Annotated in this window: 80 protein-coding genes and 1 riboswitch; of the genes, 31 read left to right on the top strand and 49 right to left on the bottom strand. The window is 65.2% G+C overall.

Going from position 1 to position 83,650, the window contains the following annotated elements:
* The first annotated feature begins 306 nt into the window (after window positions 1-306).
* Window positions 307-454: riboswitch (FMN riboswitch) on the top strand.
* Between the two features lie 79 nt (window positions 455-533).
* From EN869_RS28205 to EN869_RS28190, 4 genes are all read left to right on the top strand, one after another.
* Window positions 534-1,001 (top strand): 6,7-dimethyl-8-ribityllumazine synthase, encoded by a 468-nt coding sequence (locus tag EN869_RS28205; RefSeq protein WP_127229377.1) that lies wholly within the window; start codon window positions 534-536, stop codon window positions 999-1,001.
* A 155-nt stretch (window positions 1,002-1,156) separates the two neighbouring features.
* Window positions 1,157-2,221 carry a class II fructose-bisphosphate aldolase gene (fba, locus tag EN869_RS28200; RefSeq protein ID WP_041005077.1) on the top strand — a complete coding sequence of 355 codons (1,065 nt, stop codon included), beginning with the start codon at window positions 1,157-1,159 and terminating at the stop codon, window positions 2,219-2,221.
* Between the two features lie 148 nt (window positions 2,222-2,369).
* Window positions 2,370-2,504: a hypothetical protein gene (locus EN869_RS35580; protein WP_281015765.1), complete on the top strand. Its 135-nt coding sequence runs from the start codon at window positions 2,370-2,372 to the stop codon at window positions 2,502-2,504.
* Window positions 2,505-2,638: 134 nt separating this feature from the next.
* Window positions 2,639-3,364 (top strand): MgtC/SapB family protein, encoded by a 726-nt coding sequence (locus EN869_RS28190; RefSeq protein WP_127229378.1) that lies wholly within the window; start codon window positions 2,639-2,641, stop codon window positions 3,362-3,364.
* A gap of 15 nt (window positions 3,365-3,379) precedes the next feature.
* Here EN869_RS28190 and EN869_RS28185 read toward each other — a convergent pair whose 3' ends face one another.
* The 14 genes from EN869_RS28185 to EN869_RS28120 all read right to left on the bottom strand — a co-directional run bounded on the left by EN869_RS28185 (window position 3,380) and on the right by EN869_RS28120 (window position 21,324).
* On the bottom strand, window positions 3,380-4,615 hold the full coding sequence (locus EN869_RS28185; protein ID WP_245489542.1) for a VWA domain-containing protein: 1,236 nt from the start codon (window positions 4,613-4,615) through the stop codon (window positions 3,380-3,382).
* Window positions 4,608-6,866, bottom strand: coding sequence for a DUF5682 family protein (locus tag EN869_RS28180; RefSeq protein ID WP_127229379.1), 2,259 nt, complete (start codon window positions 6,864-6,866; stop codon window positions 4,608-4,610). Before EN869_RS28180 ends, EN869_RS28185 begins: the two co-directional genes overlap by 8 nt.
* Window positions 6,867-6,869: 3 nt before the next feature.
* Window positions 6,870-7,949, bottom strand: coding sequence for an AAA family ATPase (locus EN869_RS28175; protein WP_127229380.1), 1,080 nt, complete (start codon window positions 7,947-7,949; stop codon window positions 6,870-6,872).
* A gap of 19 nt (window positions 7,950-7,968) precedes the next feature.
* The gene (locus EN869_RS28170; RefSeq protein ID WP_127229381.1) at window positions 7,969-9,402 is read right to left on the bottom strand and encodes a DUF5691 domain-containing protein; all 1,434 of its coding nucleotides are present in this window, start codon (window positions 9,400-9,402) and stop codon (window positions 7,969-7,971) included.
* Entirely contained in the window at window positions 9,399-10,787 is a 1,389-nt protein-coding gene (locus EN869_RS28165) for an SWIM zinc finger family protein (RefSeq protein ID WP_245489543.1), read from the bottom strand. Before EN869_RS28165 ends, EN869_RS28170 begins: the two co-directional genes overlap by 4 nt.
* A gap of 138 nt (window positions 10,788-10,925) precedes the next feature.
* Window positions 10,926-11,642 carry an ABC transporter ATP-binding protein gene (locus tag EN869_RS28160; protein WP_127229383.1) on the bottom strand — a complete coding sequence of 239 codons (717 nt, stop codon included), beginning with the start codon at window positions 11,640-11,642 and terminating at the stop codon, window positions 10,926-10,928.
* Window positions 11,639-13,357: an ATP-binding cassette domain-containing protein gene (locus EN869_RS28155; RefSeq protein ID WP_127229384.1), complete on the bottom strand. Its 1,719-nt coding sequence runs from the start codon at window positions 13,355-13,357 to the stop codon at window positions 11,639-11,641. Before EN869_RS28155 ends, EN869_RS28160 begins: the two co-directional genes overlap by 4 nt.
* The gene (locus tag EN869_RS28150; protein ID WP_127229385.1) at window positions 13,344-14,213 is read right to left on the bottom strand and encodes a branched-chain amino acid ABC transporter permease; all 870 of its coding nucleotides are present in this window, start codon (window positions 14,211-14,213) and stop codon (window positions 13,344-13,346) included. The genes EN869_RS28155 and EN869_RS28150 overlap by 14 nt, the downstream gene beginning before the upstream one ends.
* Window positions 14,214-14,339: 126 nt before the next feature.
* Window positions 14,340-15,524, bottom strand: a complete 1,185-nt coding sequence (locus EN869_RS28145; protein WP_245489544.1) for an ABC transporter substrate-binding protein — start codon at window positions 15,522-15,524, stop codon at window positions 14,340-14,342.
* 30 nt (window positions 15,525-15,554) lie between these two features.
* Window positions 15,555-16,643 (bottom strand): GTP-binding protein, encoded by a 1,089-nt coding sequence (locus EN869_RS28140; protein ID WP_127229387.1) that lies wholly within the window; start codon window positions 16,641-16,643, stop codon window positions 15,555-15,557.
* The gene (locus tag EN869_RS28135; protein WP_127229388.1) at window positions 16,630-18,294 is read right to left on the bottom strand and encodes an amidohydrolase; all 1,665 of its coding nucleotides are present in this window, start codon (window positions 18,292-18,294) and stop codon (window positions 16,630-16,632) included. The genes EN869_RS28140 and EN869_RS28135 overlap by 14 nt, the downstream gene beginning before the upstream one ends.
* Before the next feature lie 64 nt (window positions 18,295-18,358).
* The gene (locus EN869_RS28130; RefSeq protein WP_127229389.1) at window positions 18,359-19,132 is read right to left on the bottom strand and encodes an SDR family oxidoreductase; all 774 of its coding nucleotides are present in this window, start codon (window positions 19,130-19,132) and stop codon (window positions 18,359-18,361) included.
* Window positions 19,129-19,926, bottom strand: coding sequence for an SDR family oxidoreductase (locus EN869_RS28125; protein WP_127229390.1), 798 nt, complete (start codon window positions 19,924-19,926; stop codon window positions 19,129-19,131). The genes EN869_RS28130 and EN869_RS28125 overlap by 4 nt, the downstream gene beginning before the upstream one ends.
* A 3-nt stretch (window positions 19,927-19,929) precedes the next feature.
* Complete coding sequence (locus EN869_RS28120) at window positions 19,930-21,324, bottom strand: transaminase (RefSeq protein WP_245489545.1); 1,395 nt, start codon at window positions 21,322-21,324, stop codon at window positions 19,930-19,932.
* A gap of 158 nt (window positions 21,325-21,482) precedes the next feature.
* On the opposite strand from EN869_RS28120, the gene EN869_RS28115 reads away from it, so the two are divergent.
* From EN869_RS28115 to EN869_RS28105, 3 genes are all read left to right on the top strand, one after another.
* Window positions 21,483-22,229 (top strand): IclR family transcriptional regulator, encoded by a 747-nt coding sequence (locus tag EN869_RS28115; RefSeq protein WP_127229391.1) that lies wholly within the window; start codon window positions 21,483-21,485, stop codon window positions 22,227-22,229.
* Between the two features lie 427 nt (window positions 22,230-22,656).
* Window positions 22,657-26,061, top strand: a complete 3,405-nt coding sequence (locus tag EN869_RS28110; RefSeq protein ID WP_127229392.1) for an acyl-[ACP]--phospholipid O-acyltransferase — start codon at window positions 22,657-22,659, stop codon at window positions 26,059-26,061.
* 165 nt (window positions 26,062-26,226) lie between these two features.
* On the top strand, window positions 26,227-27,174 hold the full coding sequence (locus EN869_RS28105) for a helix-turn-helix domain-containing protein (RefSeq protein ID WP_127229393.1): 948 nt from the start codon (window positions 26,227-26,229) through the stop codon (window positions 27,172-27,174).
* A 98-nt stretch (window positions 27,175-27,272) separates the two neighbouring features.
* On the opposite strand, the gene EN869_RS28100 is transcribed toward EN869_RS28105, so the two are convergent.
* Window positions 27,273-27,998, bottom strand: coding sequence for an SDR family oxidoreductase (locus EN869_RS28100; RefSeq protein ID WP_127229394.1), 726 nt, complete (start codon window positions 27,996-27,998; stop codon window positions 27,273-27,275).
* A gap of 99 nt (window positions 27,999-28,097) precedes the next feature.
* On the opposite strand from EN869_RS28100, the gene EN869_RS28095 reads away from it, so the two are divergent.
* A complete protein-coding gene (locus EN869_RS28095) occupies window positions 28,098-29,045 on the top strand; it encodes an AraC family transcriptional regulator (protein ID WP_245489546.1) in 948 nt (315 codons plus the stop codon).
* 21 nt (window positions 29,046-29,066) lie between these two features.
* Here EN869_RS28095 and EN869_RS28090 read toward each other — a convergent pair whose 3' ends face one another.
* Window positions 29,067-31,040: an EAL domain-containing protein gene (locus EN869_RS28090; protein WP_127229482.1), complete on the bottom strand. Its 1,974-nt coding sequence runs from the start codon at window positions 31,038-31,040 to the stop codon at window positions 29,067-29,069.
* A 315-nt stretch (window positions 31,041-31,355) separates the two neighbouring features.
* Between EN869_RS28090 and EN869_RS28085 the strand changes: the two genes are divergently transcribed.
* Window positions 31,356-32,390 (top strand): class I SAM-dependent methyltransferase, encoded by a 1,035-nt coding sequence (locus EN869_RS28085; RefSeq protein ID WP_127229395.1) that lies wholly within the window; start codon window positions 31,356-31,358, stop codon window positions 32,388-32,390.
* Between the two features lie 58 nt (window positions 32,391-32,448).
* Here the strand turns inward: EN869_RS28085 and EN869_RS28080 are convergent, their stop codons facing one another.
* Entirely contained in the window at window positions 32,449-33,435 is a 987-nt protein-coding gene (locus EN869_RS28080; protein WP_127229396.1) for a zinc-dependent alcohol dehydrogenase family protein, read from the bottom strand.
* A gap of 102 nt (window positions 33,436-33,537) precedes the next feature.
* Between EN869_RS28080 and EN869_RS28075 the strand changes: the two genes are divergently transcribed.
* Window positions 33,538-34,440 carry a LysR family transcriptional regulator gene (locus EN869_RS28075; RefSeq protein ID WP_127229397.1) on the top strand — a complete coding sequence of 301 codons (903 nt, stop codon included), beginning with the start codon at window positions 33,538-33,540 and terminating at the stop codon, window positions 34,438-34,440.
* A 21-nt stretch (window positions 34,441-34,461) separates the two neighbouring features.
* Here the strand turns inward: EN869_RS28075 and EN869_RS28070 are convergent, their stop codons facing one another.
* Window positions 34,462-35,415 (bottom strand): helix-turn-helix domain-containing protein, encoded by a 954-nt coding sequence (locus EN869_RS28070; protein ID WP_348632218.1) that lies wholly within the window; start codon window positions 35,413-35,415, stop codon window positions 34,462-34,464.
* 143 nt (window positions 35,416-35,558) lie between these two features.
* On the opposite strand from EN869_RS28070, the gene EN869_RS28065 reads away from it, so the two are divergent.
* Complete coding sequence (locus tag EN869_RS28065; protein ID WP_127229399.1) at window positions 35,559-35,852, top strand: hypothetical protein; 294 nt, start codon at window positions 35,559-35,561, stop codon at window positions 35,850-35,852.
* Window positions 35,853-35,907: 55 nt separating this feature from the next.
* On the opposite strand, the gene EN869_RS28060 is transcribed toward EN869_RS28065, so the two are convergent.
* The 10 genes from EN869_RS28060 to EN869_RS28015 all read right to left on the bottom strand — a co-directional run bounded on the left by EN869_RS28060 (window position 35,908) and on the right by EN869_RS28015 (window position 44,288).
* Window positions 35,908-36,879: a branched-chain amino acid ABC transporter permease gene (locus EN869_RS28060; protein WP_127229400.1), complete on the bottom strand. Its 972-nt coding sequence runs from the start codon at window positions 36,877-36,879 to the stop codon at window positions 35,908-35,910.
* Window positions 36,880-36,884: 5 nt separating this feature from the next.
* Window positions 36,885-37,778, bottom strand: coding sequence for a branched-chain amino acid ABC transporter permease (locus EN869_RS28055; protein ID WP_127229401.1), 894 nt, complete (start codon window positions 37,776-37,778; stop codon window positions 36,885-36,887).
* 4 nt (window positions 37,779-37,782) lie between these two features.
* Window positions 37,783-38,493 (bottom strand): ABC transporter ATP-binding protein, encoded by a 711-nt coding sequence (locus tag EN869_RS28050; RefSeq protein ID WP_127229483.1) that lies wholly within the window; start codon window positions 38,491-38,493, stop codon window positions 37,783-37,785.
* Entirely contained in the window at window positions 38,486-39,223 is a 738-nt protein-coding gene (locus EN869_RS28045) for an ABC transporter ATP-binding protein (protein WP_127229402.1), read from the bottom strand. The genes EN869_RS28050 and EN869_RS28045 overlap by 8 nt, the downstream gene beginning before the upstream one ends.
* A 79-nt stretch (window positions 39,224-39,302) precedes the next feature.
* Window positions 39,303-40,511: an amino acid ABC transporter substrate-binding protein gene (locus EN869_RS28040; RefSeq protein ID WP_167507095.1), complete on the bottom strand. Its 1,209-nt coding sequence runs from the start codon at window positions 40,509-40,511 to the stop codon at window positions 39,303-39,305.
* A gap of 69 nt (window positions 40,512-40,580) precedes the next feature.
* Window positions 40,581-40,973, bottom strand: coding sequence for a nuclear transport factor 2 family protein (locus EN869_RS28035; RefSeq protein WP_127229404.1), 393 nt, complete (start codon window positions 40,971-40,973; stop codon window positions 40,581-40,583).
* A 17-nt stretch (window positions 40,974-40,990) separates the two neighbouring features.
* Window positions 40,991-41,785, bottom strand: coding sequence for a MoaF C-terminal domain-containing protein (locus EN869_RS28030; RefSeq protein WP_127229405.1), 795 nt, complete (start codon window positions 41,783-41,785; stop codon window positions 40,991-40,993).
* 13 nt (window positions 41,786-41,798) lie between these two features.
* Complete coding sequence (locus EN869_RS28025) at window positions 41,799-42,587, bottom strand: SDR family oxidoreductase (RefSeq protein WP_127229406.1); 789 nt, start codon at window positions 42,585-42,587, stop codon at window positions 41,799-41,801.
* Window positions 42,588-42,770: 183 nt separating this feature from the next.
* A complete protein-coding gene (locus EN869_RS28020) occupies window positions 42,771-43,358 on the bottom strand; it encodes a YceI family protein (RefSeq protein ID WP_167507094.1) in 588 nt (195 codons plus the stop codon).
* 36 nt (window positions 43,359-43,394) lie between these two features.
* A complete protein-coding gene (locus EN869_RS28015; RefSeq protein ID WP_127229407.1) occupies window positions 43,395-44,288 on the bottom strand; it encodes a hypothetical protein in 894 nt (297 codons plus the stop codon).
* A 204-nt stretch (window positions 44,289-44,492) separates the two neighbouring features.
* On the opposite strand from EN869_RS28015, the gene EN869_RS28010 reads away from it, so the two are divergent.
* Both EN869_RS28010 and EN869_RS28005 read left to right on the top strand, forming a co-directional pair.
* Entirely contained in the window at window positions 44,493-45,995 is a 1,503-nt protein-coding gene (locus tag EN869_RS28010; protein ID WP_127229408.1) for an aldehyde dehydrogenase family protein, read from the top strand.
* 4 nt (window positions 45,996-45,999) lie between these two features.
* Window positions 46,000-47,589, top strand: a complete 1,590-nt coding sequence (locus tag EN869_RS28005; protein WP_127229409.1) for a GMC family oxidoreductase N-terminal domain-containing protein — start codon at window positions 46,000-46,002, stop codon at window positions 47,587-47,589.
* Window positions 47,590-47,593: 4 nt separating this feature from the next.
* Here EN869_RS28005 and EN869_RS28000 read toward each other — a convergent pair whose 3' ends face one another.
* Together EN869_RS28000 and EN869_RS27995 are read right to left on the bottom strand one after the other, a co-directional pair.
* Window positions 47,594-49,084, bottom strand: coding sequence for an aldehyde dehydrogenase (locus EN869_RS28000; protein WP_127229410.1), 1,491 nt, complete (start codon window positions 49,082-49,084; stop codon window positions 47,594-47,596).
* Window positions 49,085-49,154: 70 nt separating this feature from the next.
* Window positions 49,155-50,615, bottom strand: coding sequence for an APC family permease (locus EN869_RS27995; RefSeq protein ID WP_167498729.1), 1,461 nt, complete (start codon window positions 50,613-50,615; stop codon window positions 49,155-49,157).
* Window positions 50,616-50,781: 166 nt separating this feature from the next.
* Between EN869_RS27995 and EN869_RS27990 the strand changes: the two genes are divergently transcribed.
* Genes EN869_RS27990 through EN869_RS27975 form a run of 4 tightly spaced genes read left to right on the top strand, consistent with a single transcriptional unit; the run spans window position 50,782 to window position 54,886 of the window.
* Window positions 50,782-51,555 carry an IclR family transcriptional regulator gene (locus EN869_RS27990; protein WP_127229412.1) on the top strand — a complete coding sequence of 258 codons (774 nt, stop codon included), beginning with the start codon at window positions 50,782-50,784 and terminating at the stop codon, window positions 51,553-51,555.
* 26 nt (window positions 51,556-51,581) lie between these two features.
* On the top strand, window positions 51,582-52,841 hold the full coding sequence (locus EN869_RS27985) for a Tm-1-like ATP-binding domain-containing protein (RefSeq protein ID WP_127229413.1): 1,260 nt from the start codon (window positions 51,582-51,584) through the stop codon (window positions 52,839-52,841).
* Window positions 52,838-53,503 carry an HAD-IA family hydrolase gene (locus EN869_RS27980; RefSeq protein WP_127229414.1) on the top strand — a complete coding sequence of 222 codons (666 nt, stop codon included), beginning with the start codon at window positions 52,838-52,840 and terminating at the stop codon, window positions 53,501-53,503. Before EN869_RS27985 ends, EN869_RS27980 begins: the two co-directional genes overlap by 4 nt.
* Window positions 53,504-53,527: 24 nt before the next feature.
* The gene (locus EN869_RS27975) at window positions 53,528-54,886 is read left to right on the top strand and encodes an aminotransferase class III-fold pyridoxal phosphate-dependent enzyme (RefSeq protein WP_127229415.1); all 1,359 of its coding nucleotides are present in this window, start codon (window positions 53,528-53,530) and stop codon (window positions 54,884-54,886) included.
* A gap of 8 nt (window positions 54,887-54,894) precedes the next feature.
* Here the strand turns inward: EN869_RS27975 and EN869_RS27970 are convergent, their stop codons facing one another.
* On the bottom strand, window positions 54,895-55,767 hold the full coding sequence (locus EN869_RS27970; protein WP_127229416.1) for a helix-turn-helix domain-containing protein: 873 nt from the start codon (window positions 55,765-55,767) through the stop codon (window positions 54,895-54,897).
* Between the two features lie 95 nt (window positions 55,768-55,862).
* Here EN869_RS27970 and EN869_RS27965 point away from each other — a divergent pair, with 95 nt between their 5' ends.
* Both EN869_RS27965 and EN869_RS27960 read left to right on the top strand, forming a co-directional pair.
* On the top strand, window positions 55,863-57,407 hold the full coding sequence (locus tag EN869_RS27965) for a 4-hydroxyphenylacetate 3-hydroxylase N-terminal domain-containing protein (RefSeq protein WP_127229485.1): 1,545 nt from the start codon (window positions 55,863-55,865) through the stop codon (window positions 57,405-57,407).
* A 25-nt stretch (window positions 57,408-57,432) separates the two neighbouring features.
* Entirely contained in the window at window positions 57,433-57,942 is a 510-nt protein-coding gene (locus EN869_RS27960) for a flavin reductase (protein ID WP_112128040.1), read from the top strand.
* Window positions 57,943-58,109: 167 nt separating this feature from the next.
* Here the strand turns inward: EN869_RS27960 and hpaR are convergent, their stop codons facing one another.
* Window positions 58,110-58,514, bottom strand: a complete 405-nt coding sequence (gene hpaR / locus EN869_RS27955) for a homoprotocatechuate degradation operon regulator HpaR (RefSeq protein ID WP_245489548.1) — start codon at window positions 58,512-58,514, stop codon at window positions 58,110-58,112.
* A 235-nt stretch (window positions 58,515-58,749) separates the two neighbouring features.
* Here hpaR and EN869_RS27950 point away from each other — a divergent pair, with 235 nt between their 5' ends.
* The 5 genes from EN869_RS27950 to hpaH are packed head-to-tail and all read left to right on the top strand — an operon-like array spanning window position 58,750 to window position 63,361.
* Window positions 58,750-59,136, top strand: a complete 387-nt coding sequence (locus tag EN869_RS27950) for a 5-carboxymethyl-2-hydroxymuconate Delta-isomerase (RefSeq protein ID WP_127229486.1) — start codon at window positions 58,750-58,752, stop codon at window positions 59,134-59,136.
* A 20-nt stretch (window positions 59,137-59,156) separates the two neighbouring features.
* Window positions 59,157-60,674 carry a 5-carboxymethyl-2-hydroxymuconate semialdehyde dehydrogenase gene (hpaE, locus tag EN869_RS27945; RefSeq protein WP_127229418.1) on the top strand — a complete coding sequence of 506 codons (1,518 nt, stop codon included), beginning with the start codon at window positions 59,157-59,159 and terminating at the stop codon, window positions 60,672-60,674.
* A 12-nt stretch (window positions 60,675-60,686) separates the two neighbouring features.
* Entirely contained in the window at window positions 60,687-61,667 is a 981-nt protein-coding gene (gene hpaD / locus EN869_RS27940; RefSeq protein ID WP_127229419.1) for a 3,4-dihydroxyphenylacetate 2,3-dioxygenase, read from the top strand.
* Window positions 61,668-61,685: 18 nt separating this feature from the next.
* Window positions 61,686-62,561 (top strand): fumarylacetoacetate hydrolase family protein, encoded by an 876-nt coding sequence (locus EN869_RS27935; RefSeq protein WP_127229420.1) that lies wholly within the window; start codon window positions 61,686-61,688, stop codon window positions 62,559-62,561.
* Window positions 62,558-63,361, top strand: a complete 804-nt coding sequence (hpaH, locus tag EN869_RS27930) for a 2-oxo-hept-4-ene-1,7-dioate hydratase (protein ID WP_167498730.1) — start codon at window positions 62,558-62,560, stop codon at window positions 63,359-63,361. Before EN869_RS27935 ends, hpaH begins: the two co-directional genes overlap by 4 nt.
* Before the next feature lie 220 nt (window positions 63,362-63,581).
* On the opposite strand, the gene EN869_RS27925 is transcribed toward hpaH, so the two are convergent.
* From EN869_RS27925 to EN869_RS27905, 5 genes are all read right to left on the bottom strand, one after another.
* Entirely contained in the window at window positions 63,582-64,601 is a 1,020-nt protein-coding gene (locus tag EN869_RS27925; RefSeq protein ID WP_127229421.1) for an isopenicillin N synthase family oxygenase, read from the bottom strand.
* 218 nt (window positions 64,602-64,819) lie between these two features.
* Window positions 64,820-65,476, bottom strand: coding sequence for a methionine ABC transporter permease (locus tag EN869_RS27920; protein ID WP_127229422.1), 657 nt, complete (start codon window positions 65,474-65,476; stop codon window positions 64,820-64,822).
* Window positions 65,457-66,548, bottom strand: coding sequence for a methionine ABC transporter ATP-binding protein (locus EN869_RS27915; protein WP_127229423.1), 1,092 nt, complete (start codon window positions 66,546-66,548; stop codon window positions 65,457-65,459). Before EN869_RS27915 ends, EN869_RS27920 begins: the two co-directional genes overlap by 20 nt.
* Window positions 66,549-66,625: 77 nt before the next feature.
* On the bottom strand, window positions 66,626-67,477 hold the full coding sequence (locus EN869_RS27910; RefSeq protein WP_127229424.1) for a MetQ/NlpA family lipoprotein: 852 nt from the start codon (window positions 67,475-67,477) through the stop codon (window positions 66,626-66,628).
* 400 nt (window positions 67,478-67,877) lie between these two features.
* Entirely contained in the window at window positions 67,878-68,561 is a 684-nt protein-coding gene (locus EN869_RS27905) for an SDR family NAD(P)-dependent oxidoreductase (protein WP_127229425.1), read from the bottom strand.
* Between the two features lie 187 nt (window positions 68,562-68,748).
* Here EN869_RS27905 and EN869_RS27900 point away from each other — a divergent pair, with 187 nt between their 5' ends.
* The gene (locus EN869_RS27900; protein ID WP_127229426.1) at window positions 68,749-69,864 is read left to right on the top strand and encodes an anhydro-N-acetylmuramic acid kinase; all 1,116 of its coding nucleotides are present in this window, start codon (window positions 68,749-68,751) and stop codon (window positions 69,862-69,864) included.
* Between the two features lie 78 nt (window positions 69,865-69,942).
* Here the strand turns inward: EN869_RS27900 and EN869_RS27895 are convergent, their stop codons facing one another.
* On the bottom strand, window positions 69,943-70,365 hold the full coding sequence (locus EN869_RS27895; RefSeq protein ID WP_127229427.1) for a GNAT family N-acetyltransferase: 423 nt from the start codon (window positions 70,363-70,365) through the stop codon (window positions 69,943-69,945).
* Between the two features lie 95 nt (window positions 70,366-70,460).
* Window positions 70,461-71,645 carry an MFS transporter gene (locus EN869_RS27890; RefSeq protein ID WP_127229428.1) on the bottom strand — a complete coding sequence of 395 codons (1,185 nt, stop codon included), beginning with the start codon at window positions 71,643-71,645 and terminating at the stop codon, window positions 70,461-70,463.
* Window positions 71,646-71,693: 48 nt separating this feature from the next.
* Here EN869_RS27890 and EN869_RS27885 point away from each other — a divergent pair, with 48 nt between their 5' ends.
* Window positions 71,694-72,233 (top strand): Lrp/AsnC family transcriptional regulator, encoded by a 540-nt coding sequence (locus EN869_RS27885; RefSeq protein ID WP_127229429.1) that lies wholly within the window; start codon window positions 71,694-71,696, stop codon window positions 72,231-72,233.
* Here the strand turns inward: EN869_RS27885 and EN869_RS27880 are convergent.
* Together EN869_RS27880 and EN869_RS27875 are read right to left on the bottom strand one after the other, a co-directional pair.
* The gene (locus tag EN869_RS27880) at window positions 72,230-72,733 is read right to left on the bottom strand and encodes a hypothetical protein (RefSeq protein WP_127229430.1); all 504 of its coding nucleotides are present in this window, start codon (window positions 72,731-72,733) and stop codon (window positions 72,230-72,232) included. The two genes, EN869_RS27885 and EN869_RS27880, sit on opposite strands and share 4 nt — an antisense overlap.
* A 97-nt stretch (window positions 72,734-72,830) precedes the next feature.
* Window positions 72,831-73,655, bottom strand: a complete 825-nt coding sequence (locus EN869_RS27875; protein ID WP_127229431.1) for a class I SAM-dependent methyltransferase — start codon at window positions 73,653-73,655, stop codon at window positions 72,831-72,833.
* Between the two features lie 85 nt (window positions 73,656-73,740).
* On the opposite strand from EN869_RS27875, the gene EN869_RS27870 reads away from it, so the two are divergent.
* Entirely contained in the window at window positions 73,741-74,694 is a 954-nt protein-coding gene (locus tag EN869_RS27870) for a LysR family transcriptional regulator (RefSeq protein ID WP_127229432.1), read from the top strand.
* Entirely contained in the window at window positions 74,691-74,930 is a 240-nt protein-coding gene (locus tag EN869_RS27865; protein WP_281035894.1) for a helix-turn-helix domain-containing protein, read from the top strand. Before EN869_RS27870 ends, EN869_RS27865 begins: the two co-directional genes overlap by 4 nt.
* Window positions 74,931-74,960: 30 nt before the next feature.
* On the opposite strand, the gene EN869_RS27860 is transcribed toward EN869_RS27865, so the two are convergent.
* On the bottom strand, window positions 74,961-75,299 hold the full coding sequence (locus tag EN869_RS27860) for a hypothetical protein (protein ID WP_127229433.1): 339 nt from the start codon (window positions 75,297-75,299) through the stop codon (window positions 74,961-74,963).
* A 45-nt stretch (window positions 75,300-75,344) separates the two neighbouring features.
* A complete protein-coding gene (locus tag EN869_RS27855; RefSeq protein ID WP_127229434.1) occupies window positions 75,345-76,259 on the bottom strand; it encodes a LysR family transcriptional regulator in 915 nt (304 codons plus the stop codon).
* Between the two features lie 107 nt (window positions 76,260-76,366).
* On the opposite strand from EN869_RS27855, the gene EN869_RS27850 reads away from it, so the two are divergent.
* Together EN869_RS27850 and EN869_RS27845 are read left to right on the top strand one after the other, a co-directional pair.
* Entirely contained in the window at window positions 76,367-77,005 is a 639-nt protein-coding gene (locus EN869_RS27850; protein WP_127229435.1) for a DsbA family protein, read from the top strand.
* Window positions 77,006-77,039: 34 nt separating this feature from the next.
* On the top strand, window positions 77,040-77,648 hold the full coding sequence (locus EN869_RS27845; protein ID WP_127229436.1) for an NAD(P)-dependent oxidoreductase: 609 nt from the start codon (window positions 77,040-77,042) through the stop codon (window positions 77,646-77,648).
* A gap of 47 nt (window positions 77,649-77,695) precedes the next feature.
* On the opposite strand, the gene EN869_RS27840 is transcribed toward EN869_RS27845, so the two are convergent.
* Window positions 77,696-78,553 (bottom strand): helix-turn-helix transcriptional regulator, encoded by an 858-nt coding sequence (locus tag EN869_RS27840; RefSeq protein WP_245512369.1) that lies wholly within the window; start codon window positions 78,551-78,553, stop codon window positions 77,696-77,698.
* 92 nt (window positions 78,554-78,645) lie between these two features.
* Between EN869_RS27840 and EN869_RS27835 the strand changes: the two genes are divergently transcribed.
* Window positions 78,646-79,548: an SDR family oxidoreductase gene (locus EN869_RS27835; protein ID WP_127229437.1), complete on the top strand. Its 903-nt coding sequence runs from the start codon at window positions 78,646-78,648 to the stop codon at window positions 79,546-79,548.
* A gap of 54 nt (window positions 79,549-79,602) precedes the next feature.
* On the opposite strand, the gene EN869_RS27830 is transcribed toward EN869_RS27835, so the two are convergent.
* The 5 genes from EN869_RS27830 to EN869_RS27810 form a co-directional block, all read right to left on the bottom strand.
* Window positions 79,603-80,310, bottom strand: a complete 708-nt coding sequence (locus EN869_RS27830) for a GntR family transcriptional regulator (RefSeq protein ID WP_127229438.1) — start codon at window positions 80,308-80,310, stop codon at window positions 79,603-79,605.
* Window positions 80,311-80,426: 116 nt separating this feature from the next.
* Window positions 80,427-81,155 carry an aspartate/glutamate racemase family protein gene (locus tag EN869_RS27825; RefSeq protein ID WP_127229439.1) on the bottom strand — a complete coding sequence of 243 codons (729 nt, stop codon included), beginning with the start codon at window positions 81,153-81,155 and terminating at the stop codon, window positions 80,427-80,429.
* A gap of 11 nt (window positions 81,156-81,166) precedes the next feature.
* Window positions 81,167-81,889, bottom strand: coding sequence for an ABC transporter ATP-binding protein (locus EN869_RS27820; RefSeq protein ID WP_127229440.1), 723 nt, complete (start codon window positions 81,887-81,889; stop codon window positions 81,167-81,169).
* The gene (locus tag EN869_RS27815; protein ID WP_127229441.1) at window positions 81,886-82,665 is read right to left on the bottom strand and encodes an ABC transporter ATP-binding protein; all 780 of its coding nucleotides are present in this window, start codon (window positions 82,663-82,665) and stop codon (window positions 81,886-81,888) included. Before EN869_RS27815 ends, EN869_RS27820 begins: the two co-directional genes overlap by 4 nt.
* Before the next feature lie 3 nt (window positions 82,666-82,668).
* A complete protein-coding gene (locus EN869_RS27810) occupies window positions 82,669-83,649 on the bottom strand; it encodes a branched-chain amino acid ABC transporter permease (protein WP_127229442.1) in 981 nt (326 codons plus the stop codon).
* Between the last annotated feature and the right edge of the window lies 1 nt (window position 83,650).

Raw genomic sequence — 83,650 nt, 5'->3', positions numbered from 1 at the left:
GCCAGGCCGCACGGCCCGCCCCGCCATCGCGTAGCGGGTTGAGCAGCTTCTCGAAGCGATACCACTTCACCAGACCGGACAGTCGATCGAGCGGCGAGGATCCACCTGCAAGCTTCTGGCCCAAAAAATGCTTCCGCCAGGCTCAACTGACCAGTCTGCTTCACCGCCATTGCGATTCCCTCCGAGCTTCCGTCTCAGAGAATCACAACCAGCCAATTACGCAACAGGCCCCTTGAGGGGGAGATTCGCGCTCCAGCGGCACCGCCAATTGACAAACCTGCGCCCGTCCCCCCATACCTGCACCGTTAATGTTCTCAGGGCGGGGTGAAAGTCCCCACCGGCGGTAAGAGCTTCGGCTCAAGCCCGCGAGCGCTTTTCCAGACCATCGGAAAGGTCAGCAGATCCGGTGCGATTCCGGGGCCGACGGTTACAGTCCGGATGGAAGAGAACGATCGCTAAAAGACGGTCCGCTCGCGCGGGCCGGTTTTTGCGTCGTGCGTCCTGATTCTGGTTCGAAACGGAAGGAAGGACCCATGAATCAGCATTCCCCCAAAGACTATGAAACTCGCCGCATCGCCGTCATTCGCGCGCGCTGGCATGCCGACATCGTCGACCAGTGCGTGGCGGCGTTCGAGGCGGAGCTTGCCGCGCTCGGCGGCTTTGCCGTCGAGGTCTTCGACGTGCCGGGAGCCTATGAAATCCCGCAGCACGCCAAGACGCTCGCCGAGACCGGCCGCTACGTCGCGATCCTCGGCACCGCCTTCGTCGTCAATGGCGGCATCTATCGCCACGACTTCGTGGCGGGCGCCGTCATCGACGGCATGATGAACGTGCAGCTTTCAGCTGGCGTGCCGGTGCTGTCGGCGGTACTGACGCCGCACAATTTTCACGACAGCGCCGAGCACCACCGTTTCTTCCACGAGCATTTCACCGTGAAGGGCAAGGAAGCCGCGAAGGCCTGTGTCGAGATACTCGCCGCGCGTTCGCGGATCGCCGCCTGAGCAACCGGTGCACTACAACTAAACCGATTTGGATTTCAGGACCGCAATGAGAGTGGTTGCGGTGCGTCGGAAATCCGGCCAGAAGCAACGGGGCCGCCCGACGCCCGGGCGGCCTTTTCAAACACGGGCTCGAACCATATACGGGAGACTATTCGTTGGCTCGCATCACACTGAGACAATTGCTCGACCATGCCGCCGAACATGGCTATGGCGTCCCTGCCTTCAACATGAACAACATGGAACAGGGCCTCGCTATCATGGAGGCGGCCGAGGAGACCAAGTCGCCGGTCATCCTGCAGGCCAGCCGCGGCGCGCGCGCCTATGCCAATGACGTGGTGCTGGCCAAGCTGATCGACGCGCTGGTCGAGATTCACCCCGACATCCCGGTCTGCATGCATCTCGACCACGGCAACAACGAAGCCACCTGCGTCACCGCGATCCAGTACGGCTTCACCTCGGTGATGATGGACGGCTCGCTCAAGGAGGACGGCAAGTCGCCGGCCGACTACGCCTATAATTCCGGTATCACGCGCCGCGTCGTCGACATGGCGCATTGGGGCGGTGTCTCGGTGGAAGGTGAGATCGGCGTGCTGGGCTCGCTGGAAAGCGGCGGCGGCGAGCAGGAAGACGGCCATGGCGTCGAAGGCGCGATCAGCCACGACCAGCTTTTGACCGACCCGGTGCAGGCCGAGCAGTTCGTGCGCGACACGCATGTCGATGCGCTGGCCGTCGCCATGGGCACCAGCCACGGCGCCTATAAATTCTCGCGCAAGCCCGACGGCGCGGTGCTGGCGATGAACGTGATCGAAGAGATCCACCGCCGGCTGCCCAACATGCATCTGGTCATGCACGGCTCGTCCTCGGTGCCGGAGGAACTGCAGGAGATCATCAACAAATATGGCGGCCAGATGAAGCCGACCTGGGGCGTGCCGGTGGAGGAGATCCAGCGCGGCATCAAGCACGGCGTGCGCAAGATCAACATCGACACCGACAACCGCATGGCGCTGACCGGGGCGATCCGCAAAGTGTTGACGGAGAACCCGTCGGAGTTCGACCCGCGCAAATATCTGACGCCGGCGATGGCGGCGATGAAGAAGCTCTGCAAGGAACGTTTCGAGCAGTTCGGCACCGCCGGCAACGCGCCGAAGATCAAGCCGATCCCGCTGGCGGACATGGCCAAGCGCTACAAGTCGGGCAGCCTCGACCCGAAATTCGGCTAAAGCGACATCTCCCGCGACCGTTTCAATCCCGGTCGCGGGAGCCTGCCTCCCCGCCACTCTGCTGGACGAGTCCGGCGGAACCTCGCGCCAGCAAATCGGTTCCTGTTCTGACACCTTCCACCGATTATCGACTGGGAAGGAGCTAATCATGAGCAAGGATCGCGACAGCGAAGGGCCGGTCTTTTCGGGCCAGGACGCGCGGCAGGGCGAAATCATCCTGCGTACTCGTGCCGTCGCATCATTTTCACCGCCGGGCTGGTGGGCATCGTCGTGCTGGCGTTAGTGGTCAGCCTCGCCGCACATTGAAGACAGCCCTGATGTCTTCAGACATCGGTCACGGAACCATTCCCGGCTCTGTCCGGTTGAACGTCGCAGACGCAATTGAGGCGGGGTGGCTTAGACCGCCCCGTCGAAACGATGTTCGAGACGCTTTGCTGCGGCATGCCGCTTCATCCGACGTGGCTGGACCTTGTCGGGCGGCTGCTGCTGACCTTGCTCGCCGGTTTCCTCATTGGCCTCAATCGCGAGGCGCGCGGCCATTCCGCCGGCTTGCGCACGACCATACTGGTCGGTCTGGCGGCCTGCGTGGCCATGGTCCAGGCGAACATGCTGCTCGACGTCGCCGGCAAGGCGCCGGACTCCTTCGTGCGCATGGATGTGATGCGCTTCGCGCTCGGCGTGCTCACCGGCGTCGGCTTCATCGGCGGTGGCGCCATCCTGCGGCGCGGCGACCTCGTCACCGGCGTCACCACCGCCGCGACCATGTGGATCATGACGATGATCGGTCTCGCCTTCGGCGGCGGCCAGTATGGCCTCGGCATGATCGCGGCGGTGCTGACGCTGGTGACGCTGCAGGCGCTGAAATGGGTCGATCTGAAAATCCCGCGTGACCACAAGGCGATCCTTTCGGTCTCATGGCCGGAAAATTCGCCGCCCGACATACGCAACATGGTACGACCGCTCGGCTATGACACGCGCTTCGTCGGCATGGAGCACGATGTCGACCGCAACTGCTTTGTTTTTTCCTTCGACGTTCAATGGAAGCAGCCCGACGCGCTCGAGCCTTCGACGGACATCCTGGCGGTGATTGCCGAGCACTGCGCGGTCGAGCGCTTCGAGATAACCGGCGAGAAGCCGTTCTGAGTTCGGGCGGCAAGCCTACTCCGCAGCGCCCGGCGCCTCTGTATCAGCACGGATGAGCTTGATGTCGGCGCCTGCCGCCCAGGCGCCGATGTCCTCGCGACGCAGGGCCGCCGCCATCATGTCGGGGAAATGGTCAGGCGTGCAGGCAAAGACCGGAATGCCGAGTGCGGCGACCGACCCGGCCATCGACGGATCGTAGCCGGGACGGCCCTGGTCGGTGAGCGCAAGCAGCACAACGACGTTGACGCCCGACCGCACAAGTGCTGCCAGCCTTTGCAGGAGCTCCTTGCCGTTGCCACCTTCGTAGAGATCGGTGATCAGAACGAAATGCGCCTTGGTTGGCCGCTCGATGCGCTCGGCGCAGTAGGCGACCGCCTGGTTGATGTCGGTGCCGCCGCCGAGCTGAACGCCGAACAGCACCTCGACCGGATCGCTGAGTTCTTCGGTCAGGTCGACGATCGCCGTGTCGAAGCAAACCAGCTTGGTCCGCACCACCGGCAGCGAGGCCATCACGGCGGCGAAGATCGAGGCGTAGATGACCGAGCTTGCCATTGAGCCGGACTGGTCGACGCAGAGCGTCACCTCGTCGAGGTCGACCAGCCGGCGCTGGCGACGCATGAAGCCGACCAGCTTTTCCGGCACGACGGTCTTGTGGTCCGGCTGGTAGTGGCGAAGGTTCGCCGTAATCGTGCGCGGCCAGTCGATGTCGCGCTGGCGCGGGCGGTTGGTGCGCCGCGATTTGTCGAGCGCGCCGCGGATCGCCTCGGCGGTCTTCTGCTCCAGGCGCTGCATCAGCTTGGCGACGATGTCGGAAATGATCGAGCGGGCGATGTCCTTGGTCTTGTCCGGCATCGCCGAGCGCAGCGAGACGAGGTCGGCGACGAGATTGACGTCGGCCTCGATCGCCTTGAGGAATTCCGGCTCCATCAGCATCTGCTTCAGGTTCAGCCGCTCGAAGGCGTCCTTCTGCACCACCTGGACGACCTGCTCAGGGAAGAAGGAGCGGATGTCGCCCATCCATTGCGCGACGCGCGGCGCCGAGCGGCCGAGCCCGCCGCGCCGCTTGCGCGGATCGCCGGCAGTGTCGCCGCTGCCGTCGCCATAAAGCGCGTCGAGCGCCGCCGACAGTTTTCGGTCCTCGGCCGAGAGCGCCGAGGAGGATTCTTCGTCGGCGCCGATTGCCAGCCGCCAACGGCGCTCGCGATTGTCCATGGTCGGATCAAGGTCCGGGCCGGTCGCTTCATCAGCCATGATTGGCCTCTCCCGCGAGCAACTTGCCTAGCAGACCAAAATGCCTACGCCATGCCGCGCCGCCGTCAGGCGCCGGCGTCAGCCCGGCGGGCAGGCTCGCTCTCTTGCCAAGCACGGCCTCGATGAGACGGCGACGCTCCATGCTGTCGAGATTGGAAAAGACGCGGCGCAGCAGCGGCAGATGCGCCACGAAAGCCTCCTCTTCGAGCGAGGCCAGCCAGGCGTCGACGGCACCGCGCAGACCTTCGTCATAGATCAGCCGCTGGCCGGCGCCGCTGAAGAAACCTTCGAAGAAGGCGGCGGCATCGACCACAGGCGTTCCCGGCGACAGGCGCCTTGCCAGGAGATCGGCGGTCTCATCGGCTGAGAGCCGCCCAGCCTCGTAGAGCAGATGCGCGGCGCAGCCGGCGACGAGCGCCGTGGAACGCGACGAATCCAGCACGGCTGCCAGCCCGTTGCGCCAAGCATCCAGGACATGCTCATCCGGCTCGACCAGCTTGATCGCCTCGTCGGCCTTGCGCAGCGCTGCCATCAGCGCGGCGGCGCCCTGCGCATCGAGATCGCGCGCCGCGTAAGGCAGCGCGATGGAACCTTCGATGACCAGGCGCTCCAGCAGGCCGGCGAGGCGCTCCGTCTCTGTCTTGCGCGCTTCGCCGTAGCGGATGATGTCGGCCAGCGGCGGCACCGAGGCCAAAAGCTCCAGGCACTCGCTGCTGTGCGCCGCCTTTTCCTCAAGCGCCGCAAGACCGGCGGCGGATGCCTCGCTCAAGGCGGCGGTGATCGCGCTCTGCACCAGCGTGGCCAGAGCATCGAGTGTCGCGGCCGCGCCGATCATCTGGATCAGCCGGCCATTGGCCGCCTTCTCGATGGTCGGGCCGTAGACCAGGTTCTCGACCAGGCGGACGGCATATTCCGGCTGCCAGGCGAGCATCCAGCGCTCGCGGAACGTGCCGCGGCTGCGCCCGACATCGGTCAGCCTGCCCCAGTTGACGCCGAGCACGTTCAGCCGATGCAGCAGTGTCGAGCGGAAGAGACCGCTCTCGCTGCGCAGGTCGACGGAAAGTTCCCGCTCAAGCGCCTCTGGCTTCAGCCTTGCCGCCTTCTGGTTGCGCTGCAAATCGTCGATCAGCGGCGCGAGCGGGGTGTCGGACGGGATTTCGCCGACATCGGCGCCGAGCAGCAATTCGGCCTCGACCATCTTCCACAGCAGAGCTTCGCCGTTGAAGAGCGCCGAGATCGAGGCGTCGCGCAGTTCCTCGAAGCCAGGTTTCGGCCGCTCACGAATGGCGGCAAGCGCGCGCGCCAGGCGCTCCGCCTCGATCAGCGACGCGGTGGAGATCATGTGGCCCTTCACCCGCAGCACCGAGGCGATCCGCGCCAGCCACAGGACCGAGGCGTCGTCCTGCCCGCGCGTCTGCCAAAGATGCTTGCACCAGCCGGGCGCGACGACGCCGGCGCCATAGCCATAACCCAGCGCCAGGCGCGGTGCGGTCCATGGCGCGTAAGTCATCGTGGTTTTGCGCCGGCCGATGCCCCTGAGCAGCGCCTGGTCGCTCTTTTGTGTATGCGCGGCCCGCAAGGCCGGCACATGCCAGGCGCCGCAGACGACAGCCAGCGGGCCGTCGAATTCTTTCCGCGCGGCGGCGATCTCCAACCGCATATGTGCCTCGCGCATCGCCTCGAGTTTGCTGATCGCGCCCTCGCCGTCACGCAGCGTCGTCATCGCGTCGGCGATGGCGGCGAAGATCGGGCCGGGCTCGGGATTCTGCTCGATGATGTCCGACCACCAGCTCTCGCCGTCCTCATAGCCGGCGGCGCGCGCCAAGATGCCGATCGGATCCTGGATGCGCATGGGTTCCTCGTCCTGCTCTTCTGCAGGTTCTGCTTCGGAGGCATCACCGTCGGTCGAATCTTCAGGCGTCTTTTCGGCTAGGCGCGCGGTCGAGGGAAGATCGATGAAGCGCAGCGGCGCCTTGTTGGCGACGGCCCAGAGTGCTGCCTGGTATTCCGGCGAGAATTCGGCGAAAGGCCAGAAGCTGGTCGCGGCGGGATCGTCCTCCGGATAGCAGAGCAGCGCCACCGGCGGCTTCATGTCTGGGCTGGCGAGCAGCGGCAGCAGCGGCGAGGCATCCACCGGCCCTTCAATCAGCACGGCGACCGGCCGCAATTCCTGCAAGGCCTTGACCAGGCTCCCGGCGGAACCCGGCCCGTGATGGCGAATGCCGAAATAACTGATGCCGCCTTGCGTCATGGCTCAGATGGCCGCGTTGAGCGCCGCATAATAACCGGCATAGTCGGGCCGCTTCTTCAGCACCGTCTCCAGATATTCCTCGAGCACCACCTTGTCCTGGACCGGGTCCTTGACGATGGCGCCGACAAGGCTTGGCGCCAGCCCTTCGGCGTGGAGCTTGCCATCGTCGAACCATGCCGCCTGGCTAAGCCCGCTGACCATGGTGGCAATCGCCTCGGCGGTCGACAGCGAGCCCGAGGGCGTCTTCAGCGTCACCTTGCCGTCGGCCGTGGCACCCGAGCGCAGCTCGCGGAAAATGGTGAGCACGCGAGCGATCTCCTCGCCGACATTCTTCGGCACCGGCAGATCCAGCCCGCCGGCCATCTCGCCGACGCGCCGGGAGACGATCGAGACCTCCTCCGCCATGTCGTCCGGCAAGGGCAACACTACGACATTGAAGCGGCGCTTCAGCGCCGAGGAGAGCTCGTTGACGCCCTTGTCGCGGTTGTTGGCGGTGGCGATGATGTTGAAGCCGCGTTGGGCGTAGATCGAGGTGTTCAGCTCCGGCACCGGCATCATCTTTTCCGACAGCACGGTGATCAGCGTGTCCTGCACGTCGGAGCCCATGCGCGTCAGTTCTTCGAGCCGGCAAAGCTTGCCGTCCTGCATGGCGCGGTAGAGCGGCGTCGGCACCAGCGCCTCCTGGCTCGGCCCCTTTGCCAGAAGCTGGGCATAGTTCCAGCCATAGCGGATCTGGTTCTCGTCGGTGCCGGCGGTGCATTGCACGACCAGCGTCGAATTGCCCATGATGGCGCCGGCGAGATGTTCCGAGACCCAGGATTTCGCCGTGCCCGGAACGCCGAGCAGAAGCAGCGCGCGGTCGGTCGCGAGCGTGGCGACCGCCGTTTCCATCAATTGCCGGCGACCGACATATTTCGGCGAGATCACCGTGCCGTCGTTGGCCTTGCCGCCCATCAGATAGGTGAGCACGGCTTTCGGCGACAGGCTCCAGCCGGCGGGCTTCTGGCGGTCGTCGCCGCGCGCCAGCGCCTGCAGTTCGGCGGCATAAACCTGTTCGGCCGGAAGGCGGACGGCTGCGTTCATGCGATCTTCTCCGGGTTGATCATATGTTGTCTTGGGGTGGATTTCCGGCCAGTGCCGCGTTGAGCCGCAGCAGGCCGAGCGAGGGGGATGCAGGCGGCAGACCGGCTGCAACTAAATCATCGATCAGTCTCGTCGCAGCTGTTGCGGTAGCAAGAAAACCCATCGTCTCGAGGAAGTCGTCAACTGCTCGCCGCATTGCATCGTCGTTTTCGCCAATGATGGAACGCAACGCTGGAAGCACTTGTCCATTCGTCAGGTCGTCCCAGTCCAGCCAGCCAGCGTCGAGGCTTTCCGCCTGATTGAGCATGCCGAGGTAGTTCGCCTGCTTGAGGATTAACCGGACCAGCACACGTTTTCGGCGACTGTCCAAGCGCGGCGTCAATTGAAGAACGCGGAGCACCGGCTTGCCACCTTCGTCGACAAGCCTGTCGGCCATATGCGCCACCGCAGTGTCGCTGCCGGACGCGGCGACCATGCGCGACAGGAGGATGTCGACATTGTTGTCGGTGCCGAATTGCCAGCCGGTGATGAAATCGGACTCCGTGACGCCGAACCGAGCTACGAGATCGACAAGGTTGCACAGCTCGAACAGCTCGGCGCGGCGCTGCTCCTGCGCGTGCGATTTGGTCTTCGCCGGGCCGAATGTGGTCCGGCGGCGGATGAAGCCCGCCTTGCCCTCCTCGATGAAGCCGGCGAGCTCCGCCACGGGGACATCCGCACCGCTCTCGCCATGCTGGCCGAGCATCGCCAGCAAGCGGCCGGCCAGCTCACGGACTTTGGTGGAGCGATCGGTAGCGAGGCTTTTCAAGAAGGGCGCGTCATCCGGGCCGAGGCCGATGCGGATGAGCTCGACAAGTGACAGCCTGACCTCGGCCGATTCCGCCGGACCCTTGGCCTCGATCAGTTGCCTGGCGACCGCCGGTTCGCTCCGGCGCATTCCCGTCAGCGCTACGCGCCGCGCCGCCGGAAAGAATTCGGCCCAATTCTGCAAGGTGAGCTTTTTATGCCAGAGCTGTTCCGCTTCGGCGCTCGCCTGCCAGTCGATCCAGGGCGCGTAGATGTCCGGTGCGGTCTGGTCTGACGCGGAGGGCATCCAATCCATCGGATGGGTGACGAAGCCACGGCTGGCGACCAGCTTGACGACCTGCGCCTTGCGCCTCGCATCGGCCGCATATTTCAGCGCAGCCCGCAGCGACGGCCGCAGGCGTTCAGGCAGCATCGGCAAGGCCAGCACCGGCAGCGGCGGGCGTCGCTTTAAGATTTTCGGCGCGGCCGGGCGCAGCGCGACATCCAGCGCCTGCGCCGCGATGGCCAGCAGCCGACGCTCCTGTTCGTCGGGGCTGGACGCGGCGGCAACCTCCTTCCATTCGGCGGGCGCAAGCTCGAAAGCGGCGCCGCCCGAGATCCAGCCGTCGCGCAACCGTGCCAGTCCGGCCTGATCGAGCTCGTTCATGACAGGTCGAGCCTCCCGATGCTGCTTTGTGATGCCAGCAGCTCGAGCCTGGCGCCGTTCCAGAGCGCTGCCGTTGCTGCAAGATCGAGGCCGAGCAAAGGCTGATTGACGGAGCCGGCGATAGGCAGGGCAATGCCGTGCGGATCGCTGGCCGCCTGCCACCAGGCGCCCTCCTTTTCGTCTAGCGCGATCGCACCGGCCGGCAGGATGACAGGGCAGTCGGACAGCCATGGCGCGCCGTCCTGGAAGGTGGCGTAAGCGGCGAGCGGATCGCCGGCCGCGTCCGCGGCGAAATCGGGCCAACTGCCGGGCGACGCATCGCCCAGCCGTTCTGCGACCAGCGCCCGCAGCGGATTGCGCGACGGATAGAACACCAGCCTCGCCTTGAAGCGGTCGCCGGGCGCGAAGGCGCCGGACCGCCGTCCCGCCGAAGCCGGGAAGAAATCGAGCAAGACGGCAAAGCGCGGCGTCGTGCTTTCCAGGTCGAGCAGCCAGGTCGCGTGGCTGACGAGCCCATCGCGGCGCGTCTCGATCTTCTCACCCAACACCTCCCAATCGCTCTCGATCTGGACGGCGTCCGGATTGGCGAGGATCTGGTCACGCGTCTCCGATGTCGAAACCAGGCGCTTCAGCTCGGCATCGTCGGGCGCCGCGCGCCAGGCCTTGGCAAGCAGCACCAGCTTGCCGAGCTCACGGATCGCCGCGTCCGGCCGCTCCTCGCTGCGCAGCGCCATCAGCCGCGCCGGCAATTCGTCGATGCGACCGGCGAGTGCTGCCGCCTTGAGGTCGACAAGCCGTGCCGCGATACGGCGGCAGCGCTCGCTCGAGGCATCAACAAAGCCGGCAAGGCCGAGCCGCAACTGATCGGCGACCCATTGGTCGAGCTCATCGAGCGCAGCCGAAACGGCGCTGCGCGTGTCCTCCGCCCGCTTACGCTGCGCCGCCTCGCGGCGTTCGGCGGCAGCGGCGTCCTCTACCGGCGCGCTTTCCGCAGGCCGCGTCGCCTCGTCGATGCTTTTGCCTTCGGAGCTGGCCGCCGCTTGCGTTGGGGATTGGCCGGGCTTGCGGCGGCGGCCGAGCCAGTCGTTCACCCAATCGGGCGTCTGGTCGACACGGGCGAAGCTGGCCGGCGCGGTGGCGCCGATCCAGGCCAGCGCCAGAATGTGCTTGCAGGGAAATTTCCGCGACGGACAGGTGCATTTATAGCCGTGATCGGAGGTGTCGAACGCGACCCGGTAAGGGTTGGAGCCCGAGCCCTGGCATTCGCCCCAGATCAGCGGCAGCCGTCCATGCGCTTCAAGCCTGGGCCAGTTCGACCGCTTGGTCAGCTTGGCGGCGGCGCCAAGCGAGGCCTGATCGGGGGCCAAAGCCTCGATTGTTTTCAAATCCAGCTGCAAGCCGCGCGCCTCTCACCACCCCGAAGCATGATTTCGCGACGATTGATAGCCGTTTGCGGCGCGCTGGTGTAGCTCCAGCCGCCGCAAAATCGAGAGCTTGTCTAATGTTCCGTTGCTCTCCTGACATTACCCGTCAGGCCGGCACGTCTCCGTCCCTCCGAGATAAAGTCGATGCAGCTCGCCCGGCGATTGCCTGAGCTTCGCGCAGTCGCCGTCATAGACGACGCGGCCGCGCCGCATGACATAGGCGCGGTTGCCGATCGACAGCGCAAGCGCCGCGAACTGCTCCACGAGCACCACCGCGAGGCCGTCATCGGCCAGCTTGCGCACGGCCGTCATCAGCCGCGTGACGATGACCGGGGCGAGACCGGCGGACATCTCATCGATCAGCAGCACCTTCGGCCGGGTGAGAAGCGCGCGCGCAATCACCAGCATCTGCTGTTCGCCGCCCGAAAGCAGACTCGCCTTCACCGTACGGCGCTGCACCAGTTCGGGAAACAGCGCATAGGCTTCGCCGATGTCGGCGCCCGGATGCAGGCTGACGCGCAAATTCTCTTCGGTCGTCAGTTGCCGGAACACGGTGCGACCCTGCTCGACATGGGCAAGCCCTTCGCGCGAGCGCGCGCCGGGCCGGGCCTTCTGCAGTGCACGGCCGTCGATGGCGATGGTGCCGCCGGCAACCGGGATGACCCCCGACAGACCTTCGAGCAGCGTCGTCTTGCCCGCGCCGTTGGCGCCGAGCACGACGCTGATCGCGCCGCTCTCGGCGATGAGATCGACCGAGGTGACGACGGGCAATTCGGCGCGGTTGATCGACAGGTTGGAAACGACGAGCCTGCTCATGCCGCCACGCTCTCTTCCTCGATGCCGAGATAGGCCTTCTTCACCGCGCGTTCGCTGAGCACTTTCGCCGGCGGGCCGGAAGCGATGACCTGGCCGAAATCGAGCACGGTGACCTCCGAGCAGACCGCCCGCACCAGGTCCATATCGTGCTCGACCAAAAGCACCGCCGAACCGAACAGTCTCGGGATTTCGGCAATGCGTTGTCCGAGGCGCAGCGTCTCTTCATGCGACTGGCCGGCGGCGGGCTCGTCGAGCAGGACCACGGCGGGACGCGCCGCGACGACGCCGGCGACATCGAGCAGCCGCCTGGTGCCGGCATCGACCGAAGCAACCGGTGTGTCGGGATGCGGACAGTCGAGCCAGTCGAGGATCGCCCTGGTCTCGCCCGCCGACAGGCCCTTGGTCGCGAGCGCAAGGTAACCGCCGACTGTGAGCTCCGGCGCGATACGGTTGGTCTGCCAGGTGCGGCGCACGCCGTCGCGGGCGCGCAGATGCGCCGGCACGCCTTCGAGCGGCCTGCCGCCCAACCGTACGCTGCCCTGATAGGAGGACAGGAAGCCGGCGACCGCGTCGATGAAGGTCGACTTGCCGGCGCCGTTCGGACCGATCAGGCCGGCCACCGCGCCGGCGGCAACGTTCAGGCTGACATTGTTCAGCGCGACGACGCTGCCATAGCGCACCGTCAAACCTTCGATGGTGAGCGCTGGCCCGGCCGCGCGCTCGATTGGCGCCGGCAGGTCCGAGCCGCGCGCGGCAACCGCTTTCGGCGCGCTTGTCGGCAGCAGCTTGCGGAACTGGCGCCGGAAGGTCTCGCTCATCGTCTCGCCGGTCGACAGCGCCTGGGTGGCGCCGATGGCGAAGAGCACGTTGCCGATGTCCTGCGGCCAGTCGAGCCGGCGCAGGATTTCCGGGAACATGACGACGAGCAGGCCGCCGATGATCGCGCCCTCGGCGAAATGCGCGCCGGTCATCACCGATACCGCATAGAGCGAGAGCGACTGCATCATGCTGAAATTCTCGGCGACGAGCGTGCCAAGATAGCCGGCGAGCAGGCCGCCGGAAATGCCGGCGACGAAGGCGCTCAGCGCAAAGGCCGAGAGCTTGGCAGTGGCGATGCTGACGCCATGCGCGGCGGCGGCGCGTTCGGAGTGGCGCACGGCCAGCCAGGAGGCGCCGAGCCGGGAGCGGCTGATGACTTCGAGCGCCACGGCGATCGCCACGTAAAACAGCAGCACGAAGACGAAATAGCCCTCGTCGCTGTCGAACAGTTCCGGCCGCGGCACCTGCAGGAAATCGGTCTGGCCGGGATAGGTCATGGTGGCGAGGATGGTGTCGAAGGCGGTGGCGAAGGAGAGCGTGACGATGGCGAGGTTGATGCCACGCAGCCGCAGCGCCGGCAGGCCGATGGTAACGCCGACCGGCACGGCCGCCAGGCCGCCGACCAGTATCCACGCTGCAAGACCGCCAGGCGCCTCGGCGAGGTTGAGATAGCCCACCGTCCAGGCGCCGACGCCGGCGAAGGACGTCTGGCAGAGCGCGATCATGCCGGTGCGGCCGGCGACGAGGCCGAGGCTCTGCAGCGCGACGCCGGTGATCAGCACCGAGGTTGCGAGAAACACCCAATAGGACGGCAGCAGGCCGGCATAGGCGACACCGCCGGCGACGAGCGCCACGACGATAAGGGTCACAGAGGCCCGGAGACTAGCGCGCTTCATCCCAGCGGGCCTCCCGCTGCGACCAGAGGAGAACGGCAAGCACCACCAGGAACGGGATGGCGCCGCGGTACTGGCTGACGCTTTCGATGGAGCTTGCCAGTCCTTCGACGATGCCGAGCGCGATGCCGCCGGCCAGCGTCCACCAGAAGCTGCGGAAGAGGCCGATGAGCGCCGCGGCCAGCGCCGGCACGACAAGCAGGCTGAGCGTCATGAAGTTCGGCGAGCGCTGCGGCGCGATGATCATCAGCGCGAAAGTGGTGAAGGCGCCGGTCATGCCCCAGACCAGCAGCGACAGGAGCTGCACGCGCACGCCGAGCAATTCGGCGGCCATCGGCCGGTCCGCCAACGCACGCAGATTGAGACCGACCTTGGTGCGGTTGAGAAAGAGGTCGGAGAGGATGGTGAACAGCACCGCCAGGCCGATGGTGAGCACCGAGGCGATGGTCACCTCGACGCCAGCCAGCCGGAAAGCCGAGCCCGGGAACAGCTCCGGCATGTTGTGCGGATGCTGGCCACCGGTGAGCCGCAGCCCGACGGCGATCAGCCCGACGAGCAACGCCACCGTCACCGCCGCCTTGGTCGAGGCGCTCGCCTCACCGAACCATCTGGTCATGATATAGCCGATTGCAACGCCGGTTAGTGTCCCCGCCGCGATGCCCGCCAGCACCGAGGGCCAGATCGGGAAGCCGGCCTCGAACAGCGCGATCAGCACGAAAGTGACGGCGGCGCCGATCGAGGCTCCGGTGAAGTTCACCACGGCGACGAGCCGGTAGGTGAAGACGGCGCAGACGCCGAGCAGGGCATAAGTGCCCCCGGCCGTCAGTCCCGCCACGGCGGATGTGAGTAGAGCGTTCATTTTTTCCCAATCTGGAAAAGGCCTATCGAGGTCGGCGCCGCTCCTCATTGTCCTGCCGGACATTTCTCTCCGTGAACGGGAGAAAGAGGCTGGCCACAAGAGGCGGCGTCGACGCCCGGGAGGATCTCATTCGGCCTGCGGCAGGACGACCCAGTCCGGCGTCTCGACCTTCCAGGCGCCGGCCTCGAGCTTCATCACCTTGGTCGCCTGCATCGGCGAATGCGTCTTGGCCTTGCCGAAGACGTAAGGCGAGCCGGCGAGCGGGTTGGTGAGCGGCTGCATGTCGTGCAGCGCCTTGGCGACGCTTTCGCGCGTTACCTCGCCGTCGATCGAGGCGACCACCTTGAGGAACAACTCGGCGGCGAGATAGCCGCCCTGCGAGAAGGCGGTCAACGGCCGGTTTGCCTTCTGCATGTCGGCAATCCACTCAGCGTTGGCGGCCGAGTTCTTCTCGGTATAGGGCTCCCACTCGGTGCCGACATAGATCGGCTGCTTGGTGTCGGCCAACGCCTTGGCGACCTGCTCGGTGTAGCCGGGCGCCAGGAACAGCCAGTTGATGCCGGTGATCTTCTGCGCATCGACCGTCTTGATCAGCTGCACCACCTGCGGCTCGACCTGGTTGGTCAGGACCGCGTCGCAGCCGGCGTCACGCGCCTTGATGACATAGGGCGTGAGGTCGCCCTGGAAGGGCAGCGTCACGTCGATCAGATGGATCTTCTGGCCGCTGATCTTCTCCCAGTTCTCGATCGCCTTCTTATAGGCCTCCTGGGTGCCGCCGATGATGATGAAGAAGGCGCAAAGCTTCTTCGTCTTCAGCTCATTGGTCGCGTAATAGGCCATGGCCGTCGACAGCGTGTACGGGCCGACATTGACGGGCGCGACATTGGGCGAGGAGAAGCAGGCGGCGTCGACGCCGAGACCCTGCACCGAAAGGACCTTCTTGCGGCTGTAGGTGGCGGAGTTGACGGCGCAGTCGAGCAGGCTCGCCGAGCCGACCAGCGCCACAGCCTCCTTGTTGTCGATCAGGTCGCGTGCGGCCTGTGCCGCAACCGCTGGGTCTGCCTTGTCGTCGGCGATGGTGTAGTCGATCTTGCAGCCATTGATGCCGCCCGCTGCATTGACAGCGTCGAAGGCGGCCTGCGTTGCCTTCGGCACTTCCGAGAAGTCGGCCGGGCCGGTGACGGTAGACACGGCGCCGACCTTGATGGCGCCGTCCTTGCAGGTCGGGCCGGCGGCGGACGCCGTGCCGGCCATGGCGGCAAGGCCGATGCCCGCCAATGCCGCAGCGATAATTCTCGATTTCCAATGCATGTTCATTCTCCCATTTTTGTCATGCGCTATTCAGGCGGCGGCCAGCGCCGGCGCGGCGATGCTGGCCGCGTCGATCGCCGCGAACTTCACCAGCGTGCGGGCGATGGTCTCGCGCTCGATGTTGCGGACGATGAACACCAGCCGTGTGCGGCGGTCCGCCGACGGCCAGCGGTCGAGCCGCGCCGGCGGATGAAAGACATGCTGCACGCCATGCAGGACGAGCGGCCGCTCGGGTTCGTCCGTTGTGCGCACGATGCCCTTGAAGCGCAGCAGGTCCTCGCCTTTCAGCGCCGCGACATAGTCGAGCCAGCGGGCCAAGGCGCCCCACTCAACCGGCTTGTCGATGACGAAGCTGAAGGACTGGATGCCGTAGTGGGTGTCGCGATGATGATCGTGGCTATGATGGCAATCCGGTCCGCAGTCATGGCCGTGATGATCAGCCGCTTCGAGCCGCATGACGATGCGGGTCACATCCGTCGCGGCATCAGCGGGCAGGCTCGCCAGCAGATCGAGCTCGACCTCGCCATTGCGGGCAACGGTTTGCTCGACGGATGGCGCCAGATGCTCAAGCCGTTGCCGCAAACCGCCGAGTGCCTCGTTCGAGACGAGATCGGTCTTGGTGATCAGCAACCGGTCGGCGACGGCGATCTGCTTCGCCGCTTCGGAATGGTGGGCGAGCGTCGTCGCGCCATTCACAGCATCGACAGTGGAGACGACACCGCCGATGCGAAAGCGAGCCATCAGCTCGGCTTCGGCCATCAGCGTGTGCAGGATCGGTGCCGGATCGGCGAGACCCGTCGTTTCGATGATCACCTGAGAGAGCGGCGGCGTTTCGCCGGCCAAGCTCTTGGCGTCGAGCTCCTTCAGCGTCGCGACCAGATCGCCGCGCACCATGCAACAGATGCAGCCATTGTCGAGCAGCGTGAACTGTTCTTCGCTGGCCTCGATCAGCAGATGGTCGAGCCCGACTGCGCCGAATTCGTTGACGATGACGGCAGCGCCGGCAAGCGACGGCTGGCGCAGCAGGTGGTTGAGCACCGTCGTCTTGCCGCTGCCGAGGAAGCCGGTAAGCACCGTCACCGGTATCCTGGCGTCGCTTGATGGATCAGGCGCGCTCATAGACCACCCTCCCCTCGAAATACGTCGTCAGCACTTTTGTGTCGGCGAGGTCCTCGGCCGGCGTCTCCAGCACGTTGCGGTCGAGCACGATGAGATCGGCGGACTTTCCGATCTCGATCGAGCCGACAGTGTCGGCAAGGCCGATGGCGCGGGCCGAGTTGATGGTGAAGATTTTGAGCGCCCTGGCGACATCGATAGCCTGTTCCGGCCAGAGCGACGCGCCCGGAAATTCGCCGCTCGGGTTGCGGCGCGTCACGAGGCCTTCGATGCCGTCCCACGGATCGGGATTCGGCATCACCGGCCAGTCGGAACCGCCGGCCAGCAGCGCGCCGGCCGCGAGCAGGTCCTTGTTCGGCCAAAAACGCAGCGCGCGCGCCTCGCCCATCGTCTGCTTATGCCCTTCGAGGAAGCTCGTCGGATACCACAGGAAGGGCGAAAGATCGGCGACGACGCCGAGCTCGGCGAAGCGGGCGATGTCGTCGGGCGCAATGTAGCTCGCATGCGCAATGTGGTGCTTGAGCCTGGTCGGTCCGTTGAAGGAGCGCACGACATCGATGGCGTCGAGCGCCTGGCTGACCGCGGCATCGCCAGCGCAGTGGATCTTCACACCCAGCCCGAGCTTTTCGCATTTGCCGACCCAGCGGATCAGCTCCGGCACGGTGACGATGGTCGAGCCGCGGAAGCAGCAGCCAAGCGCCGGATCCTTGGTGTAGGGCTCGTGGAAGGCGGCGGTGCGGGCGCCAGGCACGCCGTCGAGGAAGATCTTTACGAAATCGGGCTTGGCGTGCACGCCGCGATATTGCTCACGCAGGGCGATCAGCGCGTCACCGGCAATGCCGAACATGAAGGACGGCTCGACGGCGGGCATGGCCGACACTGACCATGCAGTGAGCTCGCCGCGATCGTCGAGGCCCTTGAGCGCCGCAAGAATCGGCTGCATGGCTGCGGCGTCGAGGAATGCGGTGACGCCGTAGGAGTTGAGCGTCGCGATCGAGCGCGCCATCGCGGCGCGGTCCATCTCCTGCGTGTAATGGCCGGATTGGGCGATGGTGCGCTCGACGATGCCGGCGGCGGATTCGATCATCATGCCGGTCAGCGCGCCGGTCGCCGGATCGCGGCCGATCGAACCTTTTTCCGGATCGGGCGACGAAGCGGAAAGGCCGGCGAGAACGAGCGCCTGTGAGTTGACCCAGCGGTTGTGATAGGTGTCGTCGCGCAGCATCACCGGGCGGCCCTGGCTGACGCGGTCGAGCGCCGCCAGCGCCTCCAGCCGGTTGAGCTTCGGCAAGAGATCGCTGCCCCACTGCCCGCCGATGATCCAGGAGCCTTCCGGCGTCTTGGCGGCCGCCTCGCCGACGCGCGCAATCAGCGTCTCGAAACTCGCCGTCGGCGGAAAGCGCAATTCGAAAAGCTCGGCCTGGCCGCCCATCATCAGATGCGCGTGCACATCGACGATGCCAGGCATCATCATCGCGCCCTTGAGGTCGACGACGCGGGTGGCGGCGCCTGTCAAGGCGGCGACGTCGGCGCCTTCGCCGACCGTGACGATGCGGCCGCCCTTGACGGCAACGGCCGAGGCCCAAGGCCGCTTGCGGTCGAGCGTGTAGATGCGGCCATTGGTGAAGACCAGGTCGGCACTTCTGTCGGGCATTCTCTCTCCTCCTTCCCGCTGGCCGCACCCTCAATGTTTGCGAGCGAGCAAACTTCGGATCACGTCATACCGCCCTGTTCTGCGTCGGCGCGCGGCCGCCGCCATCCGCGACCAGCACCGCGCCGGTGACGAAGGACGCTTCGTCGGACGCGAGGAACAGGCAGCAGGAGGCGATCTCTTCCGGCTCGGCGACGCGGCGCAGCGCGATGCGGTTGGTGAGTGCCGCGAACTCGTCCTCCGGCGTCGAGCCGTTGGCGCTGGCGGCGACCTTCATCTCGTAGACGCTCATCGGCGTGCGTACCCAGCCGGGCGCCACCGCATTGGCGCGAATGCCATCCGGGCCATGCGCGAAGGCGAGCGATCGCGTGTAGGAGACGAGCGCTGCCTTGCTCGCCGAATAGGCGGCGTTCTGGCCGCTGGCGTTGAAGGCGCCGACCGAGGCGATGTTGACGATCGCGCCGCCGCGCGCCTTGAGCAGGGGCAGCGCGGCGCGGCAGACCATCATCGCGCCGGTGACGTTGACGGCGAAGCTCTTCGCCCAGGTCTCGTCGCTCAGCGTCTCCGGCTCGTCGAGGATCATGACGCCGGCGGCGTTGACGACGATGTCGAGACGGCCACCGCAGGCTGCGGCGGCGCGGGCGATGTCGGCGGCATCGGTGATGTCGCCGCGCACGGCAATGCCGCCGCTGGCCCTGGCCGCTTCGTCCAGCACCTCGCCGCCATGGCCGAAGGCGATAACCTTGGCGCCGTGGCGGGCGAACAATTCGGCGGTAGCGCGGCCCATGCCGGTGGCGGCACCCGTGACCAGAGCCGTGCGGCCTTCGAGGCGGCGGCTCATGCGAGCCCCCAGTGCCGTTCGACGGCATAGCCGGTCTCCGGCAGGGTCGAGCCGCCGTCGAGGACCATGGTCTGGCCAGTAACGTATTTTGCCTGCTCGGAGGCGAGGTAGAGCATGGCATAGGCGATGTCGTCGGCCTCGCCGAGACGGCCCATGGGAATGAACTGACCCAGACGGTCCGCTACCTTCGGCTGGCTCATCGTGCCCCTGCCCGGCTTGGCGATGAAGCCCGGTTCGACGCCGTTGACGGTGATGCCGTCGCGCGCGAACTCGAAGGCGGCGCCGCGAATGAAGGCGTTGACGCCGGCCTTGGCCGCCGAATAATGCGCGCCGCCGGCCATCGCCACGCGCGCCGATACCGACGAGGTGACCAGGATGCGGCCGAAGCCGTTGGCGCGCATCGCCGGGGCCACCGCCTGCGCCAGCCAGAAGCAGGCTTTCAGGTTGACCGCCAGCGCCTCTTCGAGCTTCTCCTCGTCAAGTTCCTCGACCGAGGCCCAGGGACAGCCGCCGGCATTGTGAACGACGATGTCGAGCCGGCCGGATTTGCGCACCACATCGCCGACCAATGCATGCAGCGTGGTGCGATCGAGCCCGGCAAGCGCGACGGCGCGGACGGACAGACCGCGCGCGGACAGCTCGGCCGCAAGCGCCTCGGCGACATCGAGCGAGCGGTTGGCGATAACGACCGAGGCTCCGGCCTCGGCAAATCGTGTGACGATGGCGGCGCCGATGCCGCGCCCGCCGCCGGTCACCAGCGCCACCTTGCCCGTGAGGTCGAACGGGTTCGCCATGGCTCAGACGACGCCCGCGCCGCGGACGAGATCGACGAAGCGGCCGAAGACTTCGGTATGACGGTCGACATCGGCCGGCAACGTTGCCGGGCACATCAGGAACATGGTGTGGAAGGGCGTCACCAGTATGCCTTCGTTCATGTAGAAAGCATGCAGAAGCGTCTCGAGGTCGCCGCGCCGGCCGGCAATGACGTCGGCGCCGCTCAGCGGCGGGTTCGGCATGAACATGATCTCGGCGCGGGCGCCAACCTGCGTCACATGCCAGGGCAACCGGTTGGTTCGGATGATGCCCCACGCGGCGTCGGCAAGGCGCGTTGCGTTGGCGATCATCAGCTCGAAATTGGCGGGCGTCAGCACCTCTTCCAGAACGGCGCGCATGGTGGCGATTGTGAGCGCGTTGCCGGCCAGCGTGCCGCCGATGCCGAGATGCGCCGACTGGCGCACGCGCGGATTGACCATCGGCACGATCTTCCAAAGCCGCTCGGCGATTTCCCGCGAGACGCCGAAGATGCCGGCCGGAATGCCGCCGGCGATCGCCTTGCCGGCGACCAGAATGTCCGGCTCCAGCCCGTGCAACGCTGTGTAGCCGCCGGGACCGCTGGAGATGGTGTGCGTCTCGTCGATGATCAGCACCGTCCCGGTGCGGCGGGTGATCTCGCGAAGTGCGGCGTGAAAACCCTCGGCGACCTGGATCATGCCGAAATTGGTCATCAGCGGTTCGGTCAAAACGCAGGCGACGTCGCCATGCGACAGCGCTTCCTCGAGCGCCGCGACGTCATTGAACTCAACTACCCGGGAGACGGCGGAATGGTCGACGCCGTTCGGGTGGATCATGTTGCGCATGCCGACCTTGCCATCGCGGATCTCGATATGCGCCTCCTCGACGCCGCCGTGATAGCAGCCGGAAAAGACCAGCACTTTCGGGCGGCCGGTGACCATGCGGGCAATGCGGATGGCACCGCGATTGGCATCGGTGGCCGAGGTAGTCAGCGTCCAGTAAGGCAAGCCGAAGCGGCGCGTGAGTTCGGTGCCGACCCAGAGGCTGTCCTCGGTGGGCAGCATCATGGTGGCCCCGTTCTGCAGTTGGCGAAGTGCGGCGCGCGTCACCGCCTCGGGCGCGTGGCCGCACATGCCGCCGGTGTCGCCCAGCGCGAAGTCGACATAGTCGTGGCTGTCGATATCCCGGATATGCGCGCCGCGCGCCGAAGCTGCATAGACCGGGAAGCCGCCGGCCCAGCGGCGCATCCAGTGCGACGGTCCGCCATAGAGGTAATGTGTCCTGCCCTCCTCCCATGCCGCCGCCGAGCGCGGATGCGTGGCGAGGAACCGCGCCTGCTCGCGGTCGAGCAGGCCGTCGATCGTTGCGGGGTGCGAAGCAATCTTGCTGGCGGCCGTCACGGCGCTGAACTCTCCCTGGCGCGCAAAATTCCGGGGCGCTTAACCGTTCCCATTTGGTTCACTATTTGAACCGCTGTTTTGTATGTTATAGGCACACTGAAGGCAGGACGAGCGCCTGTCAAGTTAATTCACATGCGAATTATCTCGGAGAGTGGACAATGAGCACGGTGGGCAAGGCGGTGTCGCTGCTGGAATTGTTCACGCTGCACGAGCCGGAGATCGGCCTCTCCGACCTCGCCCGCCGCGCTGGTCTCGACAAGGCCACCGCCAGGCGGCTGCTGATGGCGCTTGCCGCGCACCGGTTGATCGAGCAGGAGCCGCGCAGCCGCCGTTACCGGCTGGGCGCCGGCCTGTCGCGGCTCGCACGCATCCGCGATGCGCATTTCCCCTTCGTGCGGCTCGCCGCGCCGGTCATCCGCGAGCTGTCGCTGGAAACCGGCGAGACGGTGCATCTGTCGGAGTTCAGCGCCGGCGCGCTGCTGACGCTGCATGTCGAGCTGTCGGCCAAGGCCAACCGCGTCAATGTCGATGTCGGCCAGGTGCTGCCACTGCATGGCACCGCGTCGGGCATCGCCTTTCTTGCCGCCTCACGGCTGGAAGTCGTCAGCGCCTATCTCGAGAAGCCGCTGCAGGCCTTTACCGCGCATACGATGACTGGGCCGGACACTCTGGCCAAAGCCATCGCGTTTGCAGCGGCAAGCGGCTATTCGCGTAGTTCCGAGGGTTATGAAGAAGGCGTGCACAGCATCGGCGCCGCGATCCTTGGCTCCGACGGCCAGCCGGTCGGCACGCTGTCCATCGCCTCGCCCCTCTCGCGTGTCGACGATGCGGTCGCGGGCGCCCAGGGCCAGGCGGCCGTCAGAGCGGCAAGGATGATCTCGGCGCGGCTGACCGGCGAGGCTTGAGGCACCTTAAGCGCCGTAAGCCGCCGTACCCTGCTTTTCGTCATTTTTTAACCTATTGTCGCGGCGTGTGAACGTCGTTCATTTTTCTCTTGAACGTCGTTCACGATGTGCTATGGTGCGCTTATGAACAGCGTTCAAGAGAATGTATCCGGCTTGAAACAAGCCTGCGCCGACGCAGCCTAAGCCTGAAACGAAAGGACCATATCGATGCTCACCGACAGCCATGCCCGCAAATATTCGAGCGCCTGCAAGCCCTGGAGGCCGATCGCGGACGAAAGATGCGGGGCGCCAAGGGCAAGAAACAAATGGATTGGAATGAACCGCAGTAACGAAGTTTAACCGCTTCCCGGTAAACAAGGCTCAAACCGCGCAAGTCACCGCTCAGTCCAATCGGACTGCCAGACGGCCTTGCCCACTGGAAATTGCCATGAACACCCATCTGATGATGTCGCGGCGCTTCGCGCCTCTCTTCTGGACGCAATTCCTCTCGGCCTTCAACGACAATTTCCTGAAGAACACACTGGTGTTCCTCATTCTCTTCACGCTGGCGAAGGACCAGGCGGCATCGCTGGTGACGCTGGCCGGCGCTATCTTCATGGCGCCCTTCCTGCTCTTGTCGGCGCTCGGCGGCGAGATCGCGGACCGCTTCGACAAGGCGCTGATCGCGCGGCGGCTGAAATTCGTCGAAATCGCCGCGGCGGGAGTCTCGGTCGTCGGCATCGCTCTCTCATCGATCCCGGTGCTGATGGGAGCGCTGTTGATGTTCGGCATCATCTCGGCGCTGTTCGGGCCGATCAAATACGGCATCCTGCCGGATCACCTGGAACGCAAGGAACTGCCCAAGGCCAATGCCTGGATCGAGTCGGCGACCTTCGCCGCGATCCTCGGCGGCACCATCGCCGGCGGCGTCGTTTCCGCCGACGGCATCGGTGTCACGGTGTTCGGGCCGATCATGATGGCTTTGGCCGTCGGCTGCTGGCTTGCCAGCCGCTACATCCCTTCCACCGGCTCGGCCGCCCCCAACCTTGTCATCGACAAGAACATCTTCCGCTCGACCTGGCATCAGGTCGCCGAATTGCGCACCGACATGCGCATCTGGCGCGCCGGCCTGATGACCTCCTGGTTCTGGCTGGTCGGCGCCATCGTGCTGTCGATCCTGCCGTCGATGATCAAGGACTCGCTCGGCGGCAACGAGATCGCGGTGACCGCCTATCTCGCCGTATTCGCCGTCTCCATCGCCATCGGCTCGGCCATTGCCGCCTGGATGTCTCAAGGGCGCATGGTGCTGCTGCCGGCGCCGGTCGGCACCGCGCTGCTGGCGTTGTTCGGCCTGCATCTCGCCTGGACCATCTGGAGCATGCAGCCTTCGCCCAAGGCCGAGACGCTTGCCGCCTTCTTCGCCGGTCCGAACACCATCCGAGTCGCCGTCGACCTCGCCGGCATGGCGATTGCCGCCGCCTTCCTCGTGGTGCCGACTTTCGCCGCCGTGCAGGCCTGGTCGCCGGAGGCACGCCGCGCCCGCGTCGTTGCCGCCGTCAGCATCGTCAATGCCGGCTTCATGACGATTGGCGGCATCCTCGTCGCCGCCATCCAGGCGGCGGGTGTATCCATCGCGGGCATCCTGTTCGGCCTCGTCGTCGCCAACGCGATCGCCGCCTGGCTGATGCTGAAATTCCTGCCGACCAATCCGTTCCGCGACTTCGTCTCGATCCTGTTCCGCGCCTTCCTGCGGCTGGAGGTCGAGGGGTTGGACAATCTCAAGGCGGCCGGCAAGGCGCCGATCCTGGCGCTCAACCATGTCAGCTTCCTCGACGGCCCGCTGGCATTGACGCTGACCGACGAGGAGCCGGTCTTCGCCATCGACTACACGATCGCGCAGGCCTGGTGGATGAAGCCGTTCATGAAGCTCGCCCGCGCGCTGCCGCTCAATCCGGCCAAGCCCATGTCGACCCGCACGCTGATCAAGATCGTGCAGGGTGGCGATCCGCTGGTCATCTTCCCGGAAGGGCGCATCACCGTCACCGGCGGGCTGATGAAGGTCTATGACGGCGCCGCCATGGTTGCCGACAAGACCGGCTCGATGGTGGTGCCGGTGCGCATCGACGGGCTGGAGAAGAGCTACTTCTCGCGGCTGACCTCGCAGCACGTGCGCCGCCGCCTGTTCCCGAAGGTCAAGGTGACCATTCTGGAACCGGTGAAGCTCGAAGTTCAGCAGGAGCTGAAGGGCCGCCAGCGCCGCGCCGCGGCGGGCTCGGCGCTCTATCAGGTGATGTCGGACCTCGTCTTCCGCACCCAGGACATTAACAAGACGGTGTTGGAGAAGATCATCGAGACGGCGCATGAGCGCGGCATGAAGGAGCTTGCGGTGCAGGATCCGGTCACCGGTTCGCTGAGCTACGGCAAGCTGCTCACCGCCGCCGCGGTGCTCGGCGAGAAGTTCGAGCACCTCTATGCCGGCCAGGAGACGCTGGGCATCATGCTGCCCAACGCCAACGGCGCCTGCGCCGCACTTCTCGGCGTCGTGTCGGCCGGCAAGGTTCCGGCGATGATCAACTTCACCGCGGGTGCTGCGAACATCCTGTCGGCCTGCAAGGCGGCCGAGGTGCGCACCGTGCTCACCTCCCGCGCCTTCGTCGAACAGGCGAAGCTCGGGCCTGTGGTCGAGGAGATCGGCCGCTCGGTCGACATCGTCTGGCTGGACGACCTTCGCGCCACGATCGGGCTGAAGGACAAGCTGCTCGGCCTGTTGCGCAAGGCGACGCCGCGAGTGGCGCGCAAGCCGGATGATCCTGCCGCGATCCTGTTCACTTCGGGCTCGGAGGGCACGCCGAAGGGCGTGGTGCTCACCCACCGCAACATCCTGGCCAATGCCGCCCAGGCCGCCTCGCGCATCGACTTCCATTCGGGCGACAAGGTGTTCAACGTGCTGCCGATCTTCCACTCCTTCGGCATGACGGCGGGCACGGTGCTGCCGCTGATCTCGGGCGTGCCGGTATATTTCTACCCCTCGCCGCTGCATTACCGCATCGTGCCGGAACTGATCTATGCCTCGAACGCGACGATCATCTTCGGCACCGACACCTTCCTGTCGGGCTATGCCCGCACCGCGCATCCTTACGACTTCCGCTCGGTGCGTTACTGCTTCGCTGGCGCCGAGCCGGTGAAGGCGGCCACGCGCACGACCTATATGGAGAAGTTCGGCCTGCGCATCCTGGAAGGCTATGGCGTGACCGAGACCGCGCCGGTGATCGCAATCAACACGCCGATGTACAACAAGTCGGGCAGCGTCGGCAAAATCATGCCCGGCATGGAGTACCGGCTGGAGCCGGTGCCCGGCGTCGACGAAGGCGGACTGCTGTTCGTGCGCGGCCCGAACGTGATGGCCGGCTATCTGCGCGCCGAGAACCCTGGCGTGATCGAGCCGCTGGCCGATGGCTGGCACGACACCGGCGACGTCGTCACCGTCGACGATGCGGGCTTCATCTCGATCCGCGGCCGCGCCAAGCGCTTTGCCAAGATCGCCGGCGAGATGGTCTCGCTGGCAGCGGTCGAGGCGCTGGCCGGCGAGCTCTGGAAAGGCTCGCTGTCGGCCGTCGCCACGCTCCCCGATGCCCGCAAGGGCGAGAAGCTGATCCTGATCACCGAGGCTGCCAACGCCACGCGCGCGGAGTTCCTCGCCTTCGCCAAGGCGAACGGGGCCATGGACCTGATGGTGCCGGCCGAAGTGCGCGTCGTGCCGAAAGTGCCGGTGCTCGGTTCCGGCAAGCTCGACTTCGCCGGCGTGACCCGCATGGTGCGCGGCCCAGAAGAGCTCAAGGTCAAGGCTGCCTGACCTTAATGTGTGAACAGGCTGTCGCCATGCGCTAGCCCGTTCACATCATCTGCGCCGTTGCGGTGGAGATGGTTAGCATGTTAACTTCCTTTCCGGTTGCATCGGCTCGGCCGTTGCGTCTCAATCCCGCGACAAGACGGGGCTAGTGAACCGGAGGAGGAAACGATGCACGGCCACCACGTGAGCGTCGCCGACGGCGAAGCCTTCCTGTCCGCCTCGCGGATGCTGTTCGGCCCGATCACCCAGCGTTTTTCGCGCGGCGAGGCGCCGTCGCTGCCGAAACTGGTGTCGGTCAATCTCGGCGCCTGCCGCCTGTCGGAAATCCGGGCCAAGTCGCATCTGGTCCTCAACGACCGCGCCTTCTGGCGCAGCTTCGATCCCGACGCGATCAAGATCCTGATGCAGCGCAAGGGCCGCAGCCGCTTCGAGCAGCGTGAGACGGCGATCGATCTCGGCCCGCGCGCGGCGATCATCTACGATCCGGTGCGCAGCTATTCGCTGCAGAACCTTTCCGATGTCGACCAACTCATCCTGCAGGTGCCGCGCTCGACCTTCGGCGACGAGACGCTGGCGCGGCTTTCAGCCCCGGTGCCGCTGCCGGGCGAAGACGACAGTCTGACTCACATCGTGTCCGGGCTGATGCAGATGGCGATCGGCGAGGCGCACAAGCTCGACGAAGCCGGCTGCCGCCGCGTCGGCGAAAGCCTGATCCAACTCGTCAACGGGCTGATCCAGGCCAAGCCGATGGCGCCCGAATTCCGCCGCTCGCCGCTGGAAGCGCTGCGCGAGCGCATCGTCGCCTATATCGACGCCAACCTGGCGCGCAGCAATCTTTCGGCCGAGGACATCGCCCGCCACATGGGCTGCTCGCGCCGCTATCTGCACCGCGCCTTCGAGGGCGAGGGCATGACCTTGGAGCGCTTCGTCTGGGACCGGCGGCTGGAGCGCAGCAAGGAGGAACTGCTCTCGCCAGCGCGGGCCGCAGCCTCGATCTCGGAAATCGCCTTTGCCTGCGGATTTAACTCCAGCGCGCATTTCTCGCGGGCGTTCAAGAGCAAGTATGACGTGGCGCCGCGGGAACTGCGGGAGCGCGTGAGGTTGGTGGTGCATTGAAGGCGAACTGATGGCTGACCGACAGCAGGCACGCGCCCTGCCCGACTTGCGGGGGGCTCAGCCGCCCACCCGCAAGCCGACGTAGCAAGGCGAAGCTCCTACATATTCGCGGCGGTCGGCCGCACGATCATTTCGTTGACGTCGACTCCGTCGGGCTGTTCGAGCGCGAAGCGGATCGCACGGGCTATGGCGTCCGGTGTCAGCGACTTTTGCCGCCACGCTTTCAGCGCCGACGCCACCTGCGGATCGCTGATGTCGTCGCCCAGTTCGGTCGCGGTCACGCCGGGAGAGATGATCGTGGCGCGGATGTCGTCGTGCTCCTGGCGCAGGCCTTCGGTGATTGCCCACACCGCGTATTTCGTGCCGCAGTAGACCGCCGCTGTGGGCAGCACGATGTGCGCGCCGACCGAAGCCACGTTGACGATGTGCCCGTTCTTCTGCGCCACGAAGCGTGGCAGCACCGAAGCGATCCCGTTCAGCACGCCGAAGATGTTGACGTTTATCATGCGTGCCCACTCATCGCGCTTCAGCGCGGCAAGCGGGGAGAGCGGCATGACGCCGGCATTGTTGACCAGCACGTCGATCCGCCCGAGTTGCGCGTGAGCGGCATCGGCGAAAGCGTCGAAGCTCGCCGCATCCGTCACGTCGAGCTCGCGCCAGGCGACCCCTTCGCCGAGTTCCTGCGCCAGCGCCGCCAGACGCTCGGTGCGGCGGGCGCCGATGAACAGCCTGGCGCCAGCCTTGGCAAGCTCGCGAACCGTTGCTTCGCCAATGCCGCTCGAGGCGCCGGTGATGAGTACAATCTTGTCTTTCAGTCCCGTCATGATCGTTTCCTTTTCGCTTGCGGTGACGGGACGCAAGATGGTGGCGAGAAGCCGGATGGTGGTAGCGTGATCGTCCAAAGAGTTTGCACGATCCTCCAAATGAACCCGATCAAGCCTTGCAAGATCGCGCGCGATGCAGATTTATGCGGCATGGACAAAATTGCCGATCTGGCTCATCTGATCTCGCGGTTCGCGCCGGTTTCCGGCATATCCGGCACCGCGGTGCCGCGGCTGTCGCTCATTCGCGCCAACCATCCCAGCGCGCCGGTGCCTGCGGTCTATGAAGCCTCGCTTTGCATAATCGCCCAGGGGTCGAAGCGCGTCTCGCTGGCCGGCCAGAGCGTGGTCTATGACGCTTCCAGCTATCTTCTGGTCTCGGTCGACCTGCCGCTGGTCGGACACGTGCTGGAGGCCAGTCCAGCCGCACCGTATCTCTGCTGCAAGATCGATTTCGATGCCGCTGCCCTTGCCGACCTGCTGGTGACGGAAGGGCGCGCTTCTCCCCGCGGTGACCTGCCGGTGCTTGCCGTCTATCCGGGCGACCCCGACCTGATCGATGCCGCCTACCGGCTTGTCAGGCTGCTCGATCGCCCTGAGAGCATCGGAACCTTGGCGGCGCTGATAGAGCGCGAGATCCTCTATCGGCTGCTCACAGGGCCGCACGGCGCGACGCTTCGCCAGATGGCATCGGCGGATAGCCACCTGAACCAGATCAGCCGCGCCATCGCCACGATCCGGGGCGGCTTCCACACGCAGTTGCGGATAGACGAGATTGCCGCCGCGTCGGGCATGAGCCCGTCGTCGCTTCACGCCCACTTCAAGGCGATCACCCGCATGACTCCACTCGAATACCAAAAACAATTGCGGCTGCAGGAAGCGCGAAGGCTGATGCTGGCGGACGGGGCGAGCGCGGGTGCTGCCGGCTTCGCGGTCGGCTATGACAGCCCCTCGCAATTCAGCCGCGAATATCGCCGCCTGTTCGGCGCGCCGCCTCGCCAGGACATCGACCGCCTGCAGGCTATGCCGGCTTCCGCTGCAGCTTACTGAGCCTCACGGCGAACGCCACCCTCATGCCGACTTCAGCACCGTGAACGGCCGTTTCTGCACGGGCCGCTTGGTCTGGAAACTTGCCGCCGGCAGCGGACGGCCGACGTGGTAGCCTTGCACCTTGTCGATGCCGAACTCGCGCATCAGCGCCATCTGTTCGTCGGTTTCCACGCCCTCGACCAGGATCTTGTGGCCGCGATTGCGGACGAGCGCGATGATGTCCTGGAGCATCGCCATGCCCTTCGGCGTGCCGCAGTCGTGCAGGAACGAACGGTCGATCTTGACCGTATCGAAATCGATGAGGCGCAGCCACGACAGGCCGGCGAAGCCGGTGCCGAAATCGTCGAGCCATATCCTGATACCCAGGAGCTTCAGGTCGCTGATGCAGCGCAGGATGTCGGAGTCCATCTCCAGTTCGCGCCCCTCGGTGATCTCGAAGGCCAGCCGGCTGCCGGCGACGCCGGTCTCGCCGAGAATGCCGGCGACGGATGTCGCGAAGCCGGGCGTCTTGAGCTGGATCGGCGATACGTTGACGCTGACGAGGCGGACATGGTCGTGCGTCAGCATATCCGTGCACACCGTCCTTATCGCCCAGCGTCCGAGCTCGAGGATGGCGCCGGTGCGTTCGGCGACGGGAATGAACAGGCTCGGCGGAACCAGTATGCCGTCGAGCATTTTCAGGCGCATCAGCGCCTCGACGGCCTCGAACCGGCCCGACGCGACGTCCTGGATAGGTTGGTAGACCAGCGAGACGAGATCCCTTTCGACGGCGATCTTCAGCAGGGCCGCGATGTTCTCGCTCTCGTCGCTCGATTGCGGATCGGTCGGATCGAACAATCGAGCGCAATTGCGGCCGCCGGCCTTTGCCAGATACAGCGCCCGATCGGCCTCGTGGATGATCTTCTCCAGCTTGCCGCCGGCCTGCGTACGGGTGAACGCGGCGCCGACGCTCACCGTCACGATAGAGGTGCCGTCCCGCCGCAGCTCATGCGTCAGCGCCAGCTCCTCCACCGTGCGACAAATGGCTTGCGCGAGGTCAGCGACCTGATCCTTGTCGTTCATGCGCGCAAGCACGATGAATTCCTCACCGCCATAGCGCCCGATCGAGCCATTGTGTTGCCGGACGAGATCGCTCAGCGCATTGGCGACATGGATCAGGCAACGGTCGCCTTCCTGATGGCCGTAGCAGTCGTTGAACTTCTTGAAGAAATCGACGTCGATGAGGATCGCCGCGAAACGAATGCCGAGCTTCTGCCAGTCGCTCCAGCAATCCCTGAGCTTCTCGTCGATCGCGCGCCGGTTCTCCAGGCCTGTCAACGGATCGGTGCGCGACAGCCGCAACAGTGCCTTGCCTCGCTCGGTGGCCTCGTTGTGCTGAATCTTGGCTTCAAGCGCGTTGAGGAAGACGTTGTAGCGTTCCTCGTTCAGCTTCCAGTTCACATAGGAGGTGAAGGTGAAGCACGAGACGTAGAACGTGCCGAACACCAGCTTATAGGTGAGCGAGGCGGGCACAAAATAATTCACCACGTATAGTATGCACAGGATTATGGTCGACGTGATGATCGACGTTTTGAAGCTGAACGTGAAGAAGAGGTTGGCACTCATCATGAAGATGGTGCCGAACACCATATAATAGGCGACGGCTTGCCGATCCGCGCCCAAGGATGTCGGCCACAGCCAGCCGACATAGCCAAAGATGATGGCGGCTGCGCAGGTTATGTCTAGCCATTGCGTGGCAACGCCGCGGCGAAGCTGACCTTCAAGCGTCAGCAGCGCCGTGAGGCCGACGGCAAAGCGCGCCGTGATCGTGTAGAGCGCCACATCCGGTATCAGCAGCAGATCCGTCGCCGAGAACAGCACATAGATGGCAACGGCCATCCAAAGCCCGGGCCTGGCTTCCTTGCGCCGCTTCGCTTGCGATTCCTCGCGGTAAAGCACGCGCAGCTCGTTCGGCCCCGGGCCGGGGCGCGGCTCGTAGGGCTCCACATGCGCCATATCGGCCAATCTCGATGCGACGCGTTCGTTCGCAATAAACCCCGCTTCAAGGGACTTTTGCGCTTCGAACACTTTTTTCGCCTCTGCCCCCACGCGGGCCCGCTCCTAGGGAAACAACGGTTTGCCGAGCAATAAAATGCCACGGCGGGAGACAAGTTTGCGTTAACTCGAACCCGGATTCCGACCCGCAAAATATCCAATGAAGCGAGATGGTTAGCGGGAAATTAATCATATTATTAAAATGCTAACGATCGCCGTTGGCAAATTCGACATTCTACGCAATAAGTTAAATGACTGTTAACCACGGAGTATCCGGTGCAGACCGTTTTTGATGGCAAAAGCCTGATTACTGCCAAGACCATTGCCGCCGGTCTGCATCGAGGGAAGCCCGAGCGCCACGGCGAGGCGTTCGAAGCGGCGCGCGCGGAGCTGGCGCTCATCCTGTTGACAACGCAGCAGCAGATCGAGCTGCGGAAGGATCCCGCCGAGATCGTTCGACGGCTGCTGTCGGTGCTCAACGCGTTGCGCTCCAGGGTCCATCCCGACGTCTGGCAAGCCTTGATACCGGTGGCGCAGAACCATGCGATCCTGCAATATTTCCTCCAGGATCCGCTCACGCACTGGTCCTTTACCAAGCCCAGAGGCTATTCCGGCGACGCGCAGCTGCTCGACTACATCTACTGCGACCCGCACGTGGCCGAGGATGTGGCGAACGCCTCGGAGATCGGCAAAGCGCTCTACAGCCATACCCAGAACGTGCCGTCCTGTGTCGCTGCCCGGGAACGGCGCGACCTGCTGACCCGCTATGTCGACGAGACCGCCGCAATGAACGGACCGGACGCCGAGGTGCTGGCGATCGCGGCCGGCCATTTGCGCGAGGCCAATCGTTCGACCGCGCTTGCCGAGGGCGGGCTGAAGCGCTGGGTCGCGCTCGACCAGGATCCGCAGAGCGTCGGGCTGATCGCGCGCGACTTCCAGGGCACCGCGGTCGAGGCCGTCGACGGTTCGGTGCGAACCGTGCTGACCAGAGGCCACAAGCTCGGCAAGTTCGATCTCATCTACGCCTCAGGCCTTTACGACTACCTCCAGCACAACGTCGCCGTGAAGCTTACCAAGACCTGCCTGCAGATGCTGAAGCCCAACGGCAGGTTCCTGTTTGCGAACTATGCCGAGGGCACGCCCGACGCCGGCTACCGGGAAACCTTCATGGACTGGGTGTTGCTGCTGCGCTCGGAGGCCGACATGTGGAACATCATCAATGCCAGCGTCGACCGCAACACGGTGGATGCGCAGGTGTTCTATGGCGAGAACCGCAACGTGCTCTACGCGGTGATCGAAAAGCGGGGGTAGCGGCCTTGGCTGGATCATGCGCGCCCAACCCGGGCGCGCCGATCGCTTGAAGCCCTGCTCAGATCGTCACGACGATCTTGCCGAACTGCTCGCCTAATTCCAGGTAGCGATGCGCCTCGACGATCTTCTCGAACGGAAACGTCCTGGCGACGATCGGCTTCAGCGCGCCTGAGGCGAGGCCGTCGAGAATAAAGGCCTCGCCGGCTTTCAGACGGGCCTGGTCGCCGGTGATTTCGTGGACGAGATAGCCGCGCAATGTCAGTGTCTTGGCCAGCACCTCGGATAGTGGGAACGGCGTCGGCTCGGGGCTGAGGCCGCCATATTCGATGAGGATGCCGCCGTGCGCCATCGAAGCCGTCAGCGGCGTGAAGATCGGACCGCCTACAGCGTCGAGGACGACGCGCACGCCCAGCGGCGCGATCGCCTTCAGCCGCTCTTCGAGATCCTCCTCAGCCAAGGCCACGACATAAGCTGCGCCGGCATCGAACAGCGCCGCTTTCTTGACCGATGTCCGGGTGATTGCGATCGGCACGGCGCCAATCCTGTTGGCGATCTGGATGGCGGCGAGCCCGACGCTGCTCGACGCGGCGGTGATGACGACGGGCTCGTCGCGGTCGAGATGCGCGATATCGATTAGCGCGCCATAGGCGGTGAGATATTGCATCCATGTCGCGGCGGCGGCCTCGAAACCAAGCGCGGGCGGATGCTTGACGACGAGCCCGGCCGGAAAGGTGACGAGTTCGCCATAGGCCGGCCAGCGCGCCATCGAGCGTGGCGGGATTATGCTGACCGCATCGCCAGGCGCGAAGCCGTCCACACCATCGCCGACCGTCTCGACAATGCCCGCCGCTTCGAGGCCGAGGCCCGACGGCAGCGATGGCGTCTCGATGTAAGTGCCCTTGCGCATCGAGGCTTCGGCGCGATTCAGGCCCAGCGCCTTGACGCTGATCCGCACCTCGCCCGGACCGGGCCGCGGCACCTCGACATCTTCGATATGCAGCACTTCCGGGCCGCCGTGACTGTGAAAGCGAACAACCTTTGCCATCCATGCAACTCCAAATCTGCTTGATGGAATTGACTATGATGAGGCATCCAACAGAGATAAATCGTTCAAACGGCAGAGCAGTCGAAACGACAGGTTTTGAATATGGATCGCCTCGAAAGCATGGCAGTCTTCGTCAAGGCGGTCGATCTCGGCTCGTTCGCGGCCGCAGCGGCCGCACTCGATTTATCGGGACCGATGGTGGGCAAGCATGTGCGCTTCCTCGAGGAGCGGCTCGGCATGCGCCTCATCAACCGCACCACGCGCCGGCAAAGCCTGACCGATTTCGGGCGCGCCTATTACGGCCGCTGCAGGATCGTGCTGGCCGAAGCGGAAGCAGCCGATGCGCTGGCCGCCGACCAACTGTCCGAGCCGCGCGGCAGGTTGCGCGTGACGATGCCGGCGCATTTCGGACGCCATTGCGTCACGCCCATCCTGCTCGAGCTCGCGCGACTCCATCCGACGCTGGAACTCGACCTGTCGCTCAGCGACCGTTTCGCCGATCTTGTCGAGGACGGCTTCGACCTCGCGATCCGCACAGGAACGCTGGGCGACCGGGCCGGCATCATCGCGCGCCGCGTCGCGCGCCAGCGCATGATCGTCTGCGCCTCGCAGTCCTACGTGGACACCTTCGGCCAGCCGACCGACCTTGAGGGCATCGCCGGCCACCAGACGATCATCTATCGCCGGCTCGGCCACATGCTGCAGCCCTGGCTGTTCCCGCGCGATGACGGTTCCGTCGCAGAGATCGTGCCGGTCGGCCGGCTGCGACTCGACGATCTCGATGCCATCGCCGATGCGGCGACAGAAGGCATGGGGCTGGCCTGGCTGCCATACTGGCTGGTGCGCGAGCGTATCGAGGCAGGCAGGCTGGTGCGGATACTGCCTGAACAGCCCGACTATCTCTACGATTGCCACGCGCTCTGGCTGCAGACACCGCATCTGCCGCTGAAGGTACGGCTGGCCGTCGACGCGCTGGCGGCGGGATTGCCGAAGATGATGAGTTAGCGGCCAAGGAACGCCGCTCGATCAGCGCAGGTCGGCGCGCAAATCGCGCACACCGCGTCCCAGGCGCTGGCGCAACAGCGTGCGCAGAGTGGCGCCGTCGGCGTAGCCGACCTCGGCGGCAATGGCTTCGATGTCCAGGCCGCTGCCGTGCAGAAGCGACTGGGCGTGCTCGACACGCAGATCCTGGAAATAGGACAGCGGCGACTTGCCGAGCACCGCCTGGCAACGGCGTTGCAACGAGCGCGCGCTGGTCGCGAGCGCATTGGCGGCTTCCTGCAGCGAGAACCCTTGCTTAAGATGCCCGCGCGCCCACCGCTCGAAGCGCAGCACCAAGGGATCGGCCTGCGCCAGATGATTGGGGATGATATAAGGCGCCTGCGAGGAGCGAATGTCGGCAAGCAGATAACGCGAGACGAGGCCTGACAACTCGGGGCTCGCCCTGCGGATCAGCCACAGCGCCAGATCGAGATGCCCCATCGCGGCACCCGCGGTGACGCCAATGTCGGTCGGCACAAGCATGCGGGATTCATCGAGCAGCACATGCGGATAAAGCTGCCGGAACAGCGGCGCCAGCCACCAGGTCGTCGTCGCCTGCCGTCGATCGAGAAGCCCGGTCTCCGCCACCAGGAATGTGCCGATGCAGGAGGCAGCTATCTGGGCGCCTCCGGCATGCCATTTCAAGAGCTGCGCTCTGGCCTGCGCCACATCCGGCCGCGCCAGCGCCGGCACCAGCTGTTCCGGCGTGCCGGTGCTGAGCGCCGGAACCACCACCCAGTCCGGGTTCAGCCCCGGCCTCACGGCTGCGACGGGTATCGGAAGCCCTAGGCCCGACCTGACCTTCCTACGCATGCCGACGACGGTCAGCTCGAAATGCGGGGTTCCGCCCATCACCCTATCCGAGAAATTGTTGGCCAGCCTGAACGCGTCCAGCATCACGGCTAGGCCAGTATCGAACAAGCCATCGAGGGCAAGCACACAAATCCGCATGGCGTAAATGACCTTAAAGTTGGCATTTACGACGATACCGCGTTGGTGACCCGTTGGCTATATGGGCCTTGTCGGACACCCGGATATCGACACCTCGGGACACCCCTACAGTCGAAACAAGGAGATCGCAGATGAAAGTCCTAGCCGTTGCATCGATCGTAAAACCGATCACGCCCGAACAACGCCAGCAGATCATGCCTAGCGAAGTACCTGCCACGCTCCAGCTGTATCTCGACGGCAAGATCGAGCAGTTCTGGTTCCGCCAGGACAAGCCCGGTGTCATCTTCCTGATGGACGTCGATACGGTCGATGAGGCAAAGGCCAGGATCGAAGCGTTGCCGCTGACGGCCGAAGGGTTCGCGCAGTATGAGTTCATGCATGTCGGCCCGCTGGCCCCGCTCGGCCTGCTGATCCAGGGCAAATAAGCGGAAGGCGCCGCCGCTGGCGAGCATCTCGTCGACGGCGCCAGCCGAGGCCGGCTCAGGCGCCGGCCACCCGAGCCTTGCGACTCAACCGCATCATCCCCTTCGGCAGGAACAGCATCGCCAGGATGATCGTCAGGCCCGAAATCACCGGGTGGTAGTCCGGCACGACGATGCGGGCGAGGTCGAACACGGCATACATCACCAGCGCGCCTAGGATCGGCCCCAGGATCGTGCCAGTGCCGCCGACCACCGTCATCATCAGCGGCAAGAGCATCCAGTCGAGGTCGAACACCGAGTCCGGTCCGACATGGAAGATGTAGAAGGTGTAGAGGCTGCCGGCGACGCCGGCGATGAAGGCGCTGCCGGCGAACGCCGCGACCTTGACCTTGAGCGTGTCGATGCCGTTGGCGGAAGCCGCCATCTCATCGTCACGCACGGCGATCAGCGCCAGGCCGTAGCGCGAGCGCATCAGCATGCGGATGGCCAGGGCGGTGGCGACCATCAGGCCGAGCCCAACCCAGTAATGCGGCCGCAGCGTGCCGAAGCTGCTGGCCGGCGCGACGATGCCGAAGGCGCCGCCGGTGAAGTCGCCACCATTGACGAAGATCACCTTGACGATCTCGCCGAAGCCGAGCGTGCCGAGCGCGAAATAATCGCCATGGAGTTTCGACAGCAGCGGCAGGCCGATAACGACCGCGGCAATCGCCGCAACGAGGCCACCCAGCAGCATCGTCACCGGGTCGAAATAGTAGATGTTTGGATGACTGTCATAGAGCGAGCCCCAAAGATAATTACCGCTCCACAGGATCGCGGTGGTGTAGGCGCCGAGGCCGAAGAAGGCGTGGCTGCCGAGGCTGATCTGGCCACCATAGCCTGCAACCAGGTTCCAGCTCTGAGCCATGACGGCGTAGAGGAAGACGAAGAACAGGAAGGAGAAATAATAGGCGTCGACCGCGCCCGGCACGAACGGCAGCAGCGCGAGCACTGCCACGACGACAATTGCGATCCATTGCGAGGCTCGGCTCATCGTTCTCAAGCCTTCTTGTAGGGCCGGCTGAACAGGCCTTCCGGCTTGAACATCAGCACCAGGAGGAAGACGCCGTAGGCGATGGCATTCGTCCAGCCGCCCGAGATGAAGAACTGCACATAGGCCTCGATCAAGCCGAGCAGAATGCCGCCGGCCAGAGCGCCGGTGACATTGCCGATGCCGCCCAGCGCCAGCGCCACCAGCGCTTTGAGGCTGAAGATGAAGCCGGCGAAGGGGTTGAACGGAAAGGTGGTGGCGACCGCGACACCCGCCGCGCCCGCCAGCGAAATGCCGATGGCAAAGGCAATTGCATTGACGCGGTGCGGGCTGATGCCCATCAAGGTCGCGGCGTCCATATCTTCCGAAGCGGCCCGCACCGCCTTGCCGACAATCGTCTTGCGCAGGAAGAGTATCACGAGTCCGGTGCCGGCGAGCGCGATCAAAAAACCCATCGAGCGGGTGAAGGAGGTGCGCACGCCGAGCAGTTCGATACCGCTTGCCGTATAGCTCGTCACCACGCCGGCGGTGTTGCCGCCCCAGATCACCGTCATCAGGTTCTGCACCAGGAACATCAGCCCAACGGCGATCAGCAGCGAGACGTTGCGGTCTTCCTCGGCGGCCGCCTTGCGGAACAGGCCCTGATAGATCAGCCAGCCGACGACGAGCCCGACCGGCACGACGATCAACAGCGACAGGAACGGGTCGATGCCGAGGCCGTAGAACAGCGCGCGGACGAAATAGGCGGCGAGGATGATCATCGCGCCCTGGGCGAGGAAGATCAGCCGCATGGTGCCGAAGATCAGGCTCAGGCCGACGGCGGCGACGCCATACATGGCACCGCCGAGCGCGCCGTTGAGCGAGAGTTGGAGCAGGATTTCGGGTGGCGGGAGATTGACCATTTTTCTACTCCAACACGCCCATATAGGCCTTCTGGATTTCGGGATCGGCGATGAGGTCGGCGCCGGTGCCCTGCATGGCGAGCGAGCCGGTCTTCAGCACGAAGGCGTAGTCGGCAACCTTCAGCGCCTGATGGATGTTCTGCTCGACAAGCAGGATGGTGACGCCCTGGCCGTGCAAGGTCTGGATGAGCGAAAACATCTGCTGCACGACGAGCGGGCTGAGACCCAGCGACGGTTCGTCGAGGATGAGCAGCGACGGTTCCGACATGGTGGCGCGCGCGATCGCGAGCATCTGTTGCTCGCCGCCGGAGAGCGAACCGGCCTTCTGCTGCGCGCGTTCCTTCAGGCGCGGGAAGAGCGTGTAGGCTTTCTCCAGCAGCTCCTTGGTGCGCGGACGGGCCTTGGGCTGGAAGGCGCCGAGCTCGAGATTCTCCAGCACCGTCATCTGGCGGAACAGGCCGCGCCCTTCCGGCACATGCGCGATGCCCAAGCGGGCGATCTCCTGCGGCTGCTTGCCAACCAGCGACTGGCCCGACAAGCGGATGTCGCCGGCCTTCGGCTTGAGCAGGCCGGAAACGGTGCGGAGCAGCGTCGTCTTGCCGGCACCGTTGGCGCCGACCAGCGCGACGATCGTGCCGGGATCGACATGGAGCGACACGCCCCACAGCGCGCCGACGTCGCCATAGGCGACTTCGAGATCGCTTACTTCAAGCAGCCGGTTCGCCAAGATAGGCCTCGATGACTTTGCGGTTTTGCGTGACGTCGCGCGGTGTGCCGTCGGCGATTTTCTCGCCATGGTCGAGCACGATCACGCGGCTGCACACTTTCATGATGGCGTCGACCTTGTGCTCGACCCAGAGCATCGAGATGCCCTTCTCGCAGCGAACGCGTCGGATGACATCGACCATGCGCTGGATCTCGGTCGGGTTGAGGCCGGCCATGGGCTCGTCGAGCAGGAGCAGCGCCGGATCGGAGGCGACGGCGCGCGCAATCTCCAGCATGCGACGGTCGGATAACGTCATATGCGCGGTGCGCATGTCGCGTCGCGCCGTCAGGCCGACCAGCTCCAATGCCGCATTCGCGGTCTCTGTCGCATGCTTGACGCGGGCCCCTGCCCCGTAGACGGCGCCGACCATGACATTCTCGAAGGCGGTCATGGTGAGGAAAGTGCGCACCAACTGAAAGGTCCGGGCGATGCCGAGCCGCGCGATGCGGTGCGGCGCGATGCCGGTGATGTCCTTGCCGCGGAAGGACACGCGCCCTTCGGTCGGCGCGTAGATGGCGGTGATGACGTTGAAGAGCGTCGACTTGCCGGCGCCGTTCGGACCGATCAGCCCGATCAGTTCATTGGGGCCGACCACGATGTCGATGTTGTTGAGGACGACAAGCCCGCCGAAGCGCTTCTTGACCGCCTCGAGGCGCAGCAAGGTTTCGTCCGCCTGCATCGTGTTTCTGTCTCTCCCCTGGTGACAACACCGGGGCGGTCACGCCGTGGCGACCGCCCCGCCCGCCGCTTCTGTTTCGTCAGCGCTTGTCCCAGGCCGGGGCCGGCTTGTAGGTCCAGTTGCCGTCCGGATAGATGAGCTGGTGCTTGCCCTGCCACCATTGCGTGGCGACGCTGGGGATCAGCGCGAAGCCGGTCTCGTCAAACTTCAGGTCGCCGACGACGGTGTCCTTGAACTCCTGGCCGAAGATGGCGTCATGGATCGCCGCCGCGTCGGTGCTGCCGGCCTTCTCGATGGCCTGCGCCAGCACCTGGGCGTTGGCGTAGAAGGCGCCGACGGTGACGGAGTCCTTCTTGAACTCGGCCTCGTAGCGATCGCCGAGCTCCTTGGCGCCTTTGTAAGGGTAGCTCGCCGACCAGAAGCCGTCGGTCAGGATGTAGTCGGAGTCGGGCCCGAGCGCCTCGTGGAACTCGCCGGTCCAGGTGCCTTTCCAGCCATGCAGGTAAGGCACCGAGAAGCCGAGCTCCTTCATCTGCCGCAGAAGTGTGACGGTGTCGGCCGGCGAACCGAAGACCAGCATGGCGTCGACATCGGAAGCCTTGAGCTTGGTGATCAGCGCCGAATAGTCGGTGGCGCCGATCGCCCAGGGATCGTCGACAGCAAAGCTGTAGCCGTATTTCTTGGCCGCCGCCTCGAAGGCGCCGCCAAAGCCCTTGCCGTCGGGCGAGTCTTCCGAGACCAGCGCCGGATGTTTCGGCTTCTCGTCCGCGGGCAGCTTGTCCCAGATCTGGAACGGCACTTCGGCGCCGGGTCCCGGATGGAAAAAGAACAGCGCCGAATATTTCAGCTTCAACGGCTGCCATTCGAAGGGGAAGGCCGTCGTGATCATGTAGAATTTCTTGTATTTTTCCGCGACGATGGCGCCGGCGATGTTCATCGGCCCGGAATGGGTCGACAGCAGCGCGTCGACCTTCTGCACCTTGATCAGGTTTTCCAGCGCCGAAGCGACCTTGCCTTCGGAGCTTTCATCATCGGCGACGACCAGCCGGACCGGCAGCTTCTTGCCGGCTGACTTCACCATGATGCCGCCGGCCTTGTTGATGTCGGCCACGGCCTGCTCATAGGCCCATTTCTGCTCCTTGCCGTCGCCAGCCAGCGGCCCGGTCAGCGAGATCGGCGCGCCGATGACGATCTCGTCGCCGCCAGCATTGGCGACGAGCGTGCCGCCGGCGGTCAGCGCGGTGGACAGCAGCAGGCCGGCCAGCATTCCCTTCAGACTGATTTCCATTTCCATCCTCCCAGGTTTCATCGGGCCAACCCTCCCAAGGCGAGGCCCGCATTCACTCACGCCGATGCCTCAGCCCATCGCGGCCGCGACCAGCCTGGTGTCGGTGAACTGCTCGAAACGCAAGGCCTTGCCGTCGCGCATCTCCCAGACATGGACGACGCGCGCCGTCATCGGCTTGCCGGTCTTCTTGTAGGTGCCCGAATAGGTGCCGATGCCGACGATCGTGCTGCCGCCGTCGACGAGTTTCTCGAGCGCGAAGGTGTAGCCGTCCCAGTCTTCGCCGATGCGCTTGAAGACCCCGGCGATGACGGCATCGGGGCCGATATAGGTGCCGGCATAGGGAAAGCCTGCCATCTCCGTCCATGCCGTGGTTTCGGTGACCGGCGCCATCATCGCCACCAGGTCCTTGGCGTCGGAGCCGGCGTAATGGGCCTTGATGGCGTCGTAGTTCTTGCTGCTCATGATGCTGATCCCAACGCTCAGACCGGTTCCTGGCCCGGGTCGTAGACGGCCCTGGATTTCTTCTCGATGAAGGCGCCGGCGGGCTTGTTCTCGACCTTGCCCTGGCTGGTCACGCCAAGGAATTTGCCGGTCGAGCGCATGGTGTCCCAGTTGTAGAAGAACAGCGAGGCGACCGGGATGATGAACTCGCGGAAGCCGAAGACATAGAAGTTCTCGGCGAATTTCCAGGTGGTCGCCAGATCGACGTCGCCATGGCCGCGCTGGACGCCGACGAGGTTCTGCCAGGCGTAGCGCTGCGAGCTCAGATAAATGTGTTCGTAAACATGGTTGGGGCTGTAGGTGTAATGCGCGGTGAGCCCGATCAGGTCGCGAGTCGGCGCCGGCTCGCGGCCGGTCGGCGGCACGGCGGGATCGCCCAGAACACCGGCGGAATAGACCTGCGCCACGCGCGGCTCGCCGGGCGCTTCACCTGGCTCGCGCACCCGCTCGCGCACCGACAGCACGCGCCGCGTCCTGGTGTCGACGATGAAGGCTTCGTCCTCGGCCGGCCTGGCGGCGAAGGTCATGTTGATGAAGTAGACGTCGGGCGCGACTTCCAGCGCCTCGTACCAGTCGGCGCCGGCCTCTGCGCCTTCGCTCCAGGCCACGGTGTCGGCGGCGGTGAAGGCGAGGTCGATAACGCGGCCGGTTTTCAGCGTGATCTTGAACGTCTGGCCGCGCAAGGCGTCGGTCGTCGGCAGCCGGTTGGTGGCGATGCCGGCGGCGAAGTCGTCAAAGTGCTTCCAGTCAACGGGTCTGTTCTGGTCGCTCATCGCCATCTCCAAATCAATCGACAAAAGCGAGCGTCGGCAGGTCGACCACGGTGGCGCCGCCATCGACCGTCAGGATCGAACCGTTCATCATCGCCGCCTCTTCCGAAGCGACGAAGCAGATGACGTTGGACACTTCCTCCGGCGTCGCCGGCCGGCCGAGCGGCACGTCCTTGGTGACAAGCCTGTAGGCTTCCTCGATCGAGCCTAGCCCATGCTTGTTGACGACGACCTGCATCTGCTCGTCGGCCATGGCGGTTGCCACCCATCCCGGGCAGATGATGTTGGTGCGCACGCCCTGGCGGCCATAGTCGCGCGCCAGCGATTTGCCGAAGCCGACGCAGGCATGCTTCATGGTGACATAGCCCGCCGCCGCCGGCCCGGCGAACAGGCCGGCGATCGAAGCGACGACGACGATGTTGCCCTTGCGGGCAATGAGATCGGGCAGGCATTCGCGGGCGCAGACGAAAGCGGTGTCGAGATTGGTGCGCGTTGCCAGCGCCCAGGTCTCGTCGCTCATCGTCACCGTCGGGCCGACACCGTGGCCGCCGGCATTGGCGACAAGGATATCGACCGGGCCGATCTTGTTGTGCACCTCGGCAAGGGCGGCGCGCACCGCCCTGGCATCGGCGGCATCGCCCTGCACCACCAGCCCGCCGATGTCCTTGGTCACGGCCTCGAGCGGCTCGCGCCGCCGGCCCATCAGCACGACCCTGGCGCCGTCGGCGGCCATGCGCCGGGCGACAGCGGCGCCGATCCCGGTGCCTCCGCCGGTGATGAAGGCCGTCTTGCCGGAAAATCTCATGCTGCGGTCCTCAAGGGCACGTGGCCCAGATGCTGCCGATCGTTGACTTGGAGTGTGCGACGGGAGCCGCCTTCCGTCTTGTCCGAGCGGGAACTTTGTTTTGACTGAGCGCGCACTGCGCCGCCTCTTTTGCGATGCGCCGCGCGGCCTTTGCCGCGCGGCACGCGATCACCTTGCGGCGGCCTATTTCTTGACGGCCTCGAGGTCGATGGCGATCTCGACCTCAGGCCCGAGGCCGAACCCGTCGGCGGCCTTGCCCATCGGGAAATCGGCGGTGCTGACCTTGCCGGTGGCGCTGAAGGCCGCCTTGGTCAGCGTCGCGTCCCACGGCGCCTGCGCCTCGTTGAGCAGCTTGACGTCGAGCGTGATCTCCTTGCTGACGCCGCTGATGGTGAGATTGCCGGTGACCTTGCCGGTCTTGTCGTCGACCTTCTCGACCTTGGTGCTTTCGAAGCTGATCGTCGGGAATTCGGCGGCGTTGAAGAAATCAGGACCTTTCAGGTCGCTGTCGCGCTGGTCGAAAGCGGTATGGATCGAACCGACATCGAGCTCCGCCTTGACGCTGCTTTTGCTGACATCCGCCTTGTCGATGACGATCGCGCCCTTGACAGCGTCGAACTGGCCATGGGCGATGCCGTAGATGCCATGCTTGATGGTGAAGGTGACCCAGGCGTGCTGGCCGTCGATCTCGTAATTGTCGGCATGCGCCGCCGCGGCCAGCATGGACGCGCCGGCGAAAGCGAGCGCTGCGATCAGTTTTCTCGTCCTCACATGATTCTCCCTGTCGTTGGTTGTCTTGGACCCGGCTCAAAAGCCGAGGGCGGCCCCATGCGGCGCCCAAACGATCGCCGTCACGATGGCCAGAATCGCCGGAGCGGCGATCAGGATGCCGGCAACCAGCGGCCGCAGAGGCCGCGCGCCGGGAAGCAGGCCTAGCAGCCGGCCGCGCACAAGCACGGCAACGATCGGCGGCAAGGATGACAGGACGAGAGCGGCGGGATTGGCATTGGGCGCGAGCAGCGCCACCTGGATCAGCACCGTGGCGCCGGCGTAGAGCAGCAGGAACTCGACGCCCTTGCGCCATGAATCGGCCGCGCCGCCGCGCAGCGTCACGACATACTGCACCAGGCACCAGCCGCCGATCAGCGCGGCGAGAGAGCCGAGCAATTGCCCGGTGACGATCGAGGCGCCGAGCACCGAGACGATGGCGCTGGCAAGCGACAAAGCGAGCACCGCCGCCGGTGCGAGGAACGGCTCTTCCACTGACGGCGATAGCGAGGCTTGCTGCGCGGTGAGCATCGCGGCGCCGATCAGCGCCAGCAGCCCGACGGCAAGTGCCGCGATCATCTGCAGGTCGAGCGAGCCGCTAGCCAGCCGCCGCCAACCGAGCCACAGGAAGGCTGCTGCAAGGGCGATAACGGCAAGGGAGCTTGTCCCGCGTCCGAACAGCCGCTCCGGCAGCAGGCCCATGACGATGCCGGCGAAGGCGAGATAGATCAGCTTCTGACTGGCGGCGACCGGCGGCATGACCGGAGGTCCGAGCGTATCCCAGTAGAAGAACAGCAGCAGCGCTGCCCAGACCAGCGTCAGCACCGGCGACGTCGCCGGCAGGGCAAAGCGCGCGAACAGGGCAAGCACTATGCCGAGCAGCAGCGGCAGTGCGGCCGTGGTGACCATCGGATTGCCGAGAACCGCGCTCAATCGCCACCATCCTCCAAGACCGTTGAGACGTGCCGTCGTGGCCGATCCCATTCCGCGATCTTGATTGGCCTTGAGCGAGCCGTCTTGTCCGAGCGGGAACTTTGTTTTGACTGAAAGCGCACTCGCGGCCGCGCCGGCTTGAAGGGCGTCGGTGCGGTCCATAACGCTGTCGAAGATGTTCATCGACTTTTCGAGGAGGATGGCGTGAACGAGAGAACCGTGCCGCCGATCAGTGCGGCCGCCGCCGCATTCCTGTCTCGCCGACATCGGCCCTTCATCGGCGGCCGGTTTGTCGACGGCCTTGCGGGCGATGGTCTTGCCGTCGACGATTCCGCTTCCGGCGAGATCGTCGCACTTGTGCCGGAGAGCGGCCTCGAACTCGTCGACCAGGCCGTGCGCGCGGCACGCGCCGCGCTCGAAGGGCCATGGGCGTCGATGCGGCCGGTCGACCGCCAGAACCTGATGCTGAAGCTCGCCGACGCGATCGAGGCCGATGCCGACCTTCTGGCCGAGATCGAGAGCATCGAGAACGGCAAGTCGCTCGACGTCGCCCGCATGCTCAGCGCCGGCGGTGCGGTCGACTGGCTGCGCTATTATGCTGGCTGGGCGACCAAGATCGAAGGCTCGACCTTCCAGGTCTCCATTCCGGTGCCGCCCGGCGCCAAGCATCACGCGATGACGGTGATGGAACCGGTCGGTGTCGTCGGCGCCATCGTGCCGTGGAATTTCCCGCTGCTGATCGGCATGTGGAAGATCGCGCCGGCGCTCGCCTGCGGCTGCACGGTCGTGCTGAAGCCGCCACAGGAGACGCCACTCGGTCTGCTCAGGCTCGCCGAGCTGATCGAGGCTGTCGGCTTCCCGCCCGGCGTCGTCAACATCGTCACCGGTAGCGGGTCCGTCACCGGCGAGGCGCTGATCCGCCATCCCGGCATCGACAAACTGACCTTCACCGGCTCGACCGAAGTGGGAAAACGGATCGGCCACGCCGCGGTCGACCGGGTGGCGCGCTTCACGCTGGAGCTCGGCTCCAAATCGCCGATGATCCTGCTTTCCGACATGGAGGACGGCGTCGAGCCGCTGCTCGCCGGGCTCGGCATGTTCTTCAACCAGGGCCAGGTCTGCACCTCGGCGGCGCGGCTCTTGATCGAGAAGCCGATCTACGACCGCACGCTGGCGCGGCTCGCCGAAATCGCCGACGGCATGACCATGGGCGCCGGCCGCGACGCTGAGGCGCAGATCAATCCGTTGGTTTCGGCCAAGCACCGCAGCAGCGTGCAAGGTTTCGTCGAGCGCAGCCTGGCTGCCGGCGTCGAACGCGTCAGCGGCGCGCGGCCGGTGCCGACGAAAGGTTACTATGTGGCGCCGACCATCTTGCACCATGTCAAGCCGGAGATGGAGATCGTGCGCGAGGAGGTATTCGGCCCGGTCGTGGCGGCGATGCCTGTCGCCGATCTCGACGAGGCGATCCGCATCGCCAACGACACGCGCTACGGCTTGTCGGCCTCGATCTGGACCCGCGACATGGGCAAGGCAATGACGGCGATCCATGGCCTCAAGGCCGGTACGGTGTGGGTGAACTCGCACAACACGCTGGATCCGGCAGCGCCCTTCGGCGGCTTCAAGCAATCCGGCATCGGCCGCGAGCATGGCCGCGCGGCGATCGAGGGCTACCTCGAAACCAAGACCGCCATCATGCGCTACGCCTAATCCGATGACGGACACGTACGATTACATCGTCGCCGGCGCGGGCTCAGCAGGCTGCACGCTAGCGAGCCGACTGGTCCAGGCCGGCAAGCGTGTGCTCGTCGTCGAGGCTGGCCCCGCCGACAACACGCGATTCATCGACATGCCGGCCACCTTTGCCAAAGTGATCGGCACGGCGCGCAGCTGGATCTACCAGTCGGAACCGGAGCCGAGCGTCGGCGGCCGCTCACTGCGGATCCCGCAGGGCCGGACGCTGGGTGGCGGCTCTTCGATCAACGCCATGCTCTACATAAGGGGCCAGCCGGAAGATTATGACGGCTGGCGTGATCTCGGCTGCCCGGGCTGGGGCTGGGACGATGTGCTGCCGGTCTACAAACGGCTGGAACGCAACGAGCGCCTCGCCGGCGAGCGGCACGGCATCGATGGCCCGCTGCCGGTCTCCGATCCGCGCTACCGGCATCCGCTGTCGCTCGCCTATGTGCGCGCGGCGCAGCAGGCCGGCTACCGCTTCAATGACGACTTCAACGGCGAGCGGCAGGAAGGCGTCGGCTTCTATCAGACCACGACTGCAAACGGTGAGCGTCAGTCGGCGGCCAAAGTGTTCCTGCGGCCGCTCGCCGGCAATGCCAACCTCAAGGTGGTCACCGATGCGCTGGTGACGGCGCTGACGCTGGAGAATGGCGCCGCGACCGGCCTGACCTACACGACGCTGGACGGACAGAGCCATACCGCCTCGGCGAAGGCGGAAGTGATCCTCGCGGCCGGCGCGCTCGCCACGCCGAAGCTGATGATGCTGTCCGGGCTCGGTCCTGCCGCGCATCTGGTGGAGGTGGGAATTCCCGTCATCCGCGACATGCCGGCGGTTGGCCGGGATCTGCAGGATCATGTCGCCGCCCCGCTTTACGCGCTGACCCGCAAGCCGATCTCGCTCCTCGGCGAGGATCGCGGCTTCAAGGCGCTGCGCCACGGCATCGAATATCTCCTGTTCCGGCGCGGCCTGCTCGCCTCCAACGTGGTCGAGAGCGGCGGCTTCTTCGACACCGACGGCGATGGCCGGCCCGATATTCAATTCCATGTGCTGCCGGTGATGATCGAAAACGCCGAGCACGGCTCGGTCGAACGCCACGGCATGGAACTGAACCCGTGCGTGCTGCGGCCGAAGTCGCGTGGCTCGGTGCGGCTGCGCTCGCAAAAGCCAAGCGATCCGATCCGCTTCACCACCGGCTTCCTGTCGCATGCCGACGACCTTGCCCTGCTGCTTGCCGGCATGAAGGTCGCCCGCGCCATCCTGCGCCAGCCGGCGCTGCGCGAGGTCGTCGCCGAGGAGCTTGCGCCCGGCAAGGCCAACGACCTCGGCGACGAGCAAATAGTCGATCACATCGTCCGGCACGCCAAGACCGTCTATCACCCCTGCGGCACCTGCCGAATGGGAACGGACGACGATGCGGTGGTCGATCCGCAGCTTCGCGTGCGCGGTGTGCCGCGCCTGCGTATCGCCGACGCCTCGATCATGCCGCGCCTCACCAGCGGCAACACCAACGCGCCGGCGATCATGATCGGCGACCGCTGCGCCGATTTCGTCCTTGGCACTCCCTGACGCGTCAGCCGAGACTGATCCACGCCGTCTTGAGGTCGGTGTACTTCTCGATGGCGTGAAGCGACTTGTCGCGCCCGAAGCCGGACTGCTTGAAGCCGCCGAGCGGCACGGTGATGTCGGCGCCGCCATAGGTGTTGACATGGACGACGCCGGCATTGATGGCGCGCACCATGCGATGCGCGGTCGACAGGTTCGAGGTCCACACCGCCGACGCAAGACCATAGACGGTGGCATTGGCGAGGCGTACCGCTTCCTCCTCGGTATCGAAACGCATGACGCCAAGCACCGGGCCGAATACTTCCTCGCGGGCGAGCTGCATTGTCTCGGTCACGTTCTCGAAGATCGTCGGCGCCATGTAGCTGCCGCCGGTCTCGGTGAGGATGCGCTCGCCGCCGGTGACGAGACGGGCGCCCTCCTCCGAAGCCTTGGCGACAAAGCCGAGATTCTTGGTCAGTTGCTCGGCGCTCGACACCGCGCCGACATCTGAGCCGAGATCGAGCGGGTCGCCGACCTTCAATTTCGTGGTTGCCTTGAGCAGCTCGTCCATGAAGCGGTCATAGACCGAGGCCTGGACCAGCAGGCGCGAGCCGGCGACGCAGACCTGGCCGGAATTGCGGAAGATGCCGTTGGCCGACACCACGGCCGCCTGCCGCAAATCCGGCGCATCGGCAAAGACGATGTTGGGCGATTTGCCCCCAAGCTCGAGGAAGACGCGCTTGAGGTTCGAGCGGGCGGCATATTCGAGCAGGCGCCGGCCGACCGGACCGGAGCCGGTGAAGGCGATGGCGTCGACATCCATGTGCAGGCCGAGCGCCTCGCCGGCGACCGAGCCGCGCCCGGTGACGACGTTGAAGACGCCTTCCGGCAGTCCGGCCTCGGCGGCGAGCTCCGCCAGCCGCAGCAGGGTGAGCGAGGCGATCTCCGGCGGCTTGACGACGATGGAATTGCCGGCAGCCAAGGCCGGCGCGATCTTCCAGGCTCCGATCATCAGCGGGAAATTCCACGGCACGATGATGCCGACGACGCCGAGCGGCTCCTTGTGGATGAGGCCGAGCACGTTGTCGGCTGTCGGCGCGATCTCGCCATAGACCTTGTCGATCGCCTCGGCATAGTAGCGGATGGTGCCGGCGGCAGAGAGCGGCTCGGCCTTGTAGGCCATGCCGATCTCGGTGCCGTTGTCGCGCACCCCGAGCACGGCCAGCTCCAGCGCGTGCTTTTCGACCAGGTCGGCGAATTTCGTCAGCACCTTCTTCCGGAAGGCGGGTGCGGCGCGCGACCAGGAACCCTTCGCGAATGCCTTACGCGCCGAAGCGACGGCGCGGTCGACATCGGCGGCGCTGCCGTCGGCGATGCTGGCGAAAGCACGGCCGTCGATCGGCGAGATCACCTCTAGGCTGGCGCCGCTCTCGGCATCCGCATGGGCGCCATCGATGAACAGACGCCGCGCGCCGACCTCTGCCTTGCGCAATGCGTCGATGGTGTCCTGGTTGATCATTATCAGTTTTGCTCCAAACTCCACTAGTGAGGCGGCGCGGACGCCGCCCCCTTGTTTCATCAACCACCTGTCATCCATCGCTCAGCGGCTGGCCGAGCCGCTCGAAGGCGGCGGGGTCACGACCCCTCAGAGCTCCCGCCAACAACAGCCCTATGACGGCCGCGATCAGCACCAGCGCCGGCAGGAACACACCGAGGAAGCCGCCCGCTCCCGACAGGCTGCCGAAATTGATGACGATGAGGTAGATGATGATGGCGAAGGCGATGAAGGTCAGCGCCGGCAGGATCGTCGTCTTCAGCCCGTTTTCCTGATTGGATGGATTGGCGCGGAAGTACATCACGACCGCGAGCGAGGCCACCGCCATCATGACGATGACGCCGAGCGTTGCGACATTGGTGAGCCATGAAAACAACGCCAGCACCGGGTCGAGGCCGAGCACCGCGAACAGCCCGACGACGATAGCCGCGAGCACGGTCTGGATCACCGAGGCGACATGCGGGCTCTGATGCGCCGAATGCGTCACGCCGATCGACTGCGGCAAAAGCTTCTCGCGGCCGGCGACGTAGATGTAGCGGGCGACCGCGTTGTGGAAGGCCAGCACGCCGGCGAACAGGCTGGAGACGAACAGGATGCTCATGGCATGGGTGAGCAGCGTTCCGGCGTAGCGGTCGGAGAGACCGAACAGGAAGGTGGTCGGGTCCTGCAGAGCCTGCAGCGACGGCAACAGCTTGTCGACGCCGGCGCCGACCGCCATCAGCCAGGCGGTGATCATGTAGAACAGGCCGATCAGGATGACGGAGAAATAGGTGGCGCGCGGAATGGTGACCTTCGGGTCGCGCGCCTCCTCGGCATAGATCGTCGTCGCCTCGAAACCGATGAAGGCGGCGAAGCAGAACAGGATGGCGATGGCCGGCGCGCCGCTGGTGATCTGGCTCCAGCTGAAGGGCGCGACGGACAGACCGCTGTCGCCGCCGGTCTTGAGGATGGTGAGGTCGAGGATCAGCACGACGACGTATTCGGCAAGCACCAGCACCGTCAGGATCTTGGCCGACAGGTCGACCTGGCGGTAGCCGAGCACGGCGACGATGGCGATGGCGATGAAGCTCCACGCCCACCAGGGCAGGTTGATGCCCCAGCCGGCGAACAGGCCGGCGGTGGCCGCGCCCAGCAGGCCCATGACGCCGATCTGCATGGCATTGTAGGAGAGGATCGCGATCAGCGCGACGGCGCCGCCGGCGAGGCCGCCGAGGCCGCGCGCCGCATAGGCGTAGAAGGCGCCGGCATTGCCGATGTGGCGCGACATGGCGACATAACCAACCGCGAACAGGAGCAGCAGCAGCGTCACGATCAGATAGGTGCCGGCAAAGCCGGCGCCGTTGCCCATCAGCATGCCGAGCGGCGTGCCGCCGGCAACGGCCGTGAGCGGTGCGGCCGCCGAAATCACCATGAAGGTGATGGCACCGACTCCAAGGCTGTTCTTCCTCAGCCGGTTCACTTCGCCGGCTTCAAGTGTCGTCATTTGTCCCTCCATTCCGCGCTGCGGAAGCCAAGTGTCCCTGAGATGCCGAGGGCCTTCTGGCGAGCCCGGTGTGTATTTCATTATTTGCAACGGCATTTCGATATTAGACTTGCAAAGGAATCGACTTGCTGTCAAGTTAATTCGCACGTTAAGTATCTGGCGAAGGATCAGAGACGCGATGAGCACGGTGGCCAAAGCCATTTCGCTGCTGGAAATGCTGGGCGGCGGCGCGCCCGAGACGGCGCTTGCCGACCTTGCCAAGACCGCCGGCTTCGATAAGGCAACGACGCGCCGGCTGCTTGTCTCCCTGATGGCGCATGGGTTGGTGGAGCAGGACGAGACGACGCGTCTCTACCGGCTGGGCGCCGGCATCGCGCGGCTGGCGCTGATGCGCGAGGCGCAGTTTCCGTTCCTGCGCATGGCGGCGCCGGTGGTCGAGGCGCTGGCGGCGGAGACCGGCGAGACCGTGCATCTCTCGGAATATTCGAAGCGGGGCCTGATCACCGTTCAAGTCGTCGAATCGGCCAAGGCCAACCGTGTCAGCGTGCAGCTCGGCGATGTGCTGCCGATGCATGCGACGGCTTCCGGCATCGCATTCCTCGCCTTCACCGAAGAGCGCATCCGCGAAGGCATTCTCGGCGGGCCGCTGCCGGCATTCACGCCCCATACGATCGACAAGGTGGAGACACTCATCGAGCATGTCGCCGCAGCCCGCGCCCGCGGCCATTCGACCGGCTCGCAGGGCTATGAGGAAGGCGTGCTCAGCGTCGCCTCTGCAATCCTCGGCGCCGATGGTTTTGCCATCGGCACCATCGCCATCGCCGCGCCTCGGGTGCGCATCCACAAGGGTGACATCGAGCGCCATGGCGCGAGCGTCGCCGCGGCGGCGCGCGAGATCGGCGGGCGGCTGTTCGGGCGGCACAATCAGCCCGGCCGGAAGCGGGCATCATAACCAACAAGTGACTGCAGGAGATTGACGTGGAAGAGAACCGCCGAATCCTGGTTATCGGCACCGGCGACACCAAGGCCGACGAGCTGTTGTTCATGCGCGAGCGCATCGAAGCCGTCGGCGGTGTCGCCGTGAGGATGGACGTCAGCGTGCTTGGCGATCCACCCTACAGACCGGAGCATGACAAGCATGCCGTGGCCCGCGCGGCCGACACAACGATCGAGGCGATCATTGCCAGTGGCGACGAGAACACGGCAATGACCTTGATGGCGCTCGGCGCCTCGCGGCTCGCGCGCTCGCTCTATGACCGGGGCGAGATCGAGGGCTTCATCGCGCTGGGCGGCTCGATGGGCACCGACCTTGCGCTCGACGTGGCGCTGGCGCTGCCGCTCGGCGTGCCGAAATTCGTCGTCTCGACGATCGCCTATTCGCATCTCGTGCCGCCGGAGCGCATCGCCACCGACCTGATGATGATCCTGTGGGCCGGCGGCCTGTACGGGGTCAACAGCGCCTGCAAGGCCGTGCTGTCGCAGGCCAGTGGCGCCGTAGTCGGCGCCGCGCGGGCCGTCGTCAAACCCGACGTCTCGCGGCCGAAGGTCGGCATGAGCTCGCTGGGCAAAAGCTGCCTGCAATACATGGTGACTTTGAAGCCGGAGCTGGAAAGGCGCGGCTATGAGGTCATCGTCTTCCACACCACCGGCATGGGCGGACGGGCGCTGGAAGCGATCGCGGCGCAGAAGGGTTTTGTCGCGGTGCTCGACTTCAGCCTGCAGGAGCTCGCCAACCAACTCACCGGCTCGGTGGTGAATTCAGGCGCCGACCGGCTGGAGAATGCTGGGCGGCAAGGCATCCCGCAGATCGTCGCGCCCGGCGCGATCGACATGGTCGATTTCCCGACCTGGCAGGCCGTGCCGTCGCGCTTCACCGAGCGGCCCTATCACGCGCATAACCGGCTGCTTGCCTCGGTTACCTCCGACGGCGCGACACGCCAGGAGATCGCGCGCGCCATCGGCGAGAAGCTCAGCATGGCGACCGGCCCGACGGCCTTCATCCTGCCGGCCGGCGGTATCCAGCAATGGGACCAAGAAGGCGAACCGCTCCACGAACCCGAAGCGCTTGCGGCGTTTGTCGAAGAGATGCGGGCGCGTGTACCCGAAAACGCCGAGCTGCATGAGATCGCCGGCCACATCAACGATGCCGCCTTCAGCGCCAAGGCGCTGGAGATCTTCGACCGCTGGGTGGCGGAAGGCATCGTGCCGCCCGGCGTGACCGGCAGACGCGCGGCATGAGCAGGGCAAAACCACAGGCGCTGGTGCTCGACTTCGGCGGCGTCGTGACCCGCACGCTGTTCGAGACGCATGCGCTGACCGAGCAGACGCTAAGGCTAAAGCCTGGCACGCTCGACTGGCACGGCCCGTTCGATCCGGCGTCCGATGCACCGTGGCGCGCAATGCAGGCGGACGAGATCAGCGAGCGCGACTATTGGAAAACGCGCACCCGCGAGGTCGGCCGCCTGGTCGGCGAGGACTGGCAGGACATGTCGATCTTCGTGCAGCGGGCGCGTGGCGCCGATCCGCAGGCGGTGGTGCGACCGGAGGCCGAGCGCGCGATCCGCATCGCACATGAAGCCGGCGTCCGGCTGGCCATCCTGTCCAACGAGCTCGACCTTTTCTATGGCAAGTCGTTCCGCGAGCGCCTGCCGCTGCTTGCGCTGTTCGAGACGATCGTCGACGCGACCTATACCAAAATCCTCAAGCCCGACGGCCGAGCCTATGCGATGGTCGGCGAGGCGCTCGAGCTGCCGCTTTCGGCCTGCGTCTTCGTCGACGACCAGAAGCGCAATGTCGACGGCGCGATTGCCGCCGGCATGCCCACAGTTCATTTCGACGTCGCCCGACCGGCGCAAAGCTATGCCGAGGCGCTGGGTCAATTCGGCCTGACGCTCTCCTAATCGGAAAAACCGGAGTCCCTCCCGATGCGTGACATCAACTTCCTCACCGAAAACAACGCCAAGCCGATCTGGCATCCGATGGCGCATCCGGCCGAAATGCGGGCGAGCCCGCCGAAGATCATCATGAAGGGCGAAGGCGTGTCGGTGACCGATGCCGAGGGCCGCACCGTGCTCGACGCCGTCGGCGGCTTGTGGAACGTCAACCTCGGCTACAGCTGCGATCCGATCAAGCAGGCGATGGTAGCGCAGCTCGATGCGCTCCCCTATTATTCCGGTTTTCGCGGCACATCGACCGGACCGTCGATCGAGCTCGCCTATGAGCTCACCGAATGGTTCGCGCCGGAAGGCATGGTGCGTGCCTTCTTCACCTCGGGCGGTTCGGACTCGGTCGAGACGGCGCTGCGGCTCGCGCGGCAGTACTGGAAGATCCGCGGCCAGGGCGACCGCACGAAATTCCTGGCGCTGAAGAAGGGCTATCACGGCACGCATTTCGGCGGCGCGTCCGTCAACGGCAATGCCAACTTCCGCCGCAACTACGAGCCGCTGCTGCCCGGGGCCTTCCACACGCCGGCGCCCATTACCTATAGCAACCCGTTCGACGAGACCGATCCGGCGAAGCTCGCGAAACTTTGCGCCAGGGCGATCGAGGAAGAGATCGCCTTCCAGGGCGCCGACACCATCGCCGCCTTCATCATGGAGCCGGTGCTCGGCGCCGGCGGCGTCGTCGTCCCGCATGAGAGCTTCATGCCGATGGTGCGGGCGATCTGCGACCGCCACGACATATTGTTGATCGCCGATGAGGTGGTGACCGGCTTCGGCCGCACCGGCGCCTGGTCGGGCTCGCGGCTCTCCTCCACGAAGCCGGATTTCATGACCATCGCCAAGGCGATCACCTCGGGCTATTTCCCGCTCGGCGCGACATTGGTCAGCGCCAAGGTCGCCGATGTGTTCGAGGCCGACAAGACCAGCTTCGGCGCGATTGGTCATGGCTATACCTATTCCGGTCATCCGGTCGGCTGCGCGGCCGGGCTTGCGGCGCTCGCCGAGACGAAGCGGCTGGCGGTCAACGAGAATGCGGCGGCGCGCGGCGTCGAGCTCGGCAAGGCGTTGGAGGTGCTGAAGGCGAAGCACCAATTGGTCGGCGATGTCCGCTACCAGGGCCTGATGGCGGCGCTCGAGCTGGTCTCGGACCGTAGCGCCAAGAAGCCCGTCGACAAGAAGACGATGGCTGCCGTCGCGGATGGCGCCTATGGCGCGGGCGTCATGCTGCGCGTCTCCGGCAACAATATCATCCTGTCACCGCCGCTGATCATCACGGCGGCCGATGTGGCGAAGATTGCCGAGGGGTTGGATACGGGATTGGCGGCCGCTGCCGCGGCCTAGGGAACTGCCTACTGCCTACTGCCTAACCGCTCCTTCCGCCACGCCGCCGGCGCCACGCCAACCGCCTGCCGAAAGAAGCGCGAAAAATAGGCCGGGTCGTTGAAGCCGGTCTCGTAGGCGATGTCCTCGACGGTGCGTATGGTGAAGAGCAGCAGGCGCTTGGCTTCGACCAGGCGCCTTTCACCGATCGCCTGGCGCACGCCGGAACCCAGTACCTGATGCGCGGCGTTGTCGAGTAGATGACGCGTCGTGCCGAGTTCCTCGACATAGCGCTCGACCGGCCAGTCGTCACGGAAATGTCGGTCGATCAACCGCCTGAGCCGGCCGCCCAGTGCGACGGCCGCCGGCATCGCGATCGCATGCGATTGCGCGTCCAGGCGGGCGATGTGCGACAATGCCACGGCGATCAGCGGCGGCAGGATTTTTTCCGCTCCGGCCTGAGCTTCGGCATATTCGGCCTGGATCATCCTGACCGTGTCGCCCAGCCTTTGCCAAAGCCCCGCATCACCCCTCGCGGTGACAAAAACCGGTTGGTCGAGCGGCAGCGCCGAATGGTCTGCGATTGCCGCCAGCGCCGCATCTGCGACCGAGACGACGATGGCGTCGGTGCCCGGCTCGATGTCGAATCCATGCACCACGCCGCTCGGCATGAAGCTCACCGTCGGTGCCGAAAAACTCCAGGTCTTGTCCTCGATCCGATAGACGCCCTGCCCGCTCGTCCAGAAGGTGATCTGTGCCATTTGCGGGTGTTTGTGCGCCAGGACCTGGCCGCGATGCACGGAAGCGCGGGCCTGCACGGTCTCGACATGCAGGAAACCGACGTCGAGGGCGCGCGCCGGCTCGCCGTAGACGAAGAATTCCGGGATAGCGGTCTGGCTCATCGGATGCCGGAAAAAGTCCAAGCGGTTTTGCGCTTTCGTCCATAAACCATTGTGACGTGTCCGGCTACTCTCTACACCATCAAGGGAGGATCATGATGCGATCGGAAGATTTCCGGGCCGACAAATCGCGGCCGTTTACAGGCGCCGAATATCTGGCGAGCCTGCGCGACGGGCGCGAGGTCTATATCAATGGCGAACGGGTGGCCGATGTCACCAGCCATCCGGCGATGCGCAATTCGGTGCGGTCACTGGCGCGCCTTTACGACGCGCTGCACGATCCCAATCAACAGCCGGTGCTGACCTCGCCCACCGACACCGGTTCGGGCGGCTACACCCACAAATACTTCCGTGTCGCCCATTCCCCCGCTGACCTCGCCGCGCAGCAGGGCGCGATCGCGCATTGGGCGCGCATGACCTATGGCTGGATGGGCCGCACCGCCGACTACAAGGCGGCGCTGATGAACACACTCGGCGCCAATGCCGAATGGTACGGCCCATTCAAGGACAATGCTCGCGCCTGGCACAAACGCGCGCAGGAAGCTGTCCTGTTCATGAACCATGCCATCGTCAATCCGCCGATCGATCGCCACAAGCCGGCCGAGCAGGTGAAGGATGTCTTCGTGCACATCACCAAGGAGAACGATGCCGGCATCTGGGTGTCGGGCGCCAAGGTGGTGGCGACGTCGTCGGCGCTGACCCACTATAATTTTCTGGCGCAGAGCTCGGCGACGGTCACCGAGGATCCTTCGCTGTCGGTGATGTTCATCGTGCCGATGAACGCGCCGGGCATAAAGATGTTCTGCCGCGTCTCCTACGAGCAGACGGCCAATAGCGTCGGCCACCCCTTCGACTATCCGCTGTCGTCGCGCTTCGACGAGAACGACGCCATCCTGGTGCTCGACAACGTCTTCATTCCCTGGGAGGACGTGCTGGTGCTGCGCGACGCGCAAAAAATTCTGTCGTTCCATCCGGCGTCGGGCTTCATGCATGGCTACTGCTTCCAAGGCTGCACGCGCTTTGCCGTGAAACTCGATTTCCTCGCCGGCCTGCTCGCCAAGGCGCTGCGCGCGACCGGCGGCGATTCCTTCCGCGGCAACCAGGCAGCGCTCGGCGAGGTGATCGCGCTGCGCCACATGTTCTGGAGCTTTTCCAACGCCATGGCGCACAACCCCATCCCGTGGACCAACGGTGCCGTGCTGCCCAATCTCGAGGCCGCGCTTGCCTACCGCACCTTCATGTCGGAGGCCTACCCGCGCGTCATCGACACGGTGCGCCGCGTGGTCGCCTCGGGGTTGATCTACCTGCCCTCCTCGGCGCGCGACTTCGACAATCCGGAGATCGACCGCTATCTCGCGCAATATGTGCGCGGCTCGAACGAAATGGGCCATGTCGAGCGCATCAAGATCATGAAGCTGTTGTGGGACGCGACCGGCACCGAGTTCGGCGGCCGCCACGCGCTCTACGAGCTCAACTATGCCGGCGCGCCGGAAGAGGTGCGGCTGCAGGTGCTGAAGGGCGCCGAGCGCGGCGGACGGCTGAAGCAGATGGAGGAGCTCGTCGACCAGTGCATGGCCGATTATGACGAGAAGGGCTGGACCGGCGACACCTGGCTGCAGCCGCTCGGCGCCCAGGCCAACTGACGGGAGGCCGGCCATGGAAGCGGCCATGACGTCACAAGTCGCGAGGCTGGAATTCCGCGAGGCCATGGCGCGGGTCTGCGCGCCGGTCAACATCGTCACCACCGATGGTCCGGCGGGGCGCGGCGGCTTCACCGCGACCGCCATGTGCAGCGTCTCCGACGACCCACCGACGCTGCTCGTCTGCATGAACGAGCGCTCGGCGCAGACCTCAATGTTCCTCGCCAACCAGCGTTTCTGCGTCAACGTGCTCACCCAGTCGCACATGCATCTGGCGGCAAAATTCGCCGGCGCGATCCGCGACATGGCCGAGCGCTATCAAGCCGCGCGCTGGCAGACCATGCCGTCCGGCATGCCGGCGCTGCTCGATGCGATCGTTTCCTTCGATTGCGAGATCGGCGCGGTGAACAAAGTCGGCACGCACAATGTGATGTTCGGCCGTGTCGTCGACATCCGCCACGGCAGCGACGAGGCAGCGCTGCTCTATGTCGGTCGCAACTACATGCAGCCGAGCGCGCTGGGGAGTTTTGGCGGGTGATGGGCGCGACCCCTCACCCGGGTTGCCATCCGAATTGCGAAGAGCAATTCGGGGCGATCCGACCTCTCCCCAAGGGGAGAGGAGGTCGCCTAGGCTGGCGTCTATCTCTTCTCCCCTCGGGGAGAAGGTGCCGCGAAGCGGCCGGATGAGGGTGCGCCGCGAAGCGACTAGCCCTCCGCCGACTCCGACTGGATCAGGCTCTCCAGCATGTCGAGCAGGCGCTCGTGTTCCGCGGCGCCATAGCGCTTCTCGATCGCCTCGTAGATAGCGGTACGCTCGGGCGCCAGTTCCTCGATCAGCGCCACGCCTATCGGGCTGATGGCGAGCAGCGCGCGGCGGCCGTCATCCTTGACCTTGTTGCGGGATATGAATTCCCTCTCCTCGAGCGCCTTGATGATGCGGGTGAGGCTCGGCGGCAGGATCGAAGCGCGGTTGGCGAGCTCGGTCGCTTCCAGGGGGCCGGTTTCAGCGAGAACGCGCAGCACGCGCCATTGCTGCTCGGTGATGTCGTGGCGGGCAAGCATCGGCCGGAAATGCGCCATGATCACTTCGCGGGCGCGAAGCAGAGCCATAGGCAAGGAGCGGCGAGTGCTGGGCGGTAGCAAATTAAGATCTCCGAAAATTCCAGTCCGGTGCGACTCGCAACAAATATTGAGGCTCGGGTCGGAGCTATATCCGCGATTTTGTCGAGAGCGGCAATCCCACCGCGGACGGCTGCGGCCATACACAGAACGGCGCTTGACATTCGGCCGTCAAGATGTAATTCACATGTTAACTACAAGACCGGTGCTGCCGGCGGAGGAAACCTTGCCCCACATGGCGATCGAATATTCGGCGAATCTCGACCGCAAGGTCGACATGGGCGAGCTTTGCGCGCTGGTCTCGCGCACGATCCTTGAAACCGGGCTGTTCGAACCGGGCGCGGTCAGGGTGCGCGCCTTCCGCGCCGACGCCTATGCGATCGCCGATCTTCTGCCGGAGAACGGCTTCATCGACATGAATTTCCGCATCGGCAAGGGCCGCAGCGCGGCGGAAAAGAAAAGCGCCGGCGAGGCGATCTTCGCGGCTGTCACCGATCATCTTTCGTCTCTGTTCGCCACACCGCATTTCGCGCTGTCGCTGGAGATCCGCGAGATCGACGCCGAGCTGAGTTGGAAGAAGAACGCCATCCATCCGCGCCTGCGTGGCAAGTGACCTAGAACGGGAAAGAAATCATGGCGGCACTGGACGACAATCTGAGGAAGGCCGAGGCCTATCTGGAACGCTTCCGGAAGGACGGCGTGCTCAACCAGATCGGCGGCGAAGCGGTGCCTGCCGCCGATGGCTCGACCTATGAAACGATTTCGCCGATCGACCTCAAGCCGATTGCCACCGTGGCGCGCGGCAAGGCCGTCGACATCGACCGCGCGGCCAAGGCGGCCAAGGCGGCTTTCAAGGACTGGGCGGCGATCTCCGGCGATGCGCGCAAGAAGCTCATGCACAAAATCGCCGACGCCATCGTCGCGCACGCCGAGGAGATCGCCTTCGTCGAATGCATAGACACCGGACAGTCGCTGAAATTCATGGCCAAGGCGGCGCTGCGCGGCGCCGAGAATTTCCGCTTCTATGCCGACCGCGCGCCGGAAGCGCGTGACGGCCGCTCGCTCCGGGCGCCGGGCCAGCTCAACATGACGACGCGCGTGCCGATCGGCCCGGTCGGCGTGATAACGCCGTGGAACACGCCCTTCATGCTGTCGACCTGGAAGATCGCGCCGGCTCTGGCCGCCGGCTGCACGGTGGTGCACAAACCGGCCGAGCTGTCGCCGCTCACCGCCCGGCTGCTGGTCGAGATCGCCGAGGAAGCCGGCCTGCCCAAGGGCGTGTGGAATCTCGTCAACGGCTTCGGCGAGGATGCGGGCCGGGCGCTGACCGAGCATCGCGACATCAAGGCGATCGGCTTCGTCGGCGAGAGCCGCACCGGCTCGATGATCATGAAGCAGGGCGCCGAGACGCTGAAGCGGGTGCATTTCGAGCTCGGCGGCAAGAACCCGGTGATCGTCTTCGCCGATGCCGACCTTGAGCGCGCCGCGGACGCCGCCGTCTTCATGATCTATTCGCTGAACGGCGAGCGCTGCACGTCGTCGTCGCGCCTATTGGTCGAAGCTTCCGTGCACGACAAGTTCACCGATCTGGTGGCGGAGAAGGCCAAGCGGATCAGGATCGGCCACCCGCTCGACCCGGACACAGTGGTGGGTCCCCTCATCCATCCGGTGCATGAGGAAAAGGTGCTCTCCTATATCGAGATCGGCAAGTCGGAAGGCGCGGTGGTCGCCGCCGGCGGCGGCAAGTTCGCGGGGCCTGGCGGCGGCTGCTATGTCAGCCCGACGCTGTTCGTCGGTGCCACCAACAAGATGCGCATCGCCCAGGAGGAAATCTTCGGGCCGGTGCTGACGGCGATCTCGTTCAAGGACGAGGCCGAGGCGCTGGCTCTGGCCAACGACACCCAATATGGGCTCACCGGCTATCTGTGGACCTCGGATGTGACCCGCGCGCTGCGCTTCACCGATGCGCTCGACGCCGGCATGATCTGGGTGAATTCGGAAAATGTCCGGCATCTGCCGACGCCGTTCGGCGGCGTCAAGAGCTCGGGCATCGGCCGCGACGGCGGCGACTGGTCGTTCGACTTTTACATGGAAACCAAGAATATCGCGTTCGCCACGGCGCCGCATTCAATCCAGAAGCTCGGCGGCTGAGCGGAGACACAAATGGCCCTGCCCCAACCCAACCTCTACCCCGCCTTCAACATCGTGCGGCTCAGCCATGTCGAGCTCGCCGTCACCGATCTTGCCAAGTCCCGCGCCTTCTATGTCGATACGCTCGGCCTGCAGGTAACCGACGAGACCAGCGGCGCGATCTATCTGCGCGCCATGGAGGAACGCGGCCATCATTGCATCGTGCTGCGTAAGGCGACGGCGCCGGAAGCGCGCGAGCTCGGCTTCAAGGTCTTCTCCGATGAAGACCTCGACAAGGCCGAACATTTTTTCAAGGGCAAGGGCCTGCCGGTGAAGTGGGTCGAACGGCCTTACCAGTCGCGCACCTTCCGCACCCGCGACCCGCATGGCATACCGCTCGAATTCTATTCGAAGATGGAGCGGCTGCCGCCGATCCACCAAAAGTACGCTTTGTACAAGGGCGTGAAGCCGCTGCGCATCGACCACTTCAACTGCTTCTCGCCCAATGTCGATGAATCGGTTGCCTTCTACAACGAGCTCGGCTTCCGCGTGACCGAGTACACCGAGGACGCCCAGACCGGGAGACTGTGGGCAGCCTGGACGCACCGCAAGGGCGGCGTCCACGACATCGCCTTCACCAACGGCCTTGGCCCGCGGCTGCACCACGTCGCCTTCTGGGTGCCGACGCCGCTCAACATCATCGACCTGCTCGACCTGATGGCGACCACCGGCTATGTTGGCAACATCGAGCGCGGGCCTGGACGGCACGGCATCTCGAACGCCTTCTTCCTCTACATCCGCGATCCGGACAATCATCGTATCGAGATCTATTGCTCCGACTACCAGACGGTCGATCCGGATCTCGAGCCGATCAAATGGGACCTGAAGGACCCGCAGCGCCAGACGCTGTGGGGCGCGCCGGCGCCGCGAAGCTGGTTCGAGGAAGGCAGCCTCTTTGCCGGTGTGAAGCCGCGCCAATCTGACCTAGCGGCCTCGCCGATCATTGCGCCCTAACCGATACGGAGTTTCAGCATGAGCGCGGGACGCCTCGCCACCTTCACCGTCGGCGGCAAGACCCGCTACGGCGCGATCACCGACAAGGGCGTAGTCGACCTCTCCGCTCGTTACAGCGAATGGCCGACATTGCGCGAGGTGATCGAGGCCGGCGCGCTCGTGAAGCTCGCAGAGGAGGCAGAAAGGTTGGCAGCCGATTTCAGGGTCGAGGACATCGCCTACGAAATCCCTATCCCCTCGCCGGAAAAAATCATCTGCGTCGGTGTCAACTATCCGGACCGCAACGAGGAGTACAAGGACGGGCAGGCAGCGCCTTCCAACCCGTCGCTGTTCATCCGCTTTCCACGCTCCTTCGTCGGCCATGGCGCGCCGCTGGTGCGGCCGCCGGAATCGCCACAGCTCGACTATGAGGGCGAGATCGTCATCGTCATCGGCAAGAGCGGCCGCCGCGTCGCCGAGGCCGACGCGCTCGGCCATATCGCAGCACTTTCGCTGTGCAACGAAGGCACGATCCGCGACTGGGTGCGCCACGCCAAGTTCAACGTCACGCAAGGCAAGAACTTTGATCGCACCGGCGCGATCGGACCATGGCTGGTGCCGTTGACCGACGAGGCGCAGATCGCCGATATCGCGCTGACTACGCGCGTCAACGGCGAGGTCCGCCAGCAGGACCGCACCGGCCGCATGATCTTTTCCTTCCGCAAGATCATCAACTACGTCTCGACCTTCACCACCCTGGTGCCCGGCGACATCATCGTCACCGGAACACCGACAGGTGCCGGCGCCCGCTTCGACCCGCCAATCTGGCTGAAGCCGGGCGATGTGATCGAGGTCGAGGCCGACGGCATCGGGCTTCTGCGCAATGGCGTCGTCGACGAGGGCATTGGCCGATGATGACGGAAAGCCAAGTCGAGGACGCCGCTCGCAGGCTGTTCGAGGCCGAGCGTGACCGCCGGCAGATCAGGCTGCTCAGCCTCGATTTTCCGCAGGCGACGATGGACGACGCCTACCGGGTGCAGGCGGCGCTGGTGAAGCGGAAGGTCGCATCGGGCCTGACCATCAAGGGCTGGAAGATCGGCCTGACCTCGAAGGCGATGCAGTCGGCGCTCAGCATCGACATCCCCGATTCCGGCATCCTGTTCGACGACATGTTCTTCGCGGATGGCGGCACTGTGCCGGCCGATCGTTTCATCCAGCCACGCATCGAGGCAGAGATTGCCTTTGTGATGAAGGCGCCCTTGGCCGGCCCAGACGTCTCGATCGACGACGTGCTCGACGCCACCGATCACATCACGCCTGCGCTTGAAATCCTCGACACTCGCATCGAGCGGATGAACAAGGAGACAGGCAGGATCAGAACCTTCTTCGACACGATCTCGGACAATGCCGCAAATGCGGGCATTGTCGTCGGCGGCCGCGCGGCCGGCCCGCGCGAGGCGGACTTGCGCTGGATGGGCGCCATCGTCTCGCGCAATGGCGAGGTCGAGGAGACGGGGCTCGGCGCCGGCGTGCTTGACCATCCGGCCAAGGGCATTGTCTGGCTCGCCAACCGGCTCCACCAATACGGCATGCAGATAGAGGCCGGACAGGTGGTGCTGTCGGGTTCCTTCATCCGGCCGGTCGAATGCCGGCATGGCGACCGGATCGTCTCGGATTTCGGACCATACGGAACCATCCGCATAGACTTCGCCTGATCGGCAGCATTTCCAGCGCGGAAAAGAAAAAGGCCGGGCGCGAAAGCGGCCCGGCCAAGCATGAAGGTCATAACCTTCAGAGGGGAACATCGCCCGGCGCAATGGGAGGAAAACACCGGGCGACACGCTGTATTTGGGGCTTCGGCGGTGTAATTTCCACGAACGGAATTCCAAAAAAGAGCGAAATCGCGAAAAAATCTCGCTCAATCATCGGGAATCGTCAGCCGGCGACCAGTGCCTTTTCCAGAAGATCGGCATAGTGCCGCCGCGCCACGTCGGGATGCGATCTCAGCCGGCTCTTCAGCACATTTGTTCCGACATTGCGGAACAGCGGATTGTCGGGATCGCTGGCCGGGCCGCGCGCCTCGGCCGCCAGTTCCTCCGGCAGGTCGAGCAGCGGGATCGTAGCGTCGAGACGGGCGCTGAAGAAGAACGGTACCGAAATGCGCTCGACGCCGGGCGGCGGCGTCATGACGCGATGCACGGTCGCCCTCAAATATCCGTTCGAGGCGAGTTCGAGCAGCTCGCCGATGTTGACGACGAGCGTTTGCGGGATCGGATCGACATTGACCCAGCTGCCGTCATATTCGACCTGCAGCCCCTTGTTCTCGTCCTGCAGCAGGAGGGTGAGAAAACCGCCATCCTTGTGCGCGCCGACGCCTTGGTCGTCGCCGGTGGCGTCGCGGCCGGGATAACGCACGATCTTCATGCGATGGTTCGGCTCACCGCGATAGATCGGATCGAAGGCGTCCTCCGGCTGGTCGAGCGACAGCGCGAAAGCTTTGAGGAGCCGGATCGCCACGCCGGTCGCCTTGGCCTGCCAGGCAAGCAGCGCGGGCTTGAGATCGGGAAGTGCGGCGGGCCACTGGTTCGGCCCCTGCAGCCGCGTCCATGCCGGCACGCCCGGCCCTTGCGAAATCGTCGTGCGCTCGACGCCGATGTCGAGCTGCTCGCGCCAGTCGGCCTTGCCTCTGGTCAGCTCGCCGCCGGCGCGCGTGTAGCCGCGGAACTGCGGCGACTTCACCATCTCGATCGCGAGTTTGTCGGCTTCAGGCAAGGCGAAGAAGCGGCGCGCGGCGCCCAGCACCGCGTCGATCTCCGGCTGGGAGATGCCATGGCCGCTGAGATAGAAGAAGCCGACATCGCGAGCTGCGGTGCGCAGGTCGAACAAGAAAGTTCGAAGCTCCGACGGGCCTTGCTCCAGGCGGTCGAGGTCGAGCACCGGAATTATTCTGGGCATGGACAGGCTCCTCTTGGCGACAACACGTTGTTCTCGCAATTCCGGACGGAACAGCGCTGCGCGCTTTTCCTGGAATTGTGCTAGCGACCCCGCCGCACGATGACATGCGCGCCGTTGCGGGTGAAGAAACGCGCCGACCAATCTCATTTGCAAACGGAGCAAGCCGGCGCTCAATTCCCGGCCTTTGCGGCAAATTGCGTTCACATCTGAGTCCGCCCTTAGTCCCGATGGTCCAGCCTTGCCACCAGCCGGTCGCCGATCCACTGGATGCCGCAGACCAGCACGATCAGCACGACGACCACGGCGACCATGACGCTGGTCTCGAAACGTTGGTAGCCATAGCGGATGGCGAGGTCGCCCAGCCCGCCGGCACCGATGGCGCCGGCCATGGCCGAGGCGCCGACAAGCGTCACAAGCGTCACCGTGAAGCCGGCGACGATGCCGGGCAGCGCCTCCGGCACCAGCACCTCGCGAATGATCGTCCAGCGGTTGCCACCCATGGCGCGCGCCGCCTCGATCAGCCCATGATCGACCTCGCGCAGCGACACTTCGGCGATGCGTGCGTAGTAGGGCGTCGCCGCGATCGACAGCGGCACGATCGCAGCCCAGGTGCCGATCGAGGTGCCGACGATCAGACGCGTCACCGGGATCAACGCCACCAGCAAAATGATGAAGGGCACCGAGCGGAAGCCGTTGATGATAGCGCCGAGGATGCGGTTGACCCAAAGGCTCTCGGCGATGCCGCCGCGATCGGTGGCGACTAGGGCTAGGCCGAGCGGCAGGCCGAAGACTAGCGAAATGATACCGGACGCTCCGGTCATCAGCACCGTCTCCCAGATCGAGCGGATCAGGAGTTCAAACAGGACCGGCGACATGGCCAAGCACCTCTACCCGCGCGTGGCGGTCTTTCAGAAATGTCGTTACCCGCGCCAGATGCGCGGCGTCGGCTCCAGGCACCGCCACGAACAGCGTGCCGACCGGCTGCTGCTGCACATGGTCGATACCGCCATGGACAAGCCGGAACGTGCCGGGCACGTCGGCGCTCAGCTCCGAGAGCAGCGGGCGACGTGCCGCCTCGCCGGCGACATCGATCCGAAGGATGATTTCCGCGCCCTCGCCCTTGGCCAATCGGCTTGCGATCTCCGGCGGCAATTGCGGCCGGATGCCGCCGAGCAGGCTGCGGGTGATCTCCGATTTCGGATCGGCAAAGACCTGCCAGACAGCGCCCTCCTCGACGATCCGGCCGGCATCGATCACCGCCACGCGGTCGGCGATGGAACGAATCACTTCCATCTCATGGGTGATGAGCAGGATGGTGAGGCCGAGCCTGGAATTGATGTCCTTGAGCAGCGCCAGGATCGAGCGCGTCGTTTCCGGATCGAGGGCCGAGGTCGCCTCGTCGGACAAGAGCAGCGCCGGCCGCGCGGCTAAAGCCCTGGCGATGCCGACGCGCTGCTTCTGCCCGCCGGACAGCGAAGCGGGATAGGCTTTCGCCTTCTCCGACAGACCGACGAGCTGCAGAAGCTCGGCGGCACGCGCCGTGCGCTCGGCGCGCGGCCGCCCTTCGATCTTGAGCGGCAGCGCGACATTCTCCTCGACGGTCTTGGCCGACAAGAGATTGAAATGCTGGAAGACCATGCCGATGCGTCGGCGCAGCGGCTGCAGCTCGCGCTCGCCGAGACGGCCGATCTCGCGCCCCTCGATGAATACTGCGCCGGAATCGGGCCGCTCGAGCCCGTTCAGGCAGCGGATCAGCGTCGACTTGCCGGCGCCGCTGCGGCCGATGATGCCGAGGATCTCGCCCTTCTTCACAGTCAGTGAAACGCCGTCGAGCGCCGCCGTCGCGCCGAAGCGGCGCTTCAGATCGACGAGGCGGACGACGTCTTGCGACCCCGCTGGCTCGACAGCGACCGGGTCGCCAATTTCGGCCGTAACATGCTGGTTCATCTCTGTTTCCGTCCCGCTCAAATGCGAGGGCGGTCCGCTCGACAGCGGACCGCCAACTTCCGACAGCCAAGCGCCCATCAGTAGGCGCTGATCCCGGTGCCCTTGTAGACCTTGTCGAACTCGGCCTTGACCTTCTCGTTCTGGTAGGACGCGACCAGCGTCTTCACCCAGGGCTCGTTCTCGCTGCCGGCCTTCACCGCGATGAAGTTGCGGTAGGGATTGTCGGCCACCGGCTCCTGCGCAATGCGGTTTTCAGGGCCGAGGCCGCTCTTCAGCGCCCAGTCGGTGTTGACGACGGCAGCATCGAGATCGTCGACCGAACGGCCGACAATGCCGGCGTCGAGTTCCTTGATCTCGAGCTTCTTCGGATTGTCGGCAATGTCGGCGGTCGTCGCCAGGATGCCGGTGCCGTCCTTGAGCTTGATCAGACCTTCATGCTCCAGCACATGCAGCGCGCGGCCCTCGTTGGAGGGATCGTTGGGCAGGCCGATGAGGGCGCCCACGGGCAGCTCGGCGACCTTGGCATGCTTCTTCGAATAGAGCCCGATCGGCCAGACGCCGGTATAGCCGACCGGCACGATATGATAGCCTTGCGTCTTGATCTGGTTGTCGAGATAGGGCTTGTGCTGGAAGGCGTTGGCGTCGATCTCGCCGCGCTCCAGCGCCTCGTTGGGCTGGGTGTAATCGTTGAAGACGACGGTCTCGATCGTCAGTCCTTTCTTGGCCGCCTCGGCAGTGACAACGCGCCAGACATCCTCATCCTCGCCGCTGATGATGCCGACCTTGATCGCCTTCTTGTCATCGGCGAAGGACGGCGACGGTCCGGCGAGGCCGACCACCGCAAATGTCGTGGCCAAAAGCGCGGCAAGTCCGGCGCGCCTGGTGATTGACGTAACGAGAGAATTTGAGGCGTTGCCGCGTTTTGACATGATGCGTTCCTTGCAATCTTGAAATCATTTCGGCCTGGCGGAATGCGAAGCCTTGATATCAAGCATCACCAATGCTGCCCGCTCGGGCAAAGAAGCGCATTTCCTCTCGGACGGGAGGCGGAAAATATTCTCTCAAAGATTTTATGACTTGGAGCACATCGGCCGCCGGAGACCGGTTTCGACCGGGTGAGAGGCGAAGCGGCATACGCCTAAAGCGCGTCCGATCTTTCAGATACGCTCCATGCGGTTTAGGTTTTTGATTTTACGCATGTCTTTGTCCCGAAACCGGTTCCCACTTTCGGGAGACAGGCTTTAGGTGGCACGCTGCGCGGCGCGCCAGGTCGACCGCTGTTGCCCCGCAGACAAGGCACGGTCGGCAGGCCTCGAGCCTCCTGGAGCGTCAGAACGTCTCGACCCAGGGCCTCAGCTCGACCTCGAAACTCCAGGCGCTGCGATGCTGGCGATGGACAGCGAGATAGGTCTCGGCGACCGCATCGGGCGACAGATGGCTGTCCGGCCGCTCGGGCGTCCTCGCGGGCGACGCGATCTGGCCGTCGATGATGAAATGCGCGACGTGGATGTTCTTCGGCCCGAGCTCGCGCGCCATCGATTGCGCCAGCCCCCGCAGGCCGAATTTCGGCATGGCGAAACCGGCCGAGCCGGAGAAGCCCTTGAGGCTTGCGGTTGCGCCGGTGAACAGGATCGAGCCGGAGCCGCGCGCAAGAAGCCGACGCGCCGCCTGCTGGCCGACCAGGAAGCCGCCATAGGCGCCGACAAGCAGGGCTTGCTTGACAGCTTCGGGATCGAGCTCGGCGATCGGGCCCCGCGTGCGGCCGCTGGCGTTGAAGACGGCGATTTCCAGGGGGCCGGCCTTGTCGGCCGCCTCGAACAGCCGCTCGACGGAAGCGACGTCCGAGACGTCGGTTTCCACCGCATGCGCGCCGGTTTCCTTGACCAGCGCGGCCAGTTTGTCGACGTTGCGGGCGGCAAGGACGACGCGCAAGCCTTCCTTGGCGAGAAGCCGCGCCAGCGAGGCGCTGAGCCCGGAGCCGGCGCCCGCGATCACTGCAACATTGGCTGCCATGGATTTCCTCCTGAGATAGCCCGATGTCGGTCGCCCAGGCTCGCGCCTTCCGCGGCAAGAGGCAAGAACGTGGATGCTCGATTTTGGCCATTTGGCGCAAAAGGCCGCCTGGACGGGCGCGGCGAAAGACTTGCCTGCCGGACCGATCCGTCCGACACGTGAGTGAAGGACGATTCGGGGAAAGACCATGGAACCAATCTGGGCCGTTGGCCTGATGACCGGCACGGTGCTTGACGGCAACATCGACGTGGCGCTGATCAAGACCGACGGCGAGCACATCGCCGACACCGGCACCTACAGGCTGGCCCCCTACCCGCAATCGATCCGCACGTTGCTCGAAGAGACGCTACGCCAGGCGCGCGCCTGGAATTTCGAGGGGCCGGAACCGGCGATTTTTCGCGAAGCCGAGGAGGCGCTCACGCGCGCGCAATCGGCCGCGGTCAAGGACCTAGTCGAGAGCCAGGGCATGAGCATGGCCGATATCGGCGTCGTCGGATTTCACGGCCAGACCGTGCTGCATCGCGCGCCGCAGCCGGGACGGATCGGCCGCACGCGCCAGCTCGGCGACGGCGAGCTGATGGCTTCGCTGCTCGGCACCAAGGTCGCCTACGACTTCCGTTCGGCCGATGTCGCCGCCGGCGGGCAAGGCGCGCCTCTGGCCGCCGCCTATCATGCGGCGCTGCTGAAGGAGGCCGACGCCAGCGGCGATACCGCCGTGCTCAATCTCGGCGGCGTCGGCAACATTACCTGGTGGGACGGCAAGGACAACATTGTCGCCTTCGACACCGGGCCGGCCAATGCACCGGTCAATGATTTCATCAAGGCGAAAGGCCTCGGCGAGATGGACCGCGACGGCAGGCTGGCTGCCGCCGGCACGGTCGACGAGGAAAGGCTCGCGCGGTTGCTCCTGCATCCTTATCTGACGAAACCCTATCCAAAGTCGCTCGACCGCTTCGACTTCACCGCGTCGATGGCCGAGGGACTCAGCGCGGAGGATGGCGCCGCGATGCTGACGGCCTTCACCATCTCCGCCGTTGGCAAGGCGCTCGACCTCCTGCCGCGCCGCCCGAAGCGGCTGGCGGTGAGCGGCGGTGGGCGCCACAATCCGACGATGATGGCGATGCTCGAAAGCCGCGCCGGCGTCGAGGTGGTGCTGGCCGAAACGCTCGGATGGAAGGGCGACGCGGTGGAAGCGGAATGCTTTGCTTTCCTCGCCGTGCGCGTGCTGCGAGGCCTGCCGATCAGCTTTCCCAGCACTACCGGCGCGCCCGAGCCGATGCGCGGCGGAAGGCTCGCAGGGTAGTTTGTTTTGGCGCGTCCGGACGGAAGGCTACGGCGAAGACGCCGAGCCTAACCGCTCCACAGTTTTCCTGGAATTGCTTTAAGGCAGCTTCTTCTGCAGGAAGACGCGGCGGCGACCGATCGGGAAATCCGGCAATTCGCCGAACGGCTTGTAGCCTTGGCGCTGGTAGACCTTTTCGGCAATCGGATTGAAGGTGTCGATCCAGGCACCGTGGCAGCCGCGCGCGATGGCTTCTTGCTCGGCGGCATCGAGCATGCCGGCAGCGACGCCATTTCCGCGCAGCCTTTCATCGACCCACAGCCACTGCACGTAGAGCCAGCCCCAGGCGGTGTAGCCGGAAATGCCGGCAACGATGACGGCATGCTCGTCGCGCGCGAAAACCGCCAGCGGCTTTCGGCCTGAGGCGCCGACATCGGCATCGTTGAAGGCGGTTAGGCTGCCGCTCAAGAAAGCGAGGTCCTGCGGCAAGGGCTCGGCGGTGATCTCGAGGCTCGTCTTCATCGGCTGCGACTCCGGTTCGCAAGCCAGCCTTAGAGCAATTCCAAGGAAACTGCGAAACGGTTTTCCGTCCGTAAGCGAGGAGTGAGGCAGACCTTTTACTGAGGGCCGACTGATCGCCACGCCGCGGCCGATGCCGCCACCAGCATCAGTCCGGCCGCGATCAGCGCGCAGTTGGCGAAGCCGAGGTTCGTGTAGAGCGGGCCAAAGCCGGCGGTGCCGACGGTGACGGCCAGATAGGTGACCGCGCTGTTCAGGCCCATAATGGTGCCGCGACGCGACGGGTCGAGCGCGGTCAGGCGCATGACCAGCACGTTCAGCCCGAAATGGTTTGCGAGGCCCCACACGGCGATGGTCACGATCAGCAGGCCGAAGGCAGTACTGGCCAGAGCAATCGCGACATAGACGGCGGCGACCAGCAGATAGGCGAAGGGCATGACACGGCGGGCGCCGAGGCGGTCGATGACGCCGTCGAGCAGTGCGGCCGCGCCGAAGCCAAGGCCGTAGGCGACGGCCGCCAGGCCGTTGGCGCTGACCGGCTCGCCGAGGGCTTCATGGAGATGATCGCCGAGATAGCCGTAGACGCCATAGAAGGCGGTCATGAATGCGCCGCAGGCAATGAGCAGCGGCAGGATACCGGGAACGGCGAGCGCACCGAGCGGCGACGGCGCAGGACCGCTTTTCCTGGTCTCGTGCAGCGAGCTCACCGCCAGGCTGGCCACGGCAATTCCCGAGAGAAGCGCCACGGCGGCGAAGACGGCGCGCCAATGGACGAGATCGGCGAGCACCGCGGACAGCGAGACGCCGGCGACCATGGACAGCGTCCAGCCCGTCAGCACGACACCGATGGTGCCGCTCTCGCGGCCGGGCGGCGCGATCGCGGCCGAGCTGGCATAGATCGCCGGCATGGCGATGCCAGCGGCGATGCCGGCAACGAGCTGAGCGGCAACCAGCGCCGTCACCGTCGGCGCCAAGGCGCTGGCGACAAGGGCCAAGGCCAGCAACAGCAAGGCGCCCTGCAGCATGCGGCGCGCGCCGATGCGGTCGATGTAGCGGGCAAGGAAGAGCGCGCTGGCCGACGTGCCGAGGCCGAAGGCGGCGGCGGCCGTCATCACCGCCGGCACGCTGGCCCCGAACGATGCCGCGACGGCCGGCGCGATCGGTCCCAGAACCAGCGAGTTGGAGCCGATGACGGCAATGCAGCCCGTCAGCAGATAGGCGGCGGCCGGGATCGGCGGGCGGGGCGCCGCGGTCATAGTTGCTGATTGATTGCTGTTCGACATATCATCATAATGGCCGAATTAAATTCCGCATCAATGGAGAATTTCCATATGGACGCAGAAACAGATGACATTCAGCGGAACAAGCACCCGGCCCGCGACATCGACCCGATCGACCGAAAAATATTAGGCGTTCTCGTCGAGGACGCGACCATCAGCTATGCCGATCTGGGCGAGCGCGTCGGCCTGTCGCCGCCGGCGGCGCATGAGCGGGTCAAACGGCTGAAGCGTAGCGGCGCCATCCGCGCCACATCGGCGATCATCGATCCGAGGGCGGTGAAGAAGCCGCTGCTCGCCTTCGTACACATCGACACCAGGGGCTGGGGCAAGACGCCGGAACTGATGGCGGTGTCGAAATATCCGGAGGTCGAGGAGATCCATACGGTCGCCGGCGACACCTGCATGCTGCTCAAGGTGCGCACCGAGGATACGCGCGCGCTCGAAGGGCTGCTCGCCCGTCTATACGACACGCCCGGCGTCACCTCGACGCGCAGCTATGTCGTGCTGTCGACCTATCTCGAGCGTCCGGTGCAGCCCGAGATCACGAGCGAATGGCCGGCGCCGAAGCATATGGCGACGCCAGTCTATTAGGCTGTCGCAGGCTCGCCGAGCCTGCGACGCGCCAGCAGATAGAAGGCCGCGACATGCGTGATCATCAAGAGCGGCACGTAGAGGACCGGGATCGCGTAGGTCGCGCCCAACTGGCCGGCATGACCGGGAAGGTCGAGCATGACGCCGTGATAGTAGTCGCCGACAAGGTCGACCACGCCTACGACATTGAATGCGACGACGAGCGGCCAGAAGATCGCAGGCCTCGCCACGGCGAGCAGCGCCAGCATGGCGAGCAGGCCAGTCGCGAAGTCGCCATAGGCGGCAAAAGGGGCAAAGCCGGCGGGCAGGTCCGGCCCCACCACGCCCGGGATGAGAAAGACGAGCCCGAAGAAGCGGAAGCTGTGCAGCGTAGCGATGGCGCGCTGCGCCTCTATCGGCTCCAAGGTCTTCAGCTTCGGCCAGATATAGGCGACGAAGCAAAGCAGCCACGGCACGTAGCCCAAGCCGAGATGGATGTTGAGGATCGTAGCCGGTGACATCTTCGCCGCCTCCTATCAATGTTGGTTTTCGCAATTCCGGACGGAAGGCTACGGCGAAATCGCCGAGCCTAACCGCTGAACACTTTCCTGGAATTGCTCAGTTGACCGGAACGGCTTCGAACACCGCGGTCAGGATGCCCAACCGGTCTTGCATGAGATTGCGCCCGAGATTGGTGGTGAATTCCGCGAAACCCTGCCCCATGACGACGCCGAGATTGAGCGAAGGCGGGCCGGAGGCGCGGAGTTCGGAGAACCACGCTTTGGCGGCAGCCGTGTCGTCGCGGCGCACGAGCGTGGCGAAGCCGGCGGCCTCGACCGCCTCGCAGGTCGCTTCGGCTGTCAGAAGGAAGCTTTCGCCCGGTGTCTTCGCCCACGGCACCGGATAGAGCGGATCGCCGCCGTTCAGCACGACATCGAAGGTCGCGAATTTTCCGCCCGGCTTCAGCACGCGCCTGATCTCGCGATAGAGCAGCGGCCGGTCGGCGATGTTCATCGCCACATGCTGCAAAAGCGCGGCATCGAAGCGGCCATCTTCGAAAGGCAGCGCCAGAGCGCTGCCGGTTTCGAACGACACCTTGCCGTCCTGCCCAGTTCGCGCGGTCAGGTAGCGCGCGGCCTCGACGAAGGGTTCGCTGAGATCGACGCCGGTCACCTCGCAGCCATAGGTCGCCGCCAGGAAGCGGGCGGGACCGCCGACACCCGATCCAACGTCGAGCACCGACATGTCGGCCGTGACGACGGCCAGATTAGCGAGCTCGGCCGTCGCAGCCAGCCCGCGCGTGTGGAATTGGTCGAGCGTGGCCAATTGCTCAGGCTTCAGCCGCTCTTCCTCGGGTCCAAAGACCGCTAGTGCGGCCTTCAATCGGTCGGTCAATCCTGTTGCGCGGTAGTGATCTCGCACGCGATCGAGTTCATCGGTCATTGTCACTTCCCTTTGGTGTTCAAGGCCCGCCCAAGAGATATGGCGGCTTTCTGCGGGCGACTATCCGCGATAATGTCGACGGGTCATGAAGCAGAACTTCACAGTCAGGCATGGCGCGCTCGACGGCATCGAGGCCTTCTTGAGCGTCGCCAAGCATCGCAATTTCCGCAAGGCGGCGGCCGAGCTTGCCGTCACGCCGTCGGCGATCAGCCAGGCGATACGAACGCTCGAGGCGCGCGTCGGTGCTGCGCTCTTCATCCGCACGACGCGCAGCGTCGGACTGACCGAAGCTGGCGAGCGCTTTTTCGCCCGCGCCCGACCGGCCTTCGAGGAATTGATCGCCGCGAGCGAGATCGCGCGCGGAATGGGCCAGCGGCCGGCCGGGCTGTTGCGCCTTTCAGTGCCGCCGGCAGTGGTGCCGGTGCTGCTGGAGCCGATGATCGCCTCCTTCTGCCAGGCTTATCCCGAGATCGAGCTGGAGATCGTCGCCAGCGGCGAGCTGGCCGATCTCGCCGCCGAGGGGTTCGATGCCGGCATCCGCATGGGCGATCTGATCGCGCCCGACATGGTCGCCGTGCGCCTGACACCGTCCTTCCCGATGGCGGTCGTCGGCAGTCCCGATTATTTGCGCCGGCGCGCGGCGCCCGAGCGCATCGAGGATCTGCGCCATCATGCCTGCCTGCGCCTGCGCCGCTCGAACGGTTCGGTCGCGCCATGGTCCTTCGTCGATGGCAACAAGACGATAGAGGCGATCGTCTCGGGACCGTTGATCGCGCATGACTATCCGTCGCTGCTCGGCGCGGCGATCCAGGGTGTGGGGCTGGCGCAGGTGCCGAGCCCAATCGCCGAAGCGCCGATCGCCGACGGGCGCCTGCAGTCGCTGCTCGGCCGTTTCGCGGTGACCACGCCCGGTGTTTTTCTCTATTACCCGGAACGGCACCAGGTCCTTCCCAAGCTGCGCGCTTTCATCGACCATATCAGGCGCGCTGGCGATGCCGGTGCCTCACCGAAGCGGTTAGCCAAGCGGCGACAGATCTGACCCTAAGGTGCCGCCTGTGTCGAGCTGCATGGCGACGAAATCGGCGCTGCGCGCCGGCCAAGGCTGTCGATCGCCTGCGCCTGGAAGCCGCGCGCATGGCGGTTGAGACCAGCGACGCGCCGCTTGACCGCATCGCGGAGCAAAGCGGCTTCGGCGATGCCGGGCGCATGCGGCGCGCTTTCATGAGAAGCTTCGGCCAGCCGCCGCAGGCGCCGAGGCGCGCGGCCAGAAGGTGACGAATGCTGCGGTCCACCAGCGAGACAGCACTAGCCTCTGGGTTTCCAGGTGGCAAATCTGTGGATCATTTCCCTCTTTTCTTGCGACAAACCCGAAAGCAGATTTTCGTCCAGATACTCCGCTCGGATGAGGCTCGCAAAGACCTCGGGAAGCTGTGAATAGCGATAGTCGAACATCCGGTCGATCTTCCGCCGCCGCTGCCCCAGATACTCTTCGATCTCCCATAGGTCGGCAGGTGTTGCCGCCGCGTCCGCCTTTCTCTTGAACTCGGCTATCGTACTGGCGAGCGCCACCTCGAGAGCCTTGTCGAAGGCTGCGCGGGCCGCCTTCTTTTCAGAGGGGGACCAACTGAGATCGTTGTAGGCCATGGACATCTCCCGTGATGCCGCCTGAGGCGGCCTGGCAATGGTATCCTAAGCGTCTCGCCTTCGCGCCCGCTTTCGCTCCGCTGCCGCCAAGAGATCGACGAAGGCGCGCACCTTGGCCGGTCTGAAGCGGGCCGGCGGATAGACGGCATGGATGCCGCCCGACGGCATGGTCCAGTCGGCAAACACCCGCACGAGCCGACCGCCCGCGATATCGTCCTCGACGGCGAAGTCGGGGAAGATGCCGAGCCCGATGCCGGCCAGCACACAGGCCAGCACCGCCGGGGTCTTGTCGCAGACCATGACCGGATTGAGCTCAGGCAACACCGTTTCGCCGTCCTTCGAGAACAGCCACTGACCGGTGCCGCGCAGTTGCGCGTTGCCGACCCATGGCAGGGATTTTGCGAGCTTCGGGCTCACATCTTTCGGAAAGCCAGCCGCGAGCTTCGGGGTCGCTACTACGAATTGCTGCAAGGTCCCCAGGCGCCGCGCCTGGTTGGAGGAATCGGCGAGCCAGCCGATGCGGATGCCAAGGTCGATCTGCTCGTCGACCAGATTGCTGATCGCATCGTCGAAGATCGCCTCGACCTTCATCTTCGGATATTTCCGCAGATAGTCGGCGATGGTCGGAGCGACAATCTTCGCGCCATAGTCGAGCGAGGCGGTGAGACGCAGCGTCCCGGTCGGCCTGCCCACGCTTTGCGAGATGTCGCCAAAGGCCGCCTCCGCTTCGCGCAGGATGATGGCGGCGCGGTCGTAGAACTGCCGTCCCTCTTCGGTCGCGGTGACGCGCCTGGTCGTGCGCTGCAACAGCGTCGCGCCAAGCTCCTGCTCGAGCTTGCCGACCTGATGGCTGACCACGGCCTTGGCGACATCGAGGCGGTCGGCAGCGGCTGTAAAAGATCCGGTCTCCACGACGGTGGTGAAGTAGACGAGGCGGTTGAGATTTAAGAGGTCGGCCATCGCTATTGTCTGATCTGATCAGACAGTTTGTATGATTGATCGCGGTTTTTTGCAACCGGCCGAACTGCCATCTAGCAGGGAGACGATGTTCCTCGGACCAGATGGCAATGATCGACATCACCGTGACATATCTTTTCGACCCGCTTTGCGGCTGGTGCTACGGCGCCACGCCAATGCTGGACAGGCTTGCGGCAAGCGGCGTCGCGCTCGAGCTTTTGCCGACCGGGCTGTTCTCCGCTTCCGGCGCGCGGCCGATGGATGCAGGCTTCGCCGCCCATGCCTGGGCCAATGACCAGCGTATCGAGCGGCTGAGCGGACAGGTTTTCAGCCAGGCCTATCTCGACAATGTGCTCAACGTGCGCGGCACGCTGCTCGACTCCAACGCCGCAACGCTTGGTGTGAGCGCGGCCAGCGTGGGCGACCCGCGCCTGCGGCTTGCAGCGTTGAAGGCGATCCAACGCGCCCGCTATGTCGACGGGCGCGATATCGTGACGGTCGACGGCGTGGCGGAAGTGCTGACCGATGCCGGCCTGGCGGATGCGGCCGCGGCAGTGATGGCTCCGACCGACAAGGTGCTGGCCGCGCATCGCGAGCTGGTCGGCCGCGGACGCGCGCTGTTCCAGCGGCTCCATGCCCATGGCGTTCCGTCGCTCGCCGTCATCCGCAACGACGCGCCGCGCTTGATCGGCTCCAACGCTCTGTTCGGCAGCTACGACAATCTCGTCGCCCATATCCAGGCGGCGTGACCCAGATCCCTCCCCGAAGCAAAGGAAAACTTCCATGAAGATCGCACTCATCGGCGCGTCCGGCCAGGTCGGCTCGCGCCTGCTCAAGGAACTCTCCGATGGCGGCCACGCCATCACCGCGATTGCCCGTAATCCGGAGAAGATTGCCAAACTCCCGGGCGTCACCGCCGTCAAGGGCGACGCTTTCCACAAGGACGCGCTGGCCGCGCTAATCAAGGGCCACGATGCGGTGATCAGTTCGGTGCATTTCACCGCCAGCGATCCCGACACGTTGATTGCGGCCGTGCGCGCCTCCGGCGTCAAGCGCTATCTCATCGTCGGCGGCGCCGGCAGCCTCGAAGTCGCGCCCGGCAAGCGCCTGGTCGACACGCCGGAATTCCCGGCCATCTACAAGGCGGAGGCGCTCAAGGGCGGAGACTTGCTGGACAAGCTCAGGACCGTCAGCGATCTCGACTGGACCTTCCTGTCGCCGTCGGCTCTGTTCGTCGCCGGCGAGCGCACCGGCAAGTTCCGCCTCGGCAAGGACACGCTGCTGACCAACGACAAGGGCAGCAGCATCTCCTTCGAGGACTATGCCATCGCCATGGCGAACGAGATCGAAAACCCGCGGCATATCCGGCAGCGCTTCACCGTCGGATACTGAAGCGGCCGATTTTCAAATTTTGTGATGGGCCGCCAGATGGCGGTCTATCATTTTGCGGAACGAGTCTCGATCAAGGATCGGATACGTTCCGCATCTGCCTGCGTCGCGGGATTGTAGACGATCATGCCGAGCTCCGGACGGCCGTCGACCGCAAAAACCGAGAACTCCAACTCGATCAGTCCGATCTCAGAATGCCGCAGGCGCTTCACGCCTTCGCCATGGGCCGGAACGACGTCATTGTCGCGCCACAGCGCCGCGAATTCGGGGCTGATCCTGGAAAGCTCCTCGACGAGTTCGGTGACCTCCGCGCCGGCGCCGGCGCGGACGGCGTCGGCCCTGAAGGACCCGACGACGAAGCGGGCAACACTCTGCCAGTCATCCTGCGCATCGCGCACGCGGGGATTGCCGAACATCAGGCGCAGGATGTTGCGCTGCTCGCGCGGCAGCTTGGAATAGTCGGTCAGCATCGCCGCGGCGGCACGGTTCCAGGCCACCACATCCCATGTCGCGGTCTTGATGATCGCCGGGCTGGGGTCCAAGGCATCGAGGACGCGTTGCAGGCGTGGCGTCACGCTGTCCACGCCTTTGTAGCGGACCTCCGGCGGCCGCCCGAGGCCCAGCATGAACAGATGCTCGCGCTCGGGCTCGGTCAGCATCAGGCCGGTCGCGATGCGGTTGAGCACATCCGCGGACGGCGCGCCGCCCCTCCCCTGCTCCAGCCAGGTGTACCAGGTTGGGCTGATATTGGCGCGCTGCGCCACCTCCTCACGCCGCAACCCTTGTGTGCGCCGCCGCCCCGTGGCGAAGCCGAACGCCGTCGGGTCAAGGCGCATGCGGCGATCGCGGAGGAAGGTGCCCAGCTTGTTGGTCGTCTCTTTGTTGGCAATCTCTTGGGGCATCGCCATCCTGTTGGCTATTATCCCATGATAAAGTCACTACTTTAACAGAATGATTTATAGCGCAAATAAGGCCTCCGAACAACCACAGGAGACCTCTGATGCGTGTATTCCTCACCGGCGCGACCGGCTTCATCGGTTCCAGAATCGTGCCCGAGCTTCTTGCCGCCGGGCACCAGGTGCTCGGCCTGACCCGCTCCGACGCCGGCGCGCGGTCGCTTATCGCCGCCGGCGCCGAACCCCATCGCGGCGACCTCGAAGACCTCGACAGCCTGCGCGACGGCGCGGCGAAATCGGATGCGGTGATCCACACCGCTTTCGACCACAATTTCTCGAATTTCGTCGCCAATTGCGAGAAGGACAAGCGCGTGATCGAAGCGCTCGGCGGCGCGCTCGCCGGTTCGGACCGGCTGCTCATCATCACGTCGGGCGTCGGCATGGGCTCCGCCGAGCACGGACAGCCGGCGAGAGAAGACGTTTTCAACACCGACCATCCCAATCCGCGCATCCTGTCGGAGCTTACCGGCCAGGCGATGGCCGAGAAGGGCGTCAAGGTGGCGGTGGTGCGGCTGCCGCAAGTGCATGACACGGTGAAGCAGGGCCTGATCACTCCGCTCATCGAGCAGACGCGCGCCAAGGGCGTGTCGGCTTATCTCGGCGAAGGCCGCAATCGCTGGTCGGCTGCGCATGTGCTGAATGTCGCGAAGCTCTACCGCCTGGCCCTGGACAAGCAGGAGGCCGGCGTGCGCTACAATGCCGTCGCCGAGGAAGGCATCCCGGTGCGCGAGATCGCGGAAGTGATCGGCGCCGGGCTCAACGTGCCGGTGGTCTCGCTCTCACAGGAAGAAGCGGCGGACCATTTCGGATGGCTTTCCATATTCGCGGGCCTCGATATGCCGGCCTCGAGCGAATGGACGCGTGCGCATCTCGGCTGGCAGCCGACAGGGCCCGGCCTCATCGCCGACCTGGAGCGGATGGATTATTCGCAGGCGGCAGCGGCCTGACGGCTTCCTGGGCGGTTCGGCGATCCAGCTGAACCGCCCACATTCCACGTTGCCTTAGGCCCGCAGCAGATCCGCCAGGCTGTCCGACTTCTCGACCTTGTCGGTGAGATCCAGCCCCGACAGCAGATCGACCAGATGGCTGTTCATCAGGGCGGCGGCGTCGGCGCTGTCGCCGGCCTCGATGGCGTCGACCAGCGCATGATGGGCGTGCTTCTCGCAGGTGGCGTCGCGGCGCTTCCAATAGAGCGCGATGATTAGCGAGGAATGCGAGACGAGGTCGCGCACAAAATTGGTGAACACCGAATGCGCCGCGATCTCGGCGATGCCGACATGGAAGCGCGCCGACAGCATGATGGCGTCGCTGTCGCGACCGTCATGCAGCGCCTCATGCTCCTTTTCGAGATGCTGGCGCAACTGCACGATGTCGGACGGCACAGCCACTTTGGCGGCAAGCGCGGCGACCTTCGGCTCGATCAGCGCGCGCGCCTCGAACACCTCGCGCGCCTCGATCTTCGACGGCTGGGCGACAAAGGCGCCACGATTGGGCTCCAGCCGCGCCAGCCGGTCATGCGCCAACGCCTGCAGCGCGGCGCGGACGACGGTGCGGCTTACCGAATAGATCGAGGCAAGCTCGTCTTCCGGTAGCTTGGTGCCGGGGGCGAGGCGATGGCTGACGATGGCGTCCCGCAGCCCATAGTAGATCGGCGACCAGCGCGCAGCCGGCTTGTCGTCTCGATCTTCTTCCCTGAGTACCGTCAACATGCTCTTCAACGCGCAGGCGCAGAACGCCTGATTTGCCTCCATTGGTAGAGGTCGGTTCAATCTAATATGGCTTGCGCGGTGGTCAATCCCGGGCAACCGACCTTACACGACGCGTCTCAGCCGGCCGGCGACAGCGGTGCGAACATGCCGGCGAACCGCTTGCCGCGCGGTGCCGCATAGCCGCCGATCTTCGATGTCTTCAAGCCGACCTTGAACAGGCTCTCGGCCAGTGTGACGGCGCACACGACGCCATCCAGCACCGGAACGCCGTGCTCCTCCGACAAACTGTGCGCGAGGTCGGCCATGCCGGCGCAGCCGAGCACGATCGCCTCGGCCCTGTCCTCGCTGATGGCGCGTGCGATCTCTTCCGAAATCCGGTGTCTTGCATTCGATCCCGGACGTTCGAGCTCGAGCACGGCGACGTCCGACGAGCGCACCTTGGCGCAGCGCGAGGCGAGGCCGTATTTCGCCAGATTGTGCTCGATCGCCGGAACCGAGCGAGCAAGCGTGGTGACGACGCTGAACTTGCCGGCGACGAGGCTGGCCATATGAAAGGCCGCCTCGCCGATGCCGATGACGGGGGCCTCGGTGGCACAACGCCCGGCGTCAAGCCCAGTATCGTCGAAGCAGGCGATGACATAGGCATCGGCCTGTGCCTTGCCCATCTCGGCGATGATGCCTGGAATGGCGAAGACCTCGTCGAAATAACCTTCGATGCTGGGCGGTCCGTCGACCGGATTGACCGCGATGATCTCCGTCGCGCCGGAGGCGACACTTGCCGCCGCCTCGCCGATCTTGGCGGTCATCGAGGCTGTGGTGTTGGGGTTGATGACGAGAATGCGCATTCCATTCAGCCTCAGATCTCGCCGCCCAGATAAAGACGCTTGACCCGCTCGTCGGTCAGCAGTTCGGCGGAGTTGCCGCTGAGCGCGACACTGCCGGTGGTCAGCGCGTAGGCGCGCTGCGAGATGCGCAGCGCCATGCGCGAATTCTGCTCGACCAGCAGCACGCTGACTTTCTCGTCGCGATTGATGGCAACGATCGAGCGGGCGATGTCCTGGACGAGCTTTGGCGCGACACCGAGCGACGGCTCGTCGAGCAACAGAAGTTTCGGCTTAGCCATCAAGGCGCGGCCGATGACCAGCATCTGCTGCTCGCCGCCGCTCATGGTGCCTGCGGCCTGCGAGAAACGCTCCTTCAACCGCGGAAAGCGCCCAAGCACCATCTCCATCGACGCAGCTATCTCGGATTTGCTGGTGCGCGTGAAGGCGCCCATCAGCAGATTGTCCCTGACCGACATGTAAGGAAAAACGCGGCGGCCTTCCGGCACCATGGCGATGCCCATTTTGACGATCTCGTCGGGGGCGGCGCCATCGATCCGCTTGCCCCCATAATGGATCTCGCCGGACCTGATCTTGCGCAGGCCGGTGATGGCGCGAAGGATCGACGACTTGCCGGCGCCGTTGGCGCCGATCAGCGCGACGGTCTCGCCCTCGTTGACCTCGAGCGAAACGCCTTTCAGCGCGTAGACATGGTCGTAATAGAGCTCGACATTGGCGAAGTTCAGGATCTGGTTCATAGGCCGATCGCCTCGTCTTCGCTGCCGAGATAGGCTTCGATCACCTTGTCGTTGGCCTGTATTTCCGACGGCGTTCCCTCGGCGATCTTCTGCCCGAAATTGAGCACGACGAGGCGGTCGGAGATCTTCATCACGGCCGGCATGTCGTGCTCGACCAGAAGGATGGTCAGGCCGCGCTCGCGCAGGCGCCGCACCATTTCGACCATGCGCATGGTCTCTTCGTGGTTCATGCCGGCGAAGGGCTCGTCGAGCAGCAGGATGGAAGGGTTGGTGGCCAGACCGATGGCGATGCCCAGCGCGCGCAAATGGCCATGCGGCAGGTTGCGGGCGATCTCATGGGCGAGCGAGGAGAGGCCGAGCAGCGCCAGGATCTCGTCGGCCGATTGGCCGAAGGCCGCCTCGTCCGCCTTCGCCGTGCCGGTGCCGAGGAAGAAGCCGAAAAGGCTCGCTTTCGAGCGAAGGTGGTGCGCGATGATGACGTTGTCGCGCACGCTCATGTTCTTGAAGATCGTCGTCTCCTGAAAGGTGCGCACGACGCCCTTGCGGGCCGCGATGTGCGGCGCCAGGCCGGAGATGCGCTCGCCCTTCAGCCGCACCTCACCCGTTGTCGGACGCAGGAATGACGAGATCAGCTTGAACAAAGTCGACTTGCCGGCGCCGTTCGGCCCGATCACCGACAGGATCTCCTTCTCGCGCACCGAGAAGGACACGTTGTTGACCGCAACCAGACCGCCGAAGCGCTTGGTGATGCCGGAGACCTCGAGCATTTCGGCCATGGCTCAACCCTTCTTCCGGGTCGTTTCGGCAAGGCTGAGCAACCCGTTGGGCAGCACCAGCATCAGGACGATCATCAGGCCGGAATAGATGAGCAACTGGAACTGGCCGGTCTGGAACAGAAGGTCCCAGCCGAAATAGAGCACCAGCGTGCCGAGCATCGGACCGAACACATAGCCGAGGCCGCCGAGGAAGCAGTTCAGCATGAAGTTGACGGAATCGGTGACGGTAAAGCTCGACGGGTAGATCGACTGCGAGATGGCGGCGAAGATGGCGCCGGAAACGCCGCCAAAGAAGGATGAGACGGCATAGGCGATGACGCGCAGATAGGCGATGTTGACGCCGATCGAGGAGGCGAGTTCCTCATTCTGCTGCAGCGACTGGCAAAGCTTGCCGATGCGCGAATTGACCAGCCGGTACATGATCGCGAAGCAGACCACCATCAGCGTGACCGCCAGCAGATAGAAGGCGAGCCGCGAATTCTGCAGCGTGGCGAAATCGGGGATCAGCGTGATCCCGAAGACCGACAGCGCGCCGGGCAGCGGGATGCTGACGATCCCCTTGGCGCCGTTGGTGATCGGCAGCGCCAGGGCGAGCAGGCGCGCCACCTCGGTCAGCACCAGCGTGACCATGGCGAAATAGACGCCGCGCAGCCGCAGGATCGGCAGGCCGATCAGCACGCTGGTGGCGGCGCAGAACAGACCTGCGACGGGGAGCGTCAGCCAGAACGACCAGCCATGGTCCATCACCAGTATGGCCGAGACATAGCCGCCCGTCAGCGCGTAGGCGCCCTGGCCGATGTTGATGCGGCCGATATAGAAGGTGAGCCAGACGCCGGCGCTGGCGATGCTGAGCAATGCCACAGAGGTCAGCGTGTAATAGAGGTCGAAGTGGCCGCTGGCCGAGATCGCGGCCGGCACGGCAATGAAGACGATCGCCAGGAAGGCGACGACCGCGGCGATCTTCGTGGTGCGGTTGACAGTCATG

The organism is Mesorhizobium sp. M2D.F.Ca.ET.226.01.1.1 (genome assembly GCF_004022705.2).
Classification (GTDB): domain Bacteria; phylum Pseudomonadota; class Alphaproteobacteria; order Rhizobiales; family Rhizobiaceae; genus Mesorhizobium.
The sequence above is the reverse complement of the archived record's forward strand: the minus strand, read 5'-3'. Positions and strand labels throughout refer to the sequence as shown.

What these genes read in the sequence shown, in the direction of transcription:
- EN869_RS27990 (WP_127229412.1), top strand. Translation starts at nt 50,782, where the DNA reads ATGAGCACGGTGGCCAAAGCCATTTCGCTGCTGGAAATGCTGGGCGGC.
- EN869_RS28115 (WP_127229391.1), top strand. Translation starts at nt 21,483, where the DNA reads ATGAGCACGGTGGGCAAGGCGGTGTCGCTGCTGGAATTGTTCACGCTG.
- EN869_RS27820 (WP_127229440.1), bottom strand. Translation starts at nt 81,889, where the DNA reads ATGAACCAGATCCTGAACTTCGCCAATGTCGAGCTCTATTACGACCAT.
- EN869_RS27910 (WP_127229424.1), bottom strand. Translation starts at nt 67,477, where the DNA reads ATGTCAAAACGCGGCAACGCCTCAAATTCTCTCGTTACGTCAATCACC.
- EN869_RS27870 (WP_127229432.1), top strand. Translation starts at nt 73,741, where the DNA reads ATGAAGCAGAACTTCACAGTCAGGCATGGCGCGCTCGACGGCATCGAG.
- EN869_RS28030 (WP_127229405.1), bottom strand. Translation starts at nt 41,785, where the DNA reads ATGAGCGACCAGAACAGACCCGTTGACTGGAAGCACTTTGACGACTTC.
- EN869_RS27890 (WP_127229428.1), bottom strand. Translation starts at nt 71,645, where the DNA reads ATGTCGAACAGCAATCAATCAGCAACTATGACCGCGGCGCCCCGCCCG.
- EN869_RS27905 (WP_127229425.1), bottom strand. Translation starts at nt 68,561, where the DNA reads ATGGCAGCCAATGTTGCAGTGATCGCGGGCGCCGGCTCCGGGCTCAGC.
- EN869_RS28005 (WP_127229409.1), top strand. Translation starts at nt 46,000, where the DNA reads ATGACGGACACGTACGATTACATCGTCGCCGGCGCGGGCTCAGCAGGC.
- EN869_RS28110 (WP_127229392.1), top strand. Translation starts at nt 22,657, where the DNA reads ATGAACACCCATCTGATGATGTCGCGGCGCTTCGCGCCTCTCTTCTGG.
- EN869_RS28065 (WP_127229399.1), top strand. Translation starts at nt 35,559, where the DNA reads ATGAAAGTCCTAGCCGTTGCATCGATCGTAAAACCGATCACGCCCGAA.
- EN869_RS28170 (WP_127229381.1), bottom strand. Translation starts at nt 9,402, where the DNA reads ATGAACGAGCTCGATCAGGCCGGACTGGCACGGTTGCGCGACGGCTGG.
- EN869_RS27895 (WP_127229427.1), bottom strand. Translation starts at nt 70,365, where the DNA reads ATGAAGACGAGCCTCGAGATCACCGCCGAGCCCTTGCCGCAGGACCTC.
- EN869_RS28160 (WP_127229383.1), bottom strand. Translation starts at nt 11,642, where the DNA reads ATGAGCAGGCTCGTCGTTTCCAACCTGTCGATCAACCGCGCCGAATTG.
- EN869_RS28150 (WP_127229385.1), bottom strand. Translation starts at nt 14,213, where the DNA reads ATGAACGCTCTACTCACATCCGCCGTGGCGGGACTGACGGCCGGGGGC.
- EN869_RS27855 (WP_127229434.1), bottom strand. Translation starts at nt 76,259, where the DNA reads ATGGCCGACCTCTTAAATCTCAACCGCCTCGTCTACTTCACCACCGTC.
- EN869_RS27975 (WP_127229415.1), top strand. Translation starts at nt 53,528, where the DNA reads ATGCGTGACATCAACTTCCTCACCGAAAACAACGCCAAGCCGATCTGG.
- EN869_RS28090 (WP_127229482.1), bottom strand. Translation starts at nt 31,040, where the DNA reads ATGGCGCATGTGGAGCCCTACGAGCCGCGCCCCGGCCCGGGGCCGAAC.
- EN869_RS28105 (WP_127229393.1), top strand. Translation starts at nt 26,227, where the DNA reads ATGCACGGCCACCACGTGAGCGTCGCCGACGGCGAAGCCTTCCTGTCC.
- EN869_RS27860 (WP_127229433.1), bottom strand. Translation starts at nt 75,299, where the DNA reads ATGGCCTACAACGATCTCAGTTGGTCCCCCTCTGAAAAGAAGGCGGCC.
- hpaH (WP_167498730.1), top strand. Translation starts at nt 62,558, where the DNA reads ATGATGACGGAAAGCCAAGTCGAGGACGCCGCTCGCAGGCTGTTCGAG.
- EN869_RS28035 (WP_127229404.1), bottom strand. Translation starts at nt 40,973, where the DNA reads ATGAGCAGCAAGAACTACGACGCCATCAAGGCCCATTACGCCGGCTCC.
- EN869_RS28185 (WP_245489542.1), bottom strand. Translation starts at nt 4,615, where the DNA reads ATGGCTGATGAAGCGACCGGCCCGGACCTTGATCCGACCATGGACAAT.
- EN869_RS28025 (WP_127229406.1), bottom strand. Translation starts at nt 42,587, where the DNA reads ATGAGATTTTCCGGCAAGACGGCCTTCATCACCGGCGGAGGCACCGGG.
- EN869_RS27900 (WP_127229426.1), top strand. Translation starts at nt 68,749, where the DNA reads ATGGAACCAATCTGGGCCGTTGGCCTGATGACCGGCACGGTGCTTGAC.
- EN869_RS27815 (WP_127229441.1), bottom strand. Translation starts at nt 82,665, where the DNA reads ATGGCCGAAATGCTCGAGGTCTCCGGCATCACCAAGCGCTTCGGCGGT.
- EN869_RS27920 (WP_127229422.1), bottom strand. Translation starts at nt 65,476, where the DNA reads ATGTCGCCGGTCCTGTTTGAACTCCTGATCCGCTCGATCTGGGAGACG.
- EN869_RS28075 (WP_127229397.1), top strand. Translation starts at nt 33,538, where the DNA reads ATGGATCGCCTCGAAAGCATGGCAGTCTTCGTCAAGGCGGTCGATCTC.
- EN869_RS28205 (WP_127229377.1), top strand. Translation starts at nt 534, where the DNA reads ATGAATCAGCATTCCCCCAAAGACTATGAAACTCGCCGCATCGCCGTC.
- EN869_RS27960 (WP_112128040.1), top strand. Translation starts at nt 57,433, where the DNA reads ATGACGTCACAAGTCGCGAGGCTGGAATTCCGCGAGGCCATGGCGCGG.
- EN869_RS28000 (WP_127229410.1), bottom strand. Translation starts at nt 49,084, where the DNA reads ATGATCAACCAGGACACCATCGACGCATTGCGCAAGGCAGAGGTCGGC.
- EN869_RS28095 (WP_245489546.1), top strand. Translation starts at nt 28,098, where the DNA reads ATGAACCCGATCAAGCCTTGCAAGATCGCGCGCGATGCAGATTTATGC.
- EN869_RS27850 (WP_127229435.1), top strand. Translation starts at nt 76,367, where the DNA reads ATGATCGACATCACCGTGACATATCTTTTCGACCCGCTTTGCGGCTGG.
- hpaE (WP_127229418.1), top strand. Translation starts at nt 59,157, where the DNA reads ATGGCGGCACTGGACGACAATCTGAGGAAGGCCGAGGCCTATCTGGAA.
- EN869_RS28045 (WP_127229402.1), bottom strand. Translation starts at nt 39,223, where the DNA reads ATGCAGGCGGACGAAACCTTGCTGCGCCTCGAGGCGGTCAAGAAGCGC.
- EN869_RS28040 (WP_167507095.1), bottom strand. Translation starts at nt 40,511, where the DNA reads ATGGAAATCAGTCTGAAGGGAATGCTGGCCGGCCTGCTGCTGTCCACC.
- EN869_RS28155 (WP_127229384.1), bottom strand. Translation starts at nt 13,357, where the DNA reads ATGAAGCGCGCTAGTCTCCGGGCCTCTGTGACCCTTATCGTCGTGGCG.
- EN869_RS27845 (WP_127229436.1), top strand. Translation starts at nt 77,040, where the DNA reads ATGAAGATCGCACTCATCGGCGCGTCCGGCCAGGTCGGCTCGCGCCTG.
- EN869_RS28180 (WP_127229379.1), bottom strand. Translation starts at nt 6,866, where the DNA reads ATGACGCAAGGCGGCATCAGTTATTTCGGCATTCGCCATCACGGGCCG.
- EN869_RS27825 (WP_127229439.1), bottom strand. Translation starts at nt 81,155, where the DNA reads ATGCGCATTCTCGTCATCAACCCCAACACCACAGCCTCGATGACCGCC.
- EN869_RS27965 (WP_127229485.1), top strand. Translation starts at nt 55,863, where the DNA reads ATGCGATCGGAAGATTTCCGGGCCGACAAATCGCGGCCGTTTACAGGC.
- EN869_RS27875 (WP_127229431.1), bottom strand. Translation starts at nt 73,655, where the DNA reads ATGACCGATGAACTCGATCGCGTGCGAGATCACTACCGCGCAACAGGA.
- EN869_RS27980 (WP_127229414.1), top strand. Translation starts at nt 52,838, where the DNA reads ATGAGCAGGGCAAAACCACAGGCGCTGGTGCTCGACTTCGGCGGCGTC.
- EN869_RS27830 (WP_127229438.1), bottom strand. Translation starts at nt 80,310, where the DNA reads ATGTTGACGGTACTCAGGGAAGAAGATCGAGACGACAAGCCGGCTGCG.
- EN869_RS28175 (WP_127229380.1), bottom strand. Translation starts at nt 7,949, where the DNA reads ATGAACGCAGCCGTCCGCCTTCCGGCCGAACAGGTTTATGCCGCCGAA.
- EN869_RS27995 (WP_167498729.1), bottom strand. Translation starts at nt 50,615, where the DNA reads ATGGAGGGACAAATGACGACACTTGAAGCCGGCGAAGTGAACCGGCTG.
- hpaR (WP_245489548.1), bottom strand. Translation starts at nt 58,514, where the DNA reads ATGGCTCTGCTTCGCGCCCGCGAAGTGATCATGGCGCATTTCCGGCCG.
- EN869_RS27885 (WP_127229429.1), top strand. Translation starts at nt 71,694, where the DNA reads ATGGACGCAGAAACAGATGACATTCAGCGGAACAAGCACCCGGCCCGC.
- EN869_RS28135 (WP_127229388.1), bottom strand. Translation starts at nt 18,294, where the DNA reads ATGCCCGACAGAAGTGCCGACCTGGTCTTCACCAATGGCCGCATCTAC.
- EN869_RS27915 (WP_127229423.1), bottom strand. Translation starts at nt 66,548, where the DNA reads ATGAACCAGCATGTTACGGCCGAAATTGGCGACCCGGTCGCTGTCGAG.
- EN869_RS35580 (WP_281015765.1), top strand. Translation starts at nt 2,370, where the DNA reads ATGAGCAAGGATCGCGACAGCGAAGGGCCGGTCTTTTCGGGCCAGGAC.
- EN869_RS28100 (WP_127229394.1), bottom strand. Translation starts at nt 27,998, where the DNA reads ATGACGGGACTGAAAGACAAGATTGTACTCATCACCGGCGCCTCGAGC.
- EN869_RS28055 (WP_127229401.1), bottom strand. Translation starts at nt 37,778, where the DNA reads ATGGTCAATCTCCCGCCACCCGAAATCCTGCTCCAACTCTCGCTCAAC.
- EN869_RS28080 (WP_127229396.1), bottom strand. Translation starts at nt 33,435, where the DNA reads ATGGCAAAGGTTGTTCGCTTTCACAGTCACGGCGGCCCGGAAGTGCTG.
- EN869_RS28140 (WP_127229387.1), bottom strand. Translation starts at nt 16,643, where the DNA reads ATGAGCGCGCCTGATCCATCAAGCGACGCCAGGATACCGGTGACGGTG.
- EN869_RS27880 (WP_127229430.1), bottom strand. Translation starts at nt 72,733, where the DNA reads ATGTCACCGGCTACGATCCTCAACATCCATCTCGGCTTGGGCTACGTG.
- EN869_RS28060 (WP_127229400.1), bottom strand. Translation starts at nt 36,879, where the DNA reads ATGAGCCGAGCCTCGCAATGGATCGCAATTGTCGTCGTGGCAGTGCTC.
- EN869_RS27840 (WP_245512369.1), bottom strand. Translation starts at nt 78,553, where the DNA reads ATGGCGATGCCCCAAGAGATTGCCAACAAAGAGACGACCAACAAGCTG.
- hpaD (WP_127229419.1), top strand. Translation starts at nt 60,687, where the DNA reads ATGGCCCTGCCCCAACCCAACCTCTACCCCGCCTTCAACATCGTGCGG.
- EN869_RS27925 (WP_127229421.1), bottom strand. Translation starts at nt 64,601, where the DNA reads ATGCCCAGAATAATTCCGGTGCTCGACCTCGACCGCCTGGAGCAAGGC.
- EN869_RS28125 (WP_127229390.1), bottom strand. Translation starts at nt 19,926, where the DNA reads ATGGCGAACCCGTTCGACCTCACGGGCAAGGTGGCGCTGGTGACCGGC.
- EN869_RS27835 (WP_127229437.1), top strand. Translation starts at nt 78,646, where the DNA reads ATGCGTGTATTCCTCACCGGCGCGACCGGCTTCATCGGTTCCAGAATC.
- EN869_RS27810 (WP_127229442.1), bottom strand. Translation starts at nt 83,649, where the DNA reads ATGACTGTCAACCGCACCACGAAGATCGCCGCGGTCGTCGCCTTCCTG.
- EN869_RS28190 (WP_127229378.1), top strand. Translation starts at nt 2,639, where the DNA reads ATGTTCGAGACGCTTTGCTGCGGCATGCCGCTTCATCCGACGTGGCTG.
- EN869_RS28130 (WP_127229389.1), bottom strand. Translation starts at nt 19,132, where the DNA reads ATGAGCCGCCGCCTCGAAGGCCGCACGGCTCTGGTCACGGGTGCCGCC.
- EN869_RS28145 (WP_245489544.1), bottom strand. Translation starts at nt 15,524, where the DNA reads ATGCATTGGAAATCGAGAATTATCGCTGCGGCATTGGCGGGCATCGGC.
- EN869_RS27970 (WP_127229416.1), bottom strand. Translation starts at nt 55,767, where the DNA reads ATGAGCCAGACCGCTATCCCGGAATTCTTCGTCTACGGCGAGCCGGCG.
- EN869_RS27935 (WP_127229420.1), top strand. Translation starts at nt 61,686, where the DNA reads ATGAGCGCGGGACGCCTCGCCACCTTCACCGTCGGCGGCAAGACCCGC.